Origin of the sequence: Sphingobium sp. 22B, assembly GCF_001580035.1 — a bacterium.
GTDB lineage: Bacteria > Pseudomonadota > Alphaproteobacteria > Sphingomonadales > Sphingomonadaceae > Sphingobium > Sphingobium fuliginis.
In genome coordinates, this window is record NZ_LTAB01000009.1 from 56,689 (window position 1) to 145,219 (window position 88,531).

Annotated in this window: 85 protein-coding genes, 1 tRNA gene and 2 pseudogenes (1 of these 88 cut by a window edge); 44 read left to right on the plus strand and 44 right to left on the minus strand. The window is 64.1% G+C overall.

The features are described 5' to 3' along the window. On the minus strand, positions 1 to 123 hold the 5' portion of the coding sequence (istA, locus tag A0J57_RS10570) for an IS21 family transposase (RefSeq protein WP_061939592.1). The gene continues 1,392 nt to the left of window position 1, outside the view; the window shows 123 of its 1,515 coding nt (coding positions 1-123); the start codon lies at positions 121 to 123; its stop codon lies beyond the left edge, outside the window. Positions 124 to 347: 224 nt separating this feature from the next. Here istA and A0J57_RS10575 point away from each other — a divergent pair, with 224 nt between their 5' ends. Then, positions 348 to 863 carry a hypothetical protein gene (locus A0J57_RS10575; RefSeq protein ID WP_153017869.1) on the plus strand — a complete coding sequence of 172 codons (516 nt, stop codon included), beginning with the start codon at positions 348 to 350 and terminating at the stop codon, positions 861 to 863. A gap of 65 nt (positions 864 to 928) precedes the next feature. On the opposite strand, the gene A0J57_RS10580 is transcribed toward A0J57_RS10575, so the two are convergent. The 7 genes from A0J57_RS10580 to A0J57_RS25955 all read right to left on the minus strand — a co-directional run bounded on the left by A0J57_RS10580 (position 929) and on the right by A0J57_RS25955 (position 10,034). Then, positions 929 to 2,260, minus strand: coding sequence for an McrC family protein (locus A0J57_RS10580; RefSeq protein ID WP_061939596.1), 1,332 nt, complete (start codon positions 2,258 to 2,260; stop codon positions 929 to 931). Further along, a complete protein-coding gene (locus A0J57_RS26600) occupies positions 2,257 to 5,967 on the minus strand; it encodes an AAA family ATPase (protein WP_201030933.1) in 3,711 nt (1,236 codons plus the stop codon). The genes A0J57_RS10580 and A0J57_RS26600 overlap by 4 nt, the downstream gene beginning before the upstream one ends. A 197-nt stretch (positions 5,968 to 6,164) precedes the next feature. Further along, on the minus strand, positions 6,165 to 7,661 hold the full coding sequence (locus tag A0J57_RS10595; RefSeq protein ID WP_061939602.1) for a relaxase/mobilization nuclease domain-containing protein: 1,497 nt from the start codon (positions 7,659 to 7,661) through the stop codon (positions 6,165 to 6,167). After that, a complete protein-coding gene (gene mobC / locus A0J57_RS25295; protein WP_082718788.1) occupies positions 7,658 to 7,981 on the minus strand; it encodes a plasmid mobilization relaxosome protein MobC in 324 nt (107 codons plus the stop codon). Before mobC ends, A0J57_RS10595 begins: the two co-directional genes overlap by 4 nt. Positions 7,982 to 8,273: 292 nt before the next feature. Continuing rightward, the gene (locus A0J57_RS10605; protein WP_061939605.1) at positions 8,274 to 8,858 is read right to left on the minus strand and encodes a hypothetical protein; all 585 of its coding nucleotides are present in this window, start codon (positions 8,856 to 8,858) and stop codon (positions 8,274 to 8,276) included. Beyond that, a complete protein-coding gene (locus A0J57_RS10610) occupies positions 8,858 to 9,601 on the minus strand; it encodes a hypothetical protein (RefSeq protein WP_061939607.1) in 744 nt (247 codons plus the stop codon). The genes A0J57_RS10605 and A0J57_RS10610 overlap by 1 nt, the downstream gene beginning before the upstream one ends. A 31-nt stretch (positions 9,602 to 9,632) precedes the next feature. Next, positions 9,633 to 10,034: a hypothetical protein gene (locus tag A0J57_RS25955; protein ID WP_139111438.1), complete on the minus strand. Its 402-nt coding sequence runs from the start codon at positions 10,032 to 10,034 to the stop codon at positions 9,633 to 9,635. 141 nt (positions 10,035 to 10,175) lie between these two features. On the opposite strand from A0J57_RS25955, the gene A0J57_RS10615 reads away from it, so the two are divergent. Further along, positions 10,176 to 11,645: a hypothetical protein gene (locus A0J57_RS10615; RefSeq protein WP_061939609.1), complete on the plus strand. Its 1,470-nt coding sequence runs from the start codon at positions 10,176 to 10,178 to the stop codon at positions 11,643 to 11,645. Continuing rightward, the gene (locus tag A0J57_RS27270; protein WP_082718789.1) at positions 11,566 to 11,958 is read left to right on the plus strand and encodes an AlpA family phage regulatory protein; all 393 of its coding nucleotides are present in this window, start codon (positions 11,566 to 11,568) and stop codon (positions 11,956 to 11,958) included. Before A0J57_RS10615 ends, A0J57_RS27270 begins: the two co-directional genes overlap by 80 nt. 159 nt (positions 11,959 to 12,117) lie before the next feature. On the opposite strand, the gene A0J57_RS10620 is transcribed toward A0J57_RS27270, so the two are convergent. Together A0J57_RS10620 and A0J57_RS25305 are read right to left on the minus strand one after the other, a co-directional pair. Next, positions 12,118 to 12,903: a hypothetical protein gene (locus A0J57_RS10620; protein ID WP_061939611.1), complete on the minus strand. Its 786-nt coding sequence runs from the start codon at positions 12,901 to 12,903 to the stop codon at positions 12,118 to 12,120. A gap of 19 nt (positions 12,904 to 12,922) precedes the next feature. Beyond that, positions 12,923 to 13,279 carry a DUF488 family protein gene (locus A0J57_RS25305; protein WP_235600841.1) on the minus strand — a complete coding sequence of 119 codons (357 nt, stop codon included), beginning with the start codon at positions 13,277 to 13,279 and terminating at the stop codon, positions 12,923 to 12,925. 511 nt (positions 13,280 to 13,790) lie between these two features. Here A0J57_RS25305 and A0J57_RS10635 point away from each other — a divergent pair. The 5 genes from A0J57_RS10635 to A0J57_RS10655 are packed head-to-tail and all read left to right on the plus strand — an operon-like array spanning position 13,791 to position 23,866. Beyond that, the gene (locus A0J57_RS10635) at positions 13,791 to 16,868 is read left to right on the plus strand and encodes an ATP-binding protein (protein WP_061939617.1); all 3,078 of its coding nucleotides are present in this window, start codon (positions 13,791 to 13,793) and stop codon (positions 16,866 to 16,868) included. Between the two features lie 4 nt (positions 16,869 to 16,872). Further along, on the plus strand, positions 16,873 to 17,352 hold the full coding sequence (locus A0J57_RS10640; protein WP_061939619.1) for a hypothetical protein: 480 nt from the start codon (positions 16,873 to 16,875) through the stop codon (positions 17,350 to 17,352). A gap of 13 nt (positions 17,353 to 17,365) precedes the next feature. Beyond that, a complete protein-coding gene (locus A0J57_RS10645) occupies positions 17,366 to 20,275 on the plus strand; it encodes a DUF1156 domain-containing protein (RefSeq protein WP_061939621.1) in 2,910 nt (969 codons plus the stop codon). Between the two features lies 1 nt (position 20,276). Beyond that, complete coding sequence (locus tag A0J57_RS10650) at positions 20,277 to 23,390, plus strand: DEAD/DEAH box helicase (protein ID WP_061939624.1); 3,114 nt, start codon at positions 20,277 to 20,279, stop codon at positions 23,388 to 23,390. Positions 23,391 to 23,443: 53 nt separating this feature from the next. Then, complete coding sequence (locus A0J57_RS10655) at positions 23,444 to 23,866, plus strand: hypothetical protein (RefSeq protein WP_061939626.1); 423 nt, start codon at positions 23,444 to 23,446, stop codon at positions 23,864 to 23,866. A gap of 69 nt (positions 23,867 to 23,935) precedes the next feature. Here A0J57_RS10655 and A0J57_RS10660 read toward each other — a convergent pair whose 3' ends face one another. Together A0J57_RS10660 and A0J57_RS10665 are read right to left on the minus strand one after the other, a co-directional pair. Beyond that, the gene (locus A0J57_RS10660) at positions 23,936 to 25,258 is read right to left on the minus strand and encodes an integrase arm-type DNA-binding domain-containing protein (protein ID WP_061939628.1); all 1,323 of its coding nucleotides are present in this window, start codon (positions 25,256 to 25,258) and stop codon (positions 23,936 to 23,938) included. Between the two features lie 153 nt (positions 25,259 to 25,411). Continuing rightward, positions 25,412 to 25,501 (minus strand) — tRNA-Ser (locus tag A0J57_RS10665). Between the two features lie 122 nt (positions 25,502 to 25,623). Here A0J57_RS10665 and hspQ point away from each other — a divergent pair. The 3 genes from hspQ to A0J57_RS10680 all read left to right on the plus strand — a co-directional run bounded on the left by hspQ (position 25,624) and on the right by A0J57_RS10680 (position 28,786). Next, positions 25,624 to 25,995 (plus strand): heat shock protein HspQ, encoded by a 372-nt coding sequence (gene hspQ / locus A0J57_RS10670; RefSeq protein WP_025549362.1) that lies wholly within the window; start codon positions 25,624 to 25,626, stop codon positions 25,993 to 25,995. After that, positions 25,952 to 26,728 carry a GDSL-type esterase/lipase family protein gene (locus A0J57_RS10675; RefSeq protein ID WP_061939630.1) on the plus strand — a complete coding sequence of 259 codons (777 nt, stop codon included), beginning with the start codon at positions 25,952 to 25,954 and terminating at the stop codon, positions 26,726 to 26,728. Before hspQ ends, A0J57_RS10675 begins: the two co-directional genes overlap by 44 nt. A 90-nt stretch (positions 26,729 to 26,818) precedes the next feature. Further along, entirely contained in the window at positions 26,819 to 28,786 is a 1,968-nt protein-coding gene (locus A0J57_RS10680) for an OPT family oligopeptide transporter (RefSeq protein ID WP_044661425.1), read from the plus strand. A 90-nt stretch (positions 28,787 to 28,876) separates the two neighbouring features. Here the strand turns inward: A0J57_RS10680 and A0J57_RS10685 are convergent, their stop codons facing one another. Then, a complete protein-coding gene (locus A0J57_RS10685; protein WP_061939632.1) occupies positions 28,877 to 31,678 on the minus strand; it encodes a TonB-dependent receptor in 2,802 nt (933 codons plus the stop codon). Between the two features lie 180 nt (positions 31,679 to 31,858). On the opposite strand from A0J57_RS10685, the gene A0J57_RS10690 reads away from it, so the two are divergent. Continuing rightward, positions 31,859 to 32,932 (plus strand): phytase, encoded by a 1,074-nt coding sequence (locus tag A0J57_RS10690; RefSeq protein WP_061939634.1) that lies wholly within the window; start codon positions 31,859 to 31,861, stop codon positions 32,930 to 32,932. Positions 32,933 to 33,045: 113 nt separating this feature from the next. Then, a complete protein-coding gene (locus tag A0J57_RS10695; protein WP_061939636.1) occupies positions 33,046 to 34,362 on the plus strand; it encodes an acetyl-CoA hydrolase/transferase family protein in 1,317 nt (438 codons plus the stop codon). A 69-nt stretch (positions 34,363 to 34,431) separates the two neighbouring features. Here the strand turns inward: A0J57_RS10695 and A0J57_RS10700 are convergent, their stop codons facing one another. The 3 genes from A0J57_RS10700 to queF form a co-directional block, all read right to left on the minus strand. Further along, positions 34,432 to 37,089: a M1 family metallopeptidase gene (locus A0J57_RS10700; protein ID WP_061939638.1), complete on the minus strand. Its 2,658-nt coding sequence runs from the start codon at positions 37,087 to 37,089 to the stop codon at positions 34,432 to 34,434. A gap of 188 nt (positions 37,090 to 37,277) precedes the next feature. Beyond that, entirely contained in the window at positions 37,278 to 37,541 is a 264-nt protein-coding gene (locus A0J57_RS10705) for a GIY-YIG nuclease family protein (RefSeq protein ID WP_037482640.1), read from the minus strand. A gap of 77 nt (positions 37,542 to 37,618) precedes the next feature. After that, positions 37,619 to 38,077, minus strand: a complete 459-nt coding sequence (gene queF, locus A0J57_RS10710) for a preQ(1) synthase (protein ID WP_025549356.1) — start codon at positions 38,075 to 38,077, stop codon at positions 37,619 to 37,621. A 101-nt stretch (positions 38,078 to 38,178) separates the two neighbouring features. Here queF and A0J57_RS26870 point away from each other — a divergent pair, with 101 nt between their 5' ends. The 9 genes from A0J57_RS26870 (at position 38,179) to argB (ending at position 45,776) form a co-directional block, all read left to right on the plus strand. After that, a complete protein-coding gene (locus tag A0J57_RS26870) occupies positions 38,179 to 38,394 on the plus strand; it encodes a hypothetical protein (RefSeq protein ID WP_235600837.1) in 216 nt (71 codons plus the stop codon). Between the two features lie 116 nt (positions 38,395 to 38,510). Continuing rightward, positions 38,511 to 39,065 (plus strand): hypothetical protein, encoded by a 555-nt coding sequence (locus A0J57_RS26875; RefSeq protein WP_235600838.1) that lies wholly within the window; start codon positions 38,511 to 38,513, stop codon positions 39,063 to 39,065. Positions 39,066 to 39,160: 95 nt separating this feature from the next. After that, on the plus strand, positions 39,161 to 40,009 hold the full coding sequence (gene sseA, locus A0J57_RS10720; RefSeq protein WP_061939365.1) for a 3-mercaptopyruvate sulfurtransferase: 849 nt from the start codon (positions 39,161 to 39,163) through the stop codon (positions 40,007 to 40,009). Continuing rightward, positions 40,006 to 41,229 (plus strand): cystathionine beta-lyase, encoded by a 1,224-nt coding sequence (gene metC, locus A0J57_RS10725; RefSeq protein WP_061939402.1) that lies wholly within the window; start codon positions 40,006 to 40,008, stop codon positions 41,227 to 41,229. The genes sseA and metC overlap by 4 nt, the downstream gene beginning before the upstream one ends. Next, positions 41,226 to 42,485, plus strand: a complete 1,260-nt coding sequence (locus tag A0J57_RS10730; protein WP_061939367.1) for a mechanosensitive ion channel family protein — start codon at positions 41,226 to 41,228, stop codon at positions 42,483 to 42,485. The genes metC and A0J57_RS10730 overlap by 4 nt, the downstream gene beginning before the upstream one ends. A gap of 252 nt (positions 42,486 to 42,737) precedes the next feature. Beyond that, positions 42,738 to 43,478, plus strand: coding sequence for a TorF family putative porin (locus A0J57_RS10735; RefSeq protein WP_061939370.1), 741 nt, complete (start codon positions 42,738 to 42,740; stop codon positions 43,476 to 43,478). A 103-nt stretch (positions 43,479 to 43,581) separates the two neighbouring features. Then, complete coding sequence (locus tag A0J57_RS10740; RefSeq protein WP_061939372.1) at positions 43,582 to 44,091, plus strand: sterol desaturase family protein; 510 nt, start codon at positions 43,582 to 43,584, stop codon at positions 44,089 to 44,091. Positions 44,092 to 44,161: 70 nt separating this feature from the next. After that, positions 44,162 to 44,833 (plus strand): queuosine precursor transporter, encoded by a 672-nt coding sequence (locus A0J57_RS10745; protein WP_044661417.1) that lies wholly within the window; start codon positions 44,162 to 44,164, stop codon positions 44,831 to 44,833. Between the two features lie 25 nt (positions 44,834 to 44,858). Next, entirely contained in the window at positions 44,859 to 45,776 is a 918-nt protein-coding gene (gene argB, locus A0J57_RS10750) for an acetylglutamate kinase (RefSeq protein WP_025549349.1), read from the plus strand. 55 nt (positions 45,777 to 45,831) lie between these two features. On the opposite strand, the gene A0J57_RS10755 is transcribed toward argB, so the two are convergent. Continuing rightward, positions 45,832 to 46,395 (minus strand): GNAT family N-acetyltransferase, encoded by a 564-nt coding sequence (locus A0J57_RS10755; RefSeq protein WP_235600839.1) that lies wholly within the window; start codon positions 46,393 to 46,395, stop codon positions 45,832 to 45,834. A gap of 169 nt (positions 46,396 to 46,564) precedes the next feature. On the opposite strand from A0J57_RS10755, the gene A0J57_RS10760 reads away from it, so the two are divergent. The 5 genes from A0J57_RS10760 to A0J57_RS10780 are packed head-to-tail and all read left to right on the plus strand — an operon-like array spanning position 46,565 to position 49,350. Next, on the plus strand, positions 46,565 to 46,855 hold the full coding sequence (locus A0J57_RS10760) for a YggT family protein (RefSeq protein ID WP_007688568.1): 291 nt from the start codon (positions 46,565 to 46,567) through the stop codon (positions 46,853 to 46,855). Next, on the plus strand, positions 46,852 to 47,181 hold the full coding sequence (locus A0J57_RS10765) for a DUF167 family protein (protein WP_025549347.1): 330 nt from the start codon (positions 46,852 to 46,854) through the stop codon (positions 47,179 to 47,181). The genes A0J57_RS10760 and A0J57_RS10765 overlap by 4 nt, the downstream gene beginning before the upstream one ends. Beyond that, positions 47,178 to 48,071: a bifunctional methylenetetrahydrofolate dehydrogenase/methenyltetrahydrofolate cyclohydrolase FolD gene (gene folD / locus A0J57_RS10770; RefSeq protein ID WP_025549346.1), complete on the plus strand. Its 894-nt coding sequence runs from the start codon at positions 47,178 to 47,180 to the stop codon at positions 48,069 to 48,071. Before A0J57_RS10765 ends, folD begins: the two co-directional genes overlap by 4 nt. Next, the gene (locus A0J57_RS10775; RefSeq protein ID WP_061939376.1) at positions 48,068 to 48,736 is read left to right on the plus strand and encodes a hypothetical protein; all 669 of its coding nucleotides are present in this window, start codon (positions 48,068 to 48,070) and stop codon (positions 48,734 to 48,736) included. Before folD ends, A0J57_RS10775 begins: the two co-directional genes overlap by 4 nt. Beyond that, a complete protein-coding gene (locus A0J57_RS10780) occupies positions 48,733 to 49,350 on the plus strand; it encodes a MarC family protein (RefSeq protein WP_025549344.1) in 618 nt (205 codons plus the stop codon). Before A0J57_RS10775 ends, A0J57_RS10780 begins: the two co-directional genes overlap by 4 nt. Positions 49,351 to 49,453: 103 nt before the next feature. On the opposite strand, the gene A0J57_RS10785 is transcribed toward A0J57_RS10780, so the two are convergent. From A0J57_RS10785 to coxB, 10 genes are all read right to left on the minus strand, one after another. Further along, complete coding sequence (locus tag A0J57_RS10785; RefSeq protein WP_061939378.1) at positions 49,454 to 50,335, minus strand: class I SAM-dependent methyltransferase; 882 nt, start codon at positions 50,333 to 50,335, stop codon at positions 49,454 to 49,456. Between the two features lies 1 nt (position 50,336). After that, positions 50,337 to 51,737: a threonine synthase gene (gene thrC, locus A0J57_RS10790; RefSeq protein WP_044661411.1), complete on the minus strand. Its 1,401-nt coding sequence runs from the start codon at positions 51,735 to 51,737 to the stop codon at positions 50,337 to 50,339. 43 nt (positions 51,738 to 51,780) lie between these two features. Continuing rightward, positions 51,781 to 52,407: an SURF1 family protein gene (locus tag A0J57_RS10795; protein ID WP_025549341.1), complete on the minus strand. Its 627-nt coding sequence runs from the start codon at positions 52,405 to 52,407 to the stop codon at positions 51,781 to 51,783. Beyond that, positions 52,404 to 52,814 carry a DUF983 domain-containing protein gene (locus A0J57_RS10800; RefSeq protein ID WP_061939379.1) on the minus strand — a complete coding sequence of 137 codons (411 nt, stop codon included), beginning with the start codon at positions 52,812 to 52,814 and terminating at the stop codon, positions 52,404 to 52,406. The genes A0J57_RS10795 and A0J57_RS10800 overlap by 4 nt, the downstream gene beginning before the upstream one ends. Before the next feature lie 72 nt (positions 52,815 to 52,886). Beyond that, entirely contained in the window at positions 52,887 to 53,717 is an 831-nt protein-coding gene (locus A0J57_RS10805; RefSeq protein ID WP_025549339.1) for a cytochrome c oxidase subunit 3, read from the minus strand. 36 nt (positions 53,718 to 53,753) lie between these two features. Next, a complete protein-coding gene (locus A0J57_RS10810; protein WP_061939382.1) occupies positions 53,754 to 54,329 on the minus strand; it encodes a cytochrome c oxidase assembly protein in 576 nt (191 codons plus the stop codon). Then, positions 54,329 to 54,460, minus strand: a complete 132-nt coding sequence (locus A0J57_RS27155; RefSeq protein WP_255308763.1) for a hypothetical protein — start codon at positions 54,458 to 54,460, stop codon at positions 54,329 to 54,331. The genes A0J57_RS10810 and A0J57_RS27155 overlap by 1 nt, the downstream gene beginning before the upstream one ends. Further along, positions 54,457 to 55,377, minus strand: coding sequence for a heme o synthase (locus tag A0J57_RS10815; protein WP_044661408.1), 921 nt, complete (start codon positions 55,375 to 55,377; stop codon positions 54,457 to 54,459). The genes A0J57_RS27155 and A0J57_RS10815 overlap by 4 nt, the downstream gene beginning before the upstream one ends. Before the next feature lie 117 nt (positions 55,378 to 55,494). Further along, the gene (gene ctaD, locus A0J57_RS10820; protein ID WP_044661407.1) at positions 55,495 to 57,162 is read right to left on the minus strand and encodes a cytochrome c oxidase subunit I; all 1,668 of its coding nucleotides are present in this window, start codon (positions 57,160 to 57,162) and stop codon (positions 55,495 to 55,497) included. Between the two features lie 18 nt (positions 57,163 to 57,180). Then, entirely contained in the window at positions 57,181 to 58,188 is a 1,008-nt protein-coding gene (gene coxB, locus A0J57_RS10825; RefSeq protein ID WP_061939384.1) for a cytochrome c oxidase subunit II, read from the minus strand. A 241-nt stretch (positions 58,189 to 58,429) separates the two neighbouring features. On the opposite strand from coxB, the gene pyrE reads away from it, so the two are divergent. The 5 genes from pyrE to A0J57_RS10850 are packed head-to-tail and all read left to right on the plus strand — an operon-like array spanning position 58,430 to position 62,178. Next, positions 58,430 to 59,011: an orotate phosphoribosyltransferase gene (gene pyrE / locus A0J57_RS10830; RefSeq protein ID WP_025551902.1), complete on the plus strand. Its 582-nt coding sequence runs from the start codon at positions 58,430 to 58,432 to the stop codon at positions 59,009 to 59,011. Between the two features lie 3 nt (positions 59,012 to 59,014). After that, complete coding sequence (locus A0J57_RS10835) at positions 59,015 to 59,752, plus strand: pyridoxine 5'-phosphate synthase (protein WP_044661405.1); 738 nt, start codon at positions 59,015 to 59,017, stop codon at positions 59,750 to 59,752. Next, a complete protein-coding gene (gene acpS / locus A0J57_RS10840; protein ID WP_044661404.1) occupies positions 59,749 to 60,150 on the plus strand; it encodes a holo-ACP synthase in 402 nt (133 codons plus the stop codon). Before A0J57_RS10835 ends, acpS begins: the two co-directional genes overlap by 4 nt. A gap of 31 nt (positions 60,151 to 60,181) precedes the next feature. Further along, a complete protein-coding gene (gene lepB, locus A0J57_RS10845) occupies positions 60,182 to 61,072 on the plus strand; it encodes a signal peptidase I (RefSeq protein WP_044661403.1) in 891 nt (296 codons plus the stop codon). A 23-nt stretch (positions 61,073 to 61,095) separates the two neighbouring features. Continuing rightward, positions 61,096 to 62,178, plus strand: a complete 1,083-nt coding sequence (locus A0J57_RS10850) for an AI-2E family transporter (protein WP_025551896.1) — start codon at positions 61,096 to 61,098, stop codon at positions 62,176 to 62,178. A gap of 159 nt (positions 62,179 to 62,337) precedes the next feature. On the opposite strand, the gene A0J57_RS10855 is transcribed toward A0J57_RS10850, so the two are convergent. Together A0J57_RS10855 and rpsU are read right to left on the minus strand one after the other, a co-directional pair. After that, positions 62,338 to 62,901: an FKBP-type peptidyl-prolyl cis-trans isomerase gene (locus tag A0J57_RS10855; RefSeq protein WP_044661401.1), complete on the minus strand. Its 564-nt coding sequence runs from the start codon at positions 62,899 to 62,901 to the stop codon at positions 62,338 to 62,340. 88 nt (positions 62,902 to 62,989) lie between these two features. Further along, on the minus strand, positions 62,990 to 63,196 hold the full coding sequence (gene rpsU, locus A0J57_RS10860) for a 30S ribosomal protein S21 (RefSeq protein WP_004208618.1): 207 nt from the start codon (positions 63,194 to 63,196) through the stop codon (positions 62,990 to 62,992). A gap of 223 nt (positions 63,197 to 63,419) precedes the next feature. On the opposite strand from rpsU, the gene A0J57_RS10865 reads away from it, so the two are divergent. The 6 genes from A0J57_RS10865 to A0J57_RS10890 all read left to right on the plus strand — a co-directional run bounded on the left by A0J57_RS10865 (position 63,420) and on the right by A0J57_RS10890 (position 70,078). Then, positions 63,420 to 64,190 (plus strand): class II aldolase/adducin family protein, encoded by a 771-nt coding sequence (locus A0J57_RS10865; protein WP_025551892.1) that lies wholly within the window; start codon positions 63,420 to 63,422, stop codon positions 64,188 to 64,190. A 286-nt stretch (positions 64,191 to 64,476) separates the two neighbouring features. After that, positions 64,477 to 66,345, plus strand: coding sequence for a CHASE3 domain-containing protein (locus A0J57_RS10870; protein ID WP_061939404.1), 1,869 nt, complete (start codon positions 64,477 to 64,479; stop codon positions 66,343 to 66,345). 50 nt (positions 66,346 to 66,395) lie between these two features. Then, on the plus strand, positions 66,396 to 67,643 hold the full coding sequence (locus tag A0J57_RS10875; RefSeq protein ID WP_061939386.1) for a putative DNA modification/repair radical SAM protein: 1,248 nt from the start codon (positions 66,396 to 66,398) through the stop codon (positions 67,641 to 67,643). Between the two features lie 75 nt (positions 67,644 to 67,718). Further along, complete coding sequence (locus A0J57_RS10880) at positions 67,719 to 68,069, plus strand: hypothetical protein (protein WP_025549867.1); 351 nt, start codon at positions 67,719 to 67,721, stop codon at positions 68,067 to 68,069. Positions 68,070 to 68,122: 53 nt separating this feature from the next. After that, positions 68,123 to 68,593, plus strand: a complete 471-nt coding sequence (locus tag A0J57_RS10885) for a hemerythrin domain-containing protein (protein ID WP_025549866.1) — start codon at positions 68,123 to 68,125, stop codon at positions 68,591 to 68,593. Positions 68,594 to 68,680: 87 nt separating this feature from the next. After that, positions 68,681 to 70,078, plus strand: coding sequence for a UdgX family uracil-DNA binding protein (locus A0J57_RS10890; protein WP_061939388.1), 1,398 nt, complete (start codon positions 68,681 to 68,683; stop codon positions 70,076 to 70,078). Between the two features lie 82 nt (positions 70,079 to 70,160). On the opposite strand, the gene A0J57_RS10895 is transcribed toward A0J57_RS10890, so the two are convergent. Together A0J57_RS10895 and mgtE are read right to left on the minus strand one after the other, a co-directional pair. Continuing rightward, positions 70,161 to 70,559: a DUF1489 family protein gene (locus A0J57_RS10895; RefSeq protein ID WP_025549864.1), complete on the minus strand. Its 399-nt coding sequence runs from the start codon at positions 70,557 to 70,559 to the stop codon at positions 70,161 to 70,163. A gap of 28 nt (positions 70,560 to 70,587) precedes the next feature. Next, positions 70,588 to 72,015 carry a magnesium transporter gene (gene mgtE, locus A0J57_RS10900; RefSeq protein WP_025549863.1) on the minus strand — a complete coding sequence of 476 codons (1,428 nt, stop codon included), beginning with the start codon at positions 72,013 to 72,015 and terminating at the stop codon, positions 70,588 to 70,590. Between the two features lie 136 nt (positions 72,016 to 72,151). Between mgtE and A0J57_RS10905 the strand changes: the two genes are divergently transcribed. Beyond that, the gene (locus A0J57_RS10905; RefSeq protein WP_025549862.1) at positions 72,152 to 72,604 is read left to right on the plus strand and encodes a peptidylprolyl isomerase; all 453 of its coding nucleotides are present in this window, start codon (positions 72,152 to 72,154) and stop codon (positions 72,602 to 72,604) included. On the opposite strand, the gene A0J57_RS10910 is transcribed toward A0J57_RS10905, so the two are convergent. The 3 genes from A0J57_RS10910 to A0J57_RS10920 form a co-directional block, all read right to left on the minus strand. Next, positions 72,594 to 73,265: a hypothetical protein gene (locus tag A0J57_RS10910; protein ID WP_025549861.1), complete on the minus strand. Its 672-nt coding sequence runs from the start codon at positions 73,263 to 73,265 to the stop codon at positions 72,594 to 72,596. The two genes, A0J57_RS10905 and A0J57_RS10910, sit on opposite strands and share 11 nt — an antisense overlap. Next, on the minus strand, positions 73,265 to 73,888 hold the full coding sequence (locus A0J57_RS10915) for a hypothetical protein (protein ID WP_061939390.1): 624 nt from the start codon (positions 73,886 to 73,888) through the stop codon (positions 73,265 to 73,267). The genes A0J57_RS10910 and A0J57_RS10915 overlap by 1 nt, the downstream gene beginning before the upstream one ends. A gap of 124 nt (positions 73,889 to 74,012) precedes the next feature. Further along, complete coding sequence (locus A0J57_RS10920; RefSeq protein WP_048576260.1) at positions 74,013 to 74,477, minus strand: DUF6456 domain-containing protein; 465 nt, start codon at positions 74,475 to 74,477, stop codon at positions 74,013 to 74,015. Between the two features lie 97 nt (positions 74,478 to 74,574). Between A0J57_RS10920 and A0J57_RS10925 the strand changes: the two genes are divergently transcribed. Both A0J57_RS10925 and A0J57_RS10930 read left to right on the plus strand, forming a co-directional pair. Continuing rightward, positions 74,575 to 75,138: a helix-turn-helix domain-containing protein gene (locus tag A0J57_RS10925; protein ID WP_044661396.1), complete on the plus strand. Its 564-nt coding sequence runs from the start codon at positions 74,575 to 74,577 to the stop codon at positions 75,136 to 75,138. 130 nt (positions 75,139 to 75,268) lie between these two features. Next, positions 75,269 to 76,444, plus strand: coding sequence for a glycosyltransferase (locus tag A0J57_RS10930; RefSeq protein ID WP_044663001.1), 1,176 nt, complete (start codon positions 75,269 to 75,271; stop codon positions 76,442 to 76,444). Between the two features lie 167 nt (positions 76,445 to 76,611). Here A0J57_RS10930 and A0J57_RS10935 read toward each other — a convergent pair whose 3' ends face one another. Then, positions 76,612 to 78,291, minus strand: a complete 1,680-nt coding sequence (locus tag A0J57_RS10935) for a molybdopterin oxidoreductase family protein (RefSeq protein WP_061939392.1) — start codon at positions 78,289 to 78,291, stop codon at positions 76,612 to 76,614. 106 nt (positions 78,292 to 78,397) lie between these two features. Here A0J57_RS10935 and modA point away from each other — a divergent pair, with 106 nt between their 5' ends. Beyond that, a complete protein-coding gene (gene modA / locus A0J57_RS10940; protein ID WP_061939394.1) occupies positions 78,398 to 79,171 on the plus strand; it encodes a molybdate ABC transporter substrate-binding protein in 774 nt (257 codons plus the stop codon). Positions 79,172 to 79,204: 33 nt separating this feature from the next. Here the strand turns inward: modA and A0J57_RS10945 are convergent, their stop codons facing one another. Then, entirely contained in the window at positions 79,205 to 79,951 is a 747-nt protein-coding gene (locus tag A0J57_RS10945; RefSeq protein WP_061939406.1) for an HAD-IIB family hydrolase, read from the minus strand. A 122-nt stretch (positions 79,952 to 80,073) separates the two neighbouring features. Between A0J57_RS10945 and modB the strand changes: the two genes are divergently transcribed. Further along, on the plus strand, positions 80,074 to 80,772 hold the full coding sequence (modB, locus tag A0J57_RS10950; protein WP_044661392.1) for a molybdate ABC transporter permease subunit: 699 nt from the start codon (positions 80,074 to 80,076) through the stop codon (positions 80,770 to 80,772). Continuing rightward, positions 80,762 to 81,370: an ATP-binding cassette domain-containing protein gene (locus A0J57_RS10955; RefSeq protein ID WP_025549854.1), complete on the plus strand. Its 609-nt coding sequence runs from the start codon at positions 80,762 to 80,764 to the stop codon at positions 81,368 to 81,370. The genes modB and A0J57_RS10955 overlap by 11 nt, the downstream gene beginning before the upstream one ends. Here the strand turns inward: A0J57_RS10955 and A0J57_RS10960 are convergent. From A0J57_RS10960 to A0J57_RS26885, 8 genes and pseudogenes are all read right to left on the minus strand, one after another. Further along, complete coding sequence (locus tag A0J57_RS10960; RefSeq protein ID WP_061939396.1) at positions 81,352 to 82,179, minus strand: aminoglycoside phosphotransferase family protein; 828 nt, start codon at positions 82,177 to 82,179, stop codon at positions 81,352 to 81,354. The genes A0J57_RS10955 and A0J57_RS10960 overlap by 19 nt on opposite strands. 6 nt (positions 82,180 to 82,185) lie before the next feature. Continuing rightward, entirely contained in the window at positions 82,186 to 83,460 is a 1,275-nt protein-coding gene (locus A0J57_RS10965; RefSeq protein ID WP_025549852.1) for a capsule biosynthesis protein, read from the minus strand. Further along, positions 83,453 to 85,090, minus strand: coding sequence for a capsule biosynthesis protein (locus tag A0J57_RS10970; RefSeq protein WP_061939398.1), 1,638 nt, complete (start codon positions 85,088 to 85,090; stop codon positions 83,453 to 83,455). The genes A0J57_RS10965 and A0J57_RS10970 overlap by 8 nt, the downstream gene beginning before the upstream one ends. Before the next feature lie 111 nt (positions 85,091 to 85,201). Then, positions 85,202 to 86,500, minus strand: a complete 1,299-nt coding sequence (locus A0J57_RS10975) for a glycosyltransferase family 1 protein (protein ID WP_044661389.1) — start codon at positions 86,498 to 86,500, stop codon at positions 85,202 to 85,204. 30 nt (positions 86,501 to 86,530) lie between these two features. Beyond that, positions 86,531 to 86,971, minus strand: coding sequence for an HIT family protein (locus A0J57_RS10980; protein ID WP_044661388.1), 441 nt, complete (start codon positions 86,969 to 86,971; stop codon positions 86,531 to 86,533). 108 nt (positions 86,972 to 87,079) lie between these two features. Beyond that, positions 87,080 to 87,527: pseudogene (locus A0J57_RS10985) on the minus strand (CoA-transferase). 1 nt (position 87,528) lies between these two features. After that, the gene (locus tag A0J57_RS10990; RefSeq protein ID WP_061939400.1) at positions 87,529 to 88,362 is read right to left on the minus strand and encodes a 5'-nucleotidase, lipoprotein e(P4) family; all 834 of its coding nucleotides are present in this window, start codon (positions 88,360 to 88,362) and stop codon (positions 87,529 to 87,531) included. A 64-nt stretch (positions 88,363 to 88,426) separates the two neighbouring features. After that, positions 88,427 to 88,531 (minus strand): annotated as a pseudogene (locus tag A0J57_RS26885) (succinyl-CoA--3-ketoacid-CoA transferase); the annotation flags it as partial.

Here is an 88,531-nt window from a genome sequence, read left to right on the forward strand (position 1 = left end):
CGGCGCCCGGATCGCCTTGCGCACTACCTTGCGAGACAGCCGCAGATCCCGCGCAATCGCCTTGATCGCCTTCCCGCTCGCGTGCTCCCGCCGAATCCGAACAACCGTCTCCACCACCAACATCCCGATCTCACCACCTGGAAAACCAGGCAGTCAACTACACCACCAGAATGAGGGGTCCCATTTAGACGCCGATCACCCCGCTAACGGGGTCCCTTTTGCACGCCGGTCCACAGACTTGGGCGGCGCTAAGTCGCTGGCTCTCGTCGCGGATACCCCCGCTCAATGAGCGCAAGACGTGGCACGAACTTGCGGTCGAACTGGTCGCTTTCATCAAGGAGATGGGATTGAGTAGCGAGATTTTCACGCAAGCCGATTTGGCGGCGCTGAGCGTAGTCCTTCCGACGATGGATCGCTGGGAGGCGACCTTCCATTCGATGTGGTCGTCGGCCGAAGACGTGAGTGCTCGCTTCCTCAGCAAGCTGGTTTCCGACCACCAGTTCCATGTTGAGGCCGGCATGTACTGGCAGTGGCGGTACGGTGCGGTCAGAGGGACGTCAGAGAAGATCTGGGTCGCGCTCGGCGTTCGCCTACCGGAAGTGTCGCAGTGGTATCGGCTCCTCGCGTTGCCAACATCGCCGCATTTCATCGTGATCGTAGGCTCTGACAACAGGAGCCTGAAGCACCGTAATGACCTGCCGTCGGGTTGGTCCGCAGATGCCGACGATGGCCAATGCGTGATCGGTCTCCCAATCCACGAGCTTCCACTGGAACCGGGCAAGCGGATGGACGTGCTTGGTACGTGGATGAGGGACGCGCTGACCGGCGCCGAGAAGATTGTTGCACAGGTGAAGCTGGTCTGAGCCTCCAGCATCAAAATGACACGAATGTGCCCCGTCGATCAAATAGGGGGGGTGCACGGTGCAGATCATGCTATCGCCAGCTTCTGCTTACCCACCACTTCAGTAGGCAAGAAGTCAATAATCAGTTTTCTCAATTCGCTGTGGACGAAGCTCATCGGCGCCGTCAAATCAACTACACCCACAGCGAGCATTTCTCGCCCCCCAGCTATACCGAAGCGGTGGCTGAGGGTCGTTCCGCTCCCCGCCATCGCGGGATAGAGCAGCATCAGCCGATCGCACCGATAGAGTCGGGAATAAGCCATCATCTGGTACACATCGCCCTGCGCAACGCCTCTCTTCGCGATCGACGCGTCTGGAGAGAGGCACTTCCATTTCGTGTCGATGATGGCGACATCCTTACCTCCACGACGGAGGAGAATATCAGGTCGCGTTTGGAAAACGCGTCCCTCACAATCCTCATCTTTGGTCCATTCGCCCAAGCAATGACGAAGGCCTCCCTGCTCCACGACGCTGATGCCACTTCCGGATAAAGCCCGCCGTAGCAGGGCAGCGACCGCCGCTTCGAACAAGTCATTCATCGGAAAGAGCAGCGCTATGCCGTTGTGGGATCGATGATCGTAAGTCGTCCCCTGCCAATCACGCCTGAGCAGCAATTTCGCCAAAGCGAAAACACTTTCCCACCGCTGGCTAGTGCGATCGATCCTGACCTGATCCCAGGGAAGTGCGGAAATAGGCACATCCGTGACATCTGCCAGAACGAAGCGCAGTTCTTCTAGCAGTCGGCGCGTGTCGTGCGCGCGGGCCAACCGAGACAGAAAGACCACGGCTGCTTTCATCACCTGCATCAGCGGTATGTCGCTGGACAGCACATCGAAGCGACAGGCGAGCCGATCCGGACGGCCCACGTGAACTGTCAGCTGGCGGACGATATTGAGCTTCCCCCGCAGTGTCGGAAGATCCTCAGCTCGAGCCTGATAGGCCCGGGGCAAGCCTCGGCGAGCCAGGGCTAGAAGCCGCTGCGCGAAAAGGCGGATCAAGATGTCGAGCAGGTTTTCCGCACCATGAGCCATGGCGGCCTGAGCGCCGTCCGCCAAGTTCAGCCCCAGCGCCAAGTCCAGCAAGGAAATCAGGCGGGACCGAACCGTCGGGAGATCGCCCAGTTCGGCCTCAGGATCGACTTTCGGCAAGATTTCTAAGCTGCAACCTGGTGCGGCCATGACGCCCACCATCTGTTTGGCCCGCAGGTGGTGACGATGATCGGTCAGGATGGCGCCCCCCTCCTCTCCACCCATCGGATGTGCTCGAGCGGCAGAAAGCAGCGCCTCAGCCTGCGCCAGGGAAAAGCCATCTGGACCGATTGCTACTCGTCCCCACTCGGGCACGTGGAGATGCGTCATGCGACGTCGTTCTCCGCGTCCGGCGCATCATCCTCGTTGACCGCTGACAAAATTGCCCCTTTGCCCAGAAGACGAGCAAACGCATCCGAGAGCGAAATTTTCGGCTCAGCACTGTAGAAATCCCGGACAAACCAGCGCTCGCGATCCATACCGTCCATACCCGGAGGAGCCTTGACCACTTCCTGGCCAATGAACCCATCCCCGAGCACCATGCGAATGCGGCTCCAGTCTTCGAAGAAATATTCCTGGAGCAGCGGGATGATTTTATCGCGCATCACGTCGATAACATCGTCGGACGTTTTGCAGCCCATGAAGAAAGCATGTCCGATACGGTGCTCACGATCGACCAGATATTCAATGCGGTCGTTGATCGCCCCAAATATCTGGACGAGAGGCATTTTCGTAGCTGCTCCGGCATCCTTGAGTTGCTGAGGATCGGGAGCAATCTCGCGAAATTTAAAGCGCCGACGGAGCGCAGTATCGAGCAATGCAATAGACCGGTCAGCGGTGTTCATCGTACCAATGACGTGAAGGTTCGCCGGCACGCCGAACTCTGCCTTCGAATACGGCAGACGTACAGTCAGGGCGTTAGGCATGCCGAGCCGTTTGTCCGGCTCTAGGAGTGTGATCAGCTCTCCAAATACCTTAGATATGTTAGCCCGATTGATTTCATCGATGACTAAGACAAATTCGTCGGGCTTGGTCGAAGCGATCGGCCGCTCACCCGGTTCTTCATCGGCCTTAAGCAGACGGCTCAATGCAGGAATGTTGATGCGCTTACGAGGTATCTCGTAAACGGTGCGCATAGTGAAATTGCCGTCGATGATAACGTCTAGAGGCAGCGGCTCATCAGCTGTCATGAGCCATTTCACCTTGCGCCGGTGGGCAAAATAACCTTCGGCTTCAGGGATGAACTCGTAATCGCCTACGATCTGCCCCACGGCTCGAAACGCGCTATTGCCGAAAGGAACGATGACGATATCACCGATCGCCATATCATTGCGGAAACGGTGGGTCTGAGTCCAATTGCTGGGCTCTTGGCTTTCAGGAAACAGCGACAACCAATGGGACTTGATCGCCTCTACGGTCGAGAAGCGGTCATCGCTCCAATCTTCCGCTCTCCCCCAACCCAAAGCGATGTATTCGTCCTTTAGCGCCGCCTCGTAAACTTCTTCCTCCTGCCGAATGGCACCCAAGCCCATCTTCCAAAATTGGCAGGTGGAAAGATCGATCGCACTACCCGTTTCGCCTGCTTCCGCCTTTTTCCGAGCATGTTCAGCGAGCGCACAAATCTCACGTAGAATGCCCGGATACGGCTTTAGCCGGAAACCAGCTCCCTGTTCTTCGGCATCCTCGTCAGGCCGCAAACCTTCCACGAAATTTTCATAATCATAGGCTTGATGGAAGGTAACGAACGCAATGCGCTTTTCTGCTTCGAGCTGGCGATACCGAGCCATGAGAGAAGCCCGCCCTTCACCCGTTTCCGCAAAGTCGGCCAAACCATCGCATAAGCGCACGGCTTCGCGGGCCGTGGAATAGGTCTTACCCGTGCCGGGAGGCCCAAACAGTATGAGATTGGTTGGATTGAGCATGATATTGTCATCCTGCGATGCGTTGAGGCGGTCACGCCAGAAAGGTAGATTCAGGAACCAGGCGATATCTTGCGCATCGCCTTCGAAAATGAACGCAGCGAGCTTGCGCGCCGCCTCACGCTCAAGTGGGAGCCGCCAAATCGTGTCATTGTTGGTGTAAAGCCACCACAGCAGAGGTTCGGGCAACGGGGTCCAATCCACCTGAACCTGACGACCGTCTTCGCCATTACCCCTCACGATACCGGTTGCCCTTATCCGCATGGCGCTAACCGGTTTACCGTTGGTTTCAAATGGCGCATTTCGCTGGTTTGGCAGGTAGTCTCGCAAGACGATCCTGTCGCCCGCCTGCATCTCGCGAACCATATGATTATACTTGCTGTCGCTATCGTAGAGCAGATGCCATGTGCCACGTTCCACGAAGCTGGCGAACCCGTCAGCGTCCCCATCACGGGAAGTCACAAGCCAGATTGGGGTCCCACCGGTGATCTCGCCGACCTTCGCTTCGGGTTCCGGTAATCGCTTCTGGCAGGTTTCCCAAACAAAGCCTTGAACGTCCCAGAGATCGCGAGGCGCCCACTGCCATTCGTCACGCATGATCCGCTCTACCGTGCGGACAAGGCGCATTACGCCGGCCAACTCACCTTCGCTCAATGGATTCGGGCCGAAAGCGGGGCTGCCGCTCAGCATCCAACATGCATTGTCCGTGGGGGTGGATCGGATGCCAAACATTCCTTCGGGAGCGATCAACGCCCGAAGCATGGTCGATATCGTCCGGCTTTCGGCATAAGGATTCGCTTGCGCATGAGGCAGCATCAGCGGCCACGTATCGCCGACAAAAGACATCACCCCAGCAACGTCGTCCCCGGCTTGAGCTAGATCCTCAGCTGCTTGCTCCACCACTCCTGGGTTGTCAGTCCGAATCGCTTGGACAATATTGATCACCCGCCAATCAAGAAGCTCGCATGGCACCTCGGCTTTGCCGACGAGCAGGTCGAGCAACGATGCGCCTAAGGATGGCTCATCCTTCGCTTCGCCCGTTAATTGACCCACCAAAGCTTGTGCATGTTCTACCAGATTGCGCCTTTTACTGCCCTCATTAGCCGCATAGCTGGCGCCGTCCTCGAAGCTGACGAACCCCGGATGGCGCTCAAGAAATTCAGAACGCAACCGATCTAGCCAGTCACGATCGACATAAGGGCCGGCATCGTCATACCAATCGAGCAGTTCAACAAGCTGCACTGCATCCGCTGGGCGAACGATCAAAACGGGTCGCGGCCTATGTCCATTTGCCGCCCTATGTTTCAGCCGAGGCGGTAGATTAGAATGCCGCGCCTGTGTGGGAAGATACGTGCGGTGAATAGGAAGCGGGCAAGACTCTCGATCGACACTGTCTTCAATCCAAATTTGGGCTACCGAGACCGTGCGCTCCCAGGCAAGCTGACGCCCATCTGGCAGGCCAAATGCCAGCATCTTAGCGGTATCCGCAATCGGGACGCCGTATCGCTGACGCAGTTCCCCTTCGATGTCACCGTCATTTGCCGCGAGATCAAAACGCAAGACCGTTGCCGGGCTGATATTCGCTCCGACACGCTCCGCCAGTCTCACATCAGCCATTTCGCGGAACTTGCGGCCGGCAAGAGCCTGACAGATGTTCGGCCAAGCCTCCTTCAGGCCGAGAGCCGCGTTGACGTCGCGTACCAGGACCTCAACGCTATCCTCTTCGCGCTCACGTGCCGGCTCAATGTAGTTTTCAAGGACATGCAGTCGGATGGCGTCGGCGTACCGATCGCCCAGTACCGCCCCTTCCAAAAACTGCCCGTACTGGCCCAGCCAGGAGCGCCAGCTAGCCAATCGATTTAGCGGCCTCTCAGACTGCGGCATGAGTATCTTGAAATCACTGCCGCCGTTTTGAAAGTCGGCCTGCATTGCCTTCAGACGCTGACGTAAATGTACAAATTTGTCAGCCTGCCAGGCCTCGCCGAGATCAAAATGAGGAGATCCCAGCGCAGCTAGGTTATTCTCGATGGTCCGTACCGCATGCGCACGAGTGTTTCGACCGCTTTCAGTATTTGCTCCCCGCTCGGCAAGCCAAGCCTTAAACTCCGCTTCTTGCAAATCAATCCCCCATTTTCCGCGTTCAGCTAACGCGATCGGCTCGGTGGAGCTACGAGTTTTTTGTTAGCTTTCCACGCCTTTTAGACAAGCCAAGCTGTATAGCCATCTACGACAATAACGGTCGTTGATCCGCGCAACAGGATTCAGGAAACGGGTTCGCGATGCCCGAGGCGGGGCGTCATGGGTCTCTCACACTCTCAAAGCGAACGGCCTGATTGTTGCGCGATCCATGCCAGTTGAAGCTCAATGTCAGCGTCAGTCTCGATCTGAGGCTCTGCCTTCGATTGGGTTTGCCGAAGGGCAATCGCTGATCGCTCCACAGCAGCTTCCTTCGTGATCGGTTTGTGAGCGGGCGCTTCGTAGAGCACCGGATCACTATGATTGACGACAGCTTTTTCAGGCACATTCTGCGCCATGAAAAGCGCGTAGCTCAACAAGCGCGGTAGTCGGAGCTTGCCCACTTGCGCTCGATGATCCTCATCCATGGCCTTGAGCTGAGGCAATCGCACGTTCTTCGTGAACGCAACGCTGAATGATCGTCTTTGAGATGCAGGAAGACGTGCAGTTTCCTCTTTGCGCTGTTTGGTCAGTCGCTCAGACAGAGCCTTCCGCTTAGCCCGGTGCGCGCGTTTCAGCCTGTCCCGCTCGAGACGCGCCAGTCGACGCGCCTCGAAATGCTGCGTCCGGTATAGCTCGAACTCTGTCCGGTTTGGTCGCACTTCATCGGCCTTCATCTCCAGGCAGGCGCGCAGATAGTCGGTATTTTTCGGCCACCACCGCTCAAAGGAAATCGCGTCCGCCGGGCGACGCTTTTCAATTTGAAGCAGGCCATATCGGCGCTGCGCGGTATCCAGATCGGAGGCCTTAATCCGGCTATTGACGCTCCGCAGATCGAACAGCGTCAGCCCAACGATCCTCGCGCATGTCTTTTTGCTTTTGCGCAGGGCAGCTTCAAAACCGACGCCGATGGCAGCGAGCGCCCTTCCAGCTTGGTACCAACTCGGCAGGTCCAACGCGGCACGAATGTCGTCAGCCCTCTCCAGCAGCGACTGCTCTCCAGTGCGGGCGGCCCTATGTTCTTGAGCGGCTTTCGTTCGATGCGACGGGCCCACCTCCCGTACCCCATCCATCTCCAGGCGGGTACGCAATTGTCGGAGGTTGAGCCGCTTCTCAATCAACCTGCACAGGTCTTGAAGCCGAAAGAGCGCAAACTGATTGAACGAACGCCACACGACAGCCGCCAAGGGCAACTGCTCAACCTCCTTCGTTTTCAGCGCGAACGAAGCAACCCCCTTCTGACGCGCATGTGGCGCGAGGAAAGCCTGCTTCGGAGGTGTCTTAAGAGTTAAAGGCGATACGGTGCAGATCATGAGGTGAATGTGGTCATAACCTTTATCGCGATGGCGTACGGCAACCAGTTGGTGGCCGTGAAGGTTAAATTCGTGGAGCACATCATCAATGATGTGCTTCCATGTCTCGTCAGATAACTCCCCGTCTTCTACGGCCGCGGAAAGCGAAATGTGCATCACGACCGCTTTGGCCCTGGGCGCCTGCTCGGCGACCAAGGTCATTTCATCAGATGCATTCTGGAGTGAAGAAACCTCGCGCAGATCGAGGATCTCGTGGTCGCGATTGTAGGTAAGGTATATCTCCAGGCCGGAGAAGTTTCGGCCCCATGTGATTGAGGGGATCATGACGCAAGCATCCTGCGGATGGCGTCGAGCAGGTCGGCATAGGCGGATTGCAGCTCGTCGAGGAGTTCGACGGAGCGTGCGGTATTCGCATGACGCGCAATTTGATTGATGTTCTGGCCGATACGCCGGACATCATGAACCAACTGACGCGAAGGAATGAGCCGGGGGTGCGATTGCCGCACCAAACGGCGGAGCACTTCAGCAGTTGAGATGTCCGAATGTTTTGCGATCTCCTGGAGGAGATCATATTCGGCAGGAGCCCAGCGAGTTGGAAGCACGACAGTGCGCACACGAACCTCGCTGCCTGAGCGACGAGTCATTTCATTTTCTCCAGAAACAAGGGTTTCGAACGGTCTTGGAAGGAGGGGTCCAGGGGAGGGCAACGCTCCTCCCCGGCCAGGTCCGGCCACGTCAACGGCAGCGCCAGAGCGACCCGCGACAAAGCTGACGTCTCCGCGCCGATGCGCGGTATACGTTGGCCAGCCCTGGCTAATTTCCTCCCACGTTAATTTGAAAGCGCACTAAACTTGGACCCGCAGTTATCTGCGGACGAAGACGAAGTCGAAGTGAGGTCGTCTGCCGGTGGTTTACTGAGCACCGGCAGATAGTTTTTCAGCCGATGTCCCGACGATCAGCGTATTCTGCAGCGCAGATGCGAGCACTGTTACGGAATTCGGTGCTGTCATAGGCTGAGGCATTCCGGCCATTTCGTTGGCCGTTCGATGCGGCACCAAAACTTGCATCGATGCAACGATTGAAGGCAGTTTCAGTAGCCGCATAATGGTGCATTTCGGGTCGTGAAACCCACCATTTCGTGAAGGTCACGCCAACCGTGAACCCAATCACCGAAACGGAAAGCATCCACATTGCTCCCCATTTATAGAGCCGCCGCATCGCGTCTGAACTGTCAATCGGGAGTTGGTCCCGCAAGGCACAAAGAGCTGCCTGCGCCGCAATTTCGACCCTCCTAGGCAAATCCTTGTGGATTTTCTGCTGCGCTTCGAAGGAGGCCCGTTGCACGATCGCATCGAACTGCTTGAGGTTTTCCATCCGCATAATGATCTCAGCGATGGACCCGGGGGAGTCACGGACTTCCGACGGAAGATGGCGCAGCATCTTGTCCATTCGAATATAATCCTCCCCGGTAAGCTGCCGCCCCAAGAGATCGATGCACATCTTTTCTGCGAGCGTATTCATTACTGCAATCCCACCTGTTTGCAGAAGCCGCTGAAAGCAGCCTCCACGGAATTCCACCAAATTCGGAAGTCGACTTGCTCCCAAGTTTCGAGACCAGCCGATGTGACATCGCTGAAGGAACAGCGAGCGCGAGCAATCTTAGTCCGTGGTCGGATTGGCATCGCTGGCACGTATGTCTCCATCGCTCCCGCCGCCAGCAGTTCTGCCCGCAACTGGCTCTCGGCCCAGAGAACAAAGGCACTGGGGCTGTCAGCGAACCTGCCATTCAAGACTATGAGCGTTCGCTGTGGCGCCGCGAGATTTTTCACGCGGTTCAGCAAGGTGATTGAGTCCTCTTCCTCATCCATCACCCAGACGTGAAGAATTTCACGCTCCAACGCCTCGGCAATCTCGTGCATGCGATGCATCTGCCGCTCGAGTGCATCCCCGACATTCCCAGGCAGATCAATTAAAATGACGGAGTCGTCGGGTGCAGCATTCCAGTCTGCAAAAAGAGCATCCCAACCCGCCGGCACTCGCAAATAGGGCCGGCTCACAGGCATCACACCGCTTTGAAATCGCTCCAGGTGTCCATTGCGAGCATCGCCGTCGATGCCGATCACCGAGTAGCTATATCGAAGAAGGAGTGCTGCAAGGATTCTTGCAACAATAGACTTCCCGATGCCCCCCTTGTCGCCGTTGATAAATATGATCAACTTTTTGAGATTTTTTGCTTTTATCTCAAACAAACGCCGAGTGTTCATCTCGATAACCTCCGAATATTTGGGCTGATTTTCAGTTCGGCACGATGAACTCGTTGAACAGTGTAGGAGCGCCGCCCAGGGATGGGGTCGAGTTACCCGGCGACCTTGTTGCGCCAGCCTCATCCGGAGTTTCAGGTTGCTGAACCCGCCGCTTTTTCGGTCTCTTCACAAACGTTTCTGACTCGGCTTGTCTCAGATTTTTGCGTGCAACGGAGAAGGCCTCACGAAGTATCGATGGAGTAACCTTCTCTTCGTCCATCCAGTTTTTGACATTTTCTTTTGCCAGGATGGCAGGCAATTTTGCCTTCGGATTGACGGACAAAATAGATTTAACAAACTCTTCGGCCGACACACGTGGAGCAGCAAGTGCTTCACGGTCAGCAAGCAATTGATGCGCAACTTCTTCGCCAAATTTTGAGGATTTTGTCACCATTATCTTCCTTTCTGCGTCGAAGCACCGTCACTTCAACGAGATTTTGAATAGCGGCCTGATCTGAATCGGTCGTGGGGGACGATCCGGCTTTTAATCTCATGTTTAGGTCGAATCGCCAGAAGGCCGACAAGCTAGAGGATAATGAAAGTGGACGACTTTTTTTCCCAGATTCACCCAGGCAGCGACTTCAGCCATGATGGCCTCGCGCAGACAGTCCAAGAGAACATAAGCCGGATTTTGTTCGGAAACCTATCAAGACGTGATTTTGAAGCTCGGGCCCTTTTCGAGGAAAACCTCACTGAACTACCTATCGGCCATCTCATGGATCACCGAGTCCAAATGCCGAAGGAAGTTGCGCTTGAACTGGCACGCGATGAGAGCAGCTTAGGCGCCTTTCTCGAGCGTCTATTGTGCGCCCGCCCTCACTCGGAAGGTCGCGAGATGGTCGCACAAGCGCTCGGGATTAATTCAGCCGAACTTCGGCAAGATCTCATCAAGCTCCGCGACGTTGATCTCAATCTCTTCTCAAGCGTGGTCAGCGGATGCCTAGGTCAATCGTTCGACGAGATTACCAAGCGACCGCTGCCCGCGGATCTATGGAAACTGATGCAATCATGTATGGCAGACATGCTCATACTCTATTGCATGTTCGAGATCCAACTTATCGCTGCCCGCGCGGCCAAACTGAATCGCGGTGGACCCTGGTTACCGACGCATCATTCACCGGTTGTTGTATCAGATTTTGTGGAAGGAATGAGCGCAATCACGCAGGCTGCACAATATCGGTTCAGCGGCTTGGACAAATCTCCCCTACCCAAAGGTCGCCCGCCAATCATTGCAAGCCTGATGAATGAAAAATTTGCCAAGGATCGGCTCATCCTTACAGGCCGAACTGAGGCCGAGGTCGCACCGGACATCCTGGACCTCCTTCCATCACTACAGGCGAAGTTCGATATGGCGGAGAAAATGCTCGGCAATCCGAAATTAGCAAGCGACGGCCAAGGGGAGACCTCACAGCGCGAACACGCGTCCACAGCAATCGAAGGCGGTGTTAGGGCTGGCGTTCAACTGGCATTTGCTGCGTTGAGACTCGTCAACTTACTCGAGCGGAAAGAAGCATTGACTGACCTTTCTCTCGCGCAGCGTCGATTGGCGTTTCGATCTTGGCGAAAGGTCAAGCTACCTCCAAAGACGAATCCCATTGCGGAGGTAGTCCTTTTTGTGACGCGATGCGCCATCCTGATGGACGTTCAAGCGGGCCAGGCTTTCAATTCAGACGGTAAGCAAACGCTGCTGGAACCTCAGATGGCCAACTTCCGCAAGGGGGGCTCCGTCGCAGGTGAGGATTTATTCAAAACGGCGAAGGAGGACATTCCTTACAAGGAGACGGATGCTCGCCCTATGGCTTATCAAAAACTTGAACACGAGCTGCGCGGAATCCAGAGGTTCGATATCTTGCCCGATTATAGGCTCGGATTAACCGCTTTATCGCCCCCCACGCGAAGATCGACGCCGCAACGTACTAGGGGGTATGAGCCACGCAATCGCACCAAGTACAAAAGAATCCCGCGCTCGCGCAGCAATCCGGTCAAGCCCGGATACCGCCGATAACCTAAGCAGGCTCATTTCGACCCTCATCCTGAACTTGGAAGCGCTGTCACCCAAAGAGCGACAGAAAGTTGCAGATACATTGAGAGAGCTGTCAGGTGCAGCCGCAAGGAACTCTACCGAAGAACAACGGGCAACGCCTGTTTCTTGTAGTTATCTCCGGATCAAAGATGTGCTGACAAGAACGGGGCTGAAGCGATCTACACTTTACAACAAGATAGCATCTGGGTCTTTTCCGACTCAAGTTAAACTAGCTCAGAATTGCGTCGGATGGCGAGAAGATCAGATAGACGACTGGTGCTCCTGTCCACAATGAACAAACACTCCGGACATAGACTGCGGAAAGGCAGACAGTCCGGGACTTGGCAAAAAGAAATATTTATTCCGGGGTAGGTAAATCCGGTACTTCCGTGCGGCAGAGCTACGGGCAAAACTAGGCATGTAACTGCACACGCCAGCACGATCCTACCTGCTGCTACAGCATGGTCATTTGGGTCGCCGGGTTCACCCGTAGAACACCATTGATCAGCCACTGGCCTTCCCAGCGCCGATGCGTGCCCATGGCCAGAACCATTCCCTTCTGCGGAAATTCTACGCCGAACTTTTCGACCATCCAGTCAAGCGCAGCTGCTTCGCTTTGCAGGTCGCGCCGACGCCGAAGGAACGTCGCTTCCGTTTCCCAATCCTGGCACGTGCCGATATGGATTCCGTCGGCGTCCCGGTAGCGATACTTGAAAACGTACGGGCAGGCCTCCCTCGGAATCAGATTGCCCTGGCTGAAAAAGTCGTTCTGTCTGCGCATTTTATCGTACACATCTTCCTGCCGCTTCAGTTCGTCGGCAGTCTGAGGCTCATGCCAGAATTCGATCACCTCGCAGTTGAGGACGGCCAGGCTGCGGCCTTGATCCCACTCAGCCTTCAAGGAAGATACGGCGGCCCGATTCAGGAAGGAATGGCGTTCGCTTTCCTTCAGCTTGCCCTTGATCTCGATACTGTCCTGATCGACGCGCCGTGATTCAACCCTCTGGTCTGCCGTCGCCTTGCGCCAACGGTACGAAATCCGATCCCATCGACCAAACTTCTGACCGTCCTCCAGATGCCGGAACGACACGGGATAGAGACGAACCCATTTCCCGTTCATGTCGATGGCCGCGATGCAGACCGTTTCGCCATGCGTCTGACTGGCCCGGGGAGCAGCCTTCACTATGATGAAGGCTTCATCTTCCTTGTGCTCATGTGATCCCTCGGGCGCCGACGACATTCACGGTTCTCCTGGTCGTTCAGCCTGGATGAACTCCCAAGTGAACAATTTCGACCGATACTATGTCGCTAATTCGTTCTGCCACAATAGACCTATGGCAATCTTTTGGCGCCCGCTCGTAACACATGAGCGCTACCGTCTCTTGCTGAGACACGGCGGCGGCCTCCCGAATGGCCATCTGAGATTCCTTGGAGGCCAGATGGGCGCCGAAGATCGAGCGGAATGCGGCCATGTCGCCGCGTCGTGCAGCATCGCGGCCTGGCTTGGGGTCGCCCAGCTGACGCACATGTTGATAGCCAATGCCGGCTTCCTGCAACGCTTCCGACAGGACACGCTTAGAGAAGCCTGGCCGGCGGGACTGGGGCAGCTGACGCACATCGAGCAGCAAGGATATGCCGGCCCGCTTCAACGTCGCGATGAAATCCGCAACGGCAGCACCTTCATAACCCAGCGTGTAGATCCTGTTCAGCTCTGCCTCCTCAGCGAAATAACGGGCAATGTCCTAGGCGCCGACTAGGCGAGAAATTGAGCGATTTCCATCAAGCATCGACAAGCCGGCAAATTGCACGGCCTAGATCGCACCGATTCAAGCTCATTTTTTCGAATTTCTAAATGCTTGCGCTTTTAACAAGCGCTTCCTAAAACCCGGAAAATGGACGAAGGGGAAGACATCTTGAGGGTAACCGGCGAGGCGCTCTACGGGCGCCAGTGGCAAACACCGCTTTCGCGCGATCTTCACATATCCGATCGAACGATAAGGAACTGGGCCGCAGGAATCGGGCGACCCACTGACTTGGTGGATCGAATTCTACCGCTACTGCACGCCCGCCAGGGACAGCTTCAACATGTCATCGCGCTCGCCGAGCGCCTCCAGAATAGGTAATCACATGGCCTCGACGACGATTTTCGATCACTGCCAGCCGCGGCAGGATATTTTGAACGGTACGATGTCGGAAGCGGAATTCGCCGCTCGCCTCGGTCCGGTTCTTTCTGGACAGGGGCCGGCCGACTATGTCGATGCCCGCCGGTTCTTTGCGAACACGTATCCCACCGCCGGACTGAAGGAATTGCTCAGGCAGGTACTTGGCCGCTTGTCCGGTCACGGTTCGTCTTCCGCCGTGTTCCGGCTCGATACCAGTTTTGGCGGGGGTAAGACCCACGGCCTCATCGCTCTCATTCACGGCGCACGCGAAGGGGACTCGGTCCCCAACATGGGCGAATTCGTGTCGCTCCCGTCCATGCCTGTCGGCACATCGGTCGCCGCGTTCGATGGCGAGGCTTCCGACCCCTCGAATGGGCGCACTATGGGTGACGGCATACGTGCGTTTACCCCTTGGGGCGAGATCGCCTATCAGATCGGTGGCGCGGCCGGCTACGAAATCGTGCGCAAGTCCGATGAAATGCGCCGGGCTCCCGGCGCGGATACCCTGGCGGAAGTGTTCGGTGACCGTACCGTCCTTGTGGTATTGGATGAACTGGGCGAGTATCTCCGGAAGTGTCCGGACGCATATGGGCGCGATCAGATCTCGGCTTTCCTCAAGGCCCTGTTCGCGGCCGTCGAGAGCCGCCCCCGTGCCGCTGTCGTGTTCACGCTCGCGGTTCGCTCGGACGGCAAGGCCACCGATGCATTTGCGCGCGAAAACGAAGAAATCTCGCGGATCGTTAGCGAGCTTGAGAGCGTCTCAGGCCGCAAGGCGACCATTCTCAATCCAACCAGCGACGACGAGACGGCTGCGGTTCTGAAGCGTCGTCTGTTTGAACGTGTCGAAGTGCCACAGGCGACCGTGGACGAATATTGCCATCTGTGGACCCAGTATCGCGATCGGATCGATGCTGGGCACCAAGGCGCTGAAGCACGCACCGCGCTCGAGGCAAGCTATCCGTTTCATCCTGACCTGCTCGACACCTTGACCGGCAAGACAGCGACACTGGCTGATTTCCAGCGCGTGCGGGGCATGTTGCGCATTCTCGCCAAGACGGTCGCGAGCGTCTGGTCTAATCGTCCTAAAGACGCAGCGCTGATCCACACGCATCACGTCGATCTGGGCGACGAGGGTATCCGCCGTGAGTTCACGACACGCCTCAATCAAAGTGCCTACGATTCGGCGATCCTGAATGATATCGACGGCAAGACCGGGCGCGCGGCGCTTGCGGCTGGGATCGACGCGGATCGGTTCAACGGGCTGCTGCCCTATGCCAGCTATGTCGCACGGACGATCTTCGTCCACACCATGGCCTACAACAATGAATTGAGGGGGCTCTCGCCGGCGCATCTGCGGTACTCGGTTCTGTCGCCGGATGCCGACTTGAGCTTCGTCTCCGACGCAGAAGCCGCATTCATTCAGGGTTCGGCCTATCTAGACGATCGGCCTGGTGTGCCGCTGCGCTTCAACGCGGAAGCAAATCTCACTCAGATCATCGCACGTGAAGAGCGCGGCGTGGATATGGAGGCGCTTCGCGTCGAAGCTGACAGCCGCATCAAAGATATCTTCGGCGGCAATGGCTCGTTCGAAGCGATCCCGTTCCCTGCCGGGGCATTTGACGTTCCTGACGACATCGGAGATGGCAAACCGCGCTTGGCCATCATCCATCACCAGGCGCTCAGCATCGGCAATGTCGTCGATGAAGTTCCCGAACTCATCTCCACCATCTACCAGCGCAAGGGACAGGATGGCGGCGGCTTGCGGCAGCTCCGAAACAACCTCGTATTCCTCGTAGCCGACGATCGCCACGCTCCTCATATGACGGCGACCGTCTCTCGGCATCTCGCCCTGCAGGAACTGAAACGGCCGGATCGGCTGGGGGAACTCGCCGATCATCAAAAGGCTCAGGTCATCGAGCTTGCCCGCCGTTCAGAAGTCGACATCGCAGTTGCGATCCAGCAATGCTACCGGCACCTGTTCTATCCGTCTCGCACCGCGCTCGGCGGCGGGACAGTCTCGCTTGACCTCGCCACGATCGACCAGCATTCGGCATCGGAACGTCCCGGCTCGGGCCAGACCCAGATCGTCCGCCAGCTTTCCGAAATCGGGAAGCTGCGTGCTTCGGACGATCAGCCCGACCAGCCGGCCTACATCCGTGATCGGACGCCGCTGAAGCGGAACGGACAGATGACCGTAGCCGACCTCCGCGCAGAATTCCGCCGCGATCCGTCCCTGCCGATGCATGTGGGCGATGATCCGTTCAAGAAGCTGGTCATCAAAGGCATCAACGACGGCGTCTTCGTTTACCAGCGCGAGGGCCTAACCGCAGGCAAGGGCGATCCGGTCCCTTCGATCGTTATCGACGGCAGCTCGATCATCTCAACGTCTGACTATGCACGCGACCATGGCATCTTCCCTCGTCCGGTTAAGCCGGCCGAACCGGAAACTACCACCGCCGGAGGGCGGGATGCCGATGGGGGCAGCACCGCGACCGGTCACGCCACGCTGCGGGACGGCGGCAGCAACGGCGTTTCCGATGGGTCCACGACATTGAAGGGAAAGCCGGAAGAAGCGCCCGGTGGGGGCAGCCCAGTTGCGCCCACAGCGCAGATCTTTTCCAGCGAGGGCGTTTTGAAGGATGCCCTCAACACGGTCTTCCAACGTGCGCGCGCAGCGAAAGTGGAGAAAGTGTCGAACCTGGCGCTTACCCCTTTCGAAGCTGGCCACTTCTTCATGCTGCTCAACGTCGTGGAGAGCGTGCCTGGCGCCGCCAAGAAGGCAAAAGCTACTATTGAGTTCGAAACAGCCGCACAGTCAGTCGTCATGATGACGATCGAGGGTGCAGTCAGCGACGCCAAGCAGGCGCGTGAATATGTAGAGCCGCAGTTGCGTGCTGCCACCGACAAGAACGTCGAAGCTAAAATCCTGCTCGAATTCAACGACGGGCTTTCTCTGGCGGGTGACGAACCGGAAAAGATTATCGAACGACTGACAAAGTTCGGCACCTCCGCCGCATTCGTCGAAGTAACCGCAAAGGCATGAAACCATGGCATCCAGAATTGCGCGGGTTGAGCGCGTGACGCTCCCCACCATCGAGCCGTCCTATGAAGTCCGAGCGCGTCGTATCGCCGGCAACGAACTCCAGGTGGAGATTTGGCAGTTGCCGTCACCGGCCTCGCCGCACATCCACGTGCCGATCCGCGTAGCGGGACTCGCCGGTCGGAATTTGGAGATCAATCAGATCCGGATCCTGAAGAAGCTCAAGGAAGCAGGCATTCGCCTCGAAGTCATGCCGATCGAGGGATTGCGCACGCCTATCCGCGAGGACGATGCGCTTCGGCTCGCTCTGCTCTTCCGCACCTTGGCGCCCATGCGTTCGCGCGCCTCCATGGTGCATGTCGCCGAAGGCATCGAAGCCATGGCGCGGGAAGAGGCTGCGTACTGGCTGGGTATGGCTGTTCATCGCAAGAATCCCCGGCGTGTGCTTACCGCCCTTCGCATCCTCTTGACCGCACCAGCCCGCTGAGATTGGAATTACAATGACTACCACCCGTCTTATCGAACGCTGGCTCCCAATCGCCGAAATCGGCATCGAAAGCGTGCGCGAGCGCACCCCTATGACGCCTTTCCCCGCGCCCAACCGCCTTCATGTGTGGTGGGCTCGCCGACCACTGGTGGCGTCGCGCGCGGCTGTGCTGGCCTCGATCCTGCCGGAGGCAGCGGATCGTAATGCCTATAAGCATGCACTAGGAATTCACGGCGACCCGATCAAAGGCGTGGCTTTAATCGACCGGGCTAAGCGGACGGGGACGCGGGTCGATGATCCCTATGGATATGAGCGTGCCTTCAAATTCGCGCCGGGCGACGAAGAGATGGCGGCTCTTGCTGGAGCGGCCCGGTCGGAAACCGTTGTACTCGATGCAACCGCAGGTGGTGGAGCGATTCCTCTGGAAGCTATCCGCCTCGGTTTTTCTGCAATTGGGAACGACCTGAATCCCGTTGCGGTATTGCTGCAGAAGGCGAGCATCGAATACCCTCAGCGATACGGCGCGCAGCTTCTCGAAGAATTCAAACAGGTCAGTACAGAGTTTAGGCGACGCGCAGGGGAGGCTCTGGACGGATACGTGCCGCAACCAAATGCCCCAGAGGAAGTGGCGACTTCTTTCCTATGGGCGAGGACCATCGCATGTCCCTATTGCGCGGGCAAGGTGCCACTGTCGCCTAATTGGCGCCTCGCACCCGACGGAACGGGCGTCCGGCTGGTACCGCACCTCGGTTCTGGAGTGGGGGACGAGCATCGCCACTGTTCGTTCGAAATCGTACAGAAAGTCGACGACCAATCCGAAGGCACCGTAGCCGGCGGTGACGCAGTCTGTCCTTACCCTGATTGCGGGCGCGCGATCGATGGCGACGAGATCAAGCGCCAAGCCCAAGCAGGCGAGATGGGCGATCAGCTCTTCACAGTGGTGTATAAGCGCGAGATCATCACGAAGACCAAAACTGGCAGGAACAAGATCAAGTGGGTGCGCGGATATCGCGCGCCTGGAATGAGCGACGACAACGGCGACGAAATCGCCGCTCAGCTCGCCGAGAAAATGCCTGAATGGGACGCGATGGACGTTATCCCAACGGAATCCTACCCCAAGATCAGCAACGACGATCGACCTTGGCAATATGGAATGCCACTTTGGCGCGATATGTTCTCGCCTCGACAAATCCTTGCGCATGGCACCTGTGTTGAGGTGTATCGTGAGATGCTAGAGGAAGATCAGGCGAGCAATGCACTGACCGATGTTCGTGCAATGGCGTATGTGTACGTCGCTATCGCTCTCGACAAGCTGCGTGACTACAACTCGCGAATGACGCGTTGGCACGTCAGCCGTGAAACCATGGTGAATACGTTCGATCGCCATGATTTCGCTTTCAAGTGGTCCTACGCCGAGATGGCACTCCTCATTGAAGGCATGGGCTTCGATTGGGCTATCAGCGCAACCGGAAAGTCGCTCAAGGAATTGGTGGAGATGGTCGCCGCTGGTAAGCGTGGCGACATGCTTGATGCCGTGCAGGATAAAGGTGGAACGATCACTATCACTAACGGCTCAGGCGCCTCTATGCCGCACATTGCCGACAAGTCGGTAGATGCCGTCGTCATGGACCCGCCATACGGTGCCAACGTGATGTACGCCGAACTGTCGGACTTCTTCTATGTCTGGCTGAAGCGCACCGCTGGGCTTGTCGTACCCGAGCTATTCACACGTCGTCTTGCGGACAAGGATGCCGAGGCGGTCGCCAACAAAGCGCACTTCAAGGGGCAGAAGGGTGCGGCGCGCCTTGCGGAAGACGATTATCGCGTGAAGATGGAGGGCATCTTCGCCGAATGTCGCCGCGTGCTGAAGGATGATGGCATCATGACCGTCATGTTCACGCACAAGGACACCGGCGCGTGGGACGCGCTTGCCATGTCGCTGATGGACGCAGGTTTTGTCATCACGGCATCCTGGCCGGTCAACACCGAGGCGTCGGGATCGCTGCACATCAAGGACAAGGCGGCCGCCAACTCGACCATCTTCCTCGTCTGCCGTCCGCGTGGCGAGCAGCAGGACGAGACCATGTACTGGGAGGACGTCGAGCCTGAGGTTGCCCGCGCAGTCCGGGCGCGAGTCGGCGAGTTCCAGCAGGCCGGCATTCAGGGCGTAGACCTGTATCTCGCCAGCTTCGGCCCCGCGCTCGAAGCGTTCTCGCGTCATTGGCCGCTGACACGGGGCACGCCAGCGCCGGAACCAAAGAAGAGGCGTCGAACGCAGGGCGACCTGTTCGAAGAATTCGATCCCTATGCCGTGCGGCCCGAAGACGCGCTCAACGCTGCACGACGCGAGGTAAAGGCATGGCGACTTTCCCAGCTCGCCACGGCCAAGGCTCAGGCTGATATGGACGGCCCCACTGCCTTCTATGTTCTGGCCTGGGACGCCTTCAAGGCAGTCAGCTTCCCATATGACGAAGCCCTTCGGCTCGCTCGTGCGGTAGGCGTGGACCTTGATGCCCAGATCATCGGCCGACTGGCCGAGAAGAAGGCGGCCGAGATCAAGCTCTGGGATTCCGCCACGCGCGTCGCCAAGGGTGCAGTTGGCCCGGCTGATGGATCGCGCGGCATGATCGATGCTCTTCATCATGCGGCCCACGTCATGCGGACTCGCGGCGCGGAAGCAGCCCAGGAAATGCTCAGCGACGCCGGCATCGCCAAGGACGATGAATTCAAGGTTGCGATGGAGGCTCTTCTGGAGGTCTTACCGCCGTCGAAGACGTTCTCTGGCATCGACGCTGACAAGGCGGTGAAACCAGCGGCGGATGACTTCGATGCGCTTGAGAAGCTCCGCCGGATCGCCTACGAGGGCGAGATCGGCGAACCGGCACAGCTCGAGCTCTATCGTGAGCTGATGGCGGCCGAATAGAATGCTCCTGCAGGACCATGCCTGGAAGCTAAAGTACAGCCGGGAAGATGGCGACCTCGTGTCGCGCTTCTGGGTACCCGCGCTGTCGACCGCGATCCGCTATGACCGCACGACCGGATATTTTCGGGCGGGCAGTCTGGCGCTCGCGGCGCGGGGGATTGAGCATCTTGCCCTTAACAACGGCAAGATGCGGCTTCTCGTTGGCTGCACGCTTGACGAGGGCGAGGTCGAAGCGATCGAACGCGGCATGTCCATGATGGACGTAGTCGCGGGCAAAGCCGACCTCAGCTTGCCGGAGACGGTCAGCGCCAGCGAACGGGAGGCGCTGGAGCTTCTGGCTTGGCTCGTCGCGCGCGGCATGCTCGACGTGAGGGTCGCCTTGCCCTGTCATCCGGTCACACGCGAGCCTGTCGCTGGCAGTGCCATTTTCCACGAGAAAACGGGGATAATCGAGGACAAGGTCGGTGACCGCATCGCCTTCACCGGGTCGGTCAACGAAACTGTCCAGGGCTGGATGAACAATGGCGAGACGTTCACGGTCTTCAAGTCCTGGACGCCGAACGTAGAGTACGTCGACGAGGAGGATCGGTCCTTCGCAACCTATTGGGCGGACCGCGCAGATCGCATCCGCACCTATGACGTGCCTACTGCGGTTCGGCTAGACCTGCTTCGCTTCCTGCCTCCAGATGACGAGCTGCCGACCCGTCTTCAGGATAACCCCGGGCCGGACGCTGAACCCGTTATTCTGCCCGAGCCGACGGCGCCCATCACGCCAACGCATGACTGGGATCAAGAACGTGCCGATCTTTGGCACCGGGTGCGTACCGCAGCCCAGGACAAGAATGGCGGCATCTGGGTTGGCGAAGCAACTTCGCCGGTGGAGGCTTGGCCCCACCAGCGCCGCGCTTTCATGCGCATGTATGGCGAGCGTCAGGATCACGCGCCACGCCTGCTGATCGCGGACGAAGTCGGTCTGGGCAAGACGGTCCAGGCCGGACTGCTTGTTCGACAGGCTTGGCTCGCGGGGCGACTGCGACGCGGGATCATCCTTGCGCCAGCCAACGTCTGCACCCAATGGCAGGCGGAGCTACGTGAAAAGTTTGCGCTCGACTGGCCGATCTATGACGGCAAGTCATTCCGCCGCTATGACGCGGCGACCCAGTCGATCATCGACACGCCAGTGATGCGCGACGCCTGGTCCGCAGAGCCTTTCGTCATCATGTCCAGTCATCTCGCCCGCCGCCGTGATCGGCGGCCGGAACTGCTTGAGGCGGAACCCTACGACCTCGTCGTCGTCGATGAAGCGCATCATGCACGGCAGAAGCGAGCGGGCGGTCGGGTCGAACCGAACATGCTGATGCGTCTGCTGCGCGACCTTCGCCATCGAACCCATGGCCTCATCCTCCTGTCAGCGACTCCGCTTCAGACCCATGCGATGGAACTGTATGATCTGCTTTCCCTCTTGGGTCTGCCGCCCGAATGGGATGCGGTCGCCTATGAGCGATATTTTGCTGCGCTTGGAGATGCAAACCTCCCGGCCGACAAGATGGAGGAATGTGCCCGCTTCTTCAGGGCAACCGAGGCATTCTATGGCGAACTGACGCCTGAACGCGCGGCACGCATGGGAGGAGTTCAGAGCGAACCACTGCCAAGAATCCGCACACGTAAGATCCTGGGAGCGCTGCGTGGAGCGCCCTCGGTGCCCCGGCGTCAGCTCAGCGGAGAGGAACGTGTGGCGGCCGTTCGGATTATGAAGCGCTGGACGCCAGTGGCGGCCCTTATGTCGCGACACACCAGATCGCTGCTCCGACGCTATCAGGCGGAGGGGAAGCTCCAGGCGCGCATCGCGGTCCGCGATGTGCGGGATCGCTTCATCGATATGGAGCCGGCCGAGCGCGACATCTACGAGCGTGTAGAGGATTTCATCCGTTCGGCCTATCAGAACGCCGACCAGTCCCAACGAAATGCGATCGGCTTTATCCTCACTATCTATCGCAAGCGCCTGTCTTCCAGCTTCGCTGCACTGGCGCACAGCCTGCAAGGTCGATTGGACCGGCAAGTAGACGATGACCAGTTCGACCTCGAAGAATGCGGCGAGGAAGTCGAAGCGGATGAGGTCAAAGAAAAGGAGGAGGTCGCCCTTCGGCTACTCGAGAGTGCGGCGATCCGTGACATCTTAATCGACCTGGATCGTCTACCGATCGACACAAAGGCGCGTGAACTCAGGGATCAGCTCAACCAGCTTGCAGCCGAGGGCTATCAGCAGACGATGGTCTTCACGGGCTATACCGATACGATGGACGGTCTGCGTGACTGGCTTGCAGATCAGACCGGGCGTGAAGTAATCTGCTTCTCAGGACGTGGCGGCGAAATCCGCACGCCCGACGGCAGTTGGCGGCTTGTGTCTCGGGCTGACATCAAAAAGCGCTTTCGCGAAGGCAAGGGCGACATCCTCCTTTGCACCGACGCTGCTGCCGAAGGCTTGAACTTCCAGTTCTGCGGCTCCCTGATCAATTACGACATGCCGTGGAATCCCATGCGGGTGGAACAGCGGATCGGGCGCATCGATCGCCTCGGGCAGAAGTTTGACAGCATCAAGATCGTGAACCTGCACTACCGCGACACCGTAGAAACGGAGGTCTATCTCGCCCTGTCCAGCCGCATCAAGCTGTTTGAGGATATGGTGGGCGGCCTCCAGCCGATCCTTTCTGCAATCAGCCGGGAAATTGGTTCCTTGGCTCTCGCCGGCGCACATGTCGACGTCGACAGCATGGTCGCCTCGACCATCAGCAACGTCGAAGCCCCTGCCGTCGATATCGATGATGTGGACGATCTGGGCGATATGCCGGAAATGGGTCGGCCTTCTCTGTCGCTTGATGATCTGCAGGCGATCGTGTGCCAGCCGCAGCTGTTGCCGCAAGGATATGAACTTACGGTGTTGGATGGCGCCGATTTCGCCGTGGAGGAGCCCTTGTCAAGACGTCGACGGCGGGCCACCCTTTCTCGGTCTTTCTACGCGAACCATTTTGAACATACGGATTTCTGGACGCCAGGCAGCGCTGCCTTTCCACTCGAAGGAGCCCCAGCCTCGCGCTCAATTCCGGGAACGCCATGAAGCGCTTGAGCACGCGCATGAACGGGGACGGATGCTAAGATTGGGGAAGCAAAATGCCGAAGGAATATACTCATACAGAATGCTTCGCCGCCTTTGGCACCGTTCCACGCAACACACGGTGGAGTTGGTCGGGCCGCAGCGATAACGGCGAGAACGTCGCTGTCACCCTCTGGCAGGACCGTTTTGAGGAAGGCGGCCGCTTTTACCGTTGGAAAGTGGACCGGGACGGCGCATGGACATCCAGACCGGGCTTCGTCGAGTTGATCGACAATCTAATCCATGCATGTGACCACCTCGACGGCGTGGTGCATGTGATCATGGCCAAGGCCCGCGACACGAAGGCTTCGCCTCGGTCGATCGAACGCTGCTTCCCTCATCCCAGCCTGCAGATGAGAGTCGTTGAGATCAATCAGGATGAGCGAACCTTCGTTCTTGAACGGATAGAGCCCACGCAGTCTGGCGCCAACGCGGTTTGATGAGGTAAGGAACACGTTCCGCTTGCCCCCCTTAACTAACAAGCCGGCGATGCGATCACGGGAGGGCGATCACCGCGTATTTGAGCTTGAGCGCCGCGGGCCGTCCAAGAGAACCGCAGCGGATAGCTGATCTGCCATGATCAAATCTGCCCATTGTTGCGCAAGCTCTCTTCTCCTCTCGATATACGCAGCACGATTGTAGATCAGCTCACTGCCTGACATCCCCGCCGGAATATGCGCTAGCATCAGGTCAATGATGAGCCGGTCGATCAGGAGACGATCTGAACCTGGATGCGATCGCTCCACCAAGCCGTTCATTATAGTCGAGAAGGACGAACGCCATCCATGCGGGACGTGCCGTCCCTTGTAGCCGATCCGGTTATACAAATAACCGACCGCATTTTCGCTCAACGGCTCCAAGCCGCTTCGCGCGCCTGGGAATGCCAGAGGTCCCCGACCCGAAAGACGACGGGCGACACACAGGACCTCCACAGCTTGGCGCGAAAGCGGGACGATATGCTCGAAGGCCTCATCTTCACGGAGTTCGAGCACCAGCTTGATGCGGGAAGCCGAGATACGCCACTGCGGTTTATCCGCCATCTCATCAGGCTTGTTCCAATCAATCCCCTCAAACTCGCTCCAAGGCGCGGTTCTTATCATCCCTGGTCGCTGAGCAGTCAGCGCCATCATTCTCGACGCAAGACGGGTAATCGGATGGGAAGTGGAGCAATCTACGGCGCGAATCAAAGCCTGAAGCTGATCTAGTTCCGTCAGCGCAGGCCACCGGCGTGCGGGCGGAACCGGCTTGAGGCTGACCTTCATGTCAACGGCAGGGTTCTCACGGCAGGCGCCAATGCCCTTGCCATATTTGAATATGGATGAACACCGCTGCAGCAAGCGGTGCGCGGTCTCAATGGCCCCTCGCCCTTCTACTTTCTTAAGCGTTGCGAGAAGGAGGGGCTCGTCAATATCGGTTATCGGAAGCCCTCCCAAGACAGGAAAAATATCTCGGTCCAGGCTGGTGATGACGTCCGCAGCGTGGACAGGCTTCCAGCGAGCCACTTGGTCGGCACACCATTGCCGGCCCACCTTCTCGAACGTGTTTTCCATCTGAACGACGTTGGCGAGCTTGCGCTTCTTCGCCTCGATCACTGGATCGCGGCCATCACGTAACATCCGCTTGGCGTCGTCCCGCAGATCCCTGGCTTCGGCCAACGACAGATCGGGGTAGCTTCCCAATACCAAGCGCTTCTCTTTATCTGCGAAACGGTATTTGAGCCGCCAACTACGGTGGCCTGTTTTCGTCACGAACAGGTACAACCCCCCGGAGTCGGCCAGCTTGTAGTCCTTTTCCTTAGGCTTAGCCTTGCGAATTGCCGCGTCGGTCAGCATGCCCCCAAATCTCCAATTCGATGCCCCCAAAATGCCCCCAAATAGCGTTGGCTTGGACTGGATATCGCTGGATGCGCTTGGACACGCGAATCACCTAAAATCCCGTTAACACGGGATTTTATGGATGATCTTGGATCCGGTTGGATGACTAAGTGGCGGAGAGGGAGGGATTCGAACCCTCGGTACCGTTGCCGGCACGCCGCATTTCGAGTGCGGTGCATTCGACCACTCTGCCACCTCTCCGCAGAAGGTCCGGCGCATGCCGTTCCGGTCGAGCGGCGGCCATTAGCGAATGATTTCACCCTTGCCAAGCAGCGACGAGCATTTTTCTTGTTTCGCACCGCAAGCATCCTAAATTGCGTCATATGAACGATATGATTCAGATTTTCGGACCCGATGTGACCCCCCCGCCGATCGTCCACGCCCGCTTCAGCATCGGGGACGTGGTGCAGCACCGCCTCTTCGGTTTTCGTGGCGTCGTGTTCGACATCGATCCGGTCTTCGCCAATAGCGAGGAATGGTATCAGGCCATTCCCGAGGACATCCGGCCGGACAAGCATCAGCCCTTCTACCATCTGCTCGCTGAAAATGGCGAAAGCAGCTATGTCGCCTATGTCAGCCAGCAGAATCTGGTCGCGGACGACAGTGAGGAACCTGTCGACCATCCCGCCATTTCCGGCATGTTCGGCACCTATGCGAACGGCAAATATCAGCTCCGCCCGCTGCATCGGCACTAGGCGCGGCCTCAAGGCGGGCAGGGCGCTGATCGGCCTTGCCCTGCTGCTGGGGTCCGGCGGCCTGCTGCACGCCGCCACGCAGGCGCCGGCGCTGAAGGTCAATCCCGACCCCAGCTTTCCTTTCTCGCGTGAGATCGAGGCATTCGCCAGGGCCAATGAGGCCGGTCCCCCGATCACCGACGCCACCCTGTTCCTGGGCAGCTCCAGCATCCGCCTGTGGGACATAAGCGGCAGCTTTCCCGACATCGGCACCGTCAACCGGGGCTTCGGCGGCGCGACCACGCCGGATGTGCTGCATTATTACAAGCGCCTGCTGCCCAAGGCGAAGCCGCGCTCCATCCTCGTCTATGTCGGGGAAAACGACCTGGCAGCAGGCGCCACCCCGGCCGAGGTCGCGAACAACGTCCTGACCCTGCTCAGGCAACTCCGATCCGACTATCCCAAGGCGCATATCGCCTATCTGTCCCTGAAGCCCAGCCCGATCCGCTGGACGCTGTGGCCGAAAATGGCCGCGGTGAACATGACGGTCGCGGCACGGGCGCGGGTGAGCCGCTTCGATTATCTGGATGTCGGTCGCGTGCTGCTCGCCCCGGATGGCCTGCCCGATGCCTCGCTGTTCCGACCCGACGGGCTGCATATGAACCCGCGCGGCTACACGCTCTGGACGCGGCTGGTCGACGCCTATCTGGATGCCGCCGCCGCGTCCGACCTGAAGCCCGGCGCCGCCTCCTGACGCCTCTTCGCGCACTTTCCGATTGATCCAAGGCCAAGCAACATTATTACCGGACGCTGATAAAACAGCCGCAGGCAAGGGGACAGACGAGTGACAAGTGATTCGGCCAAGGCGGCCCCCATGGCGGAGCTGACGCTTCGCGGCGTCATATTGGGCGCGCTCATCACCCTGCTGTTCACGGCGGCCAACGTCTATCTGGGCCTGAAGATCGGGCTGACCTTCGCCACCTCCATCCCCGCGGCCGTCATTTCCATGGCCGTGCTGCGGCTGTTCGCGACCGGCACGATCCTTGAAAACAACATAGTGCAGACCATCGCGTCGGCGGCGGGCACGCTGTCGGCCATCATCTTCGTGCTGCCCGGCCTGGTTATCATCGGCTGGTGGCAGGGTTTCCCCTATTGGCTGAGCGCCTTCACCATCGCGCTGGGCGGCATATTGGGCGTCATGTATTCGGTGCCGCTGCGCCGGGCGCTGGTGACGGGGTCCGACCTGCCCTATCCCGAAGGCGTAGCTGCCGCCGAAGTGCTGAAGGTCGGCGCGGGATCGCGCGAGGGGCTGGAGGAGAACAGGCGCGGCCTGGCCGCCATCGTCGCCAGCTCGATCGCCGCCGCAGCCTTCGCCATCCTCGCCAAGACGAAGCTGATCGCGGAGGAGGCCGCGACCTTCTTCAAATTCGGCGCGGGCGCGTCCAGCGTCTCCACCAGCTTTTCCATGGCGCTGATCGGCGTCGGGCATCTGGTCGGCCTGTCGGTCGGCATCGCCATGTTCTTCGGCCTGCTGATCAGCTGGGTCGGGCTTGTCCCCTATCTCACCGCGCCGCTCGCGGCCGGCGCCGATCTGGCCGATCTGGTCGGCACCACCTTTCGGATGAAAGCGCGCTTCATCGGCGCCGGCACCATCGGCATCGCGGCGATCTGGACCCTGCTCAAGATATTGGGACCGATCGTCAGCGGCATCCGGTCGGCCATGGCCGCCGCGAAGGTCCGCAAGTCGGGCAATGCCGGCCTGCTAGACCTCACGGAACGCGACCTTCCCATCGGCATCGTCGGCGGCACCATAATCGCTTCGCTGCTGCCGATCGCGGTGCTGCTGTGGATCTTCGCGCAGGGCGGGCCGATCGCGGCCAACCCGGTGCCGATCATCGTGCTGACGCTGGCCTATATCCTCGTCGCAGGCATCGTCATCGCCTCGGTCTGCGGCTATATGGCGGGGCTGATCGGCGCGTCGAACAGCCCGATTTCCGGCGTCGGCATTCTGGCGGTGCTGGGCGCCTCGCTGATACTGGCGGCGATCTACGGATCGGGCGGCGACCCGAAACAGGCGCAGGCGCTGATCGCCTATGCGCTGTTCGTGACCGCCATCGTCTTTGGCGTCGCAACCATTTCCAACGACAATCTCCAGGACCTGAAGACCGGCCAGCTTGTCGGCGCGACGCCGTGGAAACAGCAGATCGCGCTGGTGCTGGGCGTGATCTTCGGCGCGCTGGTGATCCCGCCCGTACTGGACCTGCTCAACAGCGCCTTCGGCTTCGCGGGCGCGCCGGGCGCCAAGGCGACCGCCCTCCCCGCCCCGCAGGCTGCGCTGATCTCCGCCCTGGCGAAGGGCGTGCTGGGCGGCGATCTCGACTGGGGCCTGATCGGCTTCGGCGCAGGCATCGGCGTGCTGGTGGTCGCCATTGACGAACTGCTGGGCAAGGCGGGCAAGCTGCGCCTGCCACCCCTGGCCGTCGGCATGGGCATTTATCTGCCGATGGCGCTCACCCTGCTGATCCCGGTCGGCGCGGTGATCGGGCATCTCTACAATCGCTGGGCGCTGCGCCAGTCCAACCCCGAATTTGCCGAGCGCATGGGCGTGCTGATGGCGACCGGCTTCATCGTCGGGGAAAGCCTGTTCGGTGTCGCCTTCGCAGGGATCGTCGCGGCGACGGACAGCGACGCGCCCATGGCGCTGGTGGGGGAAAATCCGTGGGCCGTGGTGCTTTCGGTGATTGCCTTCTTCGGCATCATCACAGCGCTATATGCGCGCTTGCGGCGGTGGGCGAGTGCCCCCTTGGGGTGAAGCTTACCCCCCGCCCATGGGAACCGGGATGACAGAATAAAGGGGGGGGCCGCCTCAAGGCCGCCCCCTCTCCCTCAAGCCTCCGCCGGATCAGAAGTTGAACCGGATGCCGCCCGTATAGCGACGGCCGAAGCGTTCCCACTCGATCGTCTGGTTGCTGCTGTCGGGCGCCTGCACGCCGCTGGCACGCAGCAGGCTGCCCGGGTCGGAGAAGCGGCGGCCGGGATGGTTGAGCAGGTTCGAGGCGTCGAAGTAAATCTCGAAATTCTTCGTGATCGCATAGCGCGCCGAGAAATCCAGCTCGTCGTCCGAGTCCCAATAAGTGTCGCCAGCGTCCGCCAGCGTATCGGAAACCGTGTCCAGCCATTTGCTGCGGTTCTGATATTGCAGGCGGATCGACAGGCCGTATTTCTCATAATATCCGCCGATATTGTAGACGAAGTCCGATGTGCCGGGCAGGCGCACTTTGCGCGCCGGAATGCCCTCGACGGCAGGCTTTTCGACCTTGCTGTCATTGAGGGTAAGATTGGCCGAAATACCGAAGCCGCCCATGAAGGAAGGAAGACCCAGATTCTCTGTCCAGGGTTCGAGCTGGAACTGCGCGGCGGCTTCCATGCCATAGATGCGGCCCGAACCGCCATTGGTGATACGGGTATAGCCATAGTCGGAGCGGTCGATCCCGCCGGAATTGAGGTCGGTCAGGCCATAGGTGCGCCGCTGATTATACAGCACGTCCTCGACATGCTTGTAGAACAGGCCGACCATCAAATAGCCTTGAGGCTTCACATACCATTCGAAATAGGTATCGACGCCATAGGCCCGTTCCGGCTTCACATCGGGGTTGCCGCCCGAAATCACGCGGTCGCTGTCGTTCACGACGAAGTTCGGCCGCATCTGATCATAATCGGCGCGCGCCGCACCGCTGTTGAAGGAGAAGCGCAGCTTCTTGCTGTCGTCGATATTGTAATTGATGTGCAGGCTGGGGAATGCCAGCGTCTGGCTGGATTCCCGCGTTTCCGGCGTGGAAACCGCCGGTCCGCTGACAGGCGTGACCGTGGCGATCGCAAAGCCATGGTTCTTGACATGCTCGACACGCACGCCGCCCACGACCGAGCCCCAGTCGTAGTGGACAGTGCCCATCAGGAAGCCGGCGAGCACCTCTTCCCGTACCCTGTAGTTGTTTCCGGTGTTGGGTGCGAAGGCATAAGCCGCCTGCGCCGCTTCGGAAGCCGCCCGCATCTTGTCGGTATCGAAATAGCGGAAGGTGTAGCCCATGGGGATCTTGCCCAGGAACTTCTGGTCGATCGAGAACTGGTTGTAGTCGGTCGGCAGGACGGTCGCGGCCTGCGCGGCATTCAGCGTGATCTGCTGCTCGTCGGCGGTCTTGGTGCGGCGGTCATACTGGAACCCCGCCTTCAATGTCGCATGCTCCAGCTCGCGCGCCAGCACCAGGCGGCCGGTATAGGCCTTGGTCGTGTCCACCGCGTCGAGGACGGTGAAGCCTGAAAGCGGCTTGGTGAAATCGTCGACCGCCGTGACCTGCGCGCCCGCCGTGTAGCGCGTCGGGCTGGCGAGTTGCAGCGTGCGATAGAGCGTCAGGCGCGAAAGATTGGGATCGCTGAAGTCATAGGCCACGGTCGGCCGCAGCGTGCGCGTGCTGGGGCTGTCCCAGGTCGCTTCGCCGACGATCGATCGGTCGTCCTTGGATTCGGTGTAGTTGCCGACCCAGCTCAGCTTCCAGCCATCGGCAAATTCATGATCGCCCGCCAGCGTGTTGGTGAAGATCGACTGGCGGAAGGCCCGCAGGGTCGAGCGCTGGCGGATGTCGATGCCATAGATCGTGCCCTTCTGCGGCGTGTTGCCGATGCAGACATCCGCATAGCCGGTGGTGGTCGGCGTGGTGTTCACCGCGGTCGGACAGGCGGCCGAGCCGTTCGACAGGTCCGACTGGCGGTCGTCCAGGTCGAAGCGGTAATTGTCCCGCGCTTCATCGTCGGTGAAGATGGTGTAGACCGACCGCAGCGAAATGCTGTTGGCCTCGTCCGGTTTCCAGTCGACCCGGCCCGAAACCGACCAGTTCTTGCGCGTCAGGCGGTACAGCTTGTTCTCCGCCTCATGCGCCCAGAAGCGGGTGGCGTTGCCGGGGCGCTGGTCCTGCGACACCCGCTCATAGTCGGTCTCGAAATTGTCCGTGACCATGTTGCGCTCATAATAGCTGCCCGACAGCAGCACGCCGATTTCACCGATGCCCGTCTGGAATCGGTCGGAAACGACCAGCGCGCCTTCATATTCCTTCTTGTCGCCCAGTTCGGCAAAGCCAAGGCCGCCCTTCCCCGCCAGATGGAAGCCGTCATAGTCGAAGGCCGAACGGGTGATGACGTTCACATTGCCCGCGACCGTCTCGCCCGGCATGTCGGGCGTCACCGCCTTGGACACGATGATCTTGCCGGCAATGGCGGACGGGATGGAATCGAAGCGGGCGTCGCGGCCCTCGGGGCTCACCACATTGATGCCGTCGAACGAAAGGGTGGTCCAGGTCTTGGGCGCGCCGCGCAGGTTGATGTAGCGGGCCTGCCCCTGGTCGCGCTCGACGCTGATGCCGGGCAGGCGGCTGGCGGCCTGGGCGATGTTCTGGTCGGGCAGGCGGCCCACGGAATCCGACGCGGCGACCGTGACCAGCGAGTCCCAGTTCTTCTGGATTTCCAGCGCGGCGGCTTCGGATTCAGCGATCGGGCGGGTGCCGGTGACGACGATCGCTCCCATATCCTCTTCCGCGGCAGGAGCCTGCGCCATGGCTTGGGTCGACGCCAGGGCCCAGCCGGCTATGCCGCAGGCCAGAGCCAGACGAACGGACGGCACGCCGGCGCGCTGCCGGATGAAACTATGCTGCATATGATCCCCCTGTTGGAACGGCCTTGTCGAATAGGCTTGGCGGGGCACCTAGATCGGCGGGAATACAATCGCGTGAAATTATGGTGACAGAACAGTGACATGCCGGGCGATATTCCGGCTGGGCCTGTCACATCATCGTCATGAAGCGCGTCCAAGAGGCGCCGCGAACGGGGGAACTTCATGACGAGACCTTTATCCGTCGCCCTTTGCGCGACTCTTCTGCTCGCCGCTTGCGCCGCGCCAGCGCCCGAACGCCCGCTGGCCCAGCGCATCGCCAACGCCACTCCAGCCGCGACCGTCACCGCGCGCGGGGAAACCGCCCCCGTCGGCACCCCCAATGCCGACGCGGCGGACGATCCGGCGATCTGGCGCAACGCCGCCGATCCAGGGCAAAGCCTGATCGTGGGCACCGACAAGAAGGCGGGGCTCTATGTCTATGGGCTGGACGGCAAGACCCGCGACTTTCTCGACGCGGGCCGGGTCAACAATGTCGACCTGCGGGACGGCGTGGGGATCGCCGGTCAAAGCGGCATATTGGTGGCCGCCAGCGATCGCAACGACCTTGCCCATGCGAAGCTGGCCCTGTTCCGCCTCGATCCCGCCACCGCGAAACTCTCGGCGCTCGGCAAGATCGATGCCGGGCGGGGCGAAGCCTATGGCGTCTGCCTCTATCGCGCGGCGAGCGCGACCTACGCCTTCGTCGTGTTGAAGGACGGCACGGTGAACCAGATCGCGCTCGACATGTCCGACGCCACGCCCAGGGGCAGCATCGTCCGGACCTTGAAGCTTGGCTCCCAGGCGGAGGGCTGCGCGGTGGATGACCGCACCGGCATGGCCTATGTGGCGGAGGAGGATGTCGGCCTCTGGCGCTTCGATGCCCGTGCCGACGGGCCCGCGACGCCCGCCAGGATCGCCGCGGCGGACGGCAGGAACCTCGTCATGGATGCCGAAGGCGTCGCCATCGCGCCGATGGGCGAGAAGGACGGCTATGTCCTCGTCTCCAGCCAGGGTGACAATGCCTATGTCGCCTATCGCCTGAGCGACGACAGCTATGCCGGCCGCTTCCGCGTGGTCGACGGCGCCATAGGCGGGTCGGAGGAAACCGACGGCATCGACCTGATGCTGGGCGATTTCGGGCCGGACTATCCCGGCGGGCTGTTCGTGGCGCAGGACGGCCACAATGCAACCGCGGCCCAGAATTTCAAGCTGGTCGCATGGGACGACATCGTCCGGGCGCTCGGCCTCGCCCGCTGAAAGCTTCCCCGGCTTGCGCAGGGGGCGTGCAAGCAAGACGGCCCCCTACTTTCGTCGCCATTGCGCTCCCGCGCCAACGGCGCGACAATCCCCCGAAAGCCGGGGAGAGAAGGATGTCCATCACAGAAAAATATCGCGCCAGGACCATGTCGGCGGCTGAGGCGGCCGCACTGGTCCCGGACGGCGCGAAGATGGTCGTCGGTCTCGGCGTCAGCTACCCGCCCGCGCTGATGGATGCGCTGGCCGTCCGCGTCCGCTCGGGCGATCTCACCGGCGGCACGCTTTACTGCATGCTCGCCTGCGCCGCGGCCAGCGAGTCCATCCTCGCGCCCGACCTTCACGACCGCATCCGCCATGTCAGCCTGTTCCACGGTGGCGTCGAACGGGGGAACGACGCCCTGCGCGCCGGCAGCGCGCAAGGCCTGGTCGAAACCCTTCCGGTGCAATTCCACCAGATACCGCGCATCCTGACCGAGCATCTGCGCGTCGATACGCTGTTCGTCACCGTTTCGCCCATGGATGCCGACGGCTGTTTCAGCCTGGGCACCAACACCGATTACGCACTGATGGTCGCGCGCAGCGGCGCGCGGCTGATCGTGGAGGTCAATCCCGCCATGCCCTATGTCCATGGCGACTGCAAAATTCCCATCTCGGCGGTCACGGCCATCGTGGAAAACCATGTCCCCCTGGTGCAGATCCCGCCCCTTCCGCGCACGCCCAATGACGATGCCATCGGCGCGATCATCGCCGGCATGGTGGAGGACGGCGCCTGCCTGCAAATGGGCATCGGCGCCGTGCCGGACGCGGTCTGCGCCGCGCTGATGGATCATCGGAACCTCGGCATCCATACCGAACTGCTCACGCCCGGCCTCGTCGGCCTGATCAAGGCCGGCGTGGTCGACAACAGCGGCAAGAAAATCCATCCCGGCCGCTCGGTCTTCACCTTCGCCATGGGCGACCAGGGCCTTTACGACTTCCTGCACGACAATCCGGCGCTGGAGGCGCATCCGGTCGAGCATGTGAACGCCCCGCACATCATCGCGCAGAACGACAGGGTGATTTCAGTCAACGCCACGATTCAGGTGGACCTCAGCGGCGCCTGCAACTCCGAATATATGAACGGCCGCCAATATAGCGGCACCGGCGGCCAGCTCGATTTCGTGCGCGGCGCCTATGCGTCGAAGGGCGGCCGGTCGATCATCGCCTGCCACTCGACGGCGGCCAAGGGGACGGTCTCGCGGATCGTGCCATGGCTCGACGGCCCCGTCACGACGCCGCGCACCGACACCCACATCGTCGTCACCGAACATGGCTGGGTCGACCTGAAGGGGAAGACGCTGTCGGAACGCGCCCGCGCGCTGATCGGGATCGCCCATCCCGATTTCCGGGAGGAACTGGAACGCGGCGCGTTCGAGCGGCGGTTGCTGTAAGAAATTCCTCCCCATCGAAAGATGGGGAGGACCAAAAAAAGGCGGTGGATCGCTCCACCGCCCCCAATCTCATTTCCTGGCGAACCAGGCGAGCAGCGCAGGCTTCAGCCGCGCCCGCGTCTCGATCCGCGTCTTGATCGCGGCGATGGAGCGATCCACCACCTTGCGCGATTCCGGCGTCAGATATTGGGTCGCATAGGCGTCCAGCTTCGTCACCATCGCCGGATCGGCGGAGTTGCCGCCCAGCCGCGCAATCGCCTGAGAGCGCGCCGACACGTCGATCATCGCCTCATATTGCTGGCGGTGCGCCAGTACATAGTCGACGGCAAGCATCGAATGCTCCCCGCCCACGGCGGAGATGATCGCCGCGCTGGTCGTCTTGCCCGGCTCGTCCGTCATGGCGAGGTCCAGCGCCTTCTTCGCCAACGCCTCATCCTTGGCGACGCCCAGCAGCGCGAACACCGTGCTCTTTTCGAGGTCCGTCTTCGCCCCATTGGCCATGGCGCGCAGCCTGTCCCAGGTCGCGGCGTCGGCATTCTCGGCAATGATCCGCAGCCAGACATTGCGCAGCGGCCCGTCCAGCGCCGCCGGATTGCCGGCCAGCGCGGCGAAGCGCCTGTTCGCCTCCGCCACCACGGCCTTGTCGCCCATGCCGCCCAGCGTCGACACCAGCGCCGACCGCAGGACCGGCACCTGCGGATTCTCGCCCGGCCTGGCGTCGAAACCGACGGTCGCCAACACAGGGCTCAGCTTTTTCGAGGCATAGGCGGCAACCCGCGCCTGCGCGGCCTTGTCGCTCTCCAGCATCATATGGGCGCTGTCGAGATAGTCCGGCACCTCCGCCAGCACGGCGGGGCTGGCAGTCGCGGGCACGGCGTCGATCAGGTCGAGGGCCAGTCCCAAGGGCTGATAGCCGCCCAGGCCAAGCTGGAAATTGTCCGCCAGCAGGCCGATCTGGTCCATGGAGGCGAGCTTGGTGAAGTCCTTCGCAAGGGCCTTCACATTCGCCTCCGGATAGAGCGAGCGATAATAGCCCGTCTGCCCCGCATTGATGATATAGGCGCCGCAACCCGGCAGCGTGACCTGCGCCGAGCCATTGAGGATCAGCCGCTGCTGCGCCCCGCCGCCCGCTTGACCGATAGCCTGCGCCATCACCGGCACATTCCATTTGAGCGGCACCTTGTCCTTGCGGTCGCGGCTGAACTCGCCCTGCGAAAGCGACAGGATGGTCGAACCGCCCTGGCACTGGGCGCTGTCCACCTTCACCAGCGGAATGCCCGGCTGGCTGGTGAAATCATGCGCGATGCCCACCACGCCCTTGGCGCCCGCGCCCTCCACCGCTTTCCAGAGGTCGTCGGTCACCGTGTTCCCATAGGCATGCTGCTTCATATAGGCGCGGATGCCCGATCGCCACGCATCCTCCCCGGCAAAGCCCTCCAGCATGGTGATGACCGCCTCACCTTTTTCATAGGTGATGTCGTCGAACGCCTGGTTCACCTCATCGACGGTGTGGATCTTCTGGAGGATCGGGTGGGTCGTCGCCAGCGAATCGAGGCTCATCGCCCGCTCGCGGCCATTGACGCGGGAAAGCAGCATTTCCCATTCGGGGTTCAGCTTGTCCGTGACCTTGGTCGCCATCCAGCTTGCGAAACCCTCGTTCAGCCAGAGGTCGTCCCACCAGGCCATGGTGACGAGATCGCCGAACCACTGGTGCGCCATTTCATGCGCGACGATGGAATAGATGGTCCGCCGCGTGCTTTCCGACGTGAAGCGCGGATCGACCAGCAGCGCGCGTTCGAAGGTGAAGATCGCGCCCCAATTCTCCATGGCGGAAAAGAACTGGCTCTGTCCCGGCCCGGCGACATTGTCCAGCTTGGGCAGCGGGAAGGGCACGCCGAAATAATCGTTATAATAAGGCAGGATCGCCGCCGAAGCGTCGAGCGCGAGTTGCGCCTTCCCCGTATTCCCCTTGCCCGTGATCACGCCGACCTCGGTCGCGCCCGCCTGTTTGGTGGCGCGCTCCAGTTCGCCCAGACCGAAGAACAGCAGATAGGAGGACATTTTGGGGCTGGTGCCGAAAGTCACCAGCTTCTTCCCCGATCCGGCGTCGCTGCTGCCCTTGACCGGCATGTTGCTGACCGCAAGCTGGTCGGCGGGGATGACGGCGGAAAGGTCGAACGTCGCCTTGTAGCTCGGCTCGTCGAAGCTCGGCACGAAACGGCGGGCGTCGGGCGCCTCGAACTGGGTGAAGAGGGCGCGTTTCGCCTGACCCGCATTGTCGGTATAATCGAGCGCGAACAGGCCGTTCGCCTGCGTGTTGATGATCCCCGCATAGTCGATGGCAAGCTTGTAGCTGCCCGGCTGGACCGGCTTGCCGAAGTCGAAGGCGACGGTCTGCGCGGCGGCGTCGATCTTCGCGGTTCCCTTTACCGCCTTGCCCTTTGCGGGAGTCAGGGTGACGCTGCTCACCGTCAGGTCGGCGGCGTTCAGCACCAGCGCAGGCATCGCCTGCGTCACGGTGACGTCGATGGTCGTCTTGCCCGTGAACTTCAGATTGGCCGCATCGGGGGTGACGGTGATGGCATAATGGCTTGGCGCGGCGCCACGGGGCAATTGGGTGGTCACGCCCGCGGCGGGTCCGGCAGGCGCCGTCTGCGCCAGCGCCGGCATCGCCATGGCAAGCGGCGCGGCCGCCAGCATCAGCGGAAGGATCTTCGAAAAGGACATGAGGTTCGCAACTCCGACAGGTTGGAACGGCGCAGCAAAAGGTTCGCGCCAGGATGACAGGGGGATCGCCCCTTTCGCTTCACCGGTCAAGCCGGGCGTCCCACCGATGATGTCGTTGGTCGAATGTTGTTGTTCGTTTGTCAAACAAAGAGCTTCGTCATCCCAGCGAAAGCTGGGATCTCAGGCCGCTACGCGATGAAGTCGGACAAATCCCGCCACTCAGGATTGCTCTGCTCGATCAACTGAAGCTTCCAATCCCGCTTCCAGGCCTTCAGCGCCTTCTCCCGGGCGATGGCGTCATCGACCCGGCCATGCTCCTCGGCCAGCACCAGCCGATGCAGATTATATTTGCGACAGAAATCAGAACCCATGCCGCGACGGTGCTGATCGACGCGAACGGCAAGGTTGGTGGTAATCCCTACATACAACACGCCACGGGGCTTGTTTGTCATGATATAGGTCCAGCTTCGCCTCGCGGTCACGCATTGCCTCCTGAGATGCCAGCTTTCGCTGGCATGACGACAAAGGCTCAACCCCGCCCGCGATAGCCCGGCACATCCTGCGACGGCAGCCATAGCCCCGCTGGCGGCTCGCCCGATTGCCAGAACACATCGATGGGAATGCCCCCGCGCGGATACCAGTATCCGCCGATGCGCAGCCAGATCGGGTTCATCTCCGCGAACAGCCTCTCCCCGATCCCGACCGTGCAATCCTCATGGAAGGCGGCATGGTTGCGGAAGGAGCCCAGGAACAGCTTCAGCGACTTCGATTCGACGATGGTCGCGGCGGGCGCATAGTCGATCACCAGATGGGCGAAGTCCGGCTGCCCCGTCACTGGGCAGAGCGAGGTGAATTCCGGCGCGGTGAAGCGCACCAGATAGGGCTTTCCCGGCCGGGGATTGGGCACATAGTCGAGCACGGCGTCTTCGGGACGCGCAGGCAGGGCACTGGCCTGGCCCAGATGAAGTGGAGTCGGCATGTCAGTCATGGCAGGCCATCTACGCCATTGCACGGCAGATGTCATCGCCGCGCCTCTCTTGCCTTTCGTTCATGGCGGGTTCACTTGGGCGGATGCCTTGGCTGCCACCCATGGGGTTCCGCTTCTCGCTTCTGTTCGCCGCGCCGCTGCTGCTGGCCACGCCTGCCTTCGCCCAGCAGGAAAATAGCGCCGATCCGGTCTTCAACCTGCCTCGCACCCAGCCGCAGACCCAGACCAATCCCAATGCACAGGGGCCGGAACTGGACGTGTTTCGTGGCGCGCCCACCACGGTGACGCCGCCGCAGCGGTCGCCGCCGTCCTGCTGATCGGAGCCCTCTTCCGGCTGCGCCGCCGCAGGCAGGGCGCGGCGGAGGAACCGCCCTACGAAGCCGAAGCCGCGCCGCCGCCCGTGCCGGCTGCACCCCCGCCGCAAGCCAGGGCAATGCCTGCCCCGCCCGAACCCAAGCCCGCGCCGGACGATGCCGACCGCCCATGGATCGATCTCGCCATGGACGTGCAGGCCGCCCGCCTGACATTGCTGGGCGCGACCATCGCCTACCGGCTGACGCTCCACAATCGCGGCAGCCGCACGGCGGAGGACATCCTCGTCCGCAGCCTGATCGCCAATGCCGATGCGCAGCAACAGGCGCTGTTCCAGCCATTCTTCGCGGGCGAAACCGGCCTCCCCGTCCATTCGGTGGTATCCATCGCGCCCGGCGAGACGCAGAAGCTCAGCGGGGAAATGCGCCTGGACGCACAGGCGATAGCCGCCATTCCCATGGGCCAGCGGGCCCTGCTGATCCCGCTGATCGCCTTCGACGCCCGTTATAGCTGGACAGGCGACCGCGAAGGCACGGGACGCAGCGGCAGCGTCTTCATCGTCGGGGAAGAACAATCGCCCCCGGTCGAGCGCCTTTCCCCCTTCCGCCTTGACCTTGGCCCGCGCCAATACCGCACCCCCGGCAGCCGCGCGACCGCGCTCAACCTCTCCAGCTAAGGCCAATCGGCCCTTCCCACCTCCGCCCGCCGCTCCTAGAATGGCTCTGCGCCACCCATGCAGGTGGCCGAACGAGCGAGGGAGCAAGGGCACGCATGGACATATTGGTATCGACCGACTGGCTTGAGGGAGAATTGGGCAAGCCCGACCTCCGGATCGTCGACGCCAGCCTGTTCCTTCCCGGCGTGCCCCGCGATCCCGGGGCCGAGTTCGAGGCCGTCCATATCCCCGGCGCCGTGTTCCTCGACCTGCCAAGCCTGGCCGACGCGGAAGATCCGCGCCCCGGCATGCTGCCGACCGACGATTTCATGACGGAGCGCTGCCGCCGGCTGGGCATCGACGCGGACAGCCGGATCGTCGTCTATGACAACAGCCCCACCCACAGCGCGGCGCGCGGCTGGTGGATGATGCGCCTCTATGGCGTGGGCAAGGGCGCGGCGATCCTCGACGGCGGCCTGCCCAAATGGCTGGCGGAGGGACGGCCGACGGAAAGCGGCATGCCGACGCCACCGCCCGGCAATGCCGTTGCGAAACGCGCCGTCGGGCAGGTCCGCACCAAGGAGGATCTTCTCGCCAACCTCGAAAGCCAGGCCGAACAGGTGCTCGACGCACGCGGCGCGGCACGCTTCACGGGGGAGGAGAAGGAGCCCCGCCCCGGCATGGCGTCGGGCCATATTCCGGGCAGCCGCAACATTCCCTCCTCCGCCTTCTATCATGCCGACAACAGCATGAAGCAGGGCGAGGACCTTCGCCGCCTGTTCCTCGACGCCGGGACCGATTTCGACCGTCCGATCATCACGAGCTGCGGCAGCGGCGTGACGGCGGCGATCCTGCTCGCGGGCCTCGAACTGCTCGGCAAGACCGACGTCACCCTCTATGACGGGAGCTGGTCCGAATGGGGGCTGGACCCGGCCACGCCGAAAGCGACCGGCCCCGCCGCATGAGCCAGGATGCTGACAAGCGGCGCGACCGCAAGCCCCTGACCCAGATCGCACAGGCAGGCCGCAAGCCCGAATGGACGGGCATGCCGGGCCAGCCCGGCGGCATCGTCAACCCGCCGGTCTGGCGCGCCTCCACCATTCTCTACGACGATGTCGCGCATCTGCGCAGCGCGGCGGGGCGCAGCACGCATGAACGCCTGTTCTACGGGCGCAAGGGCACGCCGACGGCATGGAGCCTGTCGGACGCCCTCACCGAAATGGAGCCGGGCGCCGAAGGCACCATGCTCTACCCATCGGGCGTGGCGGCCATCGCCTGCGCGCTGATGGCGGTGCTGAAACCCGGCGACCAGCTCCTGATGGTCGACAGCGCCTATGACCCGACCCGCAATTTCTGCGAGCAGATGCTGCGTCCGCTCGGCATAGAGACGGTCTATTACGACCCGGCCGTGGGCGCCGGGATCGCGGACCTCATCACCGACGCCACCCGCGCCATCTTCCTGGAAAGCCCCGGCAGCCTGACCTTCGAGGTGCAGGACGTGCCCGCCATCACCGCCATGGCCCGGGAAAGGGGCGTGGCGACCCTGATCGACAACACCTGGGCCACGCCCTGGTTCTTCCCGGCGCTCAGCCATGGCGTCGACATCAGCATCCTCGCCTGCACCAAATATATCGTCGGCCACAGCGATGTGATGATCGGATCGGTGACGGCCACCCCGGCCTTCTTCCCGAAAATCCGCCAGACCGCCTATCTGTTCGGCCAGATGACCAGCCCCGACGACGCCTGGCTCGCGGCGCGGGGCCTGCGCACCCTGGGCGTCCGCCTCAACCAGCACCAGGCGAGCGCCCTGCGCATCGCGCAATGGCTGTCGCAGCAGCCCGATGTCGCCCGCGTCCTCCACCCCGCCCTGCCCTCCTGCCCCGGCCATGCGCTGTGGCAGCGCGATTTCACCGGCTCCAGCGGCCTGTTCAGCTTCGTCCTCAAGGGCGGCGATGAAAAGGCCCGCGCCGCCCTGATCGACGGTCTCGCCCATTTCGGCATCGGCTATAGCTGGGGCGGCTTCGAAAGCCTCGCCCTGCCCGTCGATCCCGCGCGCTACCGCACCGCCACCGCCTGGCAGGCGGAGGGGCCGCTCGTCCGGCTCCAGATCGGGCTGGAGGACAGCGACGACCTGATAGCCGATCTCGACGCGGGCCTTGCCCGCTTCCGGGCCATGCGCGGATGACGCCGGGCTTGCCCGATCTCCTGTCCCTGTTGCCGGGCGATCCCGCCATCGTCCATCCCCTGGTCGCGCTGGCGCTGGCCGTCGCCATCCATCTGGTCGCCAGCGCCGTCGCCCGGTTCGCCTCGCCGCGCCTGCGCCACCGCTTCCGCGCCCTGGGGGAGGCGCTGGCGGGGCATCTGCGCCCGATCCTGCGCCACGCCATCGCCGCCCTCGTCATGGCCCTGGCCCTCGCCTTCTGGCCGATCGGGGACTTCGCCCATCTGATCCTGAGCGCCGCGCTGGCCCTGTCCCTCTCGCTGTTGGCCGTCCACATATTGCGCAGCCTCGCCATAGCGCGCCTTGCCGTGCTGCCGATCGCCCTGCTGCTGTTCGTGATGGTCCTTTCCGGCAGCAGCGGCGGCTTCGCCCCGGTGGCGGACATGCTGGACGGCGTGGGCCTCGACCTCGGCAGGCGGCGCGTCTCCCTGCTCGGGCTGGTCAGCATGGCCGCGATCTGCGTCGCGCTGTTCGCCCTGGTCCGCCTGGCCAACCGCATCGTCGGACGCAGCATCAGCCGCGCCCATGGGCTGGACGCCACGCAGAAGCTGCTGGCGCAGAAGCTGGCCGCCATCGTCGTGGTCGTCGCCGCCTTCTTCATCGGCGTCGACCTGCTGGGCATAGACCTCACCGCCTTCACCGTCTTCTCCGGCGCGCTGGGGCTGGCCGTGGGTTTCGGCCTGCAGAAGACATTCGGCAATCTGATCGCCGGGATCATCCTGCTGATGGACCGATCGATCAAGCCCGGCGACGTCATCGTCGTGGGCGACAGCTTCGGCTGGGTGAACAAGATCGGCGTGCGCGCCGTCAGCGTCATCACCCGCGACGGCAAGGAACATCTGATCCCGAACGAAAACCTGATGACGCAGGAGGTGGAGAACTGGTCCTATTCCGACCGCAACGTCCGCGTCCGCATCCCCGTCGGCATCGGTTATGACAGCGACCTGAAGCTGGCGCAGGAACTGATGCTGCGCGCCGCGCAGGAAAGCCCCCGCGTGCTCCGCAATCCCAAGCCCAATGTCTGGCTCACCGCCTTTGGCGAGAACCGGGTCGAACATGACATATTGGTGTGGATCAGCGACCCGGAAAGCGGCGTCGGCAATGTGAAGTCCGATGTGCTCGGCCGGCTCTGGCTGCTGTTCCGCGAACATGGCATCACCATCCCCTATCCGCAGCGCATCATTCACGCGGCGCCGGATTCAGCGCCCCTTTTCCCCTAGCCGGCCCGTCCCGAATTGCGGCGAAAACCGTGCGCGGCCGCGCCCGGTGCCATAATCATGCCTGATTTTGTTGCAGACCAGCAACATTACAGCAGCAAACTTCATCGACCAGCAATAAAATCTTGTGCGCCGCAGCGGGGAAAGGCATCCCCTCCTTCGTTGAGGCAACCCGGTCCATCCCGTGCAGGGCGATAGAGATCCGGGACCATGACGCAGGTGGGACGATCGCAGATACCATCAAGGGGAAATCATATGCGTAAGTCCATACTCGGCCTCTCGGCCCTTGCCCTTGTCGCCCTGTCGGCACCGGCCTTCGCTCAGGACGAGCCCACTCCGGATCTCACCGTGACCGGCAACGCCGCGCTCGTCACCGACTATCGCTTCCGCGGCATTTCGCAGACCAACAAGAAGATCGCGCTTCAGGGTGGCCTCACCATCACCCACAGCTCTGGCTTCTACGTTTCGGCCTGGGGTTCCTCGATCGACGATTATGTCGCCAATGGCTCCGATCAGGAACTCGACCTGATCGGCGGCTATTCGACGACCATTGGCGCAGCCACCATCGACGTCGGCGTCCTCTATTATTACTATCCCGGCAATGCCGAAGCGAATACCGACTTCGTCGAGCCCTATGCCTCGGTCAAGGGCACCTTCGGTCCCGCCACGGCGAAGCTGACCGTCAACTATGCGCCCAAGGCGAAGGCGCTGACGGTCGGCAACGGCAAGGAAGACAATCTCTACGTCGCAGGGGATCTGTCGACGAGCATTCCCAACACCCCGCTGGGCCTGTCGGCGCATCTGGGCCACAGCTTCGGCCCCAGCTACCTGACCATCGGCAAGGAATATACCGACTGGAACATCGGCGCGACCTACACCTGGAATCACCTGACCCTGGGCGTTTCCTATGTCGACACCAACAAGTCGCTCTATTCGCCCGCCGGCCACAATATCAGCAAGGCCGGCGTGGTCGGTTCGATCACCGCTTCCTTCTGATCGGCCGAACGATCACCGGAAAAGGCCGCGATCCTCAGGGTCGCGGCCTTTTTCTTTGGCCAGCAGGGTCGCATGCGCCCCGTCCCGCCCCTATAAAGCGCCGATGACCGCCCTTTCGCTCATCCTCATCTTCCTCGCGACAGTCGCCGCGATGGAGGGCTTCGCCTATGTCATGCACCGCTGGGTGATGCACGGGCCGGGCTGGTTCCTGCATGCCAGTCACCATCGGGAACGCACCGGCCGCTGGGAAGCGAACGACCTCTATTTCGTGATCTTCGCCATGCCCTCCATCCTGCTGCTGCTGGGCGGCGTGCAGTGGCAGTGGGGCGACTGGGCGACGGCGATGGGCGCCGGCATCGCGGCCTATGGCGCCATCTATCTCGGCTTCCACGACATCATCGTCCATCGCCGCATCGGCCATCGCCACGTCCCGCGCTCCGCCTATATGAAGCGGATCGTCCAGGCCCATCGCCTGCACCATGCGGTGGAGACGAAACAGGGCTGCGTCAGCTTCGGCTTCCTCGTCGCGCCAAGCCCGGAAGCGTTGAAACGCACACTCGCGCGGAACGGCAAGGCGGGGCTGCGCGCCGCCAAGGGCGCTTTGGAGAGCTGAACGGGCGAACGGAAGCTGCCCCGCCTTCTAGGCACTTCCCACTCCGCCGAAACCCCGGTAAGTGCCGGCAATGGCTTCACATCCCGCGCCCATTGCGCGTTCGCTTTTCGTCTTTTCGATCTTCTACGGCGGCATGGTCTGCATTGCGGGCGTGCTCGGCAACAAACAGGTGACGCTGGGGCCGCTGTCCGCCATCGGTCCCTGGTTCGGCCTTGGTCCGCTGGCGGTGGAGGCAGGCATATTCGCCTTCCTGCTGCTGGTGACGATTTCCAGCGCCGTGGCGGAACTGCATGGCCGCGCCGTCGCCAACCGGCTGGTGCAGGTGGGCTTCCTGCCGCTGATCGCCTCCATATTGCTGTCCATCGTCGTGCTGTCCGTGCCCGCCGCCAGCGACATGGACCCGGCAAGGCGCGACGCCTTCGCGCTGATGATGGGCGGCACGCCGCGCATCTGGCTGGGCGGGATCATCGCCTATGGCATTTCGCAGACGCTGAACGTCACCCTCTTCGCCGCGCTCAAGGGGCGGGAGGGCAGCCGCCTGCTCTGGCTGCGCGCCGCGGTCGCAAGCATATTGTCGCAGATCGCGGATACCCTGCTCTTCGTCTCCATCGCCTTTTACGGCGTGTTCCCGATCGGAGAGCTGCTGCTGGGCCAGATGCTGGCGAAGATCACGCTGTCGGCGCTGCTGGTGCCGCCCGTCATCTATGCGCTGGTCGCGCTGGGGCGGCGGCTGGATCGCTAGCTTGCGGCTGGGCGCATAGTGCCCTATGCGCCCGCGCATGAACAGCAAGCACGCCCCCGATCCGGCGCTCCTCGCCAAGGCCGAAACCCTCGTCGAAGCATTGCCCTATATGCAGCGATATGCGGGCAAGACCTTCGTCGTGAAATATGGCGGCCATGCCATGGGCGATCCGGAGGCGGCGCGCGATTTCGCGGAGGATGTCGTGCTGATGAAGGCGGTCGGCATCAATGTCGTCGTCGTCCATGGCGGCGGACCGCAGATCGGCGCGATGCTGAAGAAGCTGGGCGTCGAATCGCAGTTCGTCGGCGGCCTGCGCGTCACTGACAAGGAAACCGCGCAGATCGCGGAAATGGTGCTGGCCGGATCGATCAACAAGGAGATCGTGGGCTGGATCTCCGGCGCTGGCGGCCGCGCGGTCGGCATTTCGGGCAAGGATGGCGGCCTGGTCCTCTGCGAAAAGGTGCTGGGCAAGCGGGAGGCGGACCCCAATTCCGGCATAGAACGCAATGTCGACCTGGGTTTTGTCGGCGATCCGGTGCGGGTCGACCGCAGCATCCTCGACACGCTGACGCAGAACGGGATCATTCCGGTGGTCGCGCCGGTGGGCATCGGCGCGGACGGGCACACCTACAATGTCAATGCCGACACCATGGCAGGCGCCATAGCGGCGGAATTGCAGGCGTCGCGCTTCTTCCTCCTCACCGACGTGGCGGGCGTGCTGGACAAGCAGGGCCAGTTGCTGACCGATCTCGACCCGGCGGCGATCCAGGGACTGGAGGAGGACGGCACCATCAGCGGCGGCATGATCCCGAAGCTGGAAACCTGCGTCCGTGCGGTGGAAGGCGGGGTGGACGCCGCCGTCATCCTCGACGGCCGGGTGCCGCATGCGATGCTGCTGGAAATCTTCACCGATCGCGGTGCGGGCACGTTGGTGCACCGGTGATCGGACGGTAAGGCCATGTGCTCCCGCCCGCGCAGGAGCACGTCGGTCTGCCTCTTCAACGTCCTTTGAGAAGCAGCGCCGGATCGGCCCAATGATAGCGCTGCTCCGGCAAGGTGCGCCCATCGGGACCGGCTTTGGCCGTATTTTCAACCACCAGCCCGCCGCGATGCCCATAAAATCCCCGCGCCGCATGATTGTCGGCATAGCACCAGAGGTACAGGCCGTTTCCGGGGAAATGCTCCAGCGACCATCGGGCCGCCTCGGCCAACAAGGCGCTGCCCAACCCCTTGCCCCTGGCGTCCGGCAGGGCATGGAGATTGTCGACCAGCGTGCCCCAGCGCGGATGATCCGCGCCGAACAGGCAGGCGAAGCCGACCGGCCGCCCCTCCTCTTCCGCGACGATGATCCGCTGTGTGGGCGCTGCTTCGGCCAGCCGCCGCCTCCAATGCGCCAACCGCTCCGCCTCGATCCCGCCCGCCAGATAGGCCGGGTCCATGAAATGCGCATAGGCGCTGCGCCAGCTTGCCACATGGCAGGCGGCGATCAGCGGAGCGTCCTCGGGCGTGGCATCGCGAAATTCCATGGGGCGGGGTATAGCGGCGGGGCCGGCGAAATCCATGCCGCTGGCCGAACGGGCCTTGCATCTGGTGGAATAATCCCCCACCGCGCTGGCGATGTGGGCATCCCCTCGGCTCCATCAGCTTTGCTTTCCGCGATTTCCGGGCCGTCTGATGTTCCATCCGGCTTGAAATCGCTCTAGAGCGAATGCCCATCAATTCGGAGATCGCATGGCCTACGCCCTCTATCAGATCATCGTCATCCTGCTCGATGTGCTGTGGTGGATCATCATCATCCAGGCCATCATGAGCTGGCTGATCGCCTTCAATGTCGTCAATCTCTCCAATGATTTCGTGCGCACCGTGATGGTCGCGCTGGATCGGATGACGGCGCCCATCTACAATCCCATCCGCCGGGTGCTGCCGGACCTGGGCGCGCTCGACCTGTCGCCCATGGTCGTGCTGCTGGGCATTCTCATCATCCGCCAGGCCATATTGCCGCCGCTGTTCGGGCTGGTGTGACGGTCTGGAGCCGGGACGGCGACGATCTCCTCCTCTCCGTCCGCCTGACGCCGGGCGCGACGCGGGAGGAGGTCGGCGGCGTCTGGACGGACGACAGGGGCGCGGCGTGGCTGAGCGCCCGCGTCCGCGCCGTGCCGGAAAAGGGCAAGGCCAATGCGGCGCTGATCGCGCTGCTGGCGAAGCGGCTGGATTGGCCCCGCAGCGCGATTTCGCTGGAATCGGGCGACACCAACCGGCTAAAGCGGCTGCGGATCAAGGGGGGCGGTGAAGCGTTGGCCTATGGCCGGCTCTCCACCATTATCGAAGAACAGGGTGAAGCATCATGACCATCGGCAAGATCATCGACGGCAAGGCCTTTGCGGAGACGCTTCGCGGCAAGGTCGCGGACGGGGTCGGCGCTTTCATAGCGAAGACGGGACGCAAGCCGGGTCTGGCCGTGGTGCTCGTGGGCGAGGACCCGGCCAGTTCCGTCTATGTCCGCAACAAGGGCAAGATGACCGTCGCCGTGGGCATGGAAAGCATGGAGTTCAAGCTGCCCGCTTCCATAGGCGAGGAGGAATTGCTGGACCTGGTCGAGGAACTGAATGCCGACGACCGGGTGGACGGCATCCTCGTCCAGTTGCCGCTGCCGTCGCACATCAACGAAGCATCGGTGATCGGCACGATCGATCCCGCCAAGGATGTGGATGGGTTCCATGTCGTCAATTCGGGCCTGCTCGCCACCGGGCAGGAGGCGCTGGTGCCCTGCACGCCGCTGGGCTGCATCATGCTGCTGAAGGATGAGCTGGGCGACCTTTCCGGCCTGGAGGCGGTGGTCGTCGGCCGCTCCAACATCGTGGGCAAGCCGATGGCGCAATTGCTGCTGGCGGAAAATTGCACGGTCACCATCGCGCACAGCCGCACGCGGGACATCGCCTCGGTGGTGCATCGCGCCGACATCGTCGTCGCCGCCGTGGGCCGGGCGGAAATGGTGAAGGGCGAGTGGATCAGGCCCGGCGCGACCGTGATCGACGTCGGCATCAACCGCATCACCGATACGGATGACGGCAAGAGCCGGATCGTCGGCGACGTCGCCACGGCCGAGGCGCTGGCGCATGTCCGCGCCATCACCCCGGTGCCGGGCGGCGTCGGGCCGATGACCATCGCCGTCCTGCTGCGCAATACGCTGGTGGCGGCGCATGCGCGGGCCGGACTGCCCAAGCCGGAGGGGCTGTGAAGGCGCGCGCCGCGCTTCTTGCCCTGACATTTCCGGCGCTGGTGGGCGCGCGCCCGCCCATGCGTTATCAACCCGATCCCAGTTCCGTATTCGCCGCCGAACTCGCCTTCAACCGGCTGGCGCAGCAGAAGGGGCAATGGACCGCCTTCCGCGCAACGGCGGCGGACGAGGCGGTGATGTTCGTGCCGCAGCGGGTGCTGGCGAAGCAATGGCTGAAGGGCCGCGCCGATCCGCCTGCCCCGGTAAGCTGGACGCCGTCGGCCATCTATGTGTCCTGCGACGGCAATCTGGCGGCCAGCACCGGCGGCTGGAAGCGGCCGGACGGATCGGTCGGCTATTTCACCACCATCTGGCAACGGGACAGGAAGGGCGAATGGAAATGGATCATGGACCATGGCGACACGCTCGCCAGCGCCCGTGAAGCGCCCGAATTCCTCATCGGCAAGGTCGCGACCTGCAAGCGCGGCCGCGCCGGCGACGGCCCCCGGTCGGCCGTTCCCCCTCCGGATCGCAAAACGGGCGAGATACAGCCGGTTCCCCGCGACGAAAGCCTGAGCTGGAACGCAGAAGCCGCCCCGGACGGCAGCCGCCGCGTGACCGTGCGCATGTGGAACGGCGCCGGCTATGAAACGGTGATCGACGACAGGGTGGCCGCGGCGCAATGACGGAACTGTTCATCTCCGCCTTCGTCACCCTGTTCGTGGTGATCGACCCGCCGGGCTGCGCGCCGATCTATGCCAGCCTCACCACCGGCGCGACGCAGATCCAGCGGCGCGGCATGGCGATCCGCGCCGTGGCCATCGCCGCAGGCATCCTGCTGCTGTTCGCGCTCTGGGGCAAGCAGTTGCTGGGCGTCCTGGGAATAGAGCTGGACAGTTTCCGCATCGCGGGCGGGATCATGCTGTTCATCATCGCCATGGACATGGTGTTCGAAAAGCGCACCCAGCGGCGAGAGGACCGGGCCCAGAAGATCGCGGAGACGCCCGAGGTCGAGGATGTTTCGGTCTTCCCCATGGCGATGCCGATGATCGCCGGGCCGGGTTCGATCGCCACGGTCATGCTGCTGATGTCGCGGGCGGAAGGGCTGAGCGAGCGGCTGGTGGTGATCGGCGCGGTGGTCGTGACGCTGGTGCTGATGCTGGGGTCGCTGCTGGCGGCGGGGCCGATCATGGCGCTGCTCGGCGCCAAGATCGAAGCGGTGATCACGCGGCTGCTGGGCGTCCTGCTGGCGGCACTGGCCGCTCAGTTCGTGATCGACGGGCTGAAGGCCAGTTTCTAAAGCGCACCGCGTTAATCGGGAGCGGGCAGGAGCCCGGTCGGCACGTCTGAACCGCGCAGACGGAACAAACTTCAGCCGCCCGTCGCCCAATGACGGAATGGACTCAGCGGCTCCACCGGGCCCAGATCGCGGTGGGCAGCATCAATCCGCGCGCCTCTTCGCGCACCGCCAGTTCGCCCGCTTCCACGGTGCCCGGCAGATCGGCAAAGGCCTGGCGCAGCAATTCCCCTATGGCCAGCGCCGACATGCGGACGGCATAGACGGTCAGGAACAGAAAGCGGCTGTCCGCATCCAGCAATTGCCGGCAATGGGCGATCAGCCCCGGCAGATCCTCCTCCAGCCGCCAGACCTCACCATCGGGCCCACGACCATATTTGGGGGGATCGAGCAATATGCCGTCATAGCGCCGCCCGCGCCGCACCTCGCGCGCGACGAACTTCGCCGCATCGTCGACGATCCAGCGTACCGGCCGGTCCTCCAGCGCCGACAGCGCGGCGTTGGCCCGCGCCTGCGCCACCGACTTCTTGGAGGCATCGACATGCACCATCTGCGCGCCCGCCGCCGCCATGGCCAGCGTGCCGACGCCGGTATAGCCGAACAGGTTCATCACCTGCGCCTGATCCCCGGCGCTGACCTTGTCCGCGACCTTGCCGCGCATCCAGTCCCAGACCGGCGCCATGTCGGGAAAGAAGCCCAGATGGCGAAAGGGCGTGCAACTCGCCTGGAACGTCACCTCGTTCCAGCGCAGGGGCCAGCCTTCGGCCGGCACGGGGCGCTCGTAGAACCAGCGCCCGCCGCCCTCCTCGTCGGAACCCGGGACGAATTCGCCGTCGGCTTGCCAATCGTCCTGCGCCGGCGCCCACATCGCCTGCGGCTCCGGCCGGATGAAGCGGTGACGGCCATAGCGCTCCAGCTTCCGTCCATGACCCGAATCGATCAGGCCATAATCGGACCAGGACTCGCCTATAAGGGTCTGGAGGTTCACCTCAGCCCCTCGGCGTCGCCCGCTCCGCGACATAGGCCGTGACCGCGTCGAAGGTGCCGGGCAGCTTGGCATAGGCCTCTTCCCGCGCGAACAGGTCGCCCACGCGCGAAGGCAGCGAGGGGCGGATTCCCGTGGCCCGCTCGACCGCCGTGGGGAACTTGGCCGCATGCGCCGTCGCCAGCGTGACCACCGGCACCGCCGGGTCGAGGTCGATCGCCCGCGCCGCCGCCAGGCCGACCGCGCTGTGCGGATCGATCACCTGCCCCGCCGCGTCATAGGCCCAGCGCATCGCCATGGTCATGGCGTCGGCATCGACCCGCGCCGACGCGAACAGCGCCGATGCGCCGTCCCGCTGCGCATTGGTGAGGCGCATCGCCTTGCTCGCCTCGAATCCCTTCATCTGCTCCGCCAGCGCCCTGCCGTCGCGCCCGCCCGCGTCGAACAGCAGCCGCTCGAAGTTCGAACTGACCTGAATGTCCATGCTGGGGGTGGCGGTCGCCACCACCTGCCCCTGGCTATAGTCACCCTCCGACAGCGCGCGGTGGAGGATGTCGTTGACGTTGGTCGCGACCATCAGTTTCGCGACCGGCAAGCCCATCTTCGCCGCGACATAGCCCGCGAACACATCACCGAAATTGCCGGTGGGGACGGAGAAGGCGATGGCGCGTTCGGGCGCGCCCAGACGGACCGCGGCGTAGAAATAATAGACGACCTGCGCCATCAGCCGGGCCCAGTTGATGCTGTTCACCGCCGACAGGTTGAAACGGCGCGCGAAGCCGGCGTCGTTGAACATCGCCTTCACCAGCGCCTGCGCGTCGTCGAAGCTGCCGTCGATGGCGATATTGTGGACATTGGGCGCCAGCACCGTGGTCATCTGCCGCCGCTGCACGTCCGACACGCGGCCGTCCGGATGCAGCATGAAGATGTCGATCTTCTCACGTCCGGCGACCGCATCGATCGCCGCCGATCCGGTGTCGCCGGACGTCGCGCCGACGATGGTCAGATGATCGTCCCGACGCGACAGGAAGCGCTCGAACAACTGGCCCAGCAGTTGCAGCGCCACATCCTTGAACGCCAGCGTCGGCCCGTGGAACAGCTCCAGCAGCCAATGCCGGTGGTTGAGCTGCACCAGCGGCGTCACCGCGTCATGGCTGAACCGGCCATAGGCGGCGGTGCACAGCTCCCGCAATTCCTCTTCGCCCAGCGATCCGGCGACGAAAGGCGCCATGACCCGTACCGCCGTTTCGACATAGGAAAGGCCCGAAAGCGCGCGAATCTGGTCTGCGGAGAAGCTGGGCCAGCTTTCCGGCACATAGAGACCGCCATCGGACGCCAGCCCGGCCAGCGTCACATCCTCGAACCCGAGCGCAGGCGCGCTCCCTCTGGTGCTCACATAGTGCATGATGGGGTAGCGCGGTAACGCCGGACGCGCCTTCGGGCAAGCATTAAGGTCGCGGCGTCCGTCTGCGCAACGCGAGGAGGTAGATGACTGCCGCGATGCCGGCGAAGAAGAACCATTGCACGGCATAGGCCAGATGGTTGTTGGGCACGTCGGCGGCGGTGGGCGGCGCCAGCGGCTTGAGACCCGGCACCGGTTCTCCGGCGATCAGCATGGGCCGCAAGGGCATGGCCCGGCCGCCGATCCGCGACAGGAGCGAGCGGTGATCGGGTTCCTCCCCGATCCAGCCGCGCATCTGACCGCCCTGCCATTGGGGCTTGGCGTCCGGCGTCCTGGCGACGCCCGCCGCCACCAGCACACCCGGCCCCTCGATGCCCGTCGCGCATTCGGCAATATAGCGGTAGCCGACCGATCCATCGGCGGCCCGCCCGGCTTCGCTGCGCCAACGAACGACGCGAAGGCAGTGGGTGGAGGAGCGCCGGAACAGAAGTTCGGGCGGCACGGGCGGATGGGCGGGAAAGGCGATGGCAGGCTTGGCCGGATTCGCCGCGACCAGGCTCAGCGTCGCCTCCTTCTCCGCCCGGCGTTGAAGCTGCCAGACGCCGAGGCCGATCATCACCAGCACCGCCGCCGCGACGATCAGCGTCGGGACAAGAGGCAGGCGGCGGCTCATGCCTCGCGGTCCCCGGCGGTCAACCGTCCCTCGCGCGCCTTGTTGCGATATTCCAGGATGAGCAGAGCGCCCTTCGCCACCCGCAGGCTGCCGATCACGGCCAGGACGGTCAGCGGCGTCCAGAGCAGGATGTGCAGCCAGAGTGGCGGGTGGACCTTCAATTCCAGCATCAGCGCCATCGCCACCATCAGCGCGCCGATGATCAGCGTCAGGAAGGCGGCAGGGCCGTCCCCGACATTGAACTGGCCATATTCCAGCCCACAGGACCGGCACGAAGCGGCAAAGCGAACGGGCCCCGCGAACAGCGTCGACGCGCCGCATCGCGGACAGGCGCCCATGGCCGAAGCGATCAACAGCGGCTGCGGCATGGGGGATTGAGGATCTAGCGAGGACATGGGGTCAGGCATAATGCCCGCCGCCGAAAAAGAAAACGGCCGGAACAGGTCCGGCCGTCTTTCGCAAATCCATCGGCGGAAGGATCAACCGCCGTGGACCGGCGCGCCCCAGCCGCCCCAGACATAGATGGCGACGAAGAGGAACAGCCACACCACGTCGACGAAATGCCAGTACCAGGCAGCCGCCTCGAAACCGAAATGCTGGCGCGGGGTGAAGTCGCCCCTGTGCGCGCGGATCAGGTTCACCAGCAGGAAGATGGTGCCGATCAGCACGTGGAAGCCGTGGAAGCCCGTCGCCATGTAGAAGGCGGAGCTATAGGGGCTGCCGCCGAAGGGGAACGGCGCATGGGCATATTCATAGGCCTGGATGGAGGAGAAGAGAACGCCCAGGATGACCGTCAGCGTCAGCCCCTTCTTCAGCCCCTCGCGGTCGCCGTGGATCAGCGCATGGTGCGCCCAGGTGACGGTCGTGCCCGAGCAGAGCAGGATCAGCGTGTTGAGCAGCGGCAGTTCGAAGGCGTTCATCACCTCGATGCCCTTCGACGGGAACAGGCCCTCGATCGGCGCCAACTGGCTGGGGAAGAGCGAGAAGTCGAAGAAGGACCAGAACCAGCCCACGAAGAACATGACTTCCGACGCAATGAACAGGATCATGCCGTAGCGCAGGTGAAGCTGCACCACCGGCGTATGATCGCCCGCATGCGCCTCCGCGATGACATTGGCCCACCAGCTGTACATGGTGAACAGCACGCCCGCGACGCCGATCAGGAACACCCAGCCGCCGCCGGCGGGCAGCGCATCGGGATGCATCCACATGATCGCGCCGAAAGCCATGACCAGCGCCGACATGGAGCCGAAAAAGGGCCAGATGCTGGGCGGAAGAATATGATAATCGTGGTTCTTGGCGCCTGCCATGACGTTTCTCATCCCCGTTCGCGTTATGATTGTGCCTTAGCTTGGCTTCTTGTCCTGCTCAACAGGATAGAAGGTGTAGCTGAGCGTGATTTCCTGCGTGTCCTTATTGTCGGCGTCCGTCAATATCTTCGGGTCGACATAGTAGATCACCGGCATGCGCACCTGCTCCCCCGGCTGCAGCGTTTGCTGGGTGAAGCAGAAGCACTGGATCTTGGTGAAATAGGCGCCCGCCTGAAGCGGCGTGACGTTGAAGCTCGCGGTCCCCGTCACCGGCTTGTCCGACATGTTCTTCGCCACGAAGATCGCCATGTTGCGCGCGCCGACCGTCACGGTCTGGGTGCGGCGTTCGGGATGGAACTGCCACGGCATGCCCGGCGCCACATTGGAATCGAAGCGGATCGACATGCGGTGGCCCACCGCTTCCCTGACCTGCACATCGGCGGTCGCCCGCTGCGTGGTGCCGCCGAAGCCGGTCTGCTCGCAGAACATGCGGTAGAGCGGCACGGAAGCGAAACCCAGGCCCAGCATGGCGAGACCGACGCCCGCCATGCCGATCATGGTCCGCCGGTTGCGGCGGTCCCGGTCGAAAGGCGATGGCGGCAGGCTCGCCATCACTGGCCGCCGCCGATCTTGGCGATGGTGATCGCGTAGAAAAGGATGACCAGCGCGCCCAGCAGCACGCCCGTCACGATGGCGCGGGATTTCTGCCGCGCGCGGACCTGCCGGTCTTCCTCGGGGGTCATGCGGCCACCCAGCGGTCCACGACCACCGCGCCGAAGAGGAGGAAGAGGTAGAGGACCGAATATTTGAACAGGCGCTTTTCCGGGGTCATGCGCGCGGGATCGCTCTCGCGCCGGCGGAACACCTGAAAGGCCAGGGCCACGAACAGCGCCGTGCCGAGCAGGGCCGTGGTGCCATAGATGGGCCCGGTAAGGCGCAGCAGGACCGGCGCCATGGCGGCGACGGCCATGATCGCGGTGTAGAACCAGATCTGGCGCCGCGTCGCCACCTCGCCGGAAACGACCGGCAGCATGGGAATGCCGGCGGCGGCATAATCCGTCTTCACGAACAGGGCCAGCGCCCAGAAATGGGGCGGCGTCCAGAAGAAGATCAGCATGAATAGCGCAACCGGCAGGGCGCCGATGTCGCCCGTCACCGCCGCCCAGCCGATGACGGGGGGGAAGGCGCCCGCCGCGCCGCCGATGACGATGTTCTGCGCCGTCCTGGGCTTGAGCCAGATGGTGTAGACGAAGACGTAGAAGAGGATCGACACGGTCAGCACCGCCGCCGCCAGCCAGTTGGTCGCGACGCCCATCAGCAGGACCGAGAAGAAGGAGAGCCCGACACCGAAATGCAGCGCGGACTGGCGGTCCATCCGCCCGGCCGGCAGCGGCCGGTTGGCCGTGCGCTTCATCTTCGCGTCGATGTCGGCTTCATACCACTGGTTGAGCGTCGCCGCGGCGCCCGCGCCCAGCGCGATGCAGAGAATCGCCGTGAAGGCCAGAACCGGGTGGATATGCCCCGGCGCCGCGAGCAGACCGCACAGCCCGGTAAAGACGACCAGCGTCATCACCCTGGGCTTGGTCAGCGCGACGAAGTCCCGCCAGTGCGCGGGAATCACAGGAGCCGAACCTTCGGTCATGATCGGCGTGCTTGCCATAATCTCCTCATGCGGCAACCCGGCGCGACGGCCGCGCCGGGATCGCCCTGATTCCGGAATTGGCGGCCTTTACGCCAATCCGGGCGTTCCGGCAAACCGGAACGCCCTTGCCTGCGGTCAGTCGATGACCGGCAGCGTCTCGAACTGGTGGAAGGGCGGCGGGCTGGACAGGGTCCATTCCAGCGTCGTGGCGCCTTCGCCCCACGGATTGCCCTCCGCCTTCTTGCCGGCGACCAGCGACCAGACAAGGTTGACGAAGAAGATCAGCATGCCGGCCGCCATGATCTCATAGCCGTGGCTGGCGACCTTGTTCCAATAGGCGAAGGCTTCCGGATAGTCGGGATAGCGGCGCGGCATGCCCGACAGGCCGAGGAAGTGCATCGGGAAGAACAGCATGTTCACGCCGACGAAGAACACCCAGAAGTGCAGATGGCCGAGGAACTCGTTGTACATCCGGCCCGACATCTTCGGGAACCAGTAGTAGAAGCCGGCGAACAGCCCGAACACCGCGCCCAGCGACAGCACATAGTGGAAATGCGCGACCACATAATAGGTATCGTGCAGCACGTCGTCCACGCCGCCATTGGCCAGCACCACGCCGGTGACGCCACCCACGGTGAACAGGAAGATGAAGCCCAGGGCCCAGACCATCGGGGTCTTGTAGCTGATCGACCCGCCCCAGATCGTCGCGATCCAGGAGAAGATCTTGATGCCGGTCGGCACCGCGATCACCATGGTGGCGGCGGTGAAGTACATCTTCACGTTGACCGACATGCCGGTGGTGAACATGTGGTGCGCCCAGACGACGAAACCGACGACGCCGATCGCGACCATGGCGTAGGCCATGCCGAGATAGCCGAAGACCGGCTTGCGGCTGAAGGTCGAGACGATCTGGCTGATGATGCCGAAGCCCGGCAGGATCATGATGTACACTTCGGGGTGGCCGAAGAACCAGAAGAGATGCTGGTACAGTTCCGGATCGCCGCCGCCGGCGGCATCGTAGAAGGTGGTGCCGAAATTACGGTCGGTCAGCAACATGGTGATCGCGGCGGCAAGCACGGGAAGCGCGAGCAGCAGCAGGAAGGCGGTGACCAGCACCGACCAGACGAACAGCGGCATCTTGTGCAGGGTCATGCCCGGCGCGCGCATGTTGAGGATGGTCGTGATGAAGTTGATCGCGCCCAGGATCGAGCTGGCGCCCGCGATGTGCAGCGACAGGATCGCCATGTCGACCGCCGGCCCCGCCGAGCCGCTGGTGGAGAGCGGCGCATAGACTGTCCAGCCGGTGCCCGCGCCGTTTCCGGTGCCGCCGGGCACGAAGGTCGAGCCGAGGAGCAGGACGAAGGCGGGGATGAGCAGCCAGAAGCTGATATTGTTCATCCGCGGGAACGCCATGTCCGGCGCGCCGATCATGATCGGCACGAACCAGTTGCCGAAGCCGCCGATCATCGCTGGCATCACCATGAAGAAGACCATGATGAGGCCATGGGCGGTGATCAGCACGTTCCACAGGTGATAGGCCTGGTCCAGCGTCGCTTCGGGACCGTCGCTGAACTGCGCCCAGGTCTGGAGATACTGGATGCCCGGCTGCGCCAGTTCGGCGCGCATCAGGCCGGAAATCGCGCCGCCGATGATGCCGGCGATGATCGCGAAGATCAGGTAGAGCGTGCCGATGTCCTTATGGTTGGTCGACATGAACCAACGCTGGAAGAAGGCCGGCTTGTGGTCGGCGTCATGATGCTCATGAGCATGATCGCCGTGATGATCTGCGGTAATGGTGGTCATGGCGTCTATGCCCTTACATCAAAGCTTGGCGGCAGGAGCGGCGGCGGGCGCGGCGGCTTCGGCCGCGGGTGCGGCGGCCTTCAGCGTGCCGCCCTGCGACAGCAGCCACTGGTCGAACTGCGCGGGCTCCAGCGCCTCGATCGCGATCGGCATGAAGCCGTGGCGCGCGCCGCAAAGCTCGGAACACTGGCCGTAATAGACGCCCGGCTTCTCGATGGTGAAGCTCTTCTCATTCAGGCGGCCCGGCACCGCGTCCATCTTCACCCAGAGCGAGGGGACCGCGAAGCTGTGGATCACGTCGGCGCCGGTGATGATCAGCTTGATCGGGCGGCCGACCGGCAGGACCAGACGATTGTCGGGCGCCAGCAGATAGGGCTCGCCATTCGCCTCCGCCTTGTCCTTGGGCAGCATGTTCGAAACGAATTCCGGAATGCCGTTGTCGGGATATTCATAGCCCCAATACCATTGATAGCCGGTGACCTTGACGGTCAGCGCATCCTTGGGGGCGGGCTTGTACTGGTCCGCCAGCAGGCCGATCGACGGCACGGCGATGGCCAGCAGGATCACGACCGGCACCACGGTCCAGATCACCTCGATCACCGTATTGTGCGATGTCTTGGACGGCGTCGGATTGGCGCTGCGGCGGAACCGGACCATCACATAGAGCATCAGGACCAGAACGAAGATCGAGATGATGGTGATGATCGGCACCAGCATCGCGTCATGCAGCCAGCGCGCCGTGTGCCCGGTGGGCGAGAACTGCTTCTGGAGGGTGATTTCGCCCGGCATCGGCATGCCGATGCCCGGAGTGGGCTTCATCCGGGGCGGCGCGGCCACCTTCGCCGCGGGCGCGGCATCCGCGGCGGGCGCCGCTGCATTGCCGGCCGAATCAGCGGCCGCGGCTTCGTTCCCGGCGGCTGGAGCCGCGACGGCGGCATTGTCCTGGGCCAGTGCCGGACCGTTCATGGCGAGCGTGGGCGCAAAGGCCAACAACCCGGCGAGAACGAGCGATTTCACCTTGTTCATAAGCGTCTTCTTACCCCGTAACCCCTTGGCGCCGCTGCAACGAAGACACACGCATACACGTCCCCCCCGCCCGTATCGGTCTGCCGCGGCTTATAAGCATCTTTTTTTACGCCTCAAGCTTCCACAACCAGATTTTCTTCGCTGTTGCAACGCCTAGTTGGTGAGCCTATCTCGCTCTCCGCGCACAGGGGCGCGATCATGGGGCGACCCATGAAGGGTAAGCCATGGATCGAAGACACGGATGACCGACGAGGAAGTATTAGCGGAATTCAGGGCTGCGGGCGCGTTGCTGGAGGGGCATTTCATTCTGTCCTCGGGCCGCCGCAGCGCCAATTACCTGCAGTGCGCGCGCGTGCTGATGAACGCGGAACGCGCGGGGCGGCTGGCGCGCGCCACGGTGCAGAAGCTGCCGCGCGAACTGCGGCAGGAAATCGACCTGGTGGTCTCCCCTGCCATGGGCGGCCTCATCATCGGCCATGAAATCGGCCGCGCGCTCGACAAGGATGCCGTATTCCTGGAACGCCCCGAAGGCACGTTCGAACTGCGCCGCGGCTTCGCCATCGCGCCGGGGCAGAAGGTGCTGATGGTGGAGGACGTCGTCACCACCGGCCTCTCCTCCCGCCAGGCGATAGAGGCGGTCGAGGCGGAGGGCGGCATCGTCATAGCGGAAGCCGCGCTGGTCGACCGTTCCGCCGGAGAGGTGGAGCTGGGCGTGCCCTTCTATCCGCTCGTCAGCATCAACTTCCCGGTCTACGACGCCGATCAGGTCCCGCCCGAACTGGCGGCGATCCCGGCGATCAAGCCCGGCAGCCGGAAGCAGTAGCCCATGTCCCGAACCCCCGCTCATCTGCGCCTGGGCGTCAACATCGATCATGTGGCGACCATCCGCAACGCGCGCGGGGGAACGCATCCCGATCCCGTCAAGGCCGCGCTGCTGGCGGCAAAGGCGGGCGCCGACGGCATCACCGCCCATCTGCGCGAGGACCGGCGGCATATTCGCGACGAGGACATCGCCACGCTGATGGCGGCGCTCACCGTGCCGCTGAACCTGGAAATGGCGGCGACGCAGGAAATGCTGGGCATCGCGCTCCGGCATCGGCCGCATGCCGCCTGCATCGTGCCGGAAAAGCGGGAGGAGCGCACCACCGAAGGCGGGCTGGACGCAGCCGGGCAGATCGACGCTCTCGGCCCGATCGTCGATGCGCTGGGCAAGGCCGGCGTGCGCGTCAGCCTCTTCATCGAGCCCGATGCCGCGCAGATCGAGGCGGCCATGCGCCTGGGCGCGCCGGTGGTCGAACTGCACACCGGCCGCTACGCGCATCTGGAGGGTTCCGAACGGGCGGAGGAACTGCGCAGGCTGGCCGATGCGGCGGCGCTGGCGGCGAAGAACGGCATCGAACCCCATGCCGGCCATGGCCTGACCTTCGACAATGTCGGGCCGGTCGCGGCGATCCCCCAGGTCGCCGAACTCAACATCGGCCATTTCCTGATCGGGGAAGCGATCTTCGGCGGGCTGGAGAGCAGCATCCGCGAAATGCGCCGGCAGATGGATCTGGCCCGTTGATCGTCGGCCTCGGCTCCGACCTCTGCAATATCGAGCGGATTCAGAATTCGCTCGACCGCTTCGGCGAGCGGTTCGAGAATCGCGTGTTCACCGATGTGGAGCGGGCCAAGGCCAACCGCCGCCCCTTCACCAGGGCGGGCACGCTCGCCAAGCGCTTCGCCGCCAAGGAGGCTTTTTCGAAAGCGGTCGGCACCGGCTTCAACCGCGGCGTGTTCATGAAGGACATCGGCGTCGTCAACGGCCCCAGCGGCGCGCCGACGCTGCACCTGACCGGCGGGGCGCTCGCCCGGCTGGAATCGCTGGTTCCCGCCGGGCATCGGCCGGTCGTTCACCTGACGCTCACCGACGATCATCCATGGGCGCAGGCCTTTGTGATTATCGAAGCCCTGCCGTTATAAGCGTCGCACCTCTCCAGCCGGAAATCCTCCCATGACGGCAGCCGACATGACCGAAAACGAATCCGCCCCGTCCGAACAGCCCAGCCCGGCTTCCGAACCGGAAAAGGCATCCCTCGACTGGTGGCACGAGGCGAAGAGCATCGCCCTGCTGATCCTGGCGGTGCTGGCCTTCCACAGCTTCGTCGCCAAACCCTTCTACATTCCCAGCGAATCGATGATGCCGGTGCTGTTGAAGGGCGACCGGCTGGTGGTCAGCAAATATCCCTATGGCTGGTCCTATGTCTCCCCCAGCTTCCACCCGCTGCCCTTCCTGAAAGGCCGGATCTTCGGGCGCCTGCCGGAGCGGGGCGACATCGTCATCGTCTCTCCGCAGAACAAGCGGGAGGATTATATCAAGCGGGTCATCGGCCTGCCCGGCGACATATTGGAGGTGCGCGGGGGCCAGGTCGTGCTGAACGGCGTGCCCGTGCCGCAAAGGGTGCTGAAGCCCATCCGCATTCCCGTGGACGGCAACGCGCCCTGCCCGCCCATGCAATTTCCCGGCGCGCTGGTGACGGACGCCAACGGCAAGAGCTGGTGCGAACTGCCGGTGCGGCAGGAGGTGCTGCCCAATGGCAGGAGCTACGTCACCATCGACATGGGGCCAAGCACGCTCGACTGGTACGGGCCAGTGCGGATTCCGGCGAATCACGTGTTCCTGATGGGCGACAATCGCGACAACAGCGCCGACAGCCGCGCACCGCTGGAGGAAAACGGACTGGGCGGGCCGGTGCCGTGGGAAGCCATTGGCGGGCGGGCGGAATTCATCACCTTCTCACTTGACGGCGATGCATCCTGGAACCCGCTGAGCTGGCTCCATGCCTTCCGCGGTGGCCGCGCGGGGAACAGCCTGCGCCCGGCGAGCGTTACCCCGCCGAAATAAGCATTTCACGATAGGGGCTTGGGTTGAGCGGGACGAAAATCCACATAGAGGAACCCGGCCCCAGCGAGTTGCGCAGCCCGCTGGTCCAGCATGAGATAAAGCGGGCCGGCGTGTGGTTCGCCATCGGCATCGCCATCGCCCTGCTCGTCCTGCTGGCGCAGCCCATCATGCTGATCATGGGCGCGCTGGTGCTGACGACGATGATGGACGGCGGTACGCGGCTGCTGGGCCGGGTGCTGCCCATCGGGCGCGGCTGGCGGCTGGCCATCGTGCTGATCGCCGCCCTCGCCTTCCTGGTCTATACCTTCTACCTGACCGGATCGAGCCTGGCGGCGCAAGCGCAGGCGATGCGGGTCATCGTGGAGACGCAGGTGAACCGTATCGGCCAGTGGCTCCAGCAACTGGGCGTCACCACCACGCCGGAGGATTTCAAGAGCCTGGCGCAGCAGGCGATGAGTTCGCTCGGCCGGGTGACGGCGGCGGTCGGCACCATGGTCGGCGCAATCACCAGCGGCGTGATGATGCTGGTGCTCGCCATCTTCATCGCGATCGAGCCCAAGCTCTACGAGCGCGGCGTCGCCTGGATGCTGCCGATGGACAAGCGCGGCCGCTTCTACGCCATTGCCGACAGGATGGGCTGGACCTTGCGGCGGCTGATGTTCGGCCGGCTGATCGGCATGGCGGTGGAGGGGGTGGGCACCTGGCTGCTGCTCTGGGCGGGCGGCGTGCCGATGGCGGGGCTGCTGGGCATATTGACCGGGCTGTTCGCCTTCCTGCCCAATATCGGGTCGATCATATCGGGCGTGCTGATCGTGCTGGTCGGCTTTTCCGCCGGTGTGGATGCGGGGCTCTACGCTTTCGGGGTCTATCTGGTGGTGCAGATCGTCGACGGCTACCTGATCGTGCCCATGGTGGCCAAACGCGCCACCGATCTGGCGCCCGCGCTCGTCCTTGCGGCGCAAATCCTCTTCGGCGCGCTGTTCGGGATCATGGGACTGTTCCTCGCCGACCCCATCGTCGCGATGATCAAGGTCTATCTGGAGGAGCGGTCGAAAGCGCTGGAGGCGGAGAATGACAGGAGCGCGGCGGTTCCGGTCGCAGGATAGATGGTCTCCGCACCTTACCCCTGCATTAGCGGATCATGGCACGGCCTGAACCGGGGTCCCGCCTCCGCAACAGCGGATTGCAGATGGACAAGGCAAATCCGCTACGAAAAAGGGCCAGGAAAATCCCGGCCCCTTTTTCGCTTTTCGACTGTTGCCGACTTATTGGCCCGGCACGCCCTGCGGCATTCCGCCCTGCTGCTGCATCATCTGCTGCATGCGCATGATGTCCGCCTTGGACTTGAAGTCATGCAACTGGACGTCGAACACCAGCACGGAATTGGCCGGGATCGGCCCCGCCGCCTGCTCGCCATAGCCAAGCTGCGGCGGAATCCACAGGCGATACTTGCCGCCCTTCTTCATCTTCTGCAGGCCTTCGGAGAAGCCGGGAACCACGCCGTCCACCGGCATGGCGGTCTGCGGATTCTCGTCGAACACCGTGCCGTCGAGCAGCGTGCCCTTATAGCCTACCAGCGCCACGTCGGCGGGCGTCGGGCTGGGACCGGCGCCTTCCTCCAGCACCTTGAACTGCAGGCCCGATTCGGTCGTCACCACGCCCTCTTCGCCGCCATTATGCGCCAGGAAGCTGGCGGGCGAAGGCTTCACGCCCTGCTGCCCGGCCCAGGCCAGGCCACCGGCCGCCAGCGCCACCACGGCGACACCCACCCAGAGCCGCGTCAGCGACCCCTTGGCGATAGGATGAAGGGGAACGGCCGTGGTCGACATGGCTTAAGCCTCGCAAATTGGTGCGGGTGATGTTTTCTGTCAGCAGAGGGACGGGACGATCGGTCGACCGCCCCGACAAAGGCGGTCCTTAACGGACGCCGTCGCGCTCGGCGCGCTTGCGCTCCAGCTTGCGGGCGCGGCGAACGGCGGCAGCCTTTTCGCGCGCGCGCTTTTCGGACGGCTTCTCATAGTGACGGCGCAGCTTCATCTCGCGATACACGCCCTCGCGCTGCAGCTTCTTCTTGAGCGCGCGCAGGGCCTGGTCGACATTGTTGTCGCGAACGATGATTTGCATAAGCCAGTCAAACTCCAGTCGAAAACGGACGGATCGCCAGGAAACATAACCCTTCCCGACGGGCCGCCCGAATGAAATAGCGGTGAGTCGCCGCAGGTCACCCTGCGCCGTGTGGGGCGCGCCCTACCAGCAGAGTCGCGCAAATTCAACCCAAAAGCCGTTTTTCTCGACAGGGGCGCGGGACAGGCAGATAGTCGCCCCATAAACAAGGAGGAGGATCGCCATGGCAACTGCCGCCAGGACCACGGGCCAGCGCCCCGACATGTCGGCCACGGAATGGGCCGCGCGCCAGCAACTCGCCGCCTGTTACCGCATTTTCGACCATCTCGGCTGGTCGGAGCTGATCTACAACCACATCACCCTGCGCGTGCCGGAGGAGGAGAACGCCTTCCTCATCAACCCCTTCGGCCTGCTCTATGGAGAGGTGACGGCGTCGAACCTCGTCAAGATCGACATGGACGGCCATGTGCTGGACGGCAGCCCCTATCCGGTGAACCGCGCCGGCTTCACCCAGCACAGCGTCTTCCACCGCCACCTGCCCGACGCGCATTGCATCATCCACACCCACACCACCGCCGGCATGGCCGTCAGCGCCACGCGGGAGGGGCTGACGCCGACCAATTTCTACGCCGCGGCCTTCATCGGCCGAATCGCCTATCATGACTTCGAAGGCGTCACGATCCGGGCGGAGGAAGGGGAACGGCTGATCGCCCATCTGGGCGAGCGGCGGATCATGATGCTGCGCAACCATGGCACGCTGGTCATGGCGCAATCTCTGCCGGAAGCCTTCCTGATCCAGTGGATGCTCCAGCGCGCCTGCGAAATCCAGGTCGCGACCGGCGCCGCCGGAACGCCGGTCGACATCCCGCCGGAGGTCATCGCCGTGCACCAGCGCGACCTCAGCGGCGTGCAATTGCCGCTCGGCCCGGGCGTGCCCGATTTCGAAGCGATGGTGCGCAAGATCGACCGGATCGATTCGAGCTGGCGGGACTAGAGCCAATCGACATTCAGATGATGACGAGCCGAAAATGGCGGTTTTCCGTGACCCGGAGCGCAGCCTACGCAAAGTAGGTGAGCACCGGAAGCACGGAAAAGCGTCATTTGCAGGCCGTCAGGGCTGAATGTCGATTCGCTCTAGACGGTTTCGACCACGGCTTCTTCCTTCGGGAGGGACGAGCCCGCCAAGGGTGGCCAAGCCAGGCAGGCCTGCCAGACCTCACCTGATTACAACAGCCTATCGCCGCTTGCTCCCCGCGCCATATTTTCGCATGTTCCACCCCATGCCCGCGATCCGCCCCGAACGGTCGATCTTCCTGCTGCTGTTGGCCTTGCTGATCGTCGGGCTGGCGTTCGGCAGCACCTATTGGCTCTATGCGGTGCAGCAGCGGGTCAACATCTGGGTTCAGCACACATTGCGCGTCGAGAACCAGCTTTCCGCGCTGCTGCTCCACGCGCAGGAGGCCGAAAGCGCGCAGCGCGGCTTCATGCTGACGCGCAAGGATTCCTTCCTCGGCCCCTATGAGGTCTTCCGCGGCCAGTGGCGGCAGGAACTGGCCGCCCTGCGCATGGAGGTGCGCGACAATCCCCCGCAGGCCCGATCGGTGGAGGAGCTGGAGGAGTTGCTCGACGACCGCCTGTTCCTGATGCGCACGGGCATAGAAAGGCGGCGGCGGGGCGAGGTCGTGCCGGCGGGCGACTTCGATGCGGGCATGGTGACGATGGCCCGCATCCGCGCGCTGGTCGCGACGATGCGGGCGCGGGAAGCGCAGTTGCTGAAGGGCCGGACGGCCAATGACAACCGCCTCAGCACCATGGTTTCGGCCGGGCTTGCCGTGTCCGCCGTGCTGATCACCCTGTTGGGCGCGGTGGCGCTGCGCACCGCCTATCGCCGCGTGGCCGAGGCCACCGAAAGCCAGCAGGCGCTGGCCGACATCAACCGGCGCCTGATGAGCGAGGCGCGGGACCGCGAAACGGCCGAGGGGCAATTGCGCCAGATGCAGAAAATGGAGTCGATCGGCCAACTGACCGGCGGCATCGCCCATGACTTCAACAATATGCTCGCCATCGTCATCGGCTCGCTGGACATCGTCCGGCGGCGGCTGGCGCCGGACGCCGACACCCGGGTCGTCAGGGGCATCGACAATGCCACCGAAGGGGCGCAGCGCGCCGCCCAGCTTACCGCCCGGCTGCTCGCCTTTTCCCGCCAGCAGCCGCTCGACCCGCAGCCGACCGACGTCAACAAGCTGGTCGGCGGCATGTCGGAACTGCTGCGCCGCACCATCGGGGAGAGCATCCGGGTGGAAACCGTGCTGGCGGGCGGGCTGTGGCGCGCCAGCATCGACGCCAGCCAGCTCGAATCGGCCATCATCAACCTCTGCGTCAATTCGCGCGACGCCATGCCCATGGGCGGCCGGCTGACGATCGAGACGGCCAATGCCCATCTCGACGACGCCTATGCCGCGGTCCATGGCGATGTCGCGGCCGGCCAATATGTGATGGTATCCGTCACCGACAGCGGCACCGGCATGCCGCCCGAGGTGGTGGAGCGCGCCTTCGACCCCTTCTTCACGACCAAGGGCGTGGGCAAGGGCACCGGCCTCGGCCTCAGCCAGGTTTTCGGCTTCATCAAGCAGTCGCGCGGCCATGTGAAAATCTATTCCGAACCGGGCGAAGGCACGGTCATCAAGATCTACCTGCCGCGCCATTACGGGCCCGAACCGGCCGCCGGCACCCTGATGGCGGCGCCTGCCGAACTGCCCCGCGCCCGGGGCGAAGAGATCATCCTGGTGGTGGAGGACGAGGAACGCGTCCGGCACATGTCCGTCGATTCGCTGCGTGAGCTGGGCTACACCATCGTCCAGGCCTCCGATGGCGAACAGGCGCTGGAGATGCTGACGATCCAGCCGCGCATCGACATGCTGTTCACCGACGTCGTCATGCCCGGCATCAACGGGCGCGTGCTGGCCGACCGGGCGCGGGCAAGCCACCCCGGCCTCAAGATCCTCTACACCACGGGCTACACCCGCAACGCCATCGTCCACAACGGCATGCTCGACCCCGGGGTCTCCTTCCTCGCCAAGCCCTTCACCCTCGGACAGCTGGCGGTGAAGGTCCGCCAGGTTCTGGACGCCGAGCCTGCGCAAGCCTGACTGATCGAGATTATGGACAGGGGAGATCGGAGAACATATGATGAACAGTCATGGCCACCCTCTCCGCCCGACAGAAGCTGGAAATCCTCGCCGACGCCGCCAAATATGACGCATCCTGCGCGTCGTCCGGCACGGCGAAGCGCGACAGCGCGTCGGGGCGGAAGGGCGGCATCGGCTCGACCGAGGGCATGGGCATCTGCCATGCCTATGCACCCGATGGCCGCTGCATTTCGCTGCTCAAGATCCTGCTGACCAACAGCTGCATCTTCGACTGCCATTATTGCATCAACCGCCGGTCCAGCGACGTGCGGCGCGCCCGCTTCACCGTGCGGGAAGTGGTCGACCTGACGCTCAGCTTCTACCGCCGCAACTATATTGAGGGGCTGTTCCTTTCCTCCGGCATCATCCGTTCGTCCGATTACACGATGGAACAGATGGTGGCGGTGGCCCGGAGCCTGCGGGAAGAGCATGATTTCCGCGGCTATATCCACCTCAAGACCATTCCCGACGCCGATCCGGAACTGGCGCATCAGGCGGGCCTTTATGCCGACCGGCTGTCGATCAACGTCGAACTGCCCACCGAGCAGGGCCTGCGCAGTCTGGCGCCGGAGAAGGACAAGGACCGGATCGAAAGCGCCATGGCGGGGATGCGCGACGCCATGGAGGACGGGTCGGACGCCAGCCGCCGCTACACCCATGCGCCACGCTTCGCCCCGGCCGGCCAGTCCACCCAGATGATCGTCGGCGCGGACCAGGCGGACGACCGCGCCATCATCCGGCGCGCGAGTTCGCTCTACAGCCGGCACAGGCTGCGCCGCGTCTATTACAGCGCCTTCTCGCCCATCCCCTCGCCCAGCAGCGTGCTGCCCTTGAAGCGTCCGCCGCTGATGCGCGAGCATCGGCTCTACCAATCCGACTGGATGATGCGCTTCTACGGCTATTCGGCGCAGGAACTGGAAAGCGCCACCGATCCCGTCACCGGCTGCCTGCCGCTCGACATCGATCCCAAGCTCGCCTGGGCGCTGCGGCATCGGGATTCCTTTCCGGTCGACGTCAACCGCGCCCCGCGCGAAGCATTGCTGCGGGTGCCGGGGCTGGGCGTGAAGGCCGTGGACCGGATCGTCGCCAGCCGCCGCCACCGGCGGCTGCGGCTGGACGATGTCGCGCGGCTGACGCAGAGCATCGCCAAGCTGCGCCCCTTCCTGGTCGCGGCCGACTGGCGGCCGGTGCATCTGGCCGACCGGCTGACCCTGCCCATGGCGCCGTCGCCCGCGTCGCAATATGAGCTTTTTCCGTGAGTCGCGCGCATTTTGCCGTTGATCGGACGGGCGGTTCATGTTTTCCTTGTCCGACGCAAGGAAAGGGCCCGATTTTTGGCGACGAAGTGGAACGATGGCGCAACCCGCCGCACGGGCCATGCCCAGCGGATGAGCACCCATCTGGCCGCCGCTCTCGTCATCTTCTGCCTGCTTCAGATATTCATCGTCGCCAGGATGGGCGGATCGCTGCTGCTGCATCTCGGCATCATCGTGGCGATCGGCGGCTTTGCCGTCGCGGCGCGGGGACTGGAACGCCGCTGGGAGTTGCTCGACCGCAGCGGCCTGCCCGCGCACAGCCTCGATCTTCGCTTCCGCCGCGATCTGGTGCAGCTCTGGTCCGCCAGCATCGTCGGCGGACTGCTCTGGATTCCCGTCGCGATCATCTTTCGCGCACTGTTCGGCTGAACCCAAAGCCGCGGTCCATCGTTGTTCCTTCTGCAAGAGAAGGAGCATGCCCCATGGCCGACAGCAGCATTTTCGACCGGTTGAAGCAGGACCATGACGCCCATCGGCAGCTATTCGACAAGATGGCCGATGCGAAGGACGAGCCGGATCGGCTGGAAAAGCTGTTCGAACAGTTCCGGGTGGAGGTGACCGCCCATGCCGCGGCGGAGGAGGAAACGCTCTACGCCACCATGCTGGCGCGGCCCGACCTGCGCGAGGATGCCCAGCACAGCGTGTCGGAGCATAAGGAGATCGACGATTATCTGGAGGAACTGGAAGACCTCCCCTTCAACGGCGATGAATGGAACCGCGTCTTCGCCCAGCTCAAGAAGCGCTACCTCCACCATATCGACGAGGAAGAGGAGGAGATGTTCCCCGACGCGGCGAAGGAACTGACCGCGGAGGAGGAGCAGAAGCTGGCGGCGCTGTTCGCCCGGCGCAAGCCAGCCGAACTGCAACGCGCCGAAGCGGAGACGAATGACTGAAGGCGCTCCTTCCCTGTTCCCGCGAAGCCGGGAACCCGGCCCAGACACTGGCCCGGCGCGCCACGCTCAGGGCAGCCATGCCGAACCATGTATCGCGCAAGGCTGAACGGCCCGGATGATTTCGACGGCTGGCGCGACGCGGCCCGCGCCTTGACGCTGGCGGGCATCGCGCCCGCCGACATCGTCTGGCAGGACGGCGAGGGCGCTGGCGACCTCTTCGCCGCCGACGAACCGCTTCCGGTCGCAAGCGGAGCCGCCTTCTCCGTCCCGCGCGCCTTTGTCGAGCTGGCGGAAACGGCGATCCTGCACCGCGATCCGGAACGTTTCGCCCTGCTCTACGCCTTGCTCGCCCGGTTGCGCGACCGCCCCGCCAGCCTGGAAGATCGCGCCGATCCACTGGTCCGGCGCGTGGAATCGCTGGCCAAGGCCGTGCGGCGCGACATGCACAAGATGCGCGCCTTCGTCCGCTTCCGCGAACTGGCCGACGCGCAGGGGCCGCGCTTCGTCGCCTGGTTCGAACCGGACCATCATATCGTCCGCGCCAATGCCGGATTCTTCGTGCGGCGCTTCGCCTCGATGCGCTGGTCGATCCTGACGCCCGAACTCAGCATCCATTGGGACGGCGAGGCGTTGACCGAGGGACCGGGCGCCACGGGCAGGGATGCGCCGGGCGACGATCCCGTCGAGGACATCTGGAAGGGCTATTATGCGGCGATCTTCAATCCGGCGCGGCTCAAGGTCGGCGCGATGCTGTCCGAAATGCCCCGGAAATATTGGCGCAACCTGCCAGAGGCCGCGCTCATTCCCGAACTGGTGGCGGGCGCCCAGACAAGGGAGGCGGCCATGATCGCGACCCCACCCAAACCCGCCGCCCGGCACGGGAACGCCGCCACGGCCTGGAGCGCGCTGCGCGAGGAGGCGATGGGCTGCATCCGCTGCCCGCTCTACCGCGACACGACGCAGACGGTGTTCGGGGAGGGGCCGGTCGATGCGCCGCTGATGTTCATCGGGGAACAGCCGGGCGATCAGGAGGATCTGGCCGGGCGCCCCTTCGTCGGGCCGGCCGGGCAATTGTTCGACCGCGCGCTGGAAGAGGCCGGGATCGACCGCCGGCGCGCCTACATCACCAACGCCGTCAAGCATTTCAAGCATGAGCGGCGGGGCAAGCGGCGCATACACCAGACGCCGGAAACGCCGGAAATCCAGGCCTGCCGCTGGTGGCTGACGCAGGAGCTGGAGCTGGTCCGCCCCCGGATCATCGTCGCGCTGGGCGCCACGGCGGGGCGCGCGCTGCTGGGGAAGGCGGTGACGATCAGCCGACTCCGTGGCGCGCCACTGGCGCTGGAGGGCGGCGCGCAGGGCTGGATCACGGTGCATCCCAGCTATTTGCTGCGGGTGCCCGAAGAGACGCGCAAAGCCGAAGAGAGAAAGCGCTTCGTAGAAGAGTTGCGGGAGATTGGAGAACGGGTGAAGGCGCTGGTCTAGAGCACCGTGCGCAAAAGTGGGAACCGGTCTTGCGCGGACCCATTATGTTCCTGCGAAGGCAGGAACAGGATGATGCAAGACGTTAGAGCAAGCCCAGCTTCGACAACTCCCCCAGCAACCGCGTCGGCATGGCGTCCAGATCGTTCGCCTCGCCCTCGCCCAGATCGGGCGGCGCGTCCTTGCCTTCCAGATAGCGCCAGCCCTGATGCGCCCGCTTGGGCAATGCGCGCACCGGGATCAGCCGGGGCTCCAGCCTGATCCAGTAACGGCCCTGCCCGGTCTCCTGAAAGCCCAGCAGAGGACTGCGCCCGACAAGCTGATGCCCATGAATCCAGAAGAGCGAACCGCCCGTCAGTTCATCGACCCGCTTGGGCAGATAGCGCGTCGTCAGCCGCGCCTCCTCCGCATGGCTTTCCAGCCAGGCGCGCAGCGTCGCGGGACTTTCGCTCCGAAAGGCGATCTTGGTCAGGTGAAGCGGCATGGCACGAAGATGGGCGCTGGCTGGCCGATTACAAACCCCAGACCGTGGCAAGGCCAAGGAAGGAGAAGAAACCCATCACATCGGTCATCGTCGTCACGAACACCGCCGATGAAACGGCCGGGTCGATATTCATCCGGTCGAGCGTCACCGGCACCAATATGCCGGCCAGCCCGGCGACCAGATTGTTGATCAGCATGGCGAGCGCGATGACGATCCCCAGATCGTGATTGCCGTAGATGAAGCCCACCGCGACGCCGATCAATATGCCGAGCGCGGTGCCATTGGCGCTGGCGATGCGGAATTCGCGCACGATCTGCCGGATGGTGTTGGAACTGGTGAGCTGGTTGGTGGCGAGCGCGCGCACGGCGACCGCCATGGTCTGCGTCCCCGCATTGCCGCCCATGCCCGACACGATCGGCATCAGCACGGCGAGCACCACATATTTGGAGATGGTCGACTGGAACAGCCCGACCACCGACGCCGCCAGGATCGCCGTGCCCAGATTGACCACCAGCCATTGCAGGCGCGTGCGCACGGTTTCCAGGATCGGCTGGTTGATGTCGCCCTCGCCCGCGCCCGACAGGCGGAGTATGTCCTCGCCCGCCTCCTCGGAGATGATGTGGACGATGTCGTCGACCGTGATCATGCCGACCAGCCGGCCGCTGCCGTCCACCACCGCGGCGGAGATCAGCGCATATTTCTGGAAGCGCAGCGCGACCTCCTCCTGGTCCATGTCGACCGGGATCAGGGTCTGTTCGCGCTTCATCAGGTCCGCCATGGCGACGCTGCGCGGGCAGGTCAGCACCCAGCTCAATTGGCAGGTGCCGATCGGCTTGTGCGCTTCGTCCACGACGAAGATTTCCCAGAAATCGGTCGTCAGGTCGCGATTGTCGCGCAGATAGTCGATCACCTGCCCGACCGTCATATGCTCCGGCACCGCGACCAGGTCGCGCTGCATCAGGCGGCCGGCGGACTCCTCGGGATAGGAAAGCGCGCTTTCGATGGCGGCGCGGTCCTCCGGCTCCATCGCGTCGAGGACGGCCTGCTGGTCGGCCTCCTCCATATCCTCGATGATGGCGACGGCGTCGTCGGTGTCGAGTTCGGCGGCGAACTCCGCCACCTGTTCGGGCAGCAGCGCGTCCAGCAGGTCGTCGCGCACATAGTCGTTGAGTTCGGACAGAACCTCCGCGCCGACCAGGTCGCCCAGCGCGGCCGCCACCTCCCCGCGCCGTTCGGACGGGGTGAGTTCCAGAAGGTCGGCAATGTCGGCCGGGTGCAGCGGCGACACCAGTTCGCGCGCCCGTTCCCTGTCATCCGCCTCCACCGCATCCAGAACGGCGTCGACGAATTCGCCCTTCAGCCGGTCATCCTCATCATGGCGGGATTCGACCTGCTCGGCGGCAACATCCTCAAATTCGTCCGGCCGGGGTTCGGCCGTATCGGCTCGCTCGCTCATCGCGTCCCCTACTGTCCGGTTCCTGTAACATTTCGCTGCTTTTGCCCATGCCCGTCACAATTGCAATGGCTTCCATCCCCGTCTTAACGCTCTATATGGTCCATCTCCCCAATTTTCCCCGAAGAGAGGATTTTTCATGGCCGACGACACCCTGACCCTCACCCTCGACAGCGGCGGCGACGTCGTCATCAAGCTGCGTCCTGACCTCGCCCCCGGCCATGTGGAGCGCATCACGCAGCTCGCCCGGGACGGCTTCTACGACGGCGTGGTCTTCCACCGCGTCATCCCCGGCTTCATGGCGCAGGGCGGCGATCCGACCGGCACCGGCATGGGCGGGTCGAAGCTGCCCGACCTCAAGGCCGAATTCAGCCGCGAACCGCATGTCCGGGGCGTCTGCTCCATGGCCCGCGCGATGAACCCGAACAGCGCCAACAGCCAGTTCTTCATCTGCTTCGACGACGCCACCTTCCTCGACGGCCAGTACACCGTCTGGGGCGAAGTCACTTCCGGCATGGAGCATGTCGACGCCCTGCCCAAGGGCGAGCCGCCCAAGACCCCCGGCAAGATCCTGAAGGCGACTATTTCCTGATCGGATTGTCCGTGGCGGAGATGGCGTTGCCCGCCGTCTCCGTCGCTTCGCCGGCAGGCGGTTCATAGGGGCCGATGCTCTCTATATGCCAGCGGCGGTCCGCCTCGCTGGAGCCGGGCACGTCATTGGCCCGCCGCAGCGTCACCTGCCGCAGCCGATACCAGGGCTTGCCGTTGGCGGCCAGACGGCCATAGACCTGCACCGGCACCGTCACGAACAGCGATCCCGCCGCCCCCTCGATCGCGCCGGGCGCGCCCACCTGGGCATGGATTTCGCTGAACCCGCGGAAACGGGCGGCGAAGCGCGCATCGTCTTCCGCCCCCATGGCGCTGTTGTCGTTCCACAGGTCCTGCGCGTCATTATAGCGCTTTTCCTCCAGCAGGCCGTAATAGCCCTGCACCACCTGGGCGGCGCCCTGCGCGCCCTTGGGATCGATGGAGTCTTCCTCCACCACCGGCCGCGGGTCGACCGGCAGGCCGCCGGGCATGCCCGGCGCGGGAGGATTCAGCGGCTCCAGAACCGCCTGCGCCTCCGCCCGGACATTATTTTCGACCTGCGCCGCATTGGCGCCATTGGCCAGATTGTCGATCGCGCTCTCCTCCCGGCCATCGCAGGCCGCGAGCAGGAGCAGGGCGATAACCGCGCCGGACCCAGGCCGCATCAGTCGCGCCGACCCCGCCAGCCCTCACGGCCGGAGCGGCCGCCGCCACCGGAATGCGCGCCGCCGTCGGACCGCGTGCGCGGCGTCCCCCAATTGCGTTCGGTCCGTGGCGTCGTCATATCCCCTTGTCCCCTTCCTGGCCCGGGCGCCTGCGCGCCCGCAGCGGGATTGCCCTGTCGGGCGTTCCGCCCATTTCCATTCCACCGCCCATTTCCATTCCACCGCCCATTTCCATTCCACCCATTGCCATCGCCGCCGGAACGCTCCCGCCAGCCCTGACGCGGTGCGCCATTGTTCCAGTTGCCGCGCCGGCCGTCATCGCGGCGGGCCTCCCGGCGTCCTTCCCAATAGCGGCGCTGGCCGTCGTTCCAACGCTGGCGATGGCCGCTGCGGTTGTACACATAATAGCCGCTGCCCGGATAGTAATAGCCGTCATACCAGCCGCCATAATAGCCCGGGCGATAATAGCCCGGACCCCAATAGTCATCATAATAGCCGCCGCCATAATAGCCGCTGCCCACGCTCACGCCGCCATAATAGCCATCGTCATAAGCACAGCCGCCCAGGGCCAGCGCACCGGCAAGGCCGATCGCCGCGAGGAACCTCCGTCCGGTCCAGGCCATTGCCTTTCTCCTTCATCCTGCATCCATGCCATGCATAACGCCGGCTGCTTGAATTGGTTGTGAATGGCCGGGATCGAAGAGAGGATCGGGCCGGCGGCGGGAAAGCGTGCGGCGGCCCCCGCCGTCACCCCGCCTCTCCCACCCGATACCAGGCGGCGACGCGGTCCAGCGCCAGCGTCAGCACCAGCTTGCCCGCCCGGGTCGGCCAGCCCAGCGCCTTTTCCGCCGCGCTCAACCCCTCGCCCGCGCAGACCACCCGCCACAGCACATCGGCCAAGCCCGGCCCCGCGGCGCGGATCGCGCCGTCGAACCGCTCCCGCGCGGACAGTTGCGCCAGGCCCGGCTCCGCTCCCGCCGCGCCGCCAGCCCGCTGCCGCCCCGGCGCCGCATCCCAGCGCATCGTGATCCGCGGGCCCAGACCCGCCTTCTCCCAATCGGCGCGCAGCCTGTCGCCGGCAAGATAATGCCGCTCGCTCAGATGCCCCCGCGCATGCAGCCAGGCGAGGGGCGATTCGTGCAGGTTGACCGCGACCTTCTGCGCCCGGCCGAAGGGGTCCTCTATGATCTGTTCGACATATTGCGTGGCCATGGCGCTTCTCCTTGCAGCAATCCGATGCAGGGGGACTTGCCATGCCGGCCTGTTTGTAGGAAAGCGTTAAAACCAAATAGGTGAAACAGGACAAGATATGATCACCCGCATCCGGGAGGTACGCAAGGCCAAGGGGCTCACATTGGAACAGGTCGGCGCCTTATGCGTCCCGCCCACCACCGCCCAGACCATCGGCCGCCTTGAAACGGGCACCCGAACCGTATCGGTCAACTGGCTGAACCGCATCGCAAAGGCATTGGGTGTCGCCTCTTCCGAACTGGTCGCGCTGCCGGGCCAGAACGTCGTCCCCGTGGCCGCCCTGCTGGGGCCGGAGGGCGCCCGCGCCCCCACCCGCCCGCTCTCGCTCGCCCCGCCAGCCCCTGCGGACGCGATGGTGGGGGTGCAGGTATCGGGCAGCATCGGCGATTACCGCAGCGGTGACGAGATATGGTGCCGCCGCATCATGCCGGAGGAGTTTTCCAGCGTGCTCAACCGCGACCTGCTCTTGCCGCGCCACGCCGGGCGCTTCCTGTTCGGGCGGCTGATCGGGCGCGAGGACGACCGGCTGCACATCCTCCCCCTGGGCAGCGGCACGCGCCAGCAGGTGATAAGTGACCCACCCTGGGGCGCCGTGGCGGTCCAACTGGTCAGACGGCTGTAGACAAAGGCGCTTTCATCCTTAACCCTGTCCTGACCATGTCTGCCGGAAAGAGACCCGCCCCAGCATTGTCCCGTCGGACGGCATCGCCGGACGCCCGGGGCAATGCGGGAACAAGAGATAGTTGGATGCGATGACGCTGAACGTCCTGATGCTCTCGACCCTGTTCCCGGACATGAGCCGCCCCAATTTCGGCGTCTTCGTGGAACGGCAGGCGCGCGAGCTGGCCAGCCGGGACGGCGTCAGGGTCACGGTGGTCGCGCCGCTCGGCATTCCGCCCTGGCCGCTGTCGAGCGCCGGGCGCTACGCCGCCCTGCGCGCCCTGCCCGCCAAGGAACGGTGGAAGGACCTGACCGTCCACCGCCCGGTCTTCCCCATCATTCCCAAATTCGGCGGCCGCTTCAACGTCCACAGCATGACCCGCGCCATCCTGCCGCTGGTCAGGCGCCTCCATGCGCAGCAGCCCTTCGATGTCATCGACGCCAGCTTCTTCTTCCCCGACGGCCCGGTGGCGCAGCGCCTTTCCCGCGCGCTCGGCATTCCCTATTCGGTGAAGGCGCGCGGCGCCGACATCCATTATTGGGGCACGCGCAAGGGCACGCGGAAGATGGTGAAGCGCGCCGCCGACGATGCCGCCGGCCTGCTTGCCGTGTCGGACGCGATGCGCCGGTCGATGGCGCGCATGGGCATCGACGGGGACAAGATCCGCGTCCATTATACCGGCGTCGACCTCGACCGTTTCGAAATAAGCGACCGCGCCGCCGCGAAGGAAAGCCTGGGTTTCGAAGGCCCGGTGGTGCTGTGCGTCGGCGCGCTCATCCCGCGCAAGGGGCAGGAACTGCTGGTCCAGGCGCTGCCGCAACTGCCCGGCGTCACGCTGCTGTTCGCCGGACAGGGGCAATATCGCCGCGCCCTGGAAAAACAGGCCGAGGAACTGGGCGTCGACCGGCGCATCGGCTTCCTGGGCTCGGTGCCGCACGATCGCCTGCCGCGCATCTATGCCGCCGCCGACGTCATGGCGCTCCCCTCCTCGTCCGAGGGTCTGGCCAATGCCTGGGTGGAGGCGCTGGCCTGCGGCACGCCGGTCGTGATCAGCGATGTCGGCGGAGCACGCGAACTGCTCGACCGGCCGGAGGCGGGCCGGATCGTCGCCCGCGAACCCGAAGCGCTGGCCGCCGCCATCAGCGATATATTGGTGAACCCGCCCGAACGGGAAGCCGTCCGCGAAGCGGCGCTACGCTTCACTTGGGCCGCCAATGGCGACGCGCTGCTGGAGCATCTCCGCGCCATCGCGGCTCAGCCGGCCTAAAGCGCTTTCCAGGCAGATGGAATCATCCACCGACCCGGAAAACGCAGTAAAAGGCCTGGGACAGATTCCGGGATCGCCGGACCGATTGATCCGGATGGCTCGAACTGGCCAATCCTGCCGCTCCGGACGCACCCACACCCCGAAGCCGAAGTCCGCCACCTTGCCGGTCAACGGGCCCGAAAGGCGGCCTGATCCCAAAAGGCGATCAACCGCGCCTTGCCATCCGCCGTCGGGAAAAGCCCCTCGTCGAACGGCACCTCCCCCCAGCGCCACGGCGTCAGCTCATCATAAGCCGGGTTGGAAATCGGCGCATGCCGCTTGAGATTGAGCAACGGCCTGCCCTCGTTGCGATAGGCGGTCAGCCGCACATGCTCGCGATAGATTTCCGCGGGGCGCTCATAATGGAAGGCGTCGCGCCAACCCATGGCCTGCGCGATCCGGGTGAGTATCCACCAGTCGGGCTTGGTCTCTCCGGGCAGCGGGAACAACCAGCGCTGGCGGCTGATCAGCCGGTCGGCGCCGGTCAGCGTCCCATCCTTCTCGATCCATAGCGGGGACGGCAAGGCGACCATGCGCAGCGCGTCCATTTCCGGCTCGCTCCACGGCGTCATCAACAGGACCAGCGGCACCTGCTCCAGCAAGCCCCGGATCGGATGGGACGCCGAAGGCAGGCCGCCGGGCATCAGCAGCGCCTTGATGCGCCCCGCCTCTATCGCCCCGGCCAGCGCCTCGCCGGCCAGCCCCGGCCTGTCAGCCAGCCTCGTCGCGCCCCAGAAACGGCCGACCTGCGCCAGGGCATCCTCCGAAAAACCCCGGTGCGCGGCCAGTTCCCCGGCCCGGCAGCCGACTTCCCGCACGCCCATGCCGTTGGCGGCGTCCGTGACGGCGAAGGGCGCGGCGCCCGCCTTGCCGATGCGTCCGGTCGCCAGATGGAAATTGAGGATGGCGGCCGACAGGCGATGCGCTTCCTCGCCCTGCCCATGCGGGCTGAACAGCGTCACCAGCCGGGGCGCCGCCGCGACCTGCTCGTAGAAGGCACGCACCTCGCCCGGCGCCAGGCCGCAGGCGCGCGCCACCGACCAAAGGTCATGCCCCCGGCTCAATCCCGCCCAGAAACCGGCCGGCACCGACAGCCTCCGTTCCAGAAATTCCCGGTCCAGCAAGCCATTGTCATGGCAATGCAGCAGCAGGCCGCTCAACAGCGCCGCCTCGCTGCCCGGCGCGACGGTCAGGCGCTCATCCGCCTCGACCTCCGGCCCGTCGCCCGCATGCGCGATCAGGATCAGGCGCGCGCCCTGCTCCGCCCGCGCCTCGGCCATCCTCTCGTGCAGCACCGGATGGCGGCGGGCCGTCGGCATGCCCACCAGCAACAGCATGTCCGCCTGCGCCAGATCCTCATAGGCGGCGGGCATCACATCCTCGCCAAAGGCCGCGCGCTGCGCCGCCGCCATGCCGCCCGCCTCGCTGCAAGGCGCCTCGACATGCGCGGAGCCGATGAACCCCTTCATCAGCTTGTTGGCGACATAATAGTCTTCGGTCAGCAGGCCACCCGGCACATGCATCGCCACGCTGCCCCGACCATGACGGGCGATGACGGCGGACAGGCGGCGCGCAGCCTGGTCGATGGCGCGGTCCCAGCCGACGGCGCGGCCATCCACCACCGGCCGCAACAGCCGCCCCTCCAGCGCGAACATGTCCTTCAGCGCTTCGCTGCGGGTGCAGAGCAGGCCGCCATTGGCAGGATGCACGGGATCGCCCTCGATCGACGCCTCGCGCCCCTCGCCGGTGACGGCGCGGATGCCGCATCCCACGCCGCATTGACCGCAAAGCGAACGAACGACCGCCACGGTGCGATCAGGCCGGGACCGGCGGGGTCGGAAACATGGTCATACGCTCCCGCTTAACCGATGCAGGACGAAGACAAAAGGGTGCGCAACTGGCAGGAGAAGGGTCATGCCGAAACCGATTCTCCCCGCGCTCGCGTCCATCGCCCTGTTCCTCCATATGGTGCCGGTTCCGGCCATGGCGCAGCAGCGCGGCCCGCTGGTGCTCGCCGCCGCCAGCATGCAGGAGGCGATGGGCGCCGCTGCCGATGCCTGGGCGGCGCAGCGCCATGCGCGGCCGGTCCTGTCCTTCGCCGCCTCCTCCGCGCTCGCCCGGCAGATCAGGGGCGGCGCCCCGGCAGACCTGTTCGTGTCGGCCGACGAAGACTGGATGGACGATGTCGAAAGGGCGGGCTTCGTGCAGCGCGGCAGCAGGGCCGACATGGCGGGCAACCGGCTGGTGCTGATCGCCCCGGCGCGCGCGCCGCTGAAGCTCCGCATCGCACGCGGCATGCCGATCGCCCGGGCGCTGGGCGACTCCCGGCTGGCCATGGCCAATCCGGACAGCGTGCCCGCGGGCAAATATGGCAAGGCGGCGCTGGGCGCGCTGGGCGTCTGGCCCGGCGTCGCCAACCGGCTGGCGCTGGGCGACAATGTACGGTCCGCCCTGACCCTGGTGGAACGGGGCGAGGCGCGGCTGGGCATCGTCTATGCGACCGACGCCCGCGCATCGAAGGCTGTCCTGGTGGTCGGCACCTTCCCGGCGGGAAGCCATGCGCCGATCCGCTATCCCCTCGCCCGCCTGCGCGCGAGCCGGAACCCGGACGCGGAAGGCTTTCGTCGTTTCCTGCTGTCGCGGGCCGGCCAGAACATCCTCGCCCGCTACGGCTTCAGCCGCCCGTGACCCTGTTCCTCCCCTCCCGCAGGAAGGGGAAAGTCACCTCTGACAGGCCACGATCGCGTCGATCACCGCCAGCGTCTCCTGCGGATCGCGCACCCGCACCGTGTCCAAGCCCAGTTGCTTGGCCGGATAGTCGTTGCCGCCGGGGAAGATCGCATCGCCAATGAACATCATCGCCTCCAGCGCGATCCCGCTCGCGTCGCGCAGCTTCTTCAGGCCATAGGCCTTGTCCACCCCCTCCCGCGTGATGTCGATGGAGGTCGCCCCGCCCATGTTGATCGACAGTCCCGGCAGGCGCTGGCGCAGGTCCGCCTGGATCACCTTGCGCTTGGCGAAGTCGGGGTCCCACACATCCTTGGCATGGATCGGCGCCTGCTGGCCCAGCGCGGAAAAGGTGATCTGGCTGCCGCGATCCTCGATCCGCTCGCCCCACACCTCTTCCGGCACGAAGCCCGTCGCCTCCAGCGAAGCGTCGAACGCCGCCAGGATCGCCTGCTTCTGCGCCTCCTCGAACAGTTCGGCATAGACCGGCGTCCACTGCCCGTCGCGATGGGTGTAGAGCTTGGTCCCCGTCGTCGGCATCAGCCACAGGCGCGAACGGTCGGCCCGTTCCGGCAGGCGGCTCGCCACCTGCTTGTCGAATTGCGGCCAGTCCCCGCCGGAGATCACCGCGACATGCGCCACCTGCAACAGCCGGGCCAGGGCGTCGCCCATCGCCTCGCCCAGCGGCTGCTTGCTCTCCGCCAGCGTTCCGTCGAGGTCGAAGGCAATCAGGTCTTTCATGCACATGCTCCAGTCTGAAGGGCTGTCCGGCTTTGCCCTCTGGCCTCGACCGATGCAATGCCGATAAGCGGGACATGACGGGGGGCTGGTGTTTTCCCCTATCCTGACCGAAAGAGGGCGGCATGATCCTCTCTGCCGATGAATGGGGCATCGTTGCGCTGTCGCTCCGGGTCAGTCTGGTGGCGGTCGGGCTGATGCTGCCGGTCGCCTTCACCTTCGCCTGGCTGCTCGCCCGCTCGCGCTTCCCCGGCAAGCTGCTCGTGGATGCGCTGATCCATCTGCCGCTGGTGGTGCCGCCGGTCGTCACCGGATGGCTGCTTCTGCTCCTCTTCGGCGCGAACGGCCCGCTCGGCAGGCTGTTCGAACAGATGCTGGGCGTCAGCTTCATGTTCCGCTGGACCGGCGCGGCGCTTGCCTCCGCGATCATGGCGATGCCCCTGATGGTGCGCGCGATGCGGCTGTCGATCGAGGGCATCGACCACCGGCTGGAACAGGCCGCGCAGACGCTGGGCGCGGGCCGGTGGCGCGTCTTCCTCACCATTTCGCTGCCGCTGTCGCTGCCGGGCATAGTGGCGGGACTGGTGCTCGGCTTCGCCCGCTCCATCGGGGAGTTCGGCGCGACCATCACCTTCGTTTCCGACGTTCCGGGCGAAACCCGCACCCTGCCCATCGCCATCTATTCCGCGCTCCAGATGCCGGGCGCCGAATCGGCGGTCACCCGGCTCGCCATCATCTCGATCCTGCTGTCGCTGGCCGCGCTGGTCGCATCGGAGGCATTGGCCCGCCGGGCGAGCGGCGGAAGGACCAACCATGTCCTTTGACATCGCCGTCGACCATCGCATCGGCGATCGCCTCATCCACCTGCGGGCGCAGGCAGGCGCCGGCCTCGTCGCCCTTTTCGGCCCCTCCGGCGCGGGCAAGACCAGCATCCTCAACATGGTCGCCGGCATATTGACGCCCGACAGCGGCCGGATCGCCGTGGCCGGCGAGACGCTGTTCGACAGCGGCGCGGGCATCGACATTCCCGCCGCCCGGCGGCGCGCCGGCTATGTCTTCCAGGACGGGCGCCTGTTCCCGCAGATGCGCGTGCGCGCCAATCTGCTCTACGGCCGCCATGGCGACGCGCCGCTGCCGTTCGACGCGGTCATGGACTTTCTGGGCATCGGCCATCTGCTCGACCGCTGGCCCGCCACCCTGTCCGGCGGCGAAGCGCAGCGCGTCGCGATCGGACGGGCGCTGCTGTCCGGCCCTCGATTCCTGCTGCTGGACGAGCCGCTGTCCTCGCTCGACCCCGCCCGGCGCGAGGAAATCCTGACCGTGATAGAACGGATGAAGCGCGATCTCGCCATGCCGATGCTCTATGTCAGCCACGACCGGGCGGAGGTCGAACGGCTGGCCGATCAGGTCATCGCGCTGTAGGGGGGCAGGCCCGCCTCCGCCAGGGCCCGGTTCAAATAGGCCAGGAAGGCCGCCTGCCTGACCGGCGGCCGCGCCCGCAACCAGGCCAGCGCAACGACGGCCCGCCATTCCGCGCCATGCTCCAGCGCCGGGGCGAGCCGCCTGTAGCTGGCGACATAATGGCGCGCCGCCCAGTCCCGCGCCATGTTGGTCAACCGATCCTGCGGCCCCTCGCCGAAGCGCAGCAGCATCTCCGTCCGCAACAGGTCGGGCACGAAGTCGCCACGCGCCGCCTTCGACCAGTCGATCGCCACCATGCCCGAAGGCGACAGCAGGATATTGCCGATGTGGAAATCGCCGTGCAGCAGCCGGTCGCCGTCCGGCAGTCCGTCCAGCAGCGCCACCGCCCCCTCCTGCAAGCCGCGATCCGCCGGGCCGTAAAGGATGTCCGTGCGCAACACCTGCCGCAGGGAGCGCAGGCCCGGTGCCGCCTCCCCGTGAATCCGCCGATGCAGCGCCGCCATGTCGCGCAGGCACGACCCCGATTGCAAAGGCCGCAGCCGCATGCGCCGCATCAGCGTCGGCCCGGTCACTTCGGGATAGAGGATCGCCCGCCCCTCCGCCATGTCCAGCCGTCGCAGGGGCCGGGCGACCGGCAGGCCCGCCTCCGCCGCCAGCGTCGCCGCATCAACCTCGCGGGCGATCATCTCCTCCGACACGGCGGCGTGGAATATCTTGGCCACGCGCCCCTCGCCCACGCGGCAGACGCGCGAACTCGCGCCAGCGGCCAACGGCACCAACGGGCCGGGCGGATCGTCCTGCTGCGGCACGCGCCCCTATCGCAAGGCCGCCCGGGCAGGCTGGCGGTCATGCACCAGCCGCGGCTCGGCCCGCGAAGGGGCGGGACGGGTCAGCCGCTCCACGGCATTGTCCACCAGCATCCGCAGCCCTTCCTCGCTCAGCAGGCCGCCTCTGATCAGGCAACGGTCGATCAGCACCCGGCGGAAGGCAGAATAGAGCGCCATGTCGGGCGCCCCCGGCGCGGACCAGAATTCGTCGAGCGAACGCCTGTGCACCACGCCCGGCACCTTGTAGACCGCATGGCCCAGCACGACCACCGGCTTGCCGGCGTTAAGCGCCAGCGTGCCCACCGTGCTGTTGACCGTCACCACGCCCAGCGACCTGTCGACCACTTCGGCAATGTCCCAGTCCGCCAGGTAGAAGACCCTGTCCCCGACGCCATATTGCGCCGCCAGCCGCCGCGTCAGCCGTCCCCAGGCGACCAGTCCCGGATCGAGCGGATGGCGCTTCACCACCAGGGCGGTGTTGGCGGGCGCATGGGCGGCGAAGCTCTTGATGACGAAGCGCAAGGCCGCGCGCATCGTGCCGAAGGGCGAATGGACGCGGATCTGATAGTCGGAATCGAGCTGGAGCGGCAAAGTGAAATAGGGCCGGTCGCACACCGCCCCCCATTGCTCGCGCGACCTGCGGCGCTCCGCCTTGCGCAGGTTCAGCTTCTTGAACCAGCCCGCCGTCTCCCACAGGAAGCTGTTGGGCCGGTGCGTGCGATAGAAGGGAAAGGCGGGCCGCATCAGCGCCGACGCCATGCCGTTGCGCCCGGTGTTGAAGGCGCGCTGCCGGAAGGTGGAGGGGATTTGCGGCTGCCGCCCATTCTCCTCGGGCGGCAGCGCCCTCGCCTGCTCCAGATACCATTCGGGGTCGAGCGGCAGGGTCGAATTGCCGTTCACGCCATCTTCCTGAAGCGTCAGGAAATCGGGGCGGATATACCCCTCCTCCACCACATGGACGCGCAGGTTGCGCAGCCGCGCCATCTTGTGGGCGGAGGCATGATAGGGGCGGCAATCACCATAGAGGATCAGGTCCGTCACGCCATGATGGACGATATGGTCGTCGAAGAAGATCGGCCAGTTGCGGAACGTCCCGCGATAATCGGTCGCCCCCTCCCCCGGCCAGTCGACCTTGTCGCCGCCATTGATGTTGATGCGCAGCGCCCGGTGCCCCCGAGCCCTCAGCGCCTCCGCCAGCATGGCGAAAAAGGGCCCATGCGGCCCCTGGAGGAACAGGAAGGTTCTGGCCTTGGCATCAACCATGGAAATACTCGGCGGACAAAGTCATAAATCTCTGCAACTTCCCCTGTAAAGTCCGCAGCCGGATCAACCATGACACCGGGGCCGGCGCCCCGCTTGCCAAACGCTCGACCATGATTTCAGGTCCGCATGGCAAGCGCGTCACCGGGTCCAGATAGCGTGGATAGAGAATCAAGGCCCCGGCCACAAGCTGGTCCAGGGTGAGTTGACGCCCGCGCCGTCCGTTGGGCGCCGCCAGATCGCGGGTCAGCCCCCAGCCGGCATAGAAGGGCATGCCATGGACCGTCACCGGCCGCCCGCGCATCAGCGCCTCGAACCCGGTGAGGGAGGAGAGGACATGAACCTCGTCCACCGCCTGCACCAGCTCCATCAGCGGCGACCCGGTATCGATGGCGTCGGCCTGCTCCAGCACCGCCGCATCGCTCAGATGCCCCTTACGCAGACCCGCCTGCACATCGGGATGCGGGCGATAGACGATATGGGCGTCGGGCTCGGCCGCGCGCACCCGCTTTAGCAGGTCGAGATTGCCCGCCACCCCCGCGCCGCCATATTCGACCGACAGATCGTCCTCGACCTGCCCGACCGCCAGCACCGTGCGGCGACCCTGGGGCAGGCCGATCATCCGCCCCCCGCCCTTGCCATATTTGGTGACGCCGGAAGCCCGGATCTGCGTCAGCAGCCGCGCCGCCCGCCGTTCCAGCGCGGGCGTGAAGACGCAGGTCGCCAGCAGCAGCTCCATGTCGCTGGCGGAGCGCGCGTCATAATAGATGCCCGTCCGGTCGATCACCACCGATCCGGGCGGATGCAGCGCCGCGCCCAGCCCCTTCGACCGCAGGAAGCCGTCCTCCACCCGGGCGATGGTCACGCCCTGCCGGCGCGCATCCTCCATGGCGCCGGGCGTCACGCGCGACGGCCAGACCGCAAGCGCGCCTCCCCGCCGGGCGGCCCGCCGCAGGCCCCTGCGCTCCGGCAGGAAGGGCGGCGACGCGACGCCGTCCCACAGGAACCGCCGGATCGCCTCCCGCTTCCACAAGGCCATGCCGCTCGCCGCCGCGATGCCATGATTGCCGTCCAGATGCCGCCGCCAGTCGGCCAGTTGCGCCACGGCCTGCACGGCATCGGCGTCCTCGCCGCTGAAACAGTCGCGATAGGTCGCCGCCGCCAGCGCGGCACGGGCGCTGTCACGCAGGACCGCCGGCTCGATGGCCGCGCCGTCCGCGTCGAAGACCGGCACATGCAGCAGCCCGGCGATGATCGCCAGTTCGTCGCCCGCCCCGGCATGAACGGAGGCCGCGCCCGCGATCAGCGCCCAGAGGTCGGTCGGTTCCGGCAGGACATGACCGGGGCCGGAGTCCGCGCCCCGCCCCGCCTTCCCCACAATGCCGATTTCCTGCCGCGCAAGGCCGTCCATCATGGCCTGCGGGACGGCCACGCCGACCCGCGCGACCCGCCTGATGCCGACGGGCCGATGGCCCCAGAATGTGCCGCCGACCCGCGCCTGGGCGACGGCGTCCAGCAAGGCGTCGGAAACAGGCGCAGCCGATTCGCCATCGCGCCGCATGCGACTGATCGCCGCCGTCGCGGGGTCAACGCCCGGAAAGGGAGGCGAGCGCAGAAACGGAGTCGCGTTCACGTTGAAAAGCCGCCCCCAGCCACAGATAGATCAGCGCGAATGGAGCGACGCTTCAGCCATTCGAAAACGCAATCCATACAACAGCTTCTGTGATCGCCCGGCACAGGGACGTCAAGCGGAAGCGCGAACCGTCATTTCGTCCAGCATGCCGGCGACGATGTCGAAATAATCCCCCCATGTCGGCGCCCGCCACGCCGCGATCCGCGCGATCTGCGCCGCCCGTTCGGGCGCATCGGCCTTGCTGTACGCCTCTATGGCCCTCAGCCAGCCGAGGCCGTCCAGCGGGTCGAGATAATCCGGCGCTTCGCCGCCCACCTCCCGATGCGCGACGATGTCGCTGCAGATCACCGGCACGCCCGCCGACAGCGTTTCGATCACCGGCATGCCATAGCCTTCCTCGAAGGAGGGCATCAGCATCGCCCGCGCCCCGGCGACCAGCGCGTTCATCTCATTGTCCGGCACGCTGCCCGCCTCGATCACATGGCCGCGCAGGATTTCCGCCCGCTCCAGCATGTCGACGACATTTTCATTTTCCCAGCCGCGCCGCCCGATCAGCACCAGAACCGGCGCCTTGTCGCCCCATCTCTCCACCAGCCGCCGCCAGATGTTGAGCAGCAGAAGATGGTTCTTCCGCGGCTCGATGGTCGAAATATAGACGAAATAGGGCCGATCCGGCACTTCATGGCTGCCCTCCACCACCATGTCCGGCGCGTCCGCGCCGAAATGGGCGACGCGGATCACCCGCCCCTCCAGGCCGCGCGTCAGGCGCGGCGCCAGCGCATCGATCGTCGCCTGGCTGTTGCCGATGATCCCGTCGGCATAGCGGTCGATCGTGCGCACCCGCTTCAGATGCTCCTCCGCGCCCTGCGGCCGGGCGAATTCGGGATGGGTCAGCGGAATGACGTCATGCACCAGCGTCACGAAGCGCGCGCCCTCCGCCCGCAGGATCGCGCCGACCTGATCGGCGTCGTCCAGATGATGGGGCGACACCTGCAGATAGATGCGCGGCCCATGCGCCACCGGCACCGGGCGCGGGCGCAGCGCGATCAGGTGGCGGATCACCGCCGCCTTGCTCTCGCGCTCGTCCACCTGCTCCGTGTTGCGCCAGCGCGCCGCGGTGAAGGCCAGGAACTGGCGCACCGCCGCATCCTTCAGCCGCCCATAATAGCCGCCCGCCGGATGAACGGCGGCGAAGGCCAGCCGGTCCGGCATCCGCTCCAGCAATTCCCGGGCATAGGTGAACTCGACCCGGTCGATCCCGGTCGGCGCGGCATGGAAACTGCGGGACAGCAGCCGGGAAATGTCCAGGACGATCTCCGCCGGCCGGCTGCCGCCGGCGAAGCGCCGGCTTTCCCGCTTGGCGCGCAGCGCCAGCCGCGCGCCGGGGGCCTTGAAGGGCTTGAGCGCCACCTCAGGGCGCTTTCACGAAGGTCTGGCGCATCAGAACTGGGCGCGAATCTCTTCGGCCAGCTTCTGCAGTTCCGCCGGATCGGCAAAGTCGCCCTGCGCATGGGCGACGAAGCCGCGCGGCTGGCCTTCCCAGCGCGGCACGATGTGGAAATGCAGGTGGAACACGGTCTGCCCGGCAGGCGCGCCGTTGAACTGCGCGACATGGATGCCGTCGGGGTCCAGCGCCCTGCGGGTGGCGTTGGCGACCTTCTTCACCGTCGCCATCACCTGCGCCAGCGCCTCGTCCTCGACGTCCAATATGTTCCGCGCCTTCGACCATTTGGAAATGACCAGGCTGTGCCCCTTGGACTGCGGTTGGATGTCGAGGAAGGCATATGTATGCTCGTCCTCATAAAGCCTGGTCGAAGGAATCTTCCCAGCCAGGATCAGGGCAAAGACATTGCCATCGTCATAGGTGCCGTCGAGGCTCATCGTGCTTCCTCAGAGCGATTTGCAGGTGATCCGACTGGATCGCCGGTTAAGAAATCGCGGTAAACAAAAAACTTCGGAGCGGCGATCCGATTCGATCGGATCGAAGCTCTAGGACTGATAATGCGCACTGGTCTTGGCGGCGACTTCCTCCGCCGTCACGCCCGGCGCGCATTCGATGAGGCGGAAAGGGCTGTCATGGTCGGGCCGCTGGAACACGCAGAGGTCGGTGACGATCATGTCGACCACATTCCTGCCCGTCAGCGGCAGGGTGCAGGCCGGGATGAACTTGGGGGCTGTCGGCGCTGGAAAAATAGCAGCTCTGCGGCAATTCGCTGATCGTCTGCTTGCCCGCATTGATCAGGTCGGCATCCTCCTCCCCCTCATAGGGGAAAGGGCCGATGCCCAGCATGCCGTTCTCCGACTGCAGCGTCACTTCCACGCCATCGGGAATGTGGTTCGCCACCAGCGTCGGGATGCCGATGCCCAGGTTCACGTAGAAACCGTCCTGCAATTCCTTCGCCGCCCGCGCGGCCATTTCGTCACGAGTCCAGGGCATGTTATTTCTCCCCATCGGCAGGCGCGGCCCACCTCTTGTCCAGCGGAAAAACCTCGTCGAAGCCGCCCTTGAGGCCGCTTCCATAAACCGGATTGGGCAGGACGAACCAGCCATTGCCCCACATCTGCGCGATCGCCGGCTGCATGGTCGCGGCACGCCGCGCCGTCACCGACGGTCCGCCATTGAACAGGTCCGAAAAGTCGCCCAACTGGTCGCCGCCCATGGCGATGACGCAATATCGCGCCGCGATCGTCGCCCGCCGCCCGTCCTTGCGCGATCCCATGGCGTCGTCGCCGCTCAGGAACAGCGTCTGCCCATGCACGGCATCGCCCAGACCGGCCGCCTTTATGGCGCGGACGGTCGGCTCGGCATTCCCGGCGGCGCGATTGGTGTTGAACACCACCGTCACGCCCATCTGCCGCAGAGCGCGCACCATCCGGTCCGCGCCCGGAACCGGCGCGACCGCAGCTTCGCCCGTCCTTTCCCACGCATCCCAGGCGGCCGTGTCGAATCCCCTGCCCGTCCGCGCTGCATGATATTCATAGCCGATGTTGAGCATCACCGTCTCATCGACATCGAAGACGGCGGCAAGGGGCTTTGCGCCGCAGGGCACGAAGCGCGGATCGTCAAGGCCTGCGCCTTCGGCCAGGATCACGCTGTCGGCCGGGCGCACCTTCACCTTCGCCGCGACATGCGCCAGCAAAGCCTGATAAGCCTGGAGCGAAAGCGCCGAAGCCTCCCCCGACCCATAAAGATACTGCATCCCGGCCGGGGGCGTTTCGGGCGCGACCGGAACCGCCGCCGGCCGATCGGCCGAACAGCCCGCCAACATCATCGAAACCGCCAGGCCGACAGCCCCCCTCCCACTCGCGGGAGGGGTCGGGGAAGGGCATGTCACGTCAAACCGCCTCCCTCTGGCGGACGGTGCGGAATTCGATTTTCTTGTCGTAAGGCGCTCCGACGATCATGCGCTTGACGTAGATGCCGGGCAGATGGATCGCATC

Bases quoted from the DNA above. Each gene is read 5' to 3' on its own strand.
- modB (WP_044661392.1), top strand. From the start codon at position 80,074: ATGATCCTCTCTGCCGATGAATGGGGCATCGTTGCGCTGTCGCTCCGG.
- A0J57_RS10635 (WP_061939617.1), top strand. From the start codon at position 13,791: ATGGCCTCGACGACGATTTTCGATCACTGCCAGCCGCGGCAGGATATT.
- A0J57_RS10650 (WP_061939624.1), top strand. From the start codon at position 20,277: ATGCTCCTGCAGGACCATGCCTGGAAGCTAAAGTACAGCCGGGAAGAT.
- A0J57_RS10660 (WP_061939628.1), bottom strand. From the start codon at position 25,258: ATGCTGACCGACGCGGCAATTCGCAAGGCTAAGCCTAAGGAAAAGGAC.
- A0J57_RS10645 (WP_061939621.1), top strand. From the start codon at position 17,366: ATGACTACCACCCGTCTTATCGAACGCTGGCTCCCAATCGCCGAAATC.
- A0J57_RS10875 (WP_061939386.1), top strand. From the start codon at position 66,396: ATGGCCACCCTCTCCGCCCGACAGAAGCTGGAAATCCTCGCCGACGCC.
- metC (WP_061939402.1), top strand. From the start codon at position 40,006: ATGAGCCAGGATGCTGACAAGCGGCGCGACCGCAAGCCCCTGACCCAG.
- A0J57_RS10685 (WP_061939632.1), bottom strand. From the start codon at position 31,678: ATGCAGCATAGTTTCATCCGGCAGCGCGCCGGCGTGCCGTCCGTTCGT.
- A0J57_RS10965 (WP_025549852.1), bottom strand. From the start codon at position 83,460: ATGGTTGATGCCAAGGCCAGAACCTTCCTGTTCCTCCAGGGGCCGCAT.
- A0J57_RS25955 (WP_139111438.1), bottom strand. From the start codon at position 10,034: ATGGTGACAAAATCCTCAAAATTTGGCGAAGAAGTTGCGCATCAATTG.
- A0J57_RS10615 (WP_061939609.1), top strand. From the start codon at position 10,176: ATGAAAGTGGACGACTTTTTTTCCCAGATTCACCCAGGCAGCGACTTC.
- mgtE (WP_025549863.1), bottom strand. From the start codon at position 72,015: ATGAGCGAGCGAGCCGATACGGCCGAACCCCGGCCGGACGAATTTGAG.
- A0J57_RS10870 (WP_061939404.1), top strand. From the start codon at position 64,477: ATGCCCGCGATCCGCCCCGAACGGTCGATCTTCCTGCTGCTGTTGGCC.
- A0J57_RS10990 (WP_061939400.1), bottom strand. From the start codon at position 88,362: ATGATGTTGGCGGGCTGTTCGGCCGATCGGCCGGCGGCGGTTCCGGTC.
- A0J57_RS26875 (WP_235600838.1), top strand. From the start codon at position 38,511: ATGCCTGCCCCGCCCGAACCCAAGCCCGCGCCGGACGATGCCGACCGC.
- mobC (WP_082718788.1), bottom strand. From the start codon at position 7,981: ATGACTCGTCGCTCAGGCAGCGAGGTTCGTGTGCGCACTGTCGTGCTT.
- A0J57_RS10865 (WP_025551892.1), top strand. From the start codon at position 63,420: ATGGCAACTGCCGCCAGGACCACGGGCCAGCGCCCCGACATGTCGGCC.
- A0J57_RS10895 (WP_025549864.1), bottom strand. From the start codon at position 70,559: ATGCCGCTTCACCTGACCAAGATCGCCTTTCGGAGCGAAAGTCCCGCG.
- A0J57_RS10905 (WP_025549862.1), top strand. From the start codon at position 72,152: ATGGCCGACGACACCCTGACCCTCACCCTCGACAGCGGCGGCGACGTC.
- A0J57_RS10690 (WP_061939634.1), top strand. From the start codon at position 31,859: ATGACGAGACCTTTATCCGTCGCCCTTTGCGCGACTCTTCTGCTCGCC.
- A0J57_RS10810 (WP_061939382.1), bottom strand. From the start codon at position 54,329: ATGGCGAGCCTGCCGCCATCGCCTTTCGACCGGGACCGCCGCAACCGG.
- A0J57_RS10945 (WP_061939406.1), bottom strand. From the start codon at position 79,951: ATGAAAGACCTGATTGCCTTCGACCTCGACGGAACGCTGGCGGAGAGC.
- A0J57_RS10855 (WP_044661401.1), bottom strand. From the start codon at position 62,901: ATGTCGACCACGGCCGTTCCCCTTCATCCTATCGCCAAGGGGTCGCTG.
- A0J57_RS10610 (WP_061939607.1), bottom strand. From the start codon at position 9,601: ATGAACACTCGGCGTTTGTTTGAGATAAAAGCAAAAAATCTCAAAAAG.
- A0J57_RS10980 (WP_044661388.1), bottom strand. From the start codon at position 86,971: ATGAGCCTCGACGGCACCTATGACGATGGCAATGTCTTTGCCCTGATC.
- A0J57_RS10795 (WP_025549341.1), bottom strand. From the start codon at position 52,407: ATGAGCCGCCGCCTGCCTCTTGTCCCGACGCTGATCGTCGCGGCGGCG.
- A0J57_RS10915 (WP_061939390.1), bottom strand. From the start codon at position 73,888: ATGGCCTGGACCGGACGGAGGTTCCTCGCGGCGATCGGCCTTGCCGGT.
- A0J57_RS10740 (WP_061939372.1), top strand. From the start codon at position 43,582: ATGACCGCCCTTTCGCTCATCCTCATCTTCCTCGCGACAGTCGCCGCG.
- A0J57_RS10890 (WP_061939388.1), top strand. From the start codon at position 68,681: ATGTATCGCGCAAGGCTGAACGGCCCGGATGATTTCGACGGCTGGCGC.
- A0J57_RS27155 (WP_255308763.1), bottom strand. From the start codon at position 54,460: ATGACCCCCGAGGAAGACCGGCAGGTCCGCGCGCGGCAGAAATCCCGC.
- A0J57_RS10705 (WP_037482640.1), bottom strand. From the start codon at position 37,541: ATGACAAACAAGCCCCGTGGCGTGTTGTATGTAGGGATTACCACCAAC.
- modA (WP_061939394.1), top strand. From the start codon at position 78,398: ATGCCGAAACCGATTCTCCCCGCGCTCGCGTCCATCGCCCTGTTCCTC.
- lepB (WP_044661403.1), top strand. From the start codon at position 60,182: ATGACGGCAGCCGACATGACCGAAAACGAATCCGCCCCGTCCGAACAG.
- A0J57_RS10925 (WP_044661396.1), top strand. From the start codon at position 74,575: ATGATCACCCGCATCCGGGAGGTACGCAAGGCCAAGGGGCTCACATTG.
- A0J57_RS10655 (WP_061939626.1), top strand. From the start codon at position 23,444: ATGCCGAAGGAATATACTCATACAGAATGCTTCGCCGCCTTTGGCACC.
- A0J57_RS10780 (WP_025549344.1), top strand. From the start codon at position 48,733: ATGACGGAACTGTTCATCTCCGCCTTCGTCACCCTGTTCGTGGTGATC.
- A0J57_RS10815 (WP_044661408.1), bottom strand. From the start codon at position 55,377: ATGGCAAGCACGCCGATCATGACCGAAGGTTCGGCTCCTGTGATTCCC.
- argB (WP_025549349.1), top strand. From the start codon at position 44,859: ATGCGCCCGCGCATGAACAGCAAGCACGCCCCCGATCCGGCGCTCCTC.
- folD (WP_025549346.1), top strand. From the start codon at position 47,178: ATGACCATCGGCAAGATCATCGACGGCAAGGCCTTTGCGGAGACGCTT.
- A0J57_RS10800 (WP_061939379.1), bottom strand. From the start codon at position 52,814: ATGCCTGACCCCATGTCCTCGCTAGATCCTCAATCCCCCATGCCGCAG.
- A0J57_RS10730 (WP_061939367.1), top strand. From the start codon at position 41,226: ATGACGCCGGGCTTGCCCGATCTCCTGTCCCTGTTGCCGGGCGATCCC.
- A0J57_RS26870 (WP_235600837.1), top strand. From the start codon at position 38,179: ATGGGGTTCCGCTTCTCGCTTCTGTTCGCCGCGCCGCTGCTGCTGGCC.
- A0J57_RS10695 (WP_061939636.1), top strand. From the start codon at position 33,046: ATGTCCATCACAGAAAAATATCGCGCCAGGACCATGTCGGCGGCTGAG.
- A0J57_RS10745 (WP_044661417.1), top strand. From the start codon at position 44,162: ATGGCTTCACATCCCGCGCCCATTGCGCGTTCGCTTTTCGTCTTTTCG.
- A0J57_RS10835 (WP_044661405.1), top strand. From the start codon at position 59,015: ATGTCCCGAACCCCCGCTCATCTGCGCCTGGGCGTCAACATCGATCAT.
- hspQ (WP_025549362.1), top strand. From the start codon at position 25,624: ATGAACGATATGATTCAGATTTTCGGACCCGATGTGACCCCCCCGCCG.
- A0J57_RS10640 (WP_061939619.1), top strand. From the start codon at position 16,873: ATGGCATCCAGAATTGCGCGGGTTGAGCGCGTGACGCTCCCCACCATC.
- queF (WP_025549356.1), bottom strand. From the start codon at position 38,077: ATGACTGACATGCCGACTCCACTTCATCTGGGCCAGGCCAGTGCCCTG.
- A0J57_RS10620 (WP_061939611.1), bottom strand. From the start codon at position 12,903: ATGTCGTCGGCGCCCGAGGGATCACATGAGCACAAGGAAGATGAAGCC.
- A0J57_RS10910 (WP_025549861.1), bottom strand. From the start codon at position 73,265: ATGCGGCCTGGGTCCGGCGCGGTTATCGCCCTGCTCCTGCTCGCGGCC.
- A0J57_RS10700 (WP_061939638.1), bottom strand. From the start codon at position 37,089: ATGTCCTTTTCGAAGATCCTTCCGCTGATGCTGGCGGCCGCGCCGCTT.
- A0J57_RS10675 (WP_061939630.1), top strand. From the start codon at position 25,952: ATGCGAACGGCAAATATCAGCTCCGCCCGCTGCATCGGCACTAGGCGC.
- A0J57_RS10755 (WP_235600839.1), bottom strand. From the start codon at position 46,395: ATGGATTTCGCCGGCCCCGCCGCTATACCCCGCCCCATGGAATTTCGC.
- sseA (WP_061939365.1), top strand. From the start codon at position 39,161: ATGGACATATTGGTATCGACCGACTGGCTTGAGGGAGAATTGGGCAAG.
- pyrE (WP_025551902.1), top strand. From the start codon at position 58,430: ATGACCGACGAGGAAGTATTAGCGGAATTCAGGGCTGCGGGCGCGTTG.
- ctaD (WP_044661407.1), bottom strand. From the start codon at position 57,162: ATGACCACCATTACCGCAGATCATCACGGCGATCATGCTCATGAGCAT.
- A0J57_RS10805 (WP_025549339.1), bottom strand. From the start codon at position 53,717: ATGGCAGGCGCCAAGAACCACGATTATCATATTCTTCCGCCCAGCATC.
- A0J57_RS10605 (WP_061939605.1), bottom strand. From the start codon at position 8,858: ATGAATACGCTCGCAGAAAAGATGTGCATCGATCTCTTGGGGCGGCAG.
- coxB (WP_061939384.1), bottom strand. From the start codon at position 58,188: ATGAACAAGGTGAAATCGCTCGTTCTCGCCGGGTTGTTGGCCTTTGCG.
- A0J57_RS10580 (WP_061939596.1), bottom strand. From the start codon at position 2,260: ATGACGCATCTCCACGTGCCCGAGTGGGGACGAGTAGCAATCGGTCCA.
- A0J57_RS27270 (WP_082718789.1), top strand. From the start codon at position 11,566: ATGAGCCACGCAATCGCACCAAGTACAAAAGAATCCCGCGCTCGCGCA.
- A0J57_RS10595 (WP_061939602.1), bottom strand. From the start codon at position 7,661: ATGATCCCCTCAATCACATGGGGCCGAAACTTCTCCGGCCTGGAGATA.
- A0J57_RS10885 (WP_025549866.1), top strand. From the start codon at position 68,123: ATGGCCGACAGCAGCATTTTCGACCGGTTGAAGCAGGACCATGACGCC.
- A0J57_RS10920 (WP_048576260.1), bottom strand. From the start codon at position 74,477: ATGGCCACGCAATATGTCGAACAGATCATAGAGGACCCCTTCGGCCGG.
- A0J57_RS10735 (WP_061939370.1), top strand. From the start codon at position 42,738: ATGCGTAAGTCCATACTCGGCCTCTCGGCCCTTGCCCTTGTCGCCCTG.
- A0J57_RS10955 (WP_025549854.1), top strand. From the start codon at position 80,762: ATGTCCTTTGACATCGCCGTCGACCATCGCATCGGCGATCGCCTCATC.
- A0J57_RS10930 (WP_044663001.1), top strand. From the start codon at position 75,269: ATGACGCTGAACGTCCTGATGCTCTCGACCCTGTTCCCGGACATGAGC.
- A0J57_RS10760 (WP_007688568.1), top strand. From the start codon at position 46,565: ATGGCCTACGCCCTCTATCAGATCATCGTCATCCTGCTCGATGTGCTG.
- rpsU (WP_004208618.1), bottom strand. From the start codon at position 63,196: ATGCAAATCATCGTTCGCGACAACAATGTCGACCAGGCCCTGCGCGCG.
- thrC (WP_044661411.1), bottom strand. From the start codon at position 51,737: ATGCACTATGTGAGCACCAGAGGGAGCGCGCCTGCGCTCGGGTTCGAG.